The sequence below is a fragment of the Streptomyces sp. NPDC019396 genome (assembly GCF_040632375.1).
GTDB lineage: Bacteria > Actinomycetota > Actinomycetes > Streptomycetales > Streptomycetaceae > Streptomyces.
Map to the genome: position 1 here is coordinate 1 of NZ_JBEYBS010000017.1, position 115,343 is coordinate 115,343.

Annotated in this window: 76 protein-coding genes and 2 pseudogenes (1 of these 78 running past the window's edge); 41 read left to right on the forward strand and 37 right to left on the reverse strand. The window is 70.8% G+C overall.

The features are described 5' to 3' along the window. Positions 1-91: 91 nt before the first annotated feature. Positions 92-719: pseudogene (locus ABZ532_RS20225) on the forward strand (GyrI-like domain-containing protein); the annotation flags it as partial. 10 nt (positions 720-729) lie between these two features. Here the strand turns inward: ABZ532_RS20225 and ABZ532_RS20230 are convergent. The 4 genes from ABZ532_RS20230 to ABZ532_RS20245 form a co-directional block, all read right to left on the reverse strand. Further along, complete coding sequence (locus ABZ532_RS20230; protein ID WP_361285178.1) at positions 730-2,067, reverse strand: LCP family protein; 1,338 nt, start codon at positions 2,065-2,067, stop codon at positions 730-732. A 67-nt stretch (positions 2,068-2,134) separates the two neighbouring features. Then, positions 2,135-3,727 (reverse strand): N,N-dimethylformamidase beta subunit family domain-containing protein, encoded by a 1,593-nt coding sequence (locus ABZ532_RS20235; RefSeq protein WP_361285181.1) that lies wholly within the window; start codon positions 3,725-3,727, stop codon positions 2,135-2,137. 115 nt (positions 3,728-3,842) lie between these two features. Beyond that, positions 3,843-4,508: a TOPRIM nucleotidyl transferase/hydrolase domain-containing protein gene (locus tag ABZ532_RS20240; protein ID WP_361285184.1), complete on the reverse strand. Its 666-nt coding sequence runs from the start codon at positions 4,506-4,508 to the stop codon at positions 3,843-3,845. Positions 4,509-4,641: 133 nt separating this feature from the next. Beyond that, positions 4,642-5,100: a carboxymuconolactone decarboxylase family protein gene (locus tag ABZ532_RS20245; RefSeq protein WP_361285187.1), complete on the reverse strand. Its 459-nt coding sequence runs from the start codon at positions 5,098-5,100 to the stop codon at positions 4,642-4,644. 82 nt (positions 5,101-5,182) lie between these two features. Between ABZ532_RS20245 and sigJ the strand changes: the two genes are divergently transcribed. The 3 genes from sigJ to ABZ532_RS20260 all read left to right on the forward strand — a co-directional run bounded on the left by sigJ (position 5,183) and on the right by ABZ532_RS20260 (position 8,853). After that, on the forward strand, positions 5,183-6,067 hold the full coding sequence (sigJ, locus tag ABZ532_RS20250; protein WP_361285190.1) for an RNA polymerase sigma factor SigJ: 885 nt from the start codon (positions 5,183-5,185) through the stop codon (positions 6,065-6,067). Between the two features lie 283 nt (positions 6,068-6,350). Further along, positions 6,351-8,123: a protein kinase gene (locus ABZ532_RS20255; RefSeq protein ID WP_361285193.1), complete on the forward strand. Its 1,773-nt coding sequence runs from the start codon at positions 6,351-6,353 to the stop codon at positions 8,121-8,123. Between the two features lie 229 nt (positions 8,124-8,352). Further along, positions 8,353-8,853 carry a hypothetical protein gene (locus ABZ532_RS20260; RefSeq protein ID WP_361285196.1) on the forward strand — a complete coding sequence of 167 codons (501 nt, stop codon included), beginning with the start codon at positions 8,353-8,355 and terminating at the stop codon, positions 8,851-8,853. Between the two features lie 150 nt (positions 8,854-9,003). Here ABZ532_RS20260 and ABZ532_RS20265 read toward each other — a convergent pair whose 3' ends face one another. Further along, positions 9,004-9,732: a PepSY domain-containing protein gene (locus tag ABZ532_RS20265; protein ID WP_361285199.1), complete on the reverse strand. Its 729-nt coding sequence runs from the start codon at positions 9,730-9,732 to the stop codon at positions 9,004-9,006. Between the two features lie 283 nt (positions 9,733-10,015). Continuing rightward, the gene (locus ABZ532_RS20270) at positions 10,016-11,596 is read right to left on the reverse strand and encodes a hypothetical protein (protein ID WP_361285202.1); all 1,581 of its coding nucleotides are present in this window, start codon (positions 11,594-11,596) and stop codon (positions 10,016-10,018) included. A 340-nt stretch (positions 11,597-11,936) separates the two neighbouring features. Here ABZ532_RS20270 and ABZ532_RS20275 point away from each other — a divergent pair, with 340 nt between their 5' ends. The 3 genes from ABZ532_RS20275 to ABZ532_RS20285 all read left to right on the forward strand — a co-directional run bounded on the left by ABZ532_RS20275 (position 11,937) and on the right by ABZ532_RS20285 (position 14,615). Beyond that, the gene (locus tag ABZ532_RS20275) at positions 11,937-12,641 is read left to right on the forward strand and encodes a hypothetical protein (protein ID WP_361285205.1); all 705 of its coding nucleotides are present in this window, start codon (positions 11,937-11,939) and stop codon (positions 12,639-12,641) included. 160 nt (positions 12,642-12,801) lie between these two features. Further along, positions 12,802-13,335 (forward strand): toxin-antitoxin system, toxin component, encoded by a 534-nt coding sequence (locus tag ABZ532_RS20280; protein WP_361285208.1) that lies wholly within the window; start codon positions 12,802-12,804, stop codon positions 13,333-13,335. A gap of 2 nt (positions 13,336-13,337) precedes the next feature. Continuing rightward, the gene (locus ABZ532_RS20285; protein ID WP_361285211.1) at positions 13,338-14,615 is read left to right on the forward strand and encodes a hypothetical protein; all 1,278 of its coding nucleotides are present in this window, start codon (positions 13,338-13,340) and stop codon (positions 14,613-14,615) included. A gap of 123 nt (positions 14,616-14,738) precedes the next feature. Here ABZ532_RS20285 and ABZ532_RS20290 read toward each other — a convergent pair whose 3' ends face one another. After that, positions 14,739-16,823, reverse strand: a complete 2,085-nt coding sequence (locus ABZ532_RS20290) for a trypsin-like serine protease (RefSeq protein ID WP_361285213.1) — start codon at positions 16,821-16,823, stop codon at positions 14,739-14,741. Between the two features lie 591 nt (positions 16,824-17,414). On the opposite strand from ABZ532_RS20290, the gene ABZ532_RS20295 reads away from it, so the two are divergent. Both ABZ532_RS20295 and ABZ532_RS20300 read left to right on the forward strand, forming a co-directional pair. Further along, entirely contained in the window at positions 17,415-21,404 is a 3,990-nt protein-coding gene (locus tag ABZ532_RS20295) for a polymorphic toxin-type HINT domain-containing protein (RefSeq protein ID WP_361285216.1), read from the forward strand. Positions 21,405-21,425: 21 nt separating this feature from the next. Beyond that, positions 21,426-21,749 (forward strand): hypothetical protein, encoded by a 324-nt coding sequence (locus ABZ532_RS20300; protein WP_361285219.1) that lies wholly within the window; start codon positions 21,426-21,428, stop codon positions 21,747-21,749. 585 nt (positions 21,750-22,334) lie between these two features. On the opposite strand, the gene ABZ532_RS20305 is transcribed toward ABZ532_RS20300, so the two are convergent. Continuing rightward, positions 22,335-23,663, reverse strand: coding sequence for a lysine N(6)-hydroxylase/L-ornithine N(5)-oxygenase family protein (locus tag ABZ532_RS20305; protein WP_361285222.1), 1,329 nt, complete (start codon positions 23,661-23,663; stop codon positions 22,335-22,337). A 136-nt stretch (positions 23,664-23,799) separates the two neighbouring features. Here ABZ532_RS20305 and ABZ532_RS20310 point away from each other — a divergent pair, with 136 nt between their 5' ends. Then, on the forward strand, positions 23,800-24,747 hold the full coding sequence (locus ABZ532_RS20310; RefSeq protein ID WP_361285225.1) for a methionyl-tRNA formyltransferase: 948 nt from the start codon (positions 23,800-23,802) through the stop codon (positions 24,745-24,747). Here ABZ532_RS20310 and ABZ532_RS20315 read toward each other — a convergent pair. The 3 genes from ABZ532_RS20315 to ABZ532_RS20325 are packed head-to-tail and all read right to left on the reverse strand — an operon-like array spanning position 24,726 to position 27,759. Then, positions 24,726-25,625, reverse strand: a complete 900-nt coding sequence (locus ABZ532_RS20315) for an ABC transporter ATP-binding protein (RefSeq protein WP_361285505.1) — start codon at positions 25,623-25,625, stop codon at positions 24,726-24,728. The two genes, ABZ532_RS20310 and ABZ532_RS20315, sit on opposite strands and share 22 nt — an antisense overlap. A gap of 43 nt (positions 25,626-25,668) precedes the next feature. Continuing rightward, entirely contained in the window at positions 25,669-26,781 is a 1,113-nt protein-coding gene (locus ABZ532_RS20320) for an iron chelate uptake ABC transporter family permease subunit (RefSeq protein ID WP_361285228.1), read from the reverse strand. Positions 26,782-26,784: 3 nt separating this feature from the next. Continuing rightward, positions 26,785-27,759: an iron chelate uptake ABC transporter family permease subunit gene (locus tag ABZ532_RS20325; RefSeq protein ID WP_361285508.1), complete on the reverse strand. Its 975-nt coding sequence runs from the start codon at positions 27,757-27,759 to the stop codon at positions 26,785-26,787. A 399-nt stretch (positions 27,760-28,158) separates the two neighbouring features. On the opposite strand from ABZ532_RS20325, the gene ABZ532_RS20330 reads away from it, so the two are divergent. Both ABZ532_RS20330 and ABZ532_RS20335 read left to right on the forward strand, forming a co-directional pair. Beyond that, on the forward strand, positions 28,159-47,265 hold the full coding sequence (locus tag ABZ532_RS20330) for an amino acid adenylation domain-containing protein (RefSeq protein ID WP_361285231.1): 19,107 nt from the start codon (positions 28,159-28,161) through the stop codon (positions 47,263-47,265). After that, positions 47,262-47,471, forward strand: a complete 210-nt coding sequence (locus ABZ532_RS20335; RefSeq protein WP_361285234.1) for an MbtH family protein — start codon at positions 47,262-47,264, stop codon at positions 47,469-47,471. The genes ABZ532_RS20330 and ABZ532_RS20335 overlap by 4 nt, the downstream gene beginning before the upstream one ends. A gap of 105 nt (positions 47,472-47,576) precedes the next feature. On the opposite strand, the gene ABZ532_RS20340 is transcribed toward ABZ532_RS20335, so the two are convergent. The 4 genes from ABZ532_RS20340 to ABZ532_RS20355 all read right to left on the reverse strand — a co-directional run bounded on the left by ABZ532_RS20340 (position 47,577) and on the right by ABZ532_RS20355 (position 55,014). Further along, positions 47,577-48,644, reverse strand: coding sequence for an ABC transporter substrate-binding protein (locus ABZ532_RS20340; protein ID WP_361285237.1), 1,068 nt, complete (start codon positions 48,642-48,644; stop codon positions 47,577-47,579). Positions 48,645-48,702: 58 nt separating this feature from the next. Then, a complete protein-coding gene (locus ABZ532_RS20345; RefSeq protein ID WP_361285240.1) occupies positions 48,703-50,493 on the reverse strand; it encodes an ABC transporter ATP-binding protein in 1,791 nt (596 codons plus the stop codon). After that, entirely contained in the window at positions 50,490-52,223 is a 1,734-nt protein-coding gene (locus ABZ532_RS20350; protein WP_361285243.1) for an ABC transporter ATP-binding protein, read from the reverse strand. The genes ABZ532_RS20345 and ABZ532_RS20350 overlap by 4 nt, the downstream gene beginning before the upstream one ends. Positions 52,224-52,563: 340 nt before the next feature. Further along, positions 52,564-55,014, reverse strand: a complete 2,451-nt coding sequence (locus ABZ532_RS20355; protein ID WP_361285246.1) for a SpoIIE family protein phosphatase — start codon at positions 55,012-55,014, stop codon at positions 52,564-52,566. A gap of 187 nt (positions 55,015-55,201) precedes the next feature. On the opposite strand from ABZ532_RS20355, the gene ABZ532_RS20360 reads away from it, so the two are divergent. After that, positions 55,202-55,456 carry an EF-hand domain-containing protein gene (locus tag ABZ532_RS20360; RefSeq protein ID WP_361285511.1) on the forward strand — a complete coding sequence of 85 codons (255 nt, stop codon included), beginning with the start codon at positions 55,202-55,204 and terminating at the stop codon, positions 55,454-55,456. A 30-nt stretch (positions 55,457-55,486) separates the two neighbouring features. On the opposite strand, the gene ABZ532_RS20365 is transcribed toward ABZ532_RS20360, so the two are convergent. Beyond that, positions 55,487-56,626 carry a PP2C family protein-serine/threonine phosphatase gene (locus ABZ532_RS20365; RefSeq protein ID WP_361285249.1) on the reverse strand — a complete coding sequence of 380 codons (1,140 nt, stop codon included), beginning with the start codon at positions 56,624-56,626 and terminating at the stop codon, positions 55,487-55,489. A 189-nt stretch (positions 56,627-56,815) separates the two neighbouring features. Between ABZ532_RS20365 and ABZ532_RS20370 the strand changes: the two genes are divergently transcribed. After that, on the forward strand, positions 56,816-57,316 hold the full coding sequence (locus ABZ532_RS20370) for a hypothetical protein (protein ID WP_361285252.1): 501 nt from the start codon (positions 56,816-56,818) through the stop codon (positions 57,314-57,316). 80 nt (positions 57,317-57,396) lie between these two features. On the opposite strand, the gene ABZ532_RS20375 is transcribed toward ABZ532_RS20370, so the two are convergent. Next, positions 57,397-57,852: an Lrp/AsnC family transcriptional regulator gene (locus ABZ532_RS20375; RefSeq protein ID WP_361285255.1), complete on the reverse strand. Its 456-nt coding sequence runs from the start codon at positions 57,850-57,852 to the stop codon at positions 57,397-57,399. Positions 57,853-57,980: 128 nt separating this feature from the next. Here ABZ532_RS20375 and ABZ532_RS20380 point away from each other — a divergent pair, with 128 nt between their 5' ends. The 5 genes from ABZ532_RS20380 (at position 57,981) to ABZ532_RS20400 (ending at position 64,756) form a co-directional block, all read left to right on the forward strand. Next, complete coding sequence (locus ABZ532_RS20380) at positions 57,981-58,985, forward strand: asparaginase (RefSeq protein ID WP_361285258.1); 1,005 nt, start codon at positions 57,981-57,983, stop codon at positions 58,983-58,985. An 89-nt stretch (positions 58,986-59,074) separates the two neighbouring features. Beyond that, complete coding sequence (aspA, locus tag ABZ532_RS20385; RefSeq protein WP_361285261.1) at positions 59,075-60,511, forward strand: aspartate ammonia-lyase; 1,437 nt, start codon at positions 59,075-59,077, stop codon at positions 60,509-60,511. A 126-nt stretch (positions 60,512-60,637) separates the two neighbouring features. Further along, a complete protein-coding gene (locus tag ABZ532_RS20390) occupies positions 60,638-62,518 on the forward strand; it encodes a hypothetical protein (protein ID WP_361285264.1) in 1,881 nt (626 codons plus the stop codon). Positions 62,519-62,650: 132 nt separating this feature from the next. Then, on the forward strand, positions 62,651-63,637 hold the full coding sequence (locus tag ABZ532_RS20395) for an FUSC family protein (protein ID WP_361285267.1): 987 nt from the start codon (positions 62,651-62,653) through the stop codon (positions 63,635-63,637). 117 nt (positions 63,638-63,754) lie between these two features. Further along, entirely contained in the window at positions 63,755-64,756 is a 1,002-nt protein-coding gene (locus ABZ532_RS20400) for a glutathione S-transferase C-terminal domain-containing protein (protein WP_361285514.1), read from the forward strand. 39 nt (positions 64,757-64,795) lie between these two features. Here ABZ532_RS20400 and ABZ532_RS20405 read toward each other — a convergent pair whose 3' ends face one another. Beyond that, positions 64,796-65,380, reverse strand: a complete 585-nt coding sequence (locus tag ABZ532_RS20405) for a 3'-5' exonuclease (protein WP_361285270.1) — start codon at positions 65,378-65,380, stop codon at positions 64,796-64,798. A gap of 64 nt (positions 65,381-65,444) precedes the next feature. Here ABZ532_RS20405 and ABZ532_RS20410 point away from each other — a divergent pair. Beyond that, positions 65,445-66,700: pseudogene (locus ABZ532_RS20410) on the forward strand (SLC13 family permease). Between the two features lie 5 nt (positions 66,701-66,705). Continuing rightward, positions 66,706-67,206, forward strand: coding sequence for a universal stress protein (locus tag ABZ532_RS20415; protein ID WP_361285273.1), 501 nt, complete (start codon positions 66,706-66,708; stop codon positions 67,204-67,206). Positions 67,207-67,264: 58 nt separating this feature from the next. Here the strand turns inward: ABZ532_RS20415 and ABZ532_RS20420 are convergent, their stop codons facing one another. From ABZ532_RS20420 to ABZ532_RS20430, 3 genes are all read right to left on the reverse strand, one after another. Next, positions 67,265-67,810: a hypothetical protein gene (locus ABZ532_RS20420; protein WP_361285275.1), complete on the reverse strand. Its 546-nt coding sequence runs from the start codon at positions 67,808-67,810 to the stop codon at positions 67,265-67,267. Positions 67,811-67,938: 128 nt separating this feature from the next. Beyond that, positions 67,939-68,376, reverse strand: a complete 438-nt coding sequence (locus tag ABZ532_RS20425; RefSeq protein ID WP_361285278.1) for a hypothetical protein — start codon at positions 68,374-68,376, stop codon at positions 67,939-67,941. Between the two features lie 24 nt (positions 68,377-68,400). Next, positions 68,401-68,676: a hypothetical protein gene (locus tag ABZ532_RS20430; RefSeq protein ID WP_361285281.1), complete on the reverse strand. Its 276-nt coding sequence runs from the start codon at positions 68,674-68,676 to the stop codon at positions 68,401-68,403. A 184-nt stretch (positions 68,677-68,860) separates the two neighbouring features. Here ABZ532_RS20430 and ABZ532_RS20435 point away from each other — a divergent pair, with 184 nt between their 5' ends. Next, positions 68,861-70,240 (forward strand): MFS transporter, encoded by a 1,380-nt coding sequence (locus tag ABZ532_RS20435; protein WP_361285284.1) that lies wholly within the window; start codon positions 68,861-68,863, stop codon positions 70,238-70,240. 33 nt (positions 70,241-70,273) lie between these two features. On the opposite strand, the gene ABZ532_RS20440 is transcribed toward ABZ532_RS20435, so the two are convergent. Further along, complete coding sequence (locus ABZ532_RS20440; RefSeq protein ID WP_361285287.1) at positions 70,274-70,807, reverse strand: hypothetical protein; 534 nt, start codon at positions 70,805-70,807, stop codon at positions 70,274-70,276. Positions 70,808-71,190: 383 nt separating this feature from the next. Here ABZ532_RS20440 and ABZ532_RS20445 point away from each other — a divergent pair, with 383 nt between their 5' ends. From ABZ532_RS20445 to ABZ532_RS20455, 3 genes are all read left to right on the forward strand, one after another. After that, positions 71,191-71,976, forward strand: coding sequence for an SDR family oxidoreductase (locus ABZ532_RS20445; protein ID WP_361285290.1), 786 nt, complete (start codon positions 71,191-71,193; stop codon positions 71,974-71,976). A 256-nt stretch (positions 71,977-72,232) separates the two neighbouring features. After that, positions 72,233-72,907, forward strand: coding sequence for a hypothetical protein (locus ABZ532_RS20450; protein ID WP_361285293.1), 675 nt, complete (start codon positions 72,233-72,235; stop codon positions 72,905-72,907). Between the two features lie 297 nt (positions 72,908-73,204). Then, a complete protein-coding gene (locus tag ABZ532_RS20455; RefSeq protein ID WP_361285296.1) occupies positions 73,205-74,758 on the forward strand; it encodes a M4 family metallopeptidase in 1,554 nt (517 codons plus the stop codon). Positions 74,759-74,829: 71 nt separating this feature from the next. Here the strand turns inward: ABZ532_RS20455 and ABZ532_RS20460 are convergent, their stop codons facing one another. After that, the gene (locus ABZ532_RS20460) at positions 74,830-75,417 is read right to left on the reverse strand and encodes a flavodoxin family protein (RefSeq protein ID WP_361285299.1); all 588 of its coding nucleotides are present in this window, start codon (positions 75,415-75,417) and stop codon (positions 74,830-74,832) included. A gap of 259 nt (positions 75,418-75,676) precedes the next feature. Here ABZ532_RS20460 and sbnA point away from each other — a divergent pair, with 259 nt between their 5' ends. Both sbnA and ABZ532_RS20470 read left to right on the forward strand, forming a co-directional pair. Next, positions 75,677-76,663, forward strand: coding sequence for a 2,3-diaminopropionate biosynthesis protein SbnA (sbnA, locus tag ABZ532_RS20465; RefSeq protein ID WP_361285302.1), 987 nt, complete (start codon positions 75,677-75,679; stop codon positions 76,661-76,663). Between the two features lie 132 nt (positions 76,664-76,795). Further along, positions 76,796-78,946 carry a SpoIIE family protein phosphatase gene (locus ABZ532_RS20470; protein ID WP_361285305.1) on the forward strand — a complete coding sequence of 717 codons (2,151 nt, stop codon included), beginning with the start codon at positions 76,796-76,798 and terminating at the stop codon, positions 78,944-78,946. 7 nt (positions 78,947-78,953) lie between these two features. Here the strand turns inward: ABZ532_RS20470 and ABZ532_RS20475 are convergent, their stop codons facing one another. The 3 genes from ABZ532_RS20475 to ABZ532_RS20485 form a co-directional block, all read right to left on the reverse strand. Continuing rightward, positions 78,954-79,979 carry a serine/threonine-protein kinase gene (locus ABZ532_RS20475; protein ID WP_361285309.1) on the reverse strand — a complete coding sequence of 342 codons (1,026 nt, stop codon included), beginning with the start codon at positions 79,977-79,979 and terminating at the stop codon, positions 78,954-78,956. 234 nt (positions 79,980-80,213) lie between these two features. Beyond that, complete coding sequence (locus ABZ532_RS20480; RefSeq protein WP_361285312.1) at positions 80,214-81,836, reverse strand: glycerol-3-phosphate dehydrogenase/oxidase; 1,623 nt, start codon at positions 81,834-81,836, stop codon at positions 80,214-80,216. Beyond that, the gene (locus ABZ532_RS20485) at positions 81,833-82,432 is read right to left on the reverse strand and encodes a TetR/AcrR family transcriptional regulator (protein ID WP_361285315.1); all 600 of its coding nucleotides are present in this window, start codon (positions 82,430-82,432) and stop codon (positions 81,833-81,835) included. The genes ABZ532_RS20480 and ABZ532_RS20485 overlap by 4 nt, the downstream gene beginning before the upstream one ends. Before the next feature lie 159 nt (positions 82,433-82,591). Here ABZ532_RS20485 and ABZ532_RS20490 point away from each other — a divergent pair, with 159 nt between their 5' ends. The 10 genes from ABZ532_RS20490 (at position 82,592) to ABZ532_RS20535 (ending at position 93,659) form a co-directional block, all read left to right on the forward strand. Then, a complete protein-coding gene (locus ABZ532_RS20490; RefSeq protein ID WP_361285318.1) occupies positions 82,592-84,190 on the forward strand; it encodes an FAD-binding oxidoreductase in 1,599 nt (532 codons plus the stop codon). A gap of 88 nt (positions 84,191-84,278) precedes the next feature. Next, on the forward strand, positions 84,279-85,175 hold the full coding sequence (locus tag ABZ532_RS20495; protein WP_361285321.1) for a YegS/Rv2252/BmrU family lipid kinase: 897 nt from the start codon (positions 84,279-84,281) through the stop codon (positions 85,173-85,175). Between the two features lie 315 nt (positions 85,176-85,490). Next, entirely contained in the window at positions 85,491-85,949 is a 459-nt protein-coding gene (locus ABZ532_RS20500) for a transglycosylase SLT domain-containing protein (protein ID WP_361285324.1), read from the forward strand. 105 nt (positions 85,950-86,054) lie between these two features. Beyond that, entirely contained in the window at positions 86,055-87,563 is a 1,509-nt protein-coding gene (locus ABZ532_RS20505; protein ID WP_361285327.1) for a glutamate synthase subunit beta, read from the forward strand. A gap of 155 nt (positions 87,564-87,718) precedes the next feature. Next, the gene (locus ABZ532_RS20510) at positions 87,719-88,780 is read left to right on the forward strand and encodes a MoxR family ATPase (protein ID WP_361285330.1); all 1,062 of its coding nucleotides are present in this window, start codon (positions 87,719-87,721) and stop codon (positions 88,778-88,780) included. Further along, the gene (locus ABZ532_RS20515) at positions 88,777-90,579 is read left to right on the forward strand and encodes a VWA-like domain-containing protein (protein ID WP_361285333.1); all 1,803 of its coding nucleotides are present in this window, start codon (positions 88,777-88,779) and stop codon (positions 90,577-90,579) included. Before ABZ532_RS20510 ends, ABZ532_RS20515 begins: the two co-directional genes overlap by 4 nt. A gap of 128 nt (positions 90,580-90,707) precedes the next feature. After that, positions 90,708-91,418, forward strand: coding sequence for a response regulator transcription factor (locus tag ABZ532_RS20520; RefSeq protein ID WP_361285336.1), 711 nt, complete (start codon positions 90,708-90,710; stop codon positions 91,416-91,418). Between the two features lie 25 nt (positions 91,419-91,443). Next, positions 91,444-92,973: a HAMP domain-containing sensor histidine kinase gene (locus tag ABZ532_RS20525; RefSeq protein ID WP_361285339.1), complete on the forward strand. Its 1,530-nt coding sequence runs from the start codon at positions 91,444-91,446 to the stop codon at positions 92,971-92,973. Positions 92,974-93,027: 54 nt separating this feature from the next. Next, complete coding sequence (locus ABZ532_RS20530) at positions 93,028-93,444, forward strand: hypothetical protein (protein ID WP_361285342.1); 417 nt, start codon at positions 93,028-93,030, stop codon at positions 93,442-93,444. Next, a complete protein-coding gene (locus ABZ532_RS20535; RefSeq protein WP_361285345.1) occupies positions 93,441-93,659 on the forward strand; it encodes a hypothetical protein in 219 nt (72 codons plus the stop codon). The genes ABZ532_RS20530 and ABZ532_RS20535 overlap by 4 nt, the downstream gene beginning before the upstream one ends. Before the next feature lie 91 nt (positions 93,660-93,750). Here ABZ532_RS20535 and ABZ532_RS20540 read toward each other — a convergent pair whose 3' ends face one another. The 4 genes from ABZ532_RS20540 to ABZ532_RS20555 form a co-directional block, all read right to left on the reverse strand. After that, positions 93,751-95,484 (reverse strand): S8 family serine peptidase, encoded by a 1,734-nt coding sequence (locus tag ABZ532_RS20540; RefSeq protein ID WP_361285517.1) that lies wholly within the window; start codon positions 95,482-95,484, stop codon positions 93,751-93,753. A gap of 244 nt (positions 95,485-95,728) precedes the next feature. Beyond that, positions 95,729-97,387, reverse strand: coding sequence for an RICIN domain-containing protein (locus ABZ532_RS20545; RefSeq protein ID WP_361285348.1), 1,659 nt, complete (start codon positions 97,385-97,387; stop codon positions 95,729-95,731). Between the two features lie 219 nt (positions 97,388-97,606). Further along, a complete protein-coding gene (locus ABZ532_RS20550) occupies positions 97,607-100,069 on the reverse strand; it encodes a SpoIIE family protein phosphatase (RefSeq protein ID WP_361285351.1) in 2,463 nt (820 codons plus the stop codon). A 76-nt stretch (positions 100,070-100,145) separates the two neighbouring features. Further along, on the reverse strand, positions 100,146-101,369 hold the full coding sequence (locus ABZ532_RS20555) for a SpoIIE family protein phosphatase (protein ID WP_361285354.1): 1,224 nt from the start codon (positions 101,367-101,369) through the stop codon (positions 100,146-100,148). Between the two features lie 316 nt (positions 101,370-101,685). On the opposite strand from ABZ532_RS20555, the gene ABZ532_RS20560 reads away from it, so the two are divergent. Beyond that, positions 101,686-103,698, forward strand: a complete 2,013-nt coding sequence (locus tag ABZ532_RS20560) for a transglycosylase domain-containing protein (RefSeq protein WP_361285357.1) — start codon at positions 101,686-101,688, stop codon at positions 103,696-103,698. A 26-nt stretch (positions 103,699-103,724) separates the two neighbouring features. On the opposite strand, the gene ABZ532_RS20565 is transcribed toward ABZ532_RS20560, so the two are convergent. Both ABZ532_RS20565 and ABZ532_RS20570 read right to left on the reverse strand, forming a co-directional pair. Continuing rightward, positions 103,725-105,347 carry an FAD-binding oxidoreductase gene (locus ABZ532_RS20565; protein ID WP_361285360.1) on the reverse strand — a complete coding sequence of 541 codons (1,623 nt, stop codon included), beginning with the start codon at positions 105,345-105,347 and terminating at the stop codon, positions 103,725-103,727. A gap of 119 nt (positions 105,348-105,466) precedes the next feature. After that, positions 105,467-106,705 carry a saccharopine dehydrogenase C-terminal domain-containing protein gene (locus tag ABZ532_RS20570; protein WP_361285363.1) on the reverse strand — a complete coding sequence of 413 codons (1,239 nt, stop codon included), beginning with the start codon at positions 106,703-106,705 and terminating at the stop codon, positions 105,467-105,469. Positions 106,706-106,831: 126 nt separating this feature from the next. Between ABZ532_RS20570 and ABZ532_RS20575 the strand changes: the two genes are divergently transcribed. After that, positions 106,832-107,533, forward strand: coding sequence for a TetR/AcrR family transcriptional regulator (locus ABZ532_RS20575; protein ID WP_361285367.1), 702 nt, complete (start codon positions 106,832-106,834; stop codon positions 107,531-107,533). A gap of 34 nt (positions 107,534-107,567) precedes the next feature. Here the strand turns inward: ABZ532_RS20575 and ABZ532_RS20580 are convergent, their stop codons facing one another. Beyond that, complete coding sequence (locus tag ABZ532_RS20580) at positions 107,568-109,487, reverse strand: VanW family protein (protein WP_361285370.1); 1,920 nt, start codon at positions 109,485-109,487, stop codon at positions 107,568-107,570. Positions 109,488-109,776: 289 nt separating this feature from the next. Between ABZ532_RS20580 and ABZ532_RS20585 the strand changes: the two genes are divergently transcribed. Continuing rightward, positions 109,777-110,709 carry a lytic polysaccharide monooxygenase gene (locus ABZ532_RS20585; RefSeq protein WP_361285373.1) on the forward strand — a complete coding sequence of 311 codons (933 nt, stop codon included), beginning with the start codon at positions 109,777-109,779 and terminating at the stop codon, positions 110,707-110,709. A 2-nt stretch (positions 110,710-110,711) separates the two neighbouring features. On the opposite strand, the gene ABZ532_RS20590 is transcribed toward ABZ532_RS20585, so the two are convergent. After that, positions 110,712-112,277, reverse strand: coding sequence for an ATP-dependent DNA ligase (locus ABZ532_RS20590; RefSeq protein ID WP_361285520.1), 1,566 nt, complete (start codon positions 112,275-112,277; stop codon positions 110,712-110,714). Between the two features lie 259 nt (positions 112,278-112,536). On the opposite strand from ABZ532_RS20590, the gene ABZ532_RS20595 reads away from it, so the two are divergent. After that, on the forward strand, positions 112,537-113,616 hold the full coding sequence (locus ABZ532_RS20595) for a phosphatidylinositol-specific phospholipase C domain-containing protein (protein ID WP_361285376.1): 1,080 nt from the start codon (positions 112,537-112,539) through the stop codon (positions 113,614-113,616). A gap of 45 nt (positions 113,617-113,661) precedes the next feature. Here the strand turns inward: ABZ532_RS20595 and ABZ532_RS20600 are convergent, their stop codons facing one another. The 3 genes from ABZ532_RS20600 to ABZ532_RS20610 form a co-directional block, all read right to left on the reverse strand. Next, positions 113,662-114,630, reverse strand: coding sequence for a DUF6397 family protein (locus tag ABZ532_RS20600; RefSeq protein ID WP_361285379.1), 969 nt, complete (start codon positions 114,628-114,630; stop codon positions 113,662-113,664). A 106-nt stretch (positions 114,631-114,736) separates the two neighbouring features. Then, the gene (locus ABZ532_RS20605) at positions 114,737-115,150 is read right to left on the reverse strand and encodes a roadblock/LC7 domain-containing protein (RefSeq protein ID WP_361285382.1); all 414 of its coding nucleotides are present in this window, start codon (positions 115,148-115,150) and stop codon (positions 114,737-114,739) included. A gap of 180 nt (positions 115,151-115,330) precedes the next feature. Next, positions 115,331-115,343, reverse strand: partial view of an ATP/GTP-binding protein gene (locus ABZ532_RS20610; RefSeq protein ID WP_361285385.1) — the final stretch only. Its footprint extends 596 nt past the window's final position; 13 of the gene's 609 nt are visible here — the last part of the coding sequence; its start codon lies off the right edge, out of view — the gene reads right to left on this strand; the stop codon is at positions 115,331-115,333.

Genomic DNA, 115,343 nt, shown 5'->3' on the forward strand with positions numbered 1-115,343 from the left:
ATGGGAACGACGCGACGACATCCACGAAGCCTTCCTCGGACTCGCCACCTGCCTCATCACCCACCGACACGTCCAACGCCTTTGTTAGGAGTTCTAAGGGTACTGATCCGGCGAGGCGTTCGCCCGGGCGTTCCGTGCAGTACACGGCGTCGGGCCAGGCGAGGCCAGGCGCACGGGCACCGCGCAGGTGTCCCAGTCTTCCGTCTCACCGTCCAAGGGAGCAGCAGTATGCGTTACCTTGTTGTGGACCATGCGGCATTCACCGTCGTGGGGTTCAGGTCCCGGATGCCATTGATGTACGAGGGTCCGAACCCGGCGATGGTGCGGTTCATTCGCGGCATCGCTCCAGAGGCGCTGTCCCCGCTGTCGGACCAGGAGCCGCGCGGCGTCGTCTCGGTCTGTGACGACCTTGACCCGGGCCAACGCCGAGGGCAGCGAATTCGAACTACCACGGAGTGATCCCCGCCGGAGGGCACGACGGCTCTGGCCGTTCCAGCCGGCAGCTGGGCGGTGTTCACCACGTCCGGTCCGGCGCCGCAGGCCATTCAGCACCTGTGGCGCGACGTCGCGACGTGTTCACTCAGTGGTTCCCCGCCAATCCCCATCACACTCGCCCAGGTCCCGAGATCCTGCGCACCTGCCTGTCGCAGGGCGGAACGAAAGCGGAATCGGAGCTGTGGCTGCCGGTGGAACGAGGTTCCGCGCCCGTGCCCCGGTGACCGCCGAACGTCAGCGGTGCAGCGCGGGTGCCGTCGTCCAGTCGGCACAGCGCAGCTGACCGGCCGTGACGGGGGCGCCTTCTGCGACGTTGCGGTCGTAGGTGACCGTCCTGACCCCGACGGGATCGGAGCCGACGGCGATGTCGAAGACCGCGTCGGTCCGTGGGTCTGCCTGGAGGCGTGCCCCGGGGAGTGCTGCGGCGAGTGTGGCTGCGTCCGCTTCGTGTCCTGCGGGGTAGGTGATGACCGGGGGGCCCGCGGGCCGCACGGGCGGAGCCGACGCCGATGTGTCCGTGACGACGAACTTGTTGCGGCGAAGTGCCTCGGCCACGGTGGCGTCGTCGACGCGTACCCGGATTCCGGCGGGGTTGGTCTCGGCACGGGTCTCGGGTACGGGGAGGATACGCGTGTCGCCCATGAGGGGACGGTCGGCGCTCAGTGCGTCCCACAGGGCCCGGGAGCGGGCCTCGTGCCAGATGAGTGTGGAGCCGACACCGGGAACCCGGTGGTCGAAGTCGGAGATCGGCACGGTGGCGAACTCGGTCTGCTCGGGTGACAGCCGGCCCAGTGCCCAGCCGATGCGCACAAGGTCGCTCAGGCTCGTCCGTTCGTCCGTGCGGACGGACTCGAGCAGCGTCTGGGCGGTGAACGCGGCGCTCACGGGATCGGTCAGTGCTCCCCGCACGGTGAGGTCCTCCAGCATGTCGGCGAGCAGGCGCTGCTGGCGGCGGACCCGGCCGAGGTCTCCTGGGCGGTTGATGTGCCGGGCGCGGGCATAGCGCAGGGCGCCGTTGCCGTCGACGCGGTGGGTCCCCCCGGTGATGTCCAGGCCGGAGTTCTCGTCCTTGAGCGGCTTGTCGGTGCATACGGTCGCCCCGCCGAGGTTGTTGACCGTCTGTTCGAAGCCGGTGAAGCCGGTTTCGAGGTAGTGGTCGATACGCAACCCCGTGACCTTCTCCACGGTACGCACGGCGAGCGGTCCCCGGCCGAGCTTGAACGCGCCGTTGATCTTGGCTCGGGGGGCGGGGCCGGCGGATCCCGCCGGAGTGGCGTACTGGACGTAGCTGTCCCGGGGGATGGATACGACGCTGGCACGGTGTTCGTCCTCGGAGAGGTGGACGAGCATCATCACGTCGGTGCATTCGCATCCCTGTCCGCCGACATGCAGGCGTCGCTTCTCCGCGGAGGACAGTCCTGAGCGGCTGTCGATCCCCACGATCAGGATGTTCGTGCCGCGGCCGGCCGGCTGGGCCGACGGAGCGTTCGTGGCGGATTCGGCATGGCCTGTGAGCCAGGGCGCGGTGGCCAGGGAGGACAGCAGGGCCAGCCCGACGGTGAGTCGGCGCATCGCACACCCCCGGAAGAGAAGTAGGGGAACATGTGTGACCGTAGTGGGAACCGGAGCCGTGACCGCGTTACGGGGCGACCGGCGCGCCGTCCCGGCTGTAGTGGTCACCCACGTTGTCCAACGCGGGCCGGGTCAGGCCGGACGGGCCTTGTGCAAAAGCCTGGAGGACGTTTGCGGTCACGGTGCGGGTGAAGTCGCCGGCTCGCCCGTCCAGTCCGTGGTTCACCCCTGGGCGTGCCGGACCGGTCGCCTTCAGCGCCTCGACCCAGCGCATGGTGCCTGAGGCGAAGAGGCCCGCACCGCTGCTCAGCGAGCCGTAGGTCATGTCCGCGTGCGACGGCCGCCCTTTGCACACGACGGGCGAGTGCGCCAGGATCTCAAGCGGCCGGGGGGTCGGACGTGCCGGATCGACACGGTCGAACTCGACCCCGACCAGGTGCGGGAAGGTGTCGCCCGCGCGTGCGGCGGTGCCTTCGAGCAGCCAGTGGTCAGGGTGGGACACCACGAGCGGGGCGTCCACGGGGTAGCCGTCGTAGAGCACCCCGAGCAGGGCACTCTCAGGGTCGGGCGCTGGTTTGCGGCGGTAGTCGTTGGTGGGTGGCAACCCGTGCTGGAACCCGGGGTCCTTCGCGTAGTCGTCCTTGTAGCAGACTGCCAGCCGGTCGGGACCCGTACCGGTGGGCTCGAACCTCATGCGGCGGTAGCAGCAGTTGGCGCCGAGGACGGCCAGGTTCATCCCCTGGTCCCGCGCCGATGTCACGTGCTGCCGCTGCTCCGGGGACCAGTATTCGTCGTGTCCCAGGGAAAGCATGCCCATGGCGCCGTCGAGCAGCTGTGGCGCTCGGGCGATGTCCACCCCTGTGGCGTAGGCGAGCGGCAGGCCCAGACGCTCGGCCAGCGCGACGAGCGGCGCCTCGTAGACGAGATACTGGCCGGCGCCGTGCCCGTTGGCATAGGGGCGGTCGAAGGAGACCGCGAGCGAACGGGATCCCTTCTTGCCGTCGGGGCCTTTGTAGAGGTCGGAGCCGCCCCACTTGTTGTAGGCCTGCCAGGTGGCCACCGCATTGACCACCACCAGCCGGCCCACCACCGACGAGGACCGCACGGTCAGCGGCACATAGCGCTGCCCTGCTCCCGCCTCCGCGTCGAGCCGCAGCAGGTAGCAGCCTTCCGGCCAACCGGAGGTGTCCACCTCCACCGTGCGCTGCCAGTCGCAGGACACCGTCCTCGTCGTGTCATCGGTCAAGGGGGGAGACTGGGACGTACCCGGGAGCCTTCCCGAGCGCCAGACGAGACGGGCCAGTGCTCCGCCGTACCAGCCCATTCTGTAGGCCGAAACGGTGTACGAGGCGGCCGTGGTCGAGATCCTCAGCGCGACGGGCCGGCCCGCGCGCACGCTGGTGTGTTCGGCGAAACCCTCGATGGCCCGGGCCGGGCCCGCATGCCCGATGCGCCAGTCGGAAGCTCCCGGCCGGAGATTCTCCTCCCGGACGTCGGAGACGTGCCGCCCGTCCACGAGGGGCGCCGCAGCCGCGCTGTGCCCTGACCAATGGCTTGCCGAGGCAAGGGAGACGGCAGCAAGCCGCAGTACCTGTCTGCGATGCGGGGGCAGCGGGCCCGCATCGCCGGATGCCCCGGCCGCTCCGCCGTCGTGAGCCATCGCACTCCTCAGCCGCTCGGCCGTCCCCACTCCCCTCTTTCTAGTCCAGCGATATCCCGATGCCCGGTACGCCGACCACCTCGGCGCGCCACTGACCGCGCCGGACCGGAGCCGCTCAGCACGTGGCGAAGATGTGCTCGGTGAGACGCTCCAGCGGCCGGGGAACACATGCGAGGTCCAGGTGGGTGACCAGCGCCCGTGCGTAGAGTGCCTTGCGTCCGCTGTGCGTGCCCATGAAGCGCCGCAGTTGGTGTTCGACGGGACGTGACCGTTGTGCCGGCTGGCCCTGGAAGGTGTGGAAGGGGCGCGTCTCGCCCTGGGCTTCGATCACCTGCCGGACGCCGTCGGCTCCGAGTGCGCGGATCAGCTCGTCCTCGAGGTCGGCGACGCACACGTGGAACCCGAGTGACTCCAGTCCGGAGGGCGTGAGAGCGGTCCCGAGACCGACCCGCTCCAGATGACGCCGGAAGTGCCGCTCCTCACCCGTGTCGCAGAGTCCGGCAAGAGGGAGGCCGAGCCCCGAAGGGCCGCACACATCCAGGAAGCGCCCGATGTTCGTCGCACCGCCGAGCGGCACGACCGCGATGTCTTCCGCGGCGAGGTCGCGGCCGTGGCGGGTGGCCAGTGTTTCGAGTGCGACCTGATCGCTGTTTCCCTCGACGAGCACGGCCATGCGTACGTTGCCTGCCAGCTCGCGCGCCACCACGGCGGCTGCGCCCGCTCGTGCTCCGCCGGCCGCCCACGCGACCAGGGCATGGCAGAACCGCGTCGACTCGTCCACGAGACCTCGCTTCCCCGGCTTTCATGCTGACACGACCGGGATCCCTGTGCACTGGAGTTCCCGGCAGTGGCACGCTCCACTTCGCCGGTACGGGCCCGGCGCCGTGCGCCGGGCCCGTACCGCGGCGGACATGTCAGACCCCCATCGAACCCGCGACCTGACGGGTCGCCGCATTGAGCCGGTTCCAGACGTTGATCGCCGCGATAGCGAGCAGCAGGGCGCTGAGCTGTGCCTCGTCGTAGTGCTCGGCCACCTCGTTCCAGATCTCGTCCGGCACCGGGTCCGAGGAGTCGGCGATGCGGGTGACGGCCTCCGTGAGGGCCAGCGCGGCACGCTCGGCATCCGTGAAGAAGGGGGCGTCGCGCCAACCCGCCACGGTGTCGATGCGCTCGTCGCTCGTACCGGCCTTGCGCAGGTCACGGGCGTGCATGTGGACGCACACGCCGCAGCCGTTGATCTGGCTTGCCCGCAGGTTGACCAGCTCCAGGAGCTCGTCCGAAAGACCCGTCGACTTCGTGGACTTGCCCAGGGCCAGCAGCGCCTGCATGGCGGACGGGACGACGAAAGCGGGGTGCTTCATGCGTGCTTCCATGATTCTCTCCTCAAGATCGAGTCTCAGCGGCTCGGTTCGGATCGTCACTGCACTGACGGATCGCGACGGGAGAATGTGACCGGTGGACGACAAGAATCTTCTGGCGGAGCGCTTCGAGGCCGACCGGCCGCATCTGCGCTCCGTGGCGTACCGGATGCTCGGCTCGCTGGCCGAGGCCGATGACGCTGTTCAGGAGGCATGGCTGCGCCTCAGCCGCTCGGACACGAGCGAAGTGGCCAACCTTGGTGGCTGGCTGACGACGGTCGTGGGCCGGATCTGCCTCGACATGCTGCGGTCCCGGACATCACGGCGCGAGGACCCACTGGACGTGTACCTGCCGGATCCAATCGTCAGCAGCATCAGCGGCACCGATCCCGAGCAGGAGGCGATGATCACCGACTCGGTCGGGCTCGCGATGCTCGTGGTGCTGGACACGCTGCCGCCGGCCGAGCGGCTCGCCTTCGTGCTACACGACATGTTCGCGGTGCCGTTCGACGAAATCGCGGACATCGTCGGACGCAACGCGGCTGCCACACGGCAGCTCGCGAGCCGGGCGCGGCGGCGGGTGCAGGGCGCCGTGCCGGAACCGGAGACCGATCCCGCCCGGCAGCGGAAGGTCGTCGAGGCGTTCGTCGCGGCGTCGCGCGGGGGCGACTTCGAGGCGCTCGTCTCGCTCCTGGACCCGGATGTCGTGCTGCGGGTGGATGGCGGCGCGTTGGCTCCGGCGCTGTCGAAGCTGGTGCGCGGGGCTCAGCAGGTGGCGAGCCAGGCATGGATGTACCGGCGCTTCGCACCGCTGGCCCGGCTCGCGCTCGTCAACGGCGCGGTGGGCACGGTCACGGCCCCGGAGGGCGAGGCCATGTCGGTCATGGCCTTCACCGTCTCCCGCGGCAAGATCGTCCGGCTCGACATCCTCGCGGACCCGTCGCGGCTGGCCCGGATCGATCTGACCGTGCTGGACCCCTGAGTCGACGCGGCCGTGGAGGACGTCGTCACGCAGGGCCGGCTCGCCCACATGGAGTTGGCGCCGGGGTCTGCCGTGACGGCGGCCTACGAGACGACGGATTCGGTGCGGTCCGGCGAAGGAGCGCGCAGAGAGGCAGCGGCAGAGCGAAATGATCGAGCAGAATGCATCAGATCGGAAGATATTCCAGCATTGAACGCATAAGCCCCACGGCGCGTCGTCTCTCCGGCTAGCGTTCCCGGCGACCGGTCACCAGCCCAGCACGGCGGAGGACCGGGAGTGTCCGGTGGGATGTCGGGATGGGGGCGAACGGGTGCGGGTGCTCGCGCAGCGGTACGAGTTGGTGGAGGCCGTGGGGCGCGGTGGCATGGGAGAGGTGTGGAGCGCGACGGACCGTGAGCTCGCCCGTCGCGTCGCGGTGAAGGTGCTGCCGCCGGAACTCACCCGGTACGAGGAGTTCCGCAACCGCTTCCGCCGCGAGGCGCGGACGGTCGCGTCACTCAGCCACCGGGGTATCGCGGTGCTCCACGACGTGGGCGAGGACACCGAGGACGGCGCGTCCGGTGAGACCACTCCGTTTCTCGTCATGGAGTTCATCGAGGGCCGCACCCTGGCGCAGCTGCTCGCCGACGGCCCGTTCGCGGTCGAGCGGGCTCTCGCCGTCGCCCGGGACATCACCGACGCCCTCGCCCACAGCCATGGACGCGGTCTCGTGCACCGGGACATCAAGCCCTCCAATGTGATGCTCAGTTCCGACGGTGAGGTCAAGATCCTGGACTTCGGTATCGCCAAGGTCATCGCGGAGACCTCGACCCGCCTGACCGTGACGGGCATGGCTGTCGGTACTCCCGCGTATCTCTCACCGGAGCAGCTGGAGGGCCGCCTGGTGGACGGCCGTTCCGACGTGTATTCCACCGGGTGCCTGCTCTATGAACTGCTCACCGGGCGCCCGCCGTTCATCGGAGACTCGCCGTTCGCGGTGATGAACCAGCATCTGAGCAGGGAACCGCTGAGCCCCTCACTGCTGCGTCCGCAGATTCCCGCGGAAGTCGACGCCGTGGTCCTGCGGGCGCTGGCCAAGGGCTATGAGCAGCGGTACGCCGGTGCGGCGGAGATGCGCCTGGCGCTGACCGAAGCCCTGGAGCGCCGCCCGGTGGCGGCCGGCGCTCCGGCATCCGGGCCGAAGCAGACGGAGGTGGCGCAGGCACCCACGCGGACGGCGGTCCCGGTGGCCCGGGTGTCGCCGGAAGCCGTTGTCCCGGAGCCTCCGGCTCATGCGCCGGACACGGCCGGCACGGATGCCGGTGCGGGAACCACCGGTGCGACGCCGTCCGTGGCGGATGCGGGCACGGTCGCGCCAGGTGCCACGCCGAAGGCTGGCAAGCGCCGGTTGTCGGTCCCCTTCGACCGCGCGGCCGCGGCGCTCGGCATCGTGGCCTCCGGCCTCGCGGCTCTCGGCATCGAGGACAGTCCGTATGTGGTGGCGTGGGCGGCCGCCGCGGTGCTCGGGCTGGGCGTGTGCCGCTGGCTGCCCCTGACCTCCGCCCTGCTGTGGTGGGGTGCCGGAGCTCTCGTCTTCGCCGGGATCGAGTCCGGAGGCCGCGCAGACGGGTACGACTACACGTCCGTCTCGGAGTCGGACTTCGACAGCACACTCTATTCCTACAATCCGGATGACGGCTCGTACGCGGAACTTCCCAAGGACTCCTGGGGCTACAGCGTCTTCGAGAAGAACTACGACGACACCTACAGCGCCGCGTCGGGCGAATCGAGCCTTTCCTACGACGAGTACACAAGCCATGAGGCGCTGGGTATCCCGGCGCTCCTCCTGGCCGCACTCTGCTTGTCCAGGTCCTTGCATCCGCGCCGCCGGTCGGTGCTCGGGGCCGTCTGCGGGCTCATGCTGAGCGGGCTCGGAATCGGCTGGCTCGCCTTCGGTGCGGTTCCGCAGACCGGCGTGTACGCGGGGGTGTGGGGCCTGGTGACCGTGGCGTCCTCCGTCATCGAGGTGCGAAATCGGCGTTCTCTGCGGCAGCGGAGCAGCGGCGGCGCCTCCTGACAGCCCCGGCCGTCCCTTTCGTTCGAGGGCGACCCACCACCCCCGATAACCCGATAACCAGTACGTCGTATCAGCCCGACAATAGTCGACTCATTCCCCTACCGGAAAGAAAGCGGCTGGGCGGGTGAACCCATATATCGGTGCGCGCAGTCGAATTGACATGACATCACACGGAAGGGACGGTGTCGCCACGAACTCGATTCAGCCATCGACAACAGGTGAGGAAAACATGCTCTCCCATTCAAAGTGGTTCGCCGCGACAGCCACCGTACTCACACTCTCGTGCCTCACGGGTTCCGCATCCGCGGCCGGCAACCCCGTTCCTCCGGACTGGGGCACCGGCAAAGACCGTACGGTGGTGATCCACCTCGAGACAGCGGGCACCGGAAGTCCGACATTCCTCCCCAGCGCGGAGGAGTGGGCCACCACCGTAGGCGGCCAGATCTTCAGCACCGACGACCTCCTCCGCGACGGTGAGCCCTACGGTTCGGAGGTGACGACGTGCGTCACCGCGAGCGTGGCTCCGACGCACGCCACCCTCTGCCGGGGCAGTTTCCTTCTTCCCGGTGGCGAGATCACGTGGGAGCACGCGCAGCTCGACTCGGCCGCCACCCCGTACGACGTCGCCATCACGGGTGGCACCGGCGACTACAAGAAGGCTCGCGGTTACGCTCGTATCGAGCGCACCGAGGAGTTCGGCGGCGACTACTACCTGCACATCATTCTGTGACCGGCTGAGCCCGCGTTCCCTTTCGGGGAAAGGGGGCAGCTGGGTGGCGCAGAGAGCGAAGCTCCTGACACCGGGGTGGCAGATCAGGACCAGCCACCCGCTGTCAGGAGCTTCGCCGTTTCCGGTGATGCTGTCGCGAGGTCCGGCGACTCAGCCCTGGTCGTCCTGGTTGTCCTCGTTGTCCTTGTCGACCTGGTGGACCTGCGCACGCAGGACCTTGCCGTTGGTGGCGTCGACGACGACGTTCGCGACGGTCCAGTCGTTCTGGTCGACGATGTCGACCGACCACGCGGGGGTGTTGTCGTCGCTGTCCAGACGGACGTCGGTGACGGTGCCCTGCTGCTTCCCGGTCGCCGTCTTCACGGCCTGCTCCGCGGTCACCTCGGCCTTGCCCAGCATGTCGGCGACCGCGCTCTTGTCGTCGGCGTCCTGGTCGGTCTCCGGCTCGGACTGGAGCACCTTGCCCGACACCGCGTCGACCAGGACCCTGTGCACGGTGCCGTCCTTGGTGGCCACTTCAGCGGCCCACTCAGGACTGCCGGGGCTCGGTGCGGGACTGACGGTGCTGCCCCTCTGGAAGCGGGACAGGTCGATCTCGACCAGCTCGCTCCCGGAGACTTCTCCGACCGCGGTGGCGGCCGCCTTGTCCCACGTGATCTTGGCTGCGGGGATCAGGGCCTTGAGCTCCGCCAGGTCACCGGTGTCTTCGGTGTCGGCAGGACTCGGGGAGCTATTGCCGCTGGCTGTGGCGGTCGGCGCCGCTGCGGGGCCCTTGGTCCCCTCGTCGGCGCTGCATGCGGTGACGAGGAGGGCGGTGCAGGCGAGGAGGCAGGTGGGGAGCGCGACGCGCAGTCGGCGCGCGGATGGCGATACGTTCATACCGGCACGCGTAACCGCATGTTCCGCGCCACAGACAGACCGTCCCGAACTTCACCCGATCGTGCCACTACTCGGGTGATGTCCGGCCTCACTTGGCGGCGACGCGGCGCAGCCCGAAGCGGCGGCGGGCCCCGTGGCCACCCCGCGGGGCTGGGGGCTCATCGGATCCCTAGGGCGCAGGCTGTTGCTGACCGCGGGGCCGGCGGTGACGGCCGTGGCACCGGGCCCGCGTGCCGGGTGCACCTCGCCGGATGCCGGGGGCTCGTGCAGCATGTGTCTCCCTTCAGTTGCCGTCGTCCACGGAGGCCAGTCCGTTGAACACGCCGACGTAGGCCGTGCCGTCCGGGCCCAGGGTGATCGGCGCCCAGCTGTTGTCGTAGCCCGCTCCAGTGCCCACGAACTGCTTCCAGCGGGTCTGGCCCGTACGGAAGTCCAGGGCAGTCAGGTACCAGGCGTCGATACCGCGACGGTCGGGGTCCTTGGTGTACAGGTAGATCAGCCCGTTGCCGGTGGACAGCTTCGGGACGACGGACGGGGACCGCTCTCCGCTCTCCCACACGGTGTCGCATCCGCCGGCGTCCCGCCGCACGTCGATCCGGGTGACGCCGCCGGTGATACTCCGGCCGAAGGTGAGCGACGTGATGTTCTCGTAGCCGTAGTTGTTCTCGACTACGAGGCTGTTACCCCAGCTGATCAGTGAGTTGTCCGTCGTGGATGCGCCCGGGGCGAAGACGGGGATCTCGCACACCAGACGGCTGTCGGCTGGCACGTCCGCACCGCGCCGGTAAACGAGGACGTGCATGCGATCGTCGGCGTTGTCGGTGATCGCCACGTACCGGCCGCCGTCGCCGAGGATGTCCGGGGTGGTACCTGAACCCTGGTTGACGGAGCCCGGCTTGGTGCCGGTGCCCCGGTCGTAGGTCTGCCGCCACACCATGGCAGGGGTTCCGTCCGCCGCCGCGGTGAACTCGTAGAGCGCGTGGTCGGAGACGATCGACACACCGTCGGCAGCGACGGAGAAGGAGTTCTGGATCTCCTCGCCGCTCAGCCGGACGGAGCGGATGGCGCCCGTGGCGGTGTCGACGGTGCCGATCCGGCCCTGCCGGGTGACCCACCAGATCCGGCCCTGCCAGTCCGGCATGACGGAGGTGACCGGATCGCAGATACCGGACGGATGGAGGTTGGTCCAGGTCACGCAGTCGTGAGGGACGTGACCGGTCAGGTCCCAGTCGTCGGTGACGGTGAACGCCCAGCTGCCGTCGGGCTTCTGCCGGTGGGCGAGTCTGACGAGGTGTTGCCGGGAGTCCGCGAGCACCAGCCGGTCTTCGTTGTCGAGGTACGAGTAGGCGCCGCCCGAGGTGTCCTTGAAGATCCGCGAGAAGTCCAGCCGGGTGATCGCCTCCACCGTGGACGGGCGTTGCGGCAGCCTGTACTCGGCCAGCGTCGCCAGCGTGTGCGGGTCGAGCAGCTTGACCAGGAAGCCGGTGAAGGTCCCGCACACGGTGACGATCCGGCCCGCGCGGTCGAAGGTGACATTGGCGCATTCCCCGCCCAGCACCGCCATGCGTTCACTGCCGGACCGCGGGTGATCGCCGAGCGGGCCGGACCACGGGTAGGTCGCGCTGCCCCAGCCGTCGGCGTGCATCCCGGAGCGGCCGTTCGCCGCGAGGTAGGGGTGCTGCGGGGGTTGAGTGCCGGGGAGCGGCTGAGCGGTGGCGGGGGCGCCGACGTAGGGGTCGACCAGACGGTGGCCGGGCGCCTTGGGGATCGGGTCAGCCAGCGAGGGCGTGGGGAGGGCCAGCGCCGTACCCGTGACAAGCGACAGCGTGACGGCCAGGGCACGGCTGAGCGTCCTGCGGGACATACGACTCCTCGGGGCCGCGCGGTTGATGGTCGCACCGCGGCGACCATAGGAGCGCTCGCTCGAAGAGTCCACGGAATCAAGGGAGTTGTTCGTGATCCTGCAATGAGCCGGTGCCGTGGACCGGGGGACGTCCGGAGCGTGTGGCTCCCCGGGGTGCCGGCCGCCTCGACGGAGTGCGGCGAACACCCGGGGTTGTCCGCTGCCGCGTCCTGTTCCACCAGCAACAGCCGGGTCGCAACGATGGTTGACGGTGGCGAAGTCGTGGTTGCCGGGCCAGGGCCCTGGAACTACTGTCAAGCGCACAAGGAGTCCGTCCAACCAGAAACGATCAGGAGTCTGCGTGAGCGAGCGGCCCGTCCCGGATCCCGTCGAGACCGCGCGGCGTATCGCCTCGCTGGCGGAGCGGTCCGGGATCGAGCGTACGGACGTGCTGAGGGTCGAGGGAGAGGGCGGCCTGTCCTTCGCCTCGGGGTTGCCCGCTGAGGACGTCGAGGCCCTGCTGCGCGGTGAACAGGTCCCGGCACCCCAGCCCTCCCGCGGCGGAGTGGTGGACCTGGAGGACCGGCACCGTCAGGTGGTCGACCGGATCCTCTTCCTCCGCAAGACCCGACTCAAGGCGTTCCCGGACGGTACCCGACGGGTGTACTCGCTCGCGGAGATCGCGGCCGGGGCGGGGACGAGTGCCCAGTGGCTCGACAAGATGATCAAGGCGGGGAAGGCCCCGAACCTCGATCACGCCGCCGGCATCGCGGAGTTCTTCGGCGAGAAGATCGAGTTCCTGGTGGCTCCGCCGGCCGAGGCCCTGGACAGAGTTCTCCAGCAGATCCACAAAGACCTCCTGGAGCGCACCGTCGAGCGCCAGGACAAGGATCTCGCGCGTCTCAAGAGCGCCGGTCCCGCCGTCGGCCCGGACTCCGAGCTCGGAGTCGTCGGCTACGCCGCACGCGCCCTGGCCGATGTCCCCGACGACACGGCTCAGCCGCTCATCGCTCTGATCGAATCCGTCGCAAGGCGGGCACGCGAGGAACGCGCGCGGGGGAACTGAGCGGACGTACTCCCGTCGGCACTGGTGACGCCCCCTGAGGACGCCAGGTGCACTCGCCGATCGGCCACGGGGCCCGGAAAGGGTACGGTGCGCCTGGAACAGGTTCCACACAGGTTCCACACAGAGTCGGCACACCGGGGGGGTGGGGGTGGGATACGTGATGGGTATCTCGCGCGAGATGAAGCGCTACCGAGACGAACTGTTCGCGGGGGTGGGGGATCCGGTACCGCGCGACCCTCACGTGCTGCTCCAGGCGTTGTGCAGCCATCTGACGGCGTGCACGGGGCGCGAGGTACGGCTGATGTTCGAGTCGTTCCCGGCGGACACGGTCAGTGGACTCTGGATCGACCTGGGCGACTTCGACTTGATCGCGGTGGAGGCGAACACGGCGCCACTCCACCAGATCGTGATCGCGGGTCACGAGCTCTGGCACCACAAGGAGGGCCACTGCGGCCACGGCGGCAGCTCCATCGGGGCGACCGCGGCGGCACGCATGGTCGGGGACCGGTGGTCCGTCAGCGATGCGATCGCCCACGTGGCCGCGCGCGGAGACACCGAACTCGACGAGGAACGCCGTGCGGAGAGGTTCGGCCGCATGCTGGCTGCCAAGTTCCGTCCGTACATGGAGGGGCACCGCGGACGACCACCCGCGGACGGCGCTGTCGGCCGCATCCAGGCTTCGCTGAAAGGCTGAGCGTGGAAGACGGCGTCAATTACTACATATCCGTGGCCGTGCTGGCGATCGCCCTTCTGGTGAAGCTGCCCGCGCTGCTCAGGAGATGGCGCAGCCCGCTGGTCCGCGTGGTGAACGCCCTCCTCCTGATGCCCTGCGGAGCCTTACTGTTCTCGGCTCCGCCCACGATCACGTTCGTCAACCGGACCACCGGCATCAGCAACCTGTCAGCCGTACTGGTGCACTGCTTCCTGTGCGGCTTCTCCTGTGCCTGTCTGGTGCTGATGGAGTACTGGCGCGGAGACACCGACGTGCAGGCAGGTACCCGACGACGGGTCCGGGCCTGGCTCCTGGGATACGGCGTGTTGGTGGCCTGTATCGCCGGCCTCTTCGCCCTGGGGGCGACGCCGGTCGAGCGTCCGCGGGACTTCGACACGTACTACGCCAACACCCCCTTCATCCGCGAGATGCTCGTCCTCTACCTCCTCGCCCTGGTCGTGGCCGGCATCGTCACGATGAAGGCATGCTGGCGCTGGGCCGTCGAGATCAGCACTTCCGACGGGAACCCGGACGCTCCAGGAGGGAGCACCTCGTTGCGGGCGGGGCTGCTCGTCCTCGTCGTCGTCTCGCTGGCCGGCGTCGTCTTCGGCGTGTCCAAGCTCTTCGCGATCCTCGCTCGATGGACCGGAAACGACTGGGACCGGCTCAACGAAGGCGTGGCGCAGGTCGTCTCCCTGATCGGCGTGCTGATCGGCCTGGGTTTCCTGGTGCCGATGTTCGGTCCCCGGTTCGCCGCACGGATCTGGCGCCCGTCGCTGGCGCTCATCGCCTTACGTCCGCTGTGGCGCATCGCGTCCCAGCCGGCCACCGGTGCGGCCAACGCGTCGCTCCTGCACACACGGTGGTACGCGAGTCCCGAGCAGCGCTTGCTGTCACAGCTCACGAGCATTCACGACTGGATGCTGAGGTCGCGCGCCCACTACAGCGACGATCTGCGCGCTGCGGCTCACGCACGGGCCAAGGAGGACGGGGAGCCGGAGCGCGAGGCCGTCGCCATCGGTCTCGCCGTCATGCTCCGGACCGCGGCCGCCGACCGCCTGCGCAAGGCGCCCACCGATGACGGACAGAGCACCAGGGCTGCCCTGGCGCTGCGTTCGGCGGAGGCCGAGTATCCCGACCTGATCGTGCACATCTCCCGTGCGCTGCCCCGCGTGACCGATGCGCATGACATCGACGTCGACGCGGCGCCGGATACGTTCCGCTCCGGCGCCTCCTCGTCGCGCGAGGCCACCTCGGCGTAGGGGCGACAGGCCACCACCGACCGGCACGCCCCGGTAGACCCCCGTAGACCCCGACCGCGTCGGTCGGGGTCTACGGGAGCGTCTACACGTCCGGGTCCGGGTTACGGACGCCGGTGCTCAGGGTCAGCCGTTCCAGGTGCCGGTGAGGGCGAGGTGGCCGGGGGTGTTGGGCAGACCCTGGGTGGAGACGGTGGTGGTCGGGTCCCAGGTGCGGTCGGTGTGACGGGTGGTGTGGAGGAGCTTGCCGTCGGCGGTGGTTACGGCCACCTGGACCTCGCCGGCGACGTTGGCGGTGGCGACGGACTTGGCGTTGACGGTGCCGAGGATGTCCTTGAGCTCGGTCAGCGGCGTCCAGTTGCCGTTGAAGTTGCGGACGGCGTGGTACTGGCGGGTGCCGTTGTCGGTGGCGATGACGACGTGGGTCTCGTCCCCGGCGCCGACGGTGCTGATCGAGGTGATCGGGCCGGTGGAGCCGGCGGCTCCGGCGACGTCACCCCAGCCGAGCCAGTTCCCGTTGCTCTGGCGGATGGTGTGGTAGGCCTTGCCGCCGCTCACGGTGGTGACATGCAGCTCGCCGCGTACGACGGCGGTGGCGGCGGCGGTCACGTTGGCGACCTTGCCGGAGGTGATGTCGCGGAAGGGGGTCCACTGGCCGTCCTTGTCGCGGACGGTGTGGAGGGCCTTGCCATCGGCGACGGCGACGACGTGCAGGTCCCAGCCGATGTTCATCGCGGTGACGCCGGTGAGGTTGCCGAGGGTGCCGGCCACGCCGAAGACGTCACCGAACTTGGCCCAGGTGCCGTCCTCCTTGCGGATGGTGTGGAAGAGCCCGCCACTATTGCTGACCGCGAGGACGTGGGTGTCGCCGTTCATGCCCACGGCGGCGGAGTTGCGGATCCCGCCGATGCTGTCGGCGGCTGCCTTGGCCTGGACGTCGTTGAAACCGGTCCAGGAACCGTCGTTGACACGGACGCCCTGGTAGAGGCTGCTGCCTGACTGGATCAGTGCCTGGGTCTTCCACCCCGGGGAGAGGGCACGCACGCGCTGTACCCAGTCATGAACGTTGTCGACGCGGGTGCCGAAGGCACCGGTGCGGGTCTCGGTGGCCGGGGCGCCGAGGCAGTTGCCCTGGAAGGCGCGGCTGACCAGGCCCACCAGTTCCGTCTTGCCGTTCGCGGTGCGCAGTGCCGGGGCGCCGGCGTCGCCCTTGCAGACGGTGGCGTCGGCGGGCGTCTTGGCTGCGAGGTCGAAGCCGTCGGCGGTGGTGGTGCCCACGCTGTAGGTTGAGCTGTGGCGGCTGATGGAGCCCCAGCCGTCCACGGTGCGGCCGAAGCCGACGACGTCGAGTGCCTGACCGGCCGTCGGGGCGGTCGTGGCCAGGGCGACCGGGGTGAACGCGGTGGGGGCGGGCTTGTCGAGGCGCGCCATCACCAGATCACGGTCCGGGTGCGGGACGAGCTGGGTGATGTCGCTGGCGTGGCCACCGCTCGTGATCATGATGGACTTGCCGACGACGACGCGGGTCTTCTCCTTCGGCGGCCCGGCCGCGACGGCGTTGCTCTCGGCGGGCTTGTCGGCGAAGCAGCTCTTGGCCGACGCCACCCAGTACGGGTCGACGAGGACCGCGGAGCAGGAACGCGTGCCGCCGCCGATGTCCAGCTTCGCACCGAACAGCTGCTTGTCGAGGACGGGCTGGCCAGCGCCCAACGGACCGGAGGAACCGGTGACGCGCATCTCCAGGAGGACGGCCTGCTTGGGGTCGACGGGGTCTGCTTCGCCGAACCCCTTGGCCGTGTCCTCGGGGACGGCCAGCTCCTTGGTCGTGCCGGCGATGGAGACGCTGGCGTTGATGTCGCGGTCGACGGTCTCGATCCGGTAGGCCCGCGGGATGTTGACGGACAGGTAACCCGTGTTGCGGGCCTTGAAGCAGATCCTGGACTCGCTGGTCTTCAGGTTCCGCGCCCACACCATGATCTGGTACGGGCCGGAGCAGCTGGTGTACCAGATGTCTCCGTCACCGGCGATCAGGGTGGCACCGGTGGCTGCCTGGATCTCGTCGCTGTTCGGATAGGCCCCGTCCTCGACCACGAAGGGTGCGTCGGCGTTGGCCGCCGCCTCCTCGGCGGCCGAGGCCACGGGGGCCGCCGCTCCGAGAACGAGCGCCGTCGCGGTGGCGGCGGGCAGCCACCGGCGTATGAGCAATGCCATGGGATCACTTTCGTCGTCTCAACCCCGCCTGAGCGGAGGTGAATCAGAGGCTTTTCCGTGGACACGGACAGCGGGGTACAACAGGGAGAGCCGTGCCGACGCGACGGCGCCTGGCGATGGGTCGCTGGGTGAGCCTGCCTCATCGGTGGTTCCGCCATCAGCGATCGGTCGAACGAGACCGTAGCGCGCTGACAGCAAACTTATCAACCATCAGCGAGCTGCATACAACGCTAGTTGACGTCCTACAGGGTTCCCGCCTACGGTCCTGACAGCGGCGGCCTCACGTCTGAACGCACGACCAGGACCACAACTCTTCCCAGTACACCGGAACTTCGAGCCTGGCTGACGACAACCGTGCACCAATCGACGGTTGTCCACCTTGCCCTGCCCTGACGTCCCGCGCAGCGACAGTCCGTACGGCTGGCGATGCCGAGTCGCGCGATGCAGAAACCCACATCAAAGCCGCCTTGCGGTGCTTCGCCGCGCCGCTCGTACCGCAGAACGCTCATTGACCAGAGGGGAGCACGCTCAGTGCGCCAGAAACCAGCCCGAATAGCGAGAGGTTCGGGGAGGAGACGTGCTGGCGGCGGAATGGTCGCCGGCGCCGTACTGCCTCTGGCCCTGCTCGCGAGCCTGGTGTCCGCCGTGCCCGCCGCAGCGGCTGAGGATCCGGTCAAGCAACTGACCGACCGTCAGCAGATCATGCAGCTGTGGAAGAGCGGCGGCCCCGCCGTGAAGTCCGCCGCTGGAGCCGCACTTGTCGGCAACGACGAGCAGATCCGGAAGTACATCGCCGACGGCCAGAAGGTCGCCGAGCAGCTCGACCTGCGGGAAGCCGCCCTCAAGCTGGTCACCGAAGCGGGCCCCGGCGTCAGCGAGGCCGCGGCGAAGGCCCTGGACGGCACCCCGCAAGACCTCGCGGCGTTCATGAAGGACGGCTGGAAGCAGCCGCTCGCCGACGACCAGCGCGTCGAGGCAGCGCGCGCCATCGAAACCGGCGGAGCCGGTGTCCGCGAGGTCGGCAACGCGGCGATGCGGGGCTCGATCGACGACATCCGCGCCTTCCTGACCGAAGGCCAGTACAAGCAGCGTGACGACGACGCCCGCGTCCGCGTCACACAGATCGAGGCCACTGGCGGTCCCGCCACCAAGCGCGCGGCTGCCGAAGCCCTCCGGTCGGGCATCACGGAGGTCCGCGAGTTCCTCGTCTACGGGCAGCACATCACCGCCGCCCAGGACCGCGAACACGCCACCATCTCCGATCTGGCCGAGCAGACCAAGGACGCCGGCACAGCGGCGGAGAAGGCCAAGACCGTCGCGGAGGAACAGGCGGAGAAGGCCAGGACCAGCGCCCGGCTGGCCAAGGAGGAGACCGCCAAGGCAGCCGCCGAGAGCGCGGCGGCCAAGAAGGACGCGGTCCGGGCCAAGGACGCGGCACGCCGGGCTGCGGAGTCCAGCCGCCGGGCCGCTGCGGCCGCCCGCACCGCGATCTCGGCCGCCAAGGCAGCCAACGCCGCCGCGCAGGCCGGAGCGATCGCCGCCCGGAATGCCTCCGACGCCGCCCTCCAGGCCTCGAAGGCCACGAGCCGGGCATGGGACGCAGCAGGTTCGGGCAAGCACAACGCGCTGGTCGCGGCCGCGGCCGACGAGGCGGCCGCCGCCTCCTCCAGGATCGCCGACTCGGCCGAGGCCATGCAGAAGACCGCGGTCAACCTGCAGCGCACCATGCAGGCCACGCTCGACACGATCAGCGACATGTACGCCTCGGCGGACGCCGCCACGGAATCCGCGAACTGGGCCAAGGAATCAGGCGTGGAGTACGGCAACGCGTTGGCTGCTGCCGCCGCCACCCGCCGGCATGCCGCCGAGGCCAAGCGTGCCACCGGCATCGCCATGGCCAACGCTGCTGCCGCCGCCTCGTCTGCCGGAGAAGCCGCCGCGGCGGCACGCTCGGCCGCGGGCCATGCCCGCAAGGCCGCCGAAGCCGCCCGCAAGGCGGCCGAACACGCCGGTGACGCACAGGAGGCCGCGAACCGGGCGAAGGCCGCTGCCGACGAGGCGCTCAAGGCCGCTCAGGCCGCGGGCGAAGCCGTCAAGAAGGCGCAGGACATCCAGGCCACGACCCGTAAGACCGAGGCCGAGGAGATCGCCAGCCGCACCCACACGCTGGTCAACGAGGCCAAGGACGCCGCAGAGACCCACAACCTGGCCAAGGCCGAGGTTGCCCGCGTCTCGCAGGAGGCGATCAAGCTCGACGCCGACTTCATGCAGCTCGCCGACCAGGCCCGCCAGCCCGGTGCGGACCCGGCCCACATCGCCACGGCGGGCCGCAAGATGGCCCTGATCGCGATGCAGACCCGCGGCCCCTGGTCCCGCGCCGCAGCCGAGGCCGCCCTCGCCGGTGACGACGCCGCTGTCGTCGCCTACGCGAGCACGGACTGGAAGACGGCCGGCGGACAGGACGAACGCGACGAGGTCAACACCCTCGCCCAGACCGGCGTCTACGACGACCTGCGCACGGCCGCGACCGAGGCCCTCAAGGGCACACCCGCCCAGGTCCACGCCTTCCTGACCACCGGTCAGTACCAGGCGGCGGCGCCCGACCGCCGCATCGAGGTCGCCCGCATCGCGGAGGCCGGCGGCCCCGGCGTCAAGGAAGACGCCAAGAAGGCCCTCGACAGCTCAGACCCCAAGGCCCTCGACGCCTTCCTCACCGTCGGCCAGCACCAGGCCCGGCTTGAGGACGACCGCGTCGAGGCAGCACGCCTCGCGGAAGGCGGCACCCCCGAGCTCAAGGCGGCAGCGGAAACCGCACTCGCCAGCCCCGACACCAATCTGCGCACTTTCATCGAGTCCGGCCAGCACCGCGCGAAGCGCCGCGACCAGCTCAACGCCGCCCACATCGCGCAGGTCCAGGCCATCATCGCCTCCTCCAGCGAGATCGCCGCCCGCGCCTTCCAGGACGCCTACACGGCGGCCGAGAACGCGGCCAACGCCCAGGACGACGCCAACGCCGCCCGCAACCACGCGGTCACCGCACGCTCCTACGCCGACAAGGCCGGCGACTGGGCCAAGCAGGCCGCCGACTCCGCCCAGAGCGCCCGCAACTCGGCCAACGCCGCGGCCGCCTCAGCGGCCACCGCGCGCAATGCCGAGAGGCAGGCCGCTGACGCCGTCCGCCGCGCCGACAACTCGGCCGTACAGGCCGGCGCCAGCTTCCAGGCTGCCGTGGGCTACGCCCAGGACGCCATGAATGCCGCGGAAGAGGCGCGTGCCTCCGCCGTCGCCGCCGGCCAGAGCCGCGAGAGCGCTCGGAACACGTACACGAAGACCGTCGAGCGCTACATGACCGACCAGTACCAGAAGGCGGTACAGGAGCGCCTGCGCGCGGAGGCAGAGGCGAAGAAGAAGGCGATCGTCAAGGTCGCCTGGACCGGCTTCCACATCTACCGGTTCCTCACCACCAAGCAGCTCCCTCCGGGTACGCCCCCCGGCGTCTACCTGGACGTCATACATTTCGGCCTCGACATCCTCGGCACGATCCCGCTCTTCGGCGAGATCGCCGACGGCATCAACTGCGGGATCTACGCCATCGAAGGGACCGTCCAGTACTTCCACCCGATCGGTCGCGAAGGCGCCTGGGTCGACGCCGGCCTGGCCTGCGCCGCCATGATCCCCTTCGCCGGCTGGGCGAGCACAGCCGTCAAGCTCACCCGCTACGCGGAGAAATACGGCCCCGACGCCAAGAAGCTGTTCGACGACATAGTCACCGCCCTGAAGAAGGCGCCCAGCTGCCCGGGCAGGAACAGCTTCCCGGCTGGTACCCGGGTCCTCATGGGCGACCGGACCACGAAGCCCATCGAGCAGGTCCGCACGGGTGACATGGTCCAGGCCACGGACCCGATCACGGGAGCGTCGGGTCCCCGTGGGGTCGAAGCCACCATTTACACCCCGGACGACCGCGATTTCACCGACATCACCCTGAGCGCCACTCGTGGTGAAGGCATGGTCACGGCCACCGACCACCACCCCTTCTGGTCCGAGAAGACCAGGACGTGGACCGACGCAGCAGACCTGAACGCGGGTGACACGCTCCGCACGGAGGCCGGCGACGCCGTCGAGGTGGCCAAGGTTCGTCACTGGAAGACCCTGCAGCCTGCGTACAACCTGACCGTCAACGACCTCCACACCTACTACGTACTCGCCGGCGCCGTGCCGGTTCTGGTCCACAACACTGACGCAATACCGTGTCTGACGGTCCCCGTCGAAGATGTCAATGGGGCGTTCCACCGCGCCACCTTTGACACGCCTGGAGAGCAGTTCATGGATCATTACAATAGGCACGGTGCGCCGTATGGTTACACGCAACAGGAGTACCTCGACAATGCCGCGGCACTGGCCCGGCGTCTGTCGCAACCCGGCGGGGCAGTGGGCTGGAAGAAGAATCTAACACCCATCGGAGCCCATGAAGACAATCTGAAGGGATTCAAGTACGTCAATGAAGATACGGGCGAGCTCCTGATCACGTCGCTGGACGGCAAAGTCGTCACGCATCATCCGCTCCCCCGAAGGAATGGCTGAAGATTGCGAGGGGCTATGGAATTGAGCCTGATGGACGCCCATACCATCTGGCGTCGCCTGCCGTTTCCGCCATTTGGATCGACGCGGGAGTTGAAATTGCTTCGCGCCGATCTTGGCGAGGCCGATGAGCACGCCATGGTGATCGAGGCCTTCATGAGGACCGGTGTGTTCAGGCCATCGGGCGCGGATGTCATAGCGGAACTCGAAGATGTCATCGCTCGGGCCGACGCTCTGTGTGCGGAATATGCGGGAAGTGACCTGGTGGCTGCGCGAGAGGTTCATGCATACGCAACGCTGCTGGCGATCGCCTATCGGGGCTTCCTCAAAGCAGGTGAATCCAGCTAGGTGTTTCAGCTGGGTGCGCGTGAAGGCCAACGGACCGGTGAAAGAGGGCATCATCAGTAACTCAGGGATAATTTCACCGATTCGCCCCCACGTTAGCGGTCAGCTTCTCTCCGAGGGAGGCGAGCTGATGAGGCCGTGAGGGCACCCTTTCACGCGGCGGACTCCTCCTGCATCTCATTGAGACCGCACCTTACGCACATATATGGCAGTCGGAGAGGGAAAGCGCTGGCCCGAGGGTCTGGCAAACCCGTGGTTATGGCAGTCCGCTAGCCGGCGGCGTCGTCCTGAGAAGAGCCCCGCCGGATTCCGGCGGGGCTCCTTGGGGTGTCTGACGGAAGTAGTTGATGCTGAGGTTGAAAGGGTGGGGCGACAGCGGGCGTTGGCGGCACTACATCCTGGTCGTGAGGTACGCGGGTGGACCTCACTTCATCTCCTTGGTGAAATACTGGGCCCCGGCGAAAGATCCCCGTTCCAGCTGCCACCGGTTCCCGGACGACGAACTCCTGAGTGACTGACGCGGGTTTGGAACTGGCATCGGCGCCAGTGCGACCCCTGGCCACCAGTCGCACCGAAGACCGTTGCGCGCTACTCGGGTGTGGTCCGAGCGAGGAGGGACGAGCAGATCTCGCCGGCGCGTACCGCGGTGGTCGACAGCAGGGTCGACGTGAGGCCGTGCGTGTGTTCCGTACCGCCCTGGAGGTAGATCCCCGCGGTCACGTTCGATACGGTCACCACACGGTGGTCGCGGTCGACCTGGATGAGGTCCTCCTCGTCGCGCAGACAGAGCTTGGCGACCTCGCCCAGATCGTCGCCGAGCCCCCGCGGCTGGTAGCCGGTGGCGTGCACCAGTAGATCGGCGGCCAGCAGCTCGCGCTCCCCCGTCGGCAGGAACTCCACGGTCACCCGGACACCGGCAACGTGTGTGCCGACCTCCCGGATGCGGGAGACGTTCATCATGCGCAGACGCTCCCTGCCCCGGACCTTCTCCTGGTACATGGTCCGGGACAGGGACTGGATCAGGTCCATGTCCACCACGGAGTAGTTGGTGCCGCGGTGGTAGTCGAAGAGCGAGCGCTTCACGTCGCGCGGTGCCCCGAAGTAGACGTCGACGGCCTCGGGGTCGAAGATCTTGTTGGCGAACGGGCTGTCGTCGGCGGGTGTGTAGCCGTACTTGGCGAACACGGAGCAGATCTCGGCGTCCGGGAAGCTGCGGTGGAGGAAGTCGACCGCCTCGGCGGCGCTCTGTCCGGCGCCGAGTACGACGGCGCGGCGCACGGGTGTGCCGGTGCGGAGCAGTTCGCCGACGCGTGGCAGCAACTCGCTGTTGTGCCAGACGCGTTCGGACAGCACGGTGCCGGGGGGCAGATGCGGCTCAAGACCGGTCGCCACGACGATGGCGCGCGTGCGGCGGACGGTGCGGCGCCCGGGTGCGGCCGGGTCGCGGCTGATGACGTCGAACCAGCGGATCTCGCCGTCCTCCGTGACGGGCCGGACGGAGACGACGTCCGCGGAGTACTCGACGAGGTGCGCGAGGCGCTCGGCGGCCCATTCGAGGTAGTCGTGGAACTCGATGCGCAGGGGGTACAGGGTCTTCTGGTTGAGGAAGTCGACCAGCCTGCCCTGGTCCTGCAGGTAGGAGAGGAAGCTGAAGTCGCTGGTCGGGTCGCGCAGGGTCACCAGGTCCTTGAGGAACGACACCTGCATGGTGGCATCGTCGATGAGCATGCCCCGGTGCCAGCCGAAGTGCGGCTGGCGCTCCAGGAAGGCGGCGCGGAAGTCCTCCAGGCCAGGGGTGTTCGCGATGCGTTCCCGGATCGCGATGGCGAGTGCCAGATTCGACGGTCCGAAGCCGATGCCCACGACATCGTGGACGGGTTCCCGGTCGTGCTCCCGGTCGTTGTGCGGTGTCGTCATCGCGTCATCGCCTCCCCCAAGGGGGTCTCGGTCCCAAGAGGTTCTCGGTGTCCCCGGAGTGGAGACACGGGCTCCCCCGAGCAGACACATGTTAGATAAGGTAAGCCTTACCTTTCAATGGCTGAGGAGGGCTCATATGCGGGTCATCATGTTCGGCTATCAGACCTGGGGACACCGGACGCTTCAGGCGCTGCTGGATTCCGGTCACCAGGTCGTCCTGGTCGTCACCCACCCGAAGAGCGAGCACGCGTACGAGAGGATCTGGAGCGACTCCGTGGCCGACCTCGCCGAGAAGCAGGGTGTGCCCGTGCTGTTGCGCAACCGACCGGACGACGACGAGCTCCTCCGTAGCATCGAGCGCGCCGAGCCGGACCTCATCGTGGCCAACAACTGGCGCACCTGGCTGCCCCCCGAGATCTTCGACCTCCCCCCGCACGGCACCCTCAACATCCACGACTCGCTGCTGCCCGCGTACGCCGGCTTCTCCCCGCTCATCTGGGCCCTCATCAACGGCGAGCGGGAGGTCGGTGTCACCGCGCACCGGATGAACGCCGAGCTCGACATGGGAGACGTCGTGCTCCAGCGCTCGGTGCCGGTGGGGCCCACCGACACCGCCACGGACCTGTTCCACCGGACGGTGGACCTGATCGGCCCCATCGTCACCGAAGCGCTCGATCTGATCGCCTCCGGGCAGGCAGTGTGGACGCCTCAGGACACGTCACGGTCGAGCTTCTTCCACAAACGCTCGCTCGAGGACAGCCGGATCGACTGGAACTGGCCCGCCGACGCACTGGAACGCCTCGTCCGCGCCCAGTCCGACCCGTACCCGAACGCCTTCACCCACCATCGCGGCGAGCGCATCAGGATCGTCTCCGCCGCCGTCTCGGAGGGGCGTTACGGAGGCACCCCGGGGCGCGTCTTCATCCGCGAGGGCGACGGGATCGTCATCGTCGCCGGTGCCGAGGCCCGGTCGGGGCGCCTGCCGGGGCTGGCGATCAGGCGGGTGCGCACCGAGGACGGAACCGAGCTCGCCGCGACGGACTACTTCCGCACCATGGGGGGCTATCTCACTGCCCGGCCCTGAGTCCTGACCCCCGCCGGAGCGCTGTCAGCGGGCGGCGACGTGTGGTGGCGGCCGACCGGGACCACCATCGGCGCCCCGCTGACCGGATCCTCACCGACGACGCAGCGCAGTCCGAAGACCTCCTCCACCGTGGAGGCGGTGATCACCTCGGCGGGTGCGCCCTCACCGACGACACGACCGCCCTTCATGGCGATGATGTGGTCGGCGTAGCGGCAGGCGTGGTTGAGGTCGTGCAGCACCATCACGACCGTGCGGCCCTGGTGGCGGTTGAGATCGGTGACGAGGTCGAGGACGTCGATCTGGTGGGCGAGGTCGAGATACGTGGTGGGCTCGTCGAGCAGCATCACTGGGGTGCCCTGGGCGACCGCCAAGGCGATCCAGGCGCGCTGGCGCTGCCCACCGGAGAGTTCGTCCACGGCGCGGTGTGCGAGGCCCGTCATCGATGTGGCGCGCAGCGCTTCGTCCACGGCCCGCTCGTCGGCCTCGGACCACTGCCGCCACCAGGTCTGGTGGGGTGAACGGCCCCGCCCCACCAGGTCGATGACGGTCAGGCCCTCGGGGGCCACGGGCGTCTGGGGCAGGATGCCGAGCCGCTGGGCGAGCACGCGCGTCGGGATGGAGTGGACCGAGCGTCCGTCCAGGTGCACCGTTCCCGCCCGGGGCTTCAGCAGCCGGGCGAGGGCGCGCAGCAGCGTGGACTTCCCGCAGGCGTTGGCGCCGACGATCACGGTGACGCGTCCCGAGGGGATCGCCACGTCGAGGTCGTCCACCACGATCCGTTCGTCGTAGGCGAGGCGCAGTCCCGAGGCCCGCAGGTCCGGTCCCGCACCGGGCGGTGCGGCGTGCCCCTCCCCCGGATCCACGTCGGCCGGAGGCATTGCGCCGGCTTCGGTGTGCTTCTCGTACGTCGATGACACGTTGTCAGCCTCCTGAGCCGGCGCGGTTGGCGCGGATGAGCAGCCACAGCAGTACGGGTGCGCCGAGCACACCGGTGACGATGCCGACCGGGAGTTCCGTACCGGGAATCGCCTTCCGGGCGGCCAGGTCGGACAGCAGCACCACGAAGGCGCCCGTCAGCCCCGAGGCGAGGGGCGTCGGATGGGCCGTGCCCGCGAGGCGCTGGGCGATCTGCGGGGCGGCGAGCGCGACGAAGGCCACGGGGCCGGCGGTCGCCGTGCCGAAGGCGACCAGGCCGACGGAGCACAGCAGCGCGGCCACGCGGACGGACTGCACCCGTGTGCCGAGGCCACGGGCCATGTCGTCGCCGAGCTGGAGTGTGTCCATCAGCCGTCCGAGCAGTACCGCCGCGGGCAGCAGCACCGCCAGGGTGAGGGCGAGCGGGCCGATCTGCTGCCAGGTGCGGCCGTTGAGGTTGCCGACGAGCCAGCCGAGCGCGGCCTGGGCCTCGAACTGCCGGCCGCGCGCGAGGAGGTAGTCCGTGGCGCTGGTGCAGATCCAGGCCACGCCGACACCGACGAGGACGATCCGGTAGCCGGTGGTACCGCGCTTCCAGGCCAGCAGATACACCAGGAGCGCGGCGGTGAGCGCCCCGAGCAGCCCCAGGATCTGGGTCCCGGGACCGAGGTCCCAGCCGAGGACGATGCCGGCGACGACGGCGGTGCCGGCGCCCTGGGTGACACCCATCAGGTCGGGACTCGCCAGTGGGTTGAGGGTCAGGGTCTGGAGCAGTGCGCCCGAGACGCCGAACGCGATGCCGACGAGCACCCCGGCCAGCATACGGGGCAGGCGTAGTTCATGGACGATGAGCTCGGTGCCGGGGTCGCCGCTGCCCACCACGGCGCGGAGCACGTCGGCGAGCGGGAGGGGGATGTCCCCGATGGTGAGCCCCACCCAGAACAGCGCAGCGGTGGCGGCGCCGAGCACGGCACAGACGACGAGCAGCCTGGGTCGCAGCACGCCGGAGACGGGTGGGACGGGGAGCCGGTAGGCGAACCGGCCCGGGGCGCGCACGAGGTGCAGTCGAGGAGCCGCCGTGTGTTGACTGTCCGGGACCGGTGCGATGTCGGTGGTCATGGCTCACAGCTCCGCGAGTCGGCGGCGGCGTACCATCGCGATGAAGAACGGGCCCCCGATGAAGGCGACCAGGACACCGGCCTGGATCTCGACCGGGCGGGCGATGAGCCGTCCGGCGATGTCGGCGGCCAGCAGCAGGGACGGGGCGAGCAGCGCCGACAGGGGCAGCAGCCAGCGGTGGTCGGGGCCGACGCCCGCGTACTGCGCGAGGATGCGGGCGATATGCGGGACGACAAGGCCGACGAAGACCACCGGGCCGATGACGGCGACGGCTCCGCCGGTGAGCAGGGTGACGGCCACGACCCCCTGGAGGCGGACCAGTCCGACCCCGAGCCCCAGGGACTTCGCGATGTCCTCGCCGAGGGCGAGGCTGTTGAGGCCACGCGCGCAGGTGAGGGCGAGTATGCCGCCGGCCACCAGGAACGGCAGCACCCCCAGCAGCACCTGCTCGTTCTGATCGGCCAGTGAGCCCGCGGACCAGAAACGGTAGCGGTTGAGGGCGTCGGGGTCGGTGAGCGCGACGGCGCTGGTGAGGGAGAACAGCAGCGAGGTCACCGCGACCCCGGCGAGGGCGAGCTTGACCGGGGTCGAGCCCGACCGTCCCAGTCCGCCGAGCAGGTAGACCAGGACGCTCGCGGCCAGTGCTCCGCCGAACGCGAACCAGATGTATCCGTAGACCGAGCCGAGCCCCAGCACCCCGACGCAGAGCACCACGGCGAATGCGGCACCGGCGCTCACCCCGAGGATGCCGGGGTCCGCGAGCGGGTTGCGTGTCAGCGCCTGCATCAGCGCACCCGACAGACCGAGCGCGGCTCCCGTCGCGACGCCGAGGACGGTGCGCGGGAGGCGTACGGACCAGATCACGTCGGACACACGGGAGTCGGGCGGGTCGCCGAGGAGGGTGTCCCAGACCTGGTCGAGCGGGACGCTGAGGGCTCCGTACGCCATCGACAGGGCGCAGAGCACGAGCAGCAGCATGCCGGCGAGCAGGAGGAGCACGGCGGCGCGGGGGCCTTTTGCCGCCCGGACCGGGCCTGGGCCCTGTCCGGGCGACTTCCGAGGATCGGCCCGCGGCGCATGCGGTGCGTCGCAAGGCGGAGCATCGCCCTCGTACGGGGCGAGCCCGGGTGGTTCCGACAACGCCGCGAAGTGCCGTAGCCGTTGTCGCGGGCCCGAGAGAATCGCCCGGACAGGGCCTAGGGTCCCCACACCCACAACCTCCGCTCGTCCAGCGTCCGTTACAGGGCAAGTGTGGCCGGAACCCCCCTCTCCGGGGAAGCCGTAGGCACCCTGTGAATTAGGTAACCCTTACCTTAGTATGTCGCCGATCCCCCGGCCCAGCGCCGGGACTCGACCTGCTCGGGGAGGGACGGCTACGTGTGCGGTTCCGAGGAAGCACTGGCCTACTGGCGACGGATTCTGACACCACTTCCACAGGCGGTCGCTCTCCCCGCGGACCGGCCACCGGCCACGGACGACGACACGCGGGAACAGCGGACCAGCGTGCTGGACGGGCTGGCCGATGCTCCCGACTCCGTGCTGCTCGCGGTGTTCCTGACGCTGCTGCACCGCTACGGCGGTGCGACCGATCTGACCGTGCTGTACGACGGGATACCGCTGCGGGTGTCTCTCGAACACGCGCCCACTTTCGCGGAGTTCGAGCACCAGGTCGAGCTGGTGCGGCAGGACGCGGAGGCACACCGGGTGCCGCTGGGCGTCCTCGTCGAGGAGTCGCACGCGTGGACGGCCGGAGAAGGCCGACTGGTCATCCGCACCGCGTTCGGGACCGCCGAGCGCCCGGCCGGGGCGCTCCCGGAGCCCCTGGACCTGCTGCTCGAGGCACGGGAGGGGACGTTACGGGCGACGTGTACAACCGGCCTGCTCGACGTCCCCACGATGCAGCGCGTGCTGCGCCACTACCGGACCCTGCTGGCCGACGCGCTCGCCCGGCCCGGGGTGCCCGTCGGTGCGCTGGACCTGATGGACGCGGACGAGTACCGGCAGGTCGTGGTCGACCGGAACACGACCGGACACGCGGTCCCTCCGGCCACCTGGCCCGTCATGTTCGACGAGCAGGTGCGCCGCCGCCCCGGCGACGTCGCCCTGGTGCTGGAGTACGAGCAGCTGACCTATGCGGAACTGGACGAGCGGGCTTCCCGTCTCGCGCACGCCCTGGTGGCGCGGGGCGCGGGACCCGAGAGGATCGTCGCCCTCGCCCTGCCGCGTTCCGTGGACCTGTTCGTCGCCGAGATCGCCGTGCTGAAGTCCGGCGCCGCCTACCTCCCCATCGACCACGACTATCCGGCCGAGCGCATCGCGTACATGCTCGGGGACGCCGCGCCCGTCTGCACGGTGACCACCGAGGAGGCCGCCCGCGAGCTGCCCGGACGGGACGGCATGGCGCTGCTGGTGCTGGACGCGCCGGGCACGGCGGAGGAGCTGGCGGGGCGCCCCGCACACGGCCCCACGGACAAGGACGCTGGCGCTCCGCTGTCCGTGCTGAACGCTGCCTGCGTCATCTACACCTCGGGGTCCACCGGCCGCCCCAAGGGGGTGGTCCTCTCCCACGGCGGTGTGGCGAAGCTCGTCGCGACCCAGACCGAGCGGTTCGGCATCGGCCCGCACAGCCGGGTGCTGCAGTTCGCCTCGCCGAGTTTCGACGTCGCCTTCTGGGACCTGTGCCTCGGACTGCTCTCAGGTGGCCGGCTTGTCGTGGTCCCGGCGGAACGGCGGTTCCCCGGAGCTCCGTTGGCGGAATTCGCCCATGCGCATGGCATCACCTTCATGATCCTGCCGCCCGCCCTGCTCGCCGCGATGCCCGACGACGTGCGTCTGCCGGCGACCGCGACGCTGCTGGCGGGTACGGAGCGGGTGTCGCCCGAGCTCGTGGCCCGCTATGCCCGGGGCCGGATGATGTTCAACGCCTACGGTCCGACCGAGGCCACCACCAATTCCACGCTCGGGCTGTGCGATCCGGACGTCGCGACCGGCTCCCTCGTGCCGATCGGGGTCCCCGACCCCGGGACCCGGGCGTATGTGCTGGACGCCTTCCTCCGGCCGGTGCCCTCCGGTGTCACGGGTGAGCTGTACCTCGGAGGCGCGGGTCTTGCCCGCGGGTACCTCGGCCGGGCCGGGCTGACCGCCGAGCGGTTCGTCGCCGATCCTTTCGGAGAACCGGGCGAACGGCTCTATCGCACGGGCGATCTGGTGCGCTGGAGGTCCGACGGAAGGCTGGAGTTCCTCGGGCGCACGGACGCCCAGGTGAAGATCCGCGGCTTCCGCATCGAGCCTGGCGAGATCGAGTCCGTGCTGCGCCGTCATCCCGCCGTCGACCAGGTCACGGTGGTGGCCCGTGAGGACGGCCCCGGCGAGCGGCGTCTGGCCGCCTATGTCGTGCCGGCGCTCGACGGGCCCCGCGACGAGGACCGGGACGCCCTGGTCGAGGGGTGGAAGGAGCTGCACGAACTCTTCTACGGGGCTGCCGCCCCCGACGGAACGCGGGACGATTTCGCGGGCTGGAACAGCATGTACGACGGCCGGCCGATCCCCGCCGACGAGATGCGCGAGTGGCGCGCGGAGACCGTCCGGAGCATTCATGAACTGGGGCCGGTCCGACGTGTGCTGGAGATCGGTGCGGGCAGCGGGCTGATCCTGTCCCGGCTGGCTCCCGGCTGCGACAGCTACTGGGCGACCGACCTCTCGGACGCGGCGGTCGCGGCCCTGCGCGCGCGCGTGGACGCCGACCCCGCGCTCGCCGGAAGGGTCCAGTTGCTGACCCGGCCCGCGCATGACACGGAAGGGCTGCCCGCCGGACACTTCGACACGGTCGTCCTCAACTCGGTGGCGCAGTACTTCCCGAGTGCCGGGTACCTCGTCGACGTCCTGCGCGAAGTGGCTCCGCTGCTGGCTCCGGACGGCCGGATCTTCCTCGGCGACGTACGCAATCTGCGGCTGCTGCGCACACTGCGGGCGGCGGTGGAGACCCGGCGCGCCGGGCCGTACGGGGCCGGGGGCGACGACAGCGACAAGAGCGCGCTGCGCACCGCGGTCGAGCGGTCGGTGCGGTGGGAGGGTGAACTTCTCCTCGATCCCGACTTCTTCGCCACTCTCGACGGGTTCGGCGCCGAGATCCGGCTGAAGCGCGCCACACACCACAACGAGCTCAGCCGCTACCGGTACGACGTCGTCCTGCGCCCCGGAAGGCTGATCCGGTACACGCCCCCGGAGCGGGAAGTCAGCTGGGCGGAGGCGGGGGATCTCACGGGGCTGGGCCGGCTCCTCGGTGAGCGCCCACCGCGGCTGCGTGTCACCGGTGTGCCCAACGCACGTCTCACCGAAGACCTCGCTGATCTACGGGGGCTGGAGGGCAGCGCAGGCGCGGCCGCCCCCGGCGCGGACCCGGAGGACTTCCGCGTCCTGGCCGCGCACCACGGCTGCCGCACGGCCCTGACGTGGAACGGGAACGCCGACGACGGGGCGTTCGACGCGGTCTTCGTACGCGGAGGTCCGCCGGACAGCCCGATCGACGGGCTCTACCGCACCGCGGCAGCGTACCCGCGCGCCAACCGTCCGGCGCCGTTCCGTGACACGGGCGCCCTGATGCGGACGCTCCGCGCGCATGTCGCCGAGCGGCTGCCGGACTACATGGTGCCGTCCGCCTTCGTCCCCGTGCACGTCCTTCCGGTGACCCCCAGTGGCAAGATCGATGCCAGGGCGCTGCCGGTGCCGGACTACGCGGCCATGAGTACCGGCCGTCCGCCACGCACGGCTCGTGAGCGGCTGCTGGCCCGGCTGTACGCGGAGGTGCTCGGGCTGGGGTCCGTCACCGCGGAGGACGACTTCCTCGCTCTCGGCGGCGACAGCATCACCGCGATCCAGCTGCTGGTCAAGGCGAGGGAAGCCGGCGTACGGCTCACCCCGAGGGATGTGTTCCGGCACCGGACGGTCGAGGCACTCGCGACGGCGGCAGCGGACCGTGCCGGAGCGACGGCGGCCTCCGAGGCAGCGGCACTCGGGGAACCGGACGCGGCGGAGCTCGCCGACGTCCAGGGCGCGCACCCGCTCCCGGTCGAGGAGCTGCTCCCTCTCACCCCACTCCAGAAGGGGTTCTTCTTCCACGCGCTGAGCAGTGGACCGGATGGCGACCTGTACGTGGTCCAGCAGGTCCTCGAGATGGAGGGCCCGGTCCGCGGTGCGGAGCTGCGGAGGTCGGCACAGCTGCTGCTGGACCGCCATGCGCCGCTGCGGGCGGCATTCCGGCAGCGGTCGGACGGCTCACCCGTACAGCTCATCGCCCGGGATGTGGAGCTGCCGTGGCGAGAGGTCGATCTCTCCGCCGATGACGAGGAGGCCAGAGAGTCCCTGAGCCGGGCGGTGGCCGCCCAGGAGCGGGACGGCGGATTCGACCTGGCCGCGCCTCCGCTGCTGCGCTGCGCACTGATCCGTCTCGGTGCGAGCCGCATGCGACTCATCTTGACGTTCCATCACATCGTGGCTGATGGATGGTCATTGCCGGTACTGCATCGTGAACTGCTGGCGGGTTACGGCGTGTCGGCGCCTTCACTCGAACCCGCCACTCCGTACCGCGACTTCCTGCGGAGTCTCCGCGAGCGGGACGGGGATGCCGCGCGCGAGGCCTGGCGTGCCGCGCTCGCCGGGCTCGAGGGGCCGACCCGTCTGGTGGACGGCCCTTCCACAGGCGGCCCGGTACGCCCGGCTCAGGTCCGGATCGAGCTGCCCGAGCGGACCACCGCGCGTCTCGGTGAGCGGGCACGAGCTCGGGGGGTGACCCTCGGGACGGTCCTGCAGGCCGCATGGGGGCTGCTGCTCGGGCGGCTCACCGGGCGCGACGACGTGGTGTTCGGCACCACGGTCTCGGGCCGTGACGGCGATGTCGCCGGTATCGACAGGATGGTCGGCCTGTTCATCAACACCCTGCCGACACGACTGCGCTGGGCGCCGGGAGAGTCCCTCGGAAGCACCTTGGCCCGCCTCCAGGACGAGCAGGCACGGCTGCTCGACCACCAGCACCTGGGGCTGGCCGAGCTCCAGCGGCTCGCCGGGCACGCGGGCTCCGGTGAACTCTTCGACACCCTGCTGGTGGTGGAGAACTATCCCGCGGCGGCGGACCTGACCGACCCGTCGGGCAGCGTACGCATCACCGGTGACGAGTTCCACGACACCGTCCACTACCCGCTCGCCCTGGTGGCACGGCCGGGGAAGCGTCTGGATCTGCGGCTCAAGTACCACGGGAGCAGGATCGGTTCCGATACCGCATGTGGCATCGGCGACCGGCTGGTCCGTGTGCTGGAAGCCTTCGCCGACGATCCGGCACGGCCCGTCGGCACCGTCGAACTGCTCTCGCCGGACGAGACGTTGCGTGCCCACCAGGCCGGCGAGGAGCGTGCCGTCGCGTCCACCACGCTGGCAGCCGCGTTCGCGGCCCAGGCTGCGCGCAGTCCCGAAGCCCTGGCCGTGGTCTACGAGGAGCAGCACCTGACCTACGCCGAACTGGACGTACGGGCCGAGGCGTTGGCAGTCCGGCTGAGGGGGCTCGGCGCCGGCCCGGGTGCTTTCGTCGCGGTCGCGGTGCCCCGGTCGCCTGAGCTGATGGTGGCCCTCGTCGGCGTGCTGAAGTCGGGGGCCGCGTACCTCCCGATCGATCCGGACTACCCGGCCGACCGTGTGTCGCACATGCTCGCCGATTCCGGCGCCACGACCGTGCTGGCCCTGTCCGCGTCGGCGCACCGGCTGCCGGAGCGCACGGGCACGACGGTGCTGCTGCTCGATGCCGCAGGTGACGGGACGGTCGACGGGCCGGGGCCCCTCGCCGGAGCGGAGCCGGTCGCCGGGACCGCACACGAGAGAGCTGCGGCGGGACCCGACGACCCTGCCTATCTGATCTACACCTCCGGGTCGACGGCACGTCCCAAGGGTGTGGTCGTCACCCACCGGGCCGTACTCAACCGGCTCGCCTGGATGCAGGGCGCCTACGGGCTGCGCGCCGACGACCGGGTGCTCCAGAAGACGCCGTCCAGCTTCGACGTTTCGGTGTGGGAGTTCTTCTGGCCCGTCGTGGAGGGCGCCGCTGTCGTGCTCGCCCGGCCCGACGGACATCGCGACCCCGCGTACCTCGCCGGGCTCGTCCAGCGGCAGCACATCACCACCATGCATTTCGTGCCGTCGATGCTTGCGGCATTTCTGCGGTCGGACGAGGTCGCCGCCACCCCTTCCTGGTCCCGTTCGCTGCGCCGGGTGTTCAGTAGCGGTGAGGCGCTGCCGCGCGCCGCCGCGCACCGCTGGCACGCACGGACCGGAGTGCCGCTGCACAACCTCTACGGTCCCACCGAAGCAGCGGTCGATGTGACGTACCAGCCTTTCGATCCAGCGGAGGAGGGTGCGAGCGGCCCCAGTGTGCCCATCGGGCGGCCGGTGTGGAACACCGGTCTCCGGGTGCTCGACCTGTGCCTGCGGCCGGTGCCCGACGGGGTGCCGGGAGAGCTCTATCTGACCGGTGTCCAGCTGGCCCGCGGCTACCACGCCCGGCCCGCGCTGACCGCCGAGCGGTTCACGGCCGACCCCTTCGGGCCACCCGGCGGCCGGATGTACCGCACCGGCGATCTGGTGCGACGGCGCCCGGACGGGGCGGTCGAGTACCTCGGCCGCACCGACCGGCAGGTCAAGCTGCACGGCAACCGCATCGAGCCCGGCGAGATCGAGGCCGCGCTGGTACGCCTACCCGGCGTGGACCAGGCCGCGGTGACCGTGCGGGACGGGGTACTCGTCGCCTATGCGGTCCCGTCGTCCGCCGCACCGGCGGACGACGACGGCTCGTACGTGAGCGAGCTGCGGAACGCCCTGGCGGGTCTTCTTCCCACCGCCCTGGTGCCCGGCGCGTGGGTGGTGCTCGATGCCCTGCCGCTCACCCCCAGCGGCAAGCTGGACCGGGGCGCGCTGCCCGCGCCGAAGGCCCTGCGGGCGGCGCCACGTGCCCCTCGTGACGAGCGGGAGCGGGCGCTGACGGAGATCTTCGCCGGGGTGCTGGGGGAACCAGAGGTCGGTGCCGACGACGACTTCTTCCTGCTCGGCGGGGACAGCATCAGTTCCATCGCCGTGTGCAGCCGGGCCCGTCGCGCGGGTCTGGCGATCGGCCCGCGCGACGTGTTCGAGCACCGCACGCCCGCGGCGCTCGCGGCGGCGGCCGCGAGCGTGCCGTTGGCGGATGGGAACCACCACGTCCCGGCCTCCGCCGCGTTCAGCCTGACGGACGAGGAGCGGGAGCGCGTCGAACGGCTCGCCCCGGGGTGTGTCGAGGACGTGTGGCCACTCGCCCCGCTGCAGGAGGGCCTGTTCTTCCACTCGGCGTACGACGGTGTCCTGGACGTGTACACGGTCCATGAGTCCTTCGACTTCGCTGAGACGGTGGACGCCGAGCGGCTTCGTGTCGCCGCCCGGACCCTGCTCGCCCGCCACCGGAGTCTGCGTGCCGGGTTCACGACCGAGGGGCAGCGCAGACCGGTGCAGTTCCTCGTGCACGAGGTGGAGGTTCCTCTTTCCGAGGTGGACCTGACGGGTGTGCCGCTTCGTCAGCAAGAAGAGGAACTGCGGGAGTTGATGGACCGGGAGCGGTCCCGGCGCTTCGATCTGTCGCGTCCTCCGCTGCTGCGGATGCTTCTGATCCGGCGGGGCAAGGGGCTGAGCGACCGGCTGGTGATCGGGCGTCATCTGATCCTCTGGGACGGCTGGTCGGCCTGGCTGTTCCTCGACCAGTTGTTCGCGCTCTACGAGAACGGTGGCGACACCGCGGGCCTTGACCGCCCCGGATCGTACCGGGACTACCTGACCTGGCTGGAGGGCCAGGACGAGGCACGGGCGACCCGTGCCTGGCGCGCCGCCCTGGCCGGACTCGAGGAGCCCACGCTGCTGGTGCCCGCGGTGTCCGACCGCGGCCCCGACCCGGTGGTCCCAGAGCTCCTGGACGCCGTACTCGACGCGGACACGGCCGCGCGGCTGCGCACACTGGCACGTGGCCACGGGCTGACCCTCAACACCGTGCTCAACACCGCCTGGGGCCTGGTCCTGGCCAGCGCGACCGGCCGCAGCGATGTCGTCTTCGGCACCACGGTGGCCGGGCGGCCGAGCGAAGTGCCGGACGTGGAGCATGTCATCGGTCTCTTCCTCAACACCGTGCCCGCACGCCTGGTCTTCGATCCGCGCGAGCGGGTCCTGGATCTGCTGCGCCGTGTGCAGGCCGAGCGGATGGACGTCATGCCCTACGAGTACCTGGGGCTCGGTGTGCTCCAGGCCGAGACGGGTCACCGCCGGCTGTTCGACACACTGTTCGTGCTGCGCAACGCCGACACGGAGGAGCGGCTCGCCGCGCTTCGCGAGCGGTACGGCGCCACCGCCGTCGCCAACGTGGACGCCACCCATTACCCGGCCAACCTGATCGTCACGCCCGGTGAACAGGTCCTCGTCACCCTGGCCCACCGCCCCGACCTGCTGGACCGGGACCGCGCGCAAGGTCTGCTCGACCGGTTCGTGGTGCTCACCGGCAGGCTGGTCGCGGCACCCGGTGCGGCGGTTGGGTCGCTTGATCCACTGCTCGCCTCCGAGGCCGCCGCGCTGGCACGGGCGGAGCAGTCGAACCGGCAGCCGGTGCCGCGGCGGAGCGTCGCGGACATGCTGGCCGACCAGGCGGAGCGGACACCGGACGCGACGGCGCTGGTCTTCGGCGCCACGACGCTGACGTACGCCGAACTGGACGGGCGCTGCAACCGGTTGGCCCGGCTGCTCATCGCCCGCGGCGCCGGGCCCGAGAAGGTCGTCGCGCTCGGCCTGCCGCGCTCGACGGACATGGTCGTGGCGCTGTTCGCCGTGCTGCGCACCGGTGCCGCGTATCTGCCGCTCGAACTCGACCATCCTGCCGAGCGCTTGTCCCTGATGCTGGCCGACGCGCGTCCGCTGCTCCTGCTGTCGACGGCGGCGGTGTCGCGGAGCCTGGCGGACGGCACCCCGCGTGTGCTGCTCGACGATCCGGCGGTGGCCGCCGAACTGGCCCTGCTGCCGGACAGCGCCGTGCGGACGTCGTTCAGCCTGGACCACCCGGCGTACGTGATCTACACATCGGGCTCCACGGGCCGCCCCAAGGGTGTGGTCACCCCCTATGTGGGGCTGACGAACATGCAGCTCAACCACCAGAAGGAGATCTTCGCCCCGGCCGTCGCAGCTACCGGGGGCCGGCGGCTGCGCATCGCGCACACCGTGTCGTTCGCCTTCGACATGTCCTGGGAGGAGCTGCTGTGGCTCGTCGAAGGACACGAGGTGCACATCTGCGACGAGGAACTGCGCCGTGACGCCATCGCGCTCGTGGCGTACTGCGAGGAGCACCGTGTCGACGTCGTGAACGTGACGCCGACCTACGCCCATCTGCTGTTCGAGGAGGGGCTGCTCGACGGCCACCGCCCCCCTCTGGTGCTGCTCGGCGGGGAGGCGGTCACCGAAGCGGTGTGGAGCACACTGCGGGACACCGAGGGGACCTACGGCTACAACCTCTACGGGCCCACCGAATACACCATCAACGCCCTGGGCGGCGGCACCGGGGACAGCGAGAGCCCCACCGTGGGCCGCCCGATCCGCGCCACCCGTGCCCGGATCCTCGACACCTGGCTGCGGCCGGTGCCGGACGGGGTGGCCGGTGAGCTGTACATCGCGGGCACGGGGCTCGCCCGCGGCTATCTCGGACGGCCCGGACTGACCGCCGAGCGGTTCGTGGCGGACCCGTACGGCAGACCGGGGGAACGCCTTTACCGGACGGGTGACCTGGTGCGCAGGCGCGCGGACGGCAACATCGACTTCCTCGGGCGCACGGACGACCAGGTCAAGATCCGCGGCCACCGGGTGGAGCTGGGTGAGATCGAGACCGCTCTGGTGCGGCACCCCGGAGTGGCCCAGGCGGCCGTGGTCGCACGGGACGACGAGTCCGCGCCCGGCACACGGCGGCTGGTGGGCTATGTCGTCCCGGCCGAACCGGACGCCCGGGCGCGGGCGGCGGCGGAGCGCGAGCAGGTCGGCGAGTGGCGGGAGTTCTACGCGGCCGAGTACACCGAGATCGGGACGGCGCTGTTCGCCGAGGACTTCGCCGGCTGGGACAGCTCGTACGACGGCGCACCGATCCCGCTGGAGCACATGCGCGAGTGGCGGGAGGCGACGGTCCGGCGCATCCGCGGGTTGCGGCCGCGCCATGTCCTGGAGATCGGGGTCGGCTCAGGTCTGCTGCTGTCCCGGCTCGCCCCTGACGTGGAGTCGTACTGGGCGACGGACTTCGCGGCGCCCGTCATCCGCAAGCTGGGTGAGGACCTCGCGTCGGCTCCGGAGCTGGCGCGGAAGGTGGAACTGCGCTGCCAGGCGGCCGACGAGACGGCGGGGCTGCCGACGGGGTCCTTCGACACGATCGTGATCAACTCAGTGGTGCAGTACTTCCCGAGCCTGGAGTACCTGCGCGGGGTGATCCGCGGTGCGATGGGACTGCTGGCGCCGGGCGGCACGCTGTTCCTGGGGGACATCCGCGATCTGCGGCAGGCGCGGGTGTTCCAGGCCGGCGTCCAGGCCGCGCGGGCGTCCGATCACCCCGCACCCGCAGTGCTGCGGCGGGCCGTCGACCGGGGCATCGCCCTGGAGAAGGAGCTGCTCGTCGATCCGGACTGGTTCACCACCCTGGGCGCCGGTGTGGAGCTGCGGACCAAGGACGGCAGACACCACAACGAACTGACGCGGTACCGCTACGACGTGGTCCTGTACGAGCCGTGCGGCGACGCGGCGGATGTGCTGCGGCTCGACGACGCCCCGGTGCTGGACTGGACCGGACACGGCGACCTCGCCGGCCTCGCCGCCCGTCTCGACGGGTCCAGGGAGCGAGCGGACCGGCTGCGGGTGCACCGGGTGCCCGACCCCAGGACGGCGGGCGATCTCGCCATGCTGCGGGAGGCGGATGCGGGGCATCGGCCCCGCCGGGCCGTAGCGGCCGGTGTGGAGCCCGACGAGCTGCGCGCCCTGGGCGCGCGGTACGGCTACCGTGCGCTGACCACCTGGGCGGATGAACCAGGTTTCTACGACGCCGTGTTCGTCCGGGGTACGGACCACGGGCGCACGGCGGGGCTGTACCGCCCGCACGGGGACCGCGGTCCGGCGCCGTACGCCAACTCCCCTGCCGCGAACCGGGGCAATGGCGCACTCGCGCGCCGGCTGCGCGAGGACCTGGGCCGGCGGCTCCCGACCTACATGGTGCCGGCGGCCTTCGTGGTCCTGCCCGCGCTTCCGATGAACGACAACGGCAAGCTGGACGTCCCGGCGCTGCCCGACGCCGAACCCGCGGTGGCCCTGTCTGAGGGACGCGGTCCGCGCACTCCGGTCGAGGAGGCGCTGTGCCGCCTTTTCGCTGAGGTGCTGGGCCTCCCCCGCACCGGCGCGGAGGACGACTTCTTCGATCTGGGCGGCCATTCGCTGCTGGCGACCAGGCTGATCAGCCGGGCCCGCACGGAGCTGGGAGCCGAGCTGGCGATCCGCGATCTGTTCGAGGCGCCCACACCCGAGGCGCTGGCGCTGCGGGTGGAGCACGGTGCGGCGGCGCGGCCCGTCCGGCCCGTCCTGGAGCCCGCAGTGCGCCCCGAGCTGATTCCGCTGTCGGCGGCCCAGCGGCGGCTCTGGCTGGTGGAGCGGATCACCGGAGACGGGGTCGCGTACAACTTCCCGCTGGTGTTCAGGCTGAGAGGCGAGCTGGACCTGGACGCGCTGCGGGCCGCCGCCCGTGACGTGATGGACCGCCACGAGTCCTTGCGTACGCGTTTCGTGGCCGTGGACGGCGAACCGCACCAGTGGATCGTCCCGGCCGGCGAGGCCGAGCCGGAGTTCGGCGTGGCGGACTGCCCGGAGGCCGAACTGGCGGCACGGATCGCGGACGCGCAGCGCCGCCCCTTCGACCTGGGTGCGGATCTGCCCCTGCGGGTGGAGGTGCTGCGACTGGGTCCGGAGGACCGGGTGGTGGCGCTGGTGCTGCACCACATCACCACCGACGAATGGTCGGACCGGCCGTTCCTCACCGATCTGGACCACGCATACCGGGCCCGGGCCGCGGGTGAAGCACCCGGGTGGACGCCGCTGCCGGTGCAGTACGCCGACTACACACTGTGGCAGGAGCGGCTGCTAGCGGAGGTCGGGGAGCACCAGTCGGCCTTCTGGGCACGCACGCTCGACGGGCTGCCCGAAGAGATTCCCCTGCCGCTGGACAGGCCGGGTGCGGCGCGTGTGACGGGCCGGGGCGCCGTGGTGCGTACGACGCTGCCGGATGCTTCGGCGGCCGTCCTGAGGAAGCTGGCGGCCACGCATCAGATCAGTATGTTCATGCTGTTCCAGGCAGCCACGGCGGCCCTGCTGCACCGGCTCGGTGCGGGCGACGACATCCCGCTCGGCACACCGATCGCCGGACGCACCGACAGCGCGGTGGACGACCTCGTCGGGTTCTTCGTCAACACGCTCGTGCTGCGCACGGACGTCTCCGGTGACCCGGTCTTCGCGGAGCTGCTCGGCCGGGTCAGGGAGGCGGCCCTCGCCGCGTTCGAGCATCAGGACGTGCCGTTCGACCGGGTCGTGGAGACGGTGAACCCCGTCAGGGCCGCCGACCGCAATCCGCTGTTCCAGGTGATGCTCGGCTACCACCACCGGCCGGACGGGGACCCGGACCTGTTCGGGCTGCCCACCGAGTGGTGGGACATGGACACGGGCACGGCCAAGTTCGATCTGGACTTCACCGTGGTCGATCACGGTCCTGGCCGTGACATGGCCCTGCTGCTCGAGTACGCCACCGAGCTGACCGACGAGGAGACAGCGGCGGCTCTGCTCGTACGGCTGGTCGGCCTCCTGGAGCAGGTCGCCGCCGACCCCGCGCGGCCCGTCAGCGGACTGCGGGTGCTCACCGACGAAGAGGAGTCGGCACGGGCTACGACGTGGAACGCCACGGACCGGCCGGTGGAGACCCGTTCCGTACCGGAGATCCTGGACGACACGGTCCGTGCCATGCCGGACGCCCCAGCGCTGGTCGCGGGGGGCGAGCGTCTCACCTTCCGTGCGCTGGCGGCACGGGTCGACGCCGTGGCGCGGCTGGTACGGCGCCGGGGCGCGGGCCCCGAGGCGGTGGTGGGCCTCGCGCTGCCGAGGCACCTCATGGTGCCCGCGATCCTGGGAGTGCTCAGGGCGGGGGCCGCGTATCTTCCCCTCGATCCCGCGTACCCCAGCGAGCGGCTGGAGTTCATGCTGCGCGACACGGGCGCGCTGTTCGTGCTGACCACCGCGGCCCTTTCCGCGGAACTACCGGAGGGTTGCGTACGCGTCCTGCTCGACGAGCCCGGTCACCCGGCGGATGACGCCCCGTTCACAGCCCCCGCCCCGTCCAACGCGGCCTATGTGATCTCCACTTCGGGCTCAACGGGCACTCCCAAGGGTGTCGTGTGCACCCACCGCGGACTCAGCAACCTGTTCGCGGCGCACCGCGACGGTCTCATCGCATCCGCGGTACGGGCGGCAGGCCGTGATCGGCTGCGGGCCGTCCATACCGCGTCGTTCAGCTTCGACGCCTCCTGGGACCCGTTGCTGTGGCTGCTGGCCGGTCACGAACTGCACATCGCCGACGAGGCCTCGATATCGGATCCCGCCGCACTGCCGGTGCTGCTGGAACGCGAGCGGATCGACTTGCTGGACGTCACGCCGACCTATCTCCGCGAGCTCGTCCACCATGGTTTCCTCTCCGACGCGGGGCAGGTGCCCAGGGTGGTCGTCGTGGGCGGTGAGGCCGTCCCGGACGGGCTGTGGGAGCGGCTGTGCGCGCTGCCCGGCGTACAGGCGCACGATCTGTACGGGCCGACGGAGTGCACGGTGGACGCCTACGGGCGGCACGGCCGGGCTCCGGACGGCAGCGGCCCGTGGGCGGGGCCGCTCGGCAATGTGCGCGCCCACGTCCTGGACGGCCGGCTGCGGCCGGTGCCCGTCGGAGTGGTGGGCGAACTGTATCTGGCCGGGCATGGACTGGCCCGTGGCTATCTGAACCGGCGGGGGCCGACGGCCGAGCGCTTCACTGCGGACCCCTTCGGTGCACCGGGCAGCCGGATGTACCGCACCGGTGACCTCGCCAGGCGTCGCCGTGACGGTGCACTGGAGTTCCTGGGGCGCGCCGATGCGCAGGTGAAGCTGCACGGCTTCCGGATCGAGCCCGGTGAGGTCGAGGCGGTCATCGCCGGGTGCCCGGGGGTGTCGGTGGCCACGGTGGTCGTACGTGAGGACACCCCGGGCGTCCCGCGGCTGGTGGCGTATGTCGTGCCGGCCGGGGACCGTGCTCCGGATCCCGCGGGTGTGCGCGAGCGTGTGGCGGCGGCCGTGCCCCCGCACATGGTGCCCGCCGCCTTCGTCACGGTGCCGCTGCTGCCGCGCACGGTGAGCGGCAAGCTCGACGAGAGGGCGCTTCCCGCACCGGACTTCGCCGCGGCGGGTGCCGGCCGCGGGCCCCGTTCGCCACGCGAGGAGCTGTTGTGCGAGGCGTTCGCCGCCGTACTCGACGTACCGGTGGTGGGCATCGACGACGGCTTCTTCGCGCTGGGCGGGCACTCCCTGCTCGCCATGCGGCTGGTGTCCCGGATCCGTTCGGTGCTCGGTGCCGAGGTGTCCCTGCGTACCGTGTTCGACGCTCCGACGGTGGCGGGTCTCGCCGCACGGCTCGCCGGTCCGGCACCGGGCGACGCGTACGGCCCCGGGGGCCGGCCGGCGCCGACCGTACGGCCGCGCCCGGAGCGGCTGCCGCTCTCCTCCGCGCAGCAGCGGCTGTGGGTGCTCTACCGCGTGGAGGGGCCAAGCGCCACATACAACATCCCCACGGCGTGGCGGCTTTCGGGCGACCTGGATCCCGGTGCCCTGCGGGCCGCCGTGCACGACCTGGTGGAGCGGCACGAGACGCTGCGGACGGTGTTCCCCGACGAGGGCGGCCGTGTCTACCAGCGGATCCTGGACTCGGACGGGCCACGCGTCCCGTTCGCGGTGGAGGACGTCTCCCCGGAGCGGCTGGCCGGCCGGCTGGCCGAGGCGGGGGCCTACGGATTCGAGCTGGACCGTGAACCTCCCCTGCGCGTCCATCTGTTCCGTACGGCTGAGCGTGAGTGGACGCTGCTCCTGCTACTGCACCACATCGCGGGCGACGAGTGGTCGGAGCGTCCGCTGCACCGCGACCTGGCGCTCGCCTACGCCGCCCGGAAGGAGGGCCGTGCCCCGGGCTGGGCGCCGCTGCCCGTGCAGTACGCCGACTACACGCTCTGGCAACGGGACGTGCTCGGGGAAGAGCGGGATCCCCTGAGTCTCGCGGCACGTCAGATCGGCTACTGGCGAGCGGCGCTCGCCGGTCTGCCCGAGGAACTGCCACTGCCCACCGACCGGCCGCGTCCCCCCGAAGCGAGCCATCGCGGCGGCAGCGCGGACCTCTCGCTCGACGCCGGGCTGGCCGCGGATCTGCGGCGGCTGGCCCGCGAGAACGGTGTCAGTGTGTTCATGGTGATCCAGGCCGCGGTGGCGGCACTGCTCACCCGGCTGGGCGCGGGGCACGACATCCCCGTCGGCAGTCCCATCTCCGGCCGCACGGACGACGCGCTGGAGGATCTGGTCGGGTTCTTCCTGAACACCCTGGTGCTGCGCACCGACACGTCGGGCGACCCGTCCTTCCGCGAACTGCTGGCCCGGGTGCGGACAACCGACCTGGCGGCCTTCGACCACCAGGACGTGCCGTTCGAGCGGCTGGTGGAGGCGGTCAACCCGGCTCGGTCGCTCGCCCGCCATCCGCTGTTCCAGGTGATGGTGGTGTATCTCGCGGCGGGTGGGGACGACACCGTGGCGCCGGTTCTGCCGGGGCTGCTCACCCGGCAGGAGGACGTGGCGCAGGGCTCGGCCAAGTTCGACCTCTCCTTCGACTTCGTCGAACGCGCCGACGGCGCCGGGGTGGACGGCGTACTGGAGTACAGCACCGACCTGTTCGACCCCGCGACGGCGCGTTCCCTCGCGGACCGGCTGTCACGCTTCCTTCGGGCAGTCGCCGCCGATCCGGGTGCCCGCATCGGACACATCGAGATCCTGGGCACAGGCGAACGGCAGGCCCTGCACGGCGGCTGGCACAGCCGTACGCTCCCGGCCTCCCCCACCACCGTGCCCGCCCTGTTCGACGCCTGCGTACGAAGCTGGCCGGACGCACCCGCCGTGGCCTCCGACGGGATCGAGCTCAGCTACGCGGCGCTCGACGCCCGTGCCAACCGCCTGGCGCGCCTGCTGATGGGGCTGGGCGCGGGTCCCGAGCGAATCGTGGCCCTGGCCCTGCCGCGTACCGTGCTGTTCATGGAGGCGGTCCTCGCCGTCCACAAGGCCGGTGCCGCGTATCTGCCGCTCGACCCCGACGCACCGCTGGAGCGCACCGCGCAGGTGCTGGGTGACGCCGGGCCGCTGCTCAGCCTCACCACCGGCGCACTGGCCGGTGCGCTGCCCCCTGAGACGGCGGTGCTGGTGCTGGACGACCCTGCCACCGCCGAGCGGATCGCCGCGCAGGACGGTGCGGGGTTCGGCGACGCGGAGCGTACCGGTCCGTTGAGCCCGCACCACCCTGCGTATGTGATCTACACATCCGGCTCCACCGGCCGGCCCAAGGGTGTGGTGGTCACCCACGCCTCGCTGGGCCATCTCTTCCACAGCCATCGCGAGACGCTGTACGCGCCGGCCGTCGCGGCGACCGGCCGCAGGCATCTGCGGGCGGGACACGCCTGGTCGTTCTTCTTCGACGCCTCCTGGCAGCCGCAGTTGTGGCTTCTGGACGGGCACTGCGTCCACATCGTGTCCGACGAGGTGCGGCGGGATCCCGAACTGCTCACCGCCGCGGTCGTCCGGCACGGCTTCGACTTCCTGGAGGTGACCCCGTCGTTCTTCGCGCAGATGGCGGAGAGCGGGCTGCTGACGGGCGACGGTGACGCGTGCCCGCTCGCGGTCGTCGGCGTGGGCGGGGAAGCGGTGCCGCGCGCGTTGTGGCGGCGGCTCGCATCGTTGCGTGGCACCGAGGTGTTCAATCTGTACGGGCCGACCGAGTCGACCGTCGACGCGCTGGTGGCACGGGTGGGCGGCGGGGAACGCCCGCTCGTCGGGCGTCCGGTGGCGGGCACCCGGGCATATGTGCTCGACGGTCTGCTGCGGCCGGTGCCCCCCGGTGTGACCGGCGAGCTCTACCTGGCGGGCGGCGGCCTCGCCCGCGGCTACCTGGGCAGCCCCGGGCTGACGGCCGAACGCTTCGTGGCCGACCCGTTCGGCGCTCCGGGCTCGCGGTTGTACCGCACCGGTGATCTGGCCCGCTGGACCGCCGAGGGGCATGTCGACTTCCTCGGGCGCGCCGACGACCAGATCAAGATCCGCGGATTCCGTGTCGAACCAGCTGAGATCGAGTCGGCACTGAGCAGGCATCAAGCCGTTGGGCAGGCCCTGGTGACGCTCCAACGGGAAAACGGGCTAGGACGCCTCGTGGCCTATGTGGTGCCCCTGGCGGATGCCACCGTGGACGGCTCGGAACTGCGGGCCCATGTCGCCGCCCTGCTCCCGGACCACATGGTCCCGGCCGCCGTCGTGCCGCTCGACCGGTTCCCGGAGCTGGCGAACGGCAAGCTGGACCGGGGTGCGCTGCCGGCCCCCGACTTCTCGGCGCTGTCCTCGGGCCGCCCGCCACGCGACGCACGCGAGGAGGCGCTCTGCACGGTGTTCGCGGACCTGCTGGGTCTCGAACGCGTGAGCGTGGACGCCGACTTCTTCGCGCTCGGCGGCGACAGCATCGTGGCGATGCAACTCGTCAGCCGGGCCCGCGCCGCGGGCGTGCGGATCAGTCCGCGGCTGGTCTTCCGGCACCGCACCGTGGCGGCCCTGAGCGCCGTCGCCGAAGCGGTCGACGCCACCGCCGTCCGGTCCGCGGAGGACGGGACGGGCACCGTGCCGCTCACCCCGGTGATGCACTGGCTGCGCGAACTGGGCGGCCCGATCGCGACGTACCACCAGGCCGCGCTCGTACGCACTCCGGCCGCGCTCGACCTGCCGGGTCTGACCGCGGTGCTCCAGGCCCTCGCCGACCGGCACGACATGCTGCGGGCCACGCTGAGGCGGCCGGCGTACGAGAGCACCCGCGACTGGTCGATGCATGTCCCACCGCCCGGTGCCGTGGACGCCGGGGCGTGGATCGACCGGGTGGATGTGTCCGGACTCGACGCCGGGTCGCTGGGCCGCGTCGTCCGTGAGCACGCGCTGGCGGCGCGCTCGCTTCTGGACCCGGACGCGGGGGTGATGGTCAGGGCGGTGTGGTTCGACGGGGGCGGTGTGCCGGGACGGCTGCTGCTGATGGCCCACCACCTGGTGGTGGACGGGGTGTCCTGGCGGGTGCTGCTGCCCGACCTCGCGGCGGCCTGGCGGGATGTGTCCACGGGGCGGCCGGTGCGGCTCGACCCGGTGGAGACGTCGTTCGCACGGTGGGCCCGGCTACTGGCGGACCGGGCCCTGGCCCCGCGGTGCGAGGCCGAACTGGCTCTCTGGACGGAGGTACTGGACGGCGGTGGAGCGCAGCCGCTCCCGCTGCTGCGCGAAGCGGAACCGGACCGCGACACCAACGCGACCGTGCGGGAGTTTGCCCTGCGGCTTCCCGCCGAGCACACGGGACCGCTGCTGTCGACGGTGCCCGCCCGCTTCGGGGCGGGCGTCAACGACGTCCTGCTGGCGGGGCTCGCCCTGGCGTTCGCCGACCGGCGCGGGCCGGCCGGAGGGCCGGACACCTCCGTGCTGGTGGACCTCGAAGGGCACGGCCGCGAGGAGGAGCTGTCCGGGGACGGCGTCGACCTCTCCCGTACCGTGGGCTGGTTCACCAGTGTGTTCCCGGTGCGGCTCGACATCGGGGCGGCCGATCCCGCCGACGCGATGGCGGGCGGGCCGGCCGCCGAGGAGGCGGTGCGCCGGGTCCGCGAGCATCTGGCGTCGCTGCCCTCGGGCGGGAGGGGCTTCGGACTGCTGCGGCATCTGAACCCGAAGACCCGTGAGGTCCTGGCGGATCACCCCGCACCGCGTATCGAGTTCAACTACCTGGGCCGGTTCGGGGTCCCTGAGGAGAAGGACTGGTCGTACGCCCCCGAGGAGGACGACGCGGACATCGGCCCCGGGCCCGCGATGCGGCAGGACCACGCGCTGGAGATCAACGTGGTGACCGAGGACCGGCCGGAGGGACCGGTGCTCGCAGCCCACTGGGCCTACGCGGAGGGGCTGCTGGCGCGCGAGACGGTCGAGGAGCTTGCCGGGACCTGGTTCCGGGCGCTGCGAGGTCTGGTCAAATGGGCGCAGGCGACAACGGACACACCGGATACGAAGGCTGACACGCAGAGGAGGGGCAGCGCATGAGCAACCCGTTCGAAGATCCCGAAGGCACCTACCTGGTGCTCGTCAACGACGAGAACCAGCACAGCCTGTGGCCCGATTTCGTGGACGTACCGGCCGGCTGGCGGACCGTCCACGGCCCTGCCGCCCGGCAGGAGTGCCTGGACTACGTGGACACTCACTGGACCGACATGCGGCCGCGCAGCCTCGCTGAGGCGATGGACGGCTGACCTCAGGGTCGGCCGAGCTCCGGCAAATGGAAGCGGTGCCGGCCGCGGGCGCTCGCCCGCCCTGGCCGGCACCGTTCCGGCACCGTTCCGGTGTCGTTTCCGCCGTCAGGACGCGGGCTGCCCGACCTGCGTGCCCGGCTTCCCGTCGACGGCCGCCGAGAGCTGCGGTGACAGCCGCTCGATCACATACGGCAGGCTGAGCACCGAGACGAACGACGTGGCGTTGCCGTAGTCGCTCGACTCGTCCACGAAGACCTCACGGCCCTCCTTCACCACCTTCAGGTTCTTGTACGAAGCATCCGCGTGCAGCTTCGCGGTGTCCTCGGCCGGGTCGCCGACGATCCACACGATCGCGTCCTGGTCGAGCAGATCGGTGCGTTCCTTGCTGATGTTCGCACCGAACTGGTCGCCGATCGCCTTGTCGAGACCGCCTGGCAGGGTGAGTCCGAGACCGCTGAGGATGCGTGAACGCGGGTCCTGGCTGCCGAACACGAACATGCCCTCGTAGGGTGTCGCCATCACGGCGGAGGCGCCCTTGAACTCGGGGTGCTCCTCGGCCGCGGCGGCTATCGCGCCCTCGGTGGACTCGACGGCCTTCACGGCCTCCGCCGCCTTGCCGAGAGCGCGGCCGATGGTCTTCGTCTGTTCCTGCCAGGGAATCCCGTAGTCGTTGTACTCCTCGGGCTGGGCGACCACGGGGGCGAACGCGGACAGCGACCGGTACTGCTCCTTGGTCAGACCGCCGTACAGGGCGAGGATCAGGTCCGGCCTGAGCGCGGCGATCTTCTCCACCTGAGGTCCGGTGCCGGTGTCCTCGAGCACCGTCGGGGTCTGGCCACCGGACAGTTCGTCCCGTGCCCAGGGCCCGATGGCGCCCTCGTAGCCGCCGAGCCATTCGGTGGTGCCGACCGGCACCCTGCCCAGGGCGAGCACCGCGTCCTGGTCGGTGAGGCCCACGGTGACGATCCGCTTGGGCTCGGCCGTGATGGTGGTGCTGCCGTACTTGTGCGTGAGGGTGACCGGGAACGCGGATTTTCCGGAGGAGGCAGTCGCCCCGGATCCGGCACTGGTTGTACCAAGGTCGGAGCCGTCGCCGCACGCGGTGGCGGTGAGCAGCAGGAGGGCGGAGGTGATCACGGCGGCGAGCCGTGGAGCGCTGCGGATACGGGGCATGGGTGTCGGGTCCTCCGTGTCGGGCTCCGGTGGAGCGCGTGGTGCGGGGGGTGGCGGTCTAGGAGTCGAGCTCGCGGCTGTCCGACCAGGCCTTCCAGAGCGCCGCATAGGCACCGTGGGCGGCGCGGAGTGTGTCGTGGGTGCCGGTCTCGACGATGCGTCCGCAGTCCATGACGACGATGCGGTCGGCGGCCGCGGCCTGGCTGAGGCGGTGGGCGACGATCAGTGCCGTGCGGCCGTCCACGGCGCGGGCGACCGCCTTCTCCAGGGCGCGCGCTCCGGCGCTGCCCGCCTCGGCCGTGGCCTCGTCGAGGATCACCAGGAGCGGGTCGGCGAGGATGAGCCGGGCCAGGGAGAGTGCCTGTGTCTGGGCGCCGCTGAGCCGGTGTCCGGCGTCGCCGACCACGGTGGCGAGGCCGTCGGGCAGTGCTTCCGCCCAGTCGAGCGCGTCGACCCGGTCGAGCGCGGCGCGCAGTTCCTCATCGGTGGCGTCGGCTCTGCCCAGGCGCAGGTCATCGGCGAGCGGCCCGGCGAAGACGTGGGTCTCCTGGGTGATCAGGGCGATGCTCCGGCCCGCTGCCGCGGGGCCGAGCTCGGTCGGGGGGACTCCGCCCACCAGGACGGCTCCCGCCGTGGGTGGCTGGATCCCGGCGACCAGTCGGGCGAGGGTGGTCTTGCCCGCTCCGCTAGCACCGACGAGCGCGACCCGTTCGCCCCGACTGATCGTCAGTTCGATGTCATGGAGGACGGGATGGCCCGGGCGGTAGGCGTGGCTGAGACCGCGGACGGTGACGTCGGTTCCTGCGGCCGGCTCGGTGTACGGCGAGGTACGGGGTGGCGGCTGGTCGGTGACACCGACGAGACGTGCGAGGCTCGCGGTGGCCGACTGGGCGTCGTCGAGCAGGACGAGAGCCGAGTTCACCGGGGTGAAGAGGCTGTGGAAGTAGAGGGCGGCGGCCGTCGCCGTGCCCATGCTGGCCGCGCCCTGGCCGACCAGCCAGTAGCCGGTGACCAGCACGGCGGCCAGTCCCAGGTACTCGGCGATGTGCAGCCTGCTGTAGAAGCCCAGCACCAGCCGGACGCCTCGCATCGTCAACCGCAGCACGGACCGGGACCGTTCGGCGACGAGCCGGGTGTGCTCACGCTCCAGCCGGTACGCGCGCACGGTCGGGCTCGCGCCGACGGTGTCGAGCAGTTGCTGCTGCTGGGCGCTGGCCGCCACCCGCTGCTGGGCGTACAGGGGGACGGCGCGTCCCACGTACCAGCGTGCGGTGTGCGCCTGTACGGGGACGGCGATGAGGGCCGCGAGCAGGAACCGCCAGTCGAGCAGGGCCAGCGCCCCGAGGGTCAGCACGATGGCGAGGAGTGAACGGACCAGCTCGGGCAGGGCGTTGCGCACGGCTTCGGCGATCAGGGACACATCGGCGGTGACGCGGGCGGTCAGATCGCCTGCCCCGGCCTTCTCGACCCGGTCCAGCGGCAGCCCCAGCGCCCTTTCCACGAACTGCTCGCGCAGCCGGGCGAGGGTCGTCTCACCCAGCCGGGAGACCAGGGACAGGCCGAGGCCGGTGGTGACGCCCTGGACCACGGCGACGGCGACGAGCAGAGCGGCGGTCGTGGTGAGGGCGTGGGCGGATCCGTGGCCGACGGCCAGGTCGACGACCCTGCCGAGCAGCGGTTGGACGAGCAGTCCGACGGCCGTGGCCGCGACCATGACGGTGCCGGCGGCGAGGGCTAAGCGACGCTGCGGGCGCAGCAGTTGCGCCACGGCCGCTCGGGTCCGGGCGGGGCTCGCCACGGGCAGCAGGTCGTCGGCGGCGCCTCGGCGCCCGGCCGGAGGTACGGTCATGTGAGCACCGCCGTACGGTAGCCGGTGTGGTCGTGGAGCAACGCCCTGTGTTCGCCGCGGACATGGATGCTGCCCTCGTGGAGGAGCACGACCCGGTCGGTCACGGCGAGGAGTGCGGGGCTGCGGGTGACGAGCAGGGTGGTCCGGCCCCTGCGGATGTCCCTGATGCCCGCGGCGATCCGCACCTCGGTCACGGCGTCCACGGCGGTGGCAGGCTCGTGGAGCACGAGCACGGCCGGATCGGCGGCCAACGCCCTGGCCAGGGCGACCCTTTGGCGCTGGCCTCCGGAGAGGGAGCGTCCCCGCGCGCTGACCACGGTGCCGGCACCCTCGGGGAGGGCACGGACGACCTCGTCCGCGGCGGATGCGAGCAGCGCGGCCGCGATGTCCGGCCGGACGCGTCCGGCCGCGGAACGGGGGTCGGGGGCCGCGGCGGTGACGTTGTCGAGCAGGGTCCCCTCGAACAGGTCGGCATCGTGCTCGGCGACGAGGATCGCCCGGCGCACCTCGGCGAGGTCCAGGGTGGTCAGTGCCCGGCCGTCCAGTTCGACGGCGCCGCTGTCCGGGTCGGCTCTGCGGCTCAGGCAGTGCAGCAGCGCCGTCGCCTCGGCGGGATCCGTGACCACCACGCCCACGGTCTCGCCCGGCGCGATGTCGGCGTCCACGGACCGCAGCGGTCCGTACGCGAGGCGGCGCAGGCCCAGCCGGCCCTCGGCGTGCGGCGCGGCGGCGGCCTGCGGGGGGCGTGGGACCACCGGGAGTACGGCGTGGTCTGCCGCCAGGACCCCGGCGATACGGGCGGCCGACGCACGGCCCTGCGCCAGTTCGGCGTTGACCCAGGGGAATTCGGAGAGCGGACCGATGAGATACAGGGCGAGTGCGACGCATGAGACGAGCTCGCCAGGACCGATGTCACCCTGCATGGCGAGCCGCCCGCCGACGAGGGCCACCACGGCGATGAAGGCACCGGTCAGGCTGGTGACGACCCCGTGCTGCCAGGCCTCGGCCCGGGCCGCCCGCAGGGTGGCGGACAGGGAGTCCCGGCTGATGCGCCGGTAGCGAGCAACGGCGGCCGGCTCGGCCCCGATGCCCTTGAGCACACGGAGCCCGCTCACGAGGTCCGCCGCGACGCCCGCGGCGCGCGCGGCGCGTTCCTGCTCGGTCTCGCTGCGCCGCTCCAGGGGTTTGCTCAGCAGGTGCCCGGCCCACAGCAGCAGCGGGGCACCGAGCAGGACGAGCAGCCCGAGGGCGAGGGACGCCCGCAGCAGCGCCACGGCGCCGACCGCGAGGCCGACGAGGGCCCCGGTGCCGACGACGAGGGCCATGGTGACGGCGCCGACGCGCTCGGCGTCCTCCGTGGCGGTGTTCGCGAGCTCACCGGGCAACCGCCCGTCATCGGCCCCGCCTTCGGGGGCGAGGACCCGGCCGACCACCTCGGTCCTGAGCAGGTGCGCGGCGGTCACGGCCGCACGCTCTCCGGCTCGGGCGCCGTAGCGGAAGCTGAAGGACAGCCCGACGTAGACGGCGCCTAGTACGCCCAGCCAGAGCAGCATGCCCGTGGGGTCGCCTTCGACGACGCCCCGTTCGATGACCAGACCGATGAGGACGGGCACGAGCGCCTCGCCGCCCTGGTGGCAGGCACCGAGCAGCGCCCCGAGCGCGACATCACGACGCTGGCCGCCGACCGCTCGCCAGAGCACGCCGTGTGCAGAGAGATCCGCCTTCCCCACGCATCCCTCCGGGTCCGGTTTGCAGGGCGCAGGAGTTCATCAACTTAGGTTAGGCTAACCAGCTTTGCGCGTCGTGGCTACCCCCGGAAAGGGTCGTGGCTACCCCGGAAAGAGGGTGCGGATCGGATGAGGCGGTGGCCGAGTACGGCGACGGGACACGGCACCGAATACAGGGCGGCAGCACGGGGTGCGGCGCGGATGATCGCGGCGACCTGGTCGTACGGCACACCGGAACGCCTGTCACCCGCACGGGTCGGCCAGGCGCGACCTCGAGCCCGGCGGCCGACGTCGACGCTCCGTGCGGGACGGGTCGCGCTGCTCGGCAGGCGGCCGGCCGCGATCAGAACAGCGCGCCGGAGCCCGTCCGGGAGGGTAGCTCCTGCTCGGTCCACACCGTCTTCCCTTCCCGGGCGTGCCGGGTGCCCCAGCGTGCGGTGAGCTGGGCGATGAGCATCAGCCCACGGCCGCCTTCGTCGGTGCTGCGGGCGCGGCGCAGGTGCGGTGAGGTGCTACTGGGGTCCGAGACCTCGCAGATGAGCCGGTGGAGATGGATCAGCCGCAACGTCACGGGGTCGCCGGCGTACCGGTAGGCGTTGGTCACGAGCTCACTGACGATCAGCTCGGTCGTGAAGATCAGCTCGTCAAGACCCCACTCGACGAGCTGCCGCTCCGTCAGTCCACGGGCCCTGGCCGGTGCGGTGGGTTCCGCCGGCAGCACCCAGGTGGCGACCCGGGACGGGTCCAGTGTCCGGGTCCGTGCCAGGAGGAGGGCCACATCGTCGGCGGGCCGTACGGGCAGCAGCGAGTCGACGATCGTCTGGCAGGTCTCGTCCAGCGGCCCGGGCGGACCCGAGAGCGCCTCGCAGAGCCTCGTGAGCCCGTCGTCGACGTCATGCCGCGGGCCGTCGATCAGTCCGTTGGTGTACAGGGCCAGCGTGCTGTTCTCCGGCAGCTCCAGGTCCACGGACTCGAACGGCAGACCGCCGAGCCCCAGCGGCGGACCCGCCGGGAGTTCGGGCAGGCTGGCCTGTCCGTCCGGCGTGAGCACCACCGGGGGCGGGTGGCCCGCGCGGGCCAGTGTGCAGAGTTTCGAGACCGGGTTGTACACGGCGTAGAGACACGTGGCGCCGACCACCTGTTCGCTAGGGGTGCCCTGGTCCCAGGCTTCGTGTTCCACGGCGAGCCGGGTGACGAGGTCGTCCAGGTGGGAGAGGACCTCGTCGGGCTCGAGATCGAGATCGGCCAGGGTGTGGACGGCCGTGCGCAGGCGCCCCATCGTCGCTGCGGCGTTGATGCCGTGGCCGACCACGTCCCCGACTACCAGCGCCACCCGGGCGCCGGACAGGGGGATCACGTCGAACCAGTCCCCTCCCACCCCGGCCGCACCGCCGGCCGGGAGATACCGGTGCGCGACGGCGACCGCCGGGTGCAGCGGGAACTCTCCGGGCAGCAGACGGCGTTGCAGGGCGAGCGCCGTACGGTGCTGCTGCGTGTAGCGGCGGGCGTTGTCGATGGAGACTGCGGCGAGTGCGGCGAACTCACCGGCCAGCGTGAGGTCGTCCTCCTCGAAGGGCTCGGTCACCGCGTAGCGCCACAGGCACACCAGCCCGAGGACCAGACCGCGGGCGGTCAGCGGCACGACCATCAGGGAGTGGGCACCCAGCTTGCGGGCGTGGGCCGCCTGCTCCGGGTCGAGCCCGGACGCGGGCGCTCCGGGGTCGAACTCGGCGACCAGGACGGGGCGTCTGGTGAGCAGGGATTTCGTCTGGGGCGCGTCGGGCGGGAACGCCCTGAGCGTGCCCACCGGATACATCACCCGCTCCGGGTTCGGCGCGGTCGACTTCAGTGCCGACCTGACCAGCAGCCCCTCTCCCCCGGGCAGTGGTTCCTCGCCCAGGTCGACAGCCTGAAGCAGGTCGACGGTCACACAGTCGGCGAGCCCGGGCACGGCGGCGTCCACCAGTTCCTGCGCGGTGGTCTCCACATCGAGGGTGGTGCCGATCTTCTTGCTGGCCCGGTTGAGCATCGCCAGTCTGCGCCGCGCCCGGTGCCGGTCGGTGACGTCCTCGACGAGCAGTGCCACGCCCATCGTCCCGCCCGATGCGTCGTCCAGCCGGAACGCGGAGGCCGAGACGAACCGCTCCCCTGCCTCGCCCCGCAGCCGGCCGGGCTGCTCGGTGAAGATCATCGGGGCCCCGGTCTCCAGCACCTGCCGCAACCGCGCCTCGATCGTCTCCGCGTCCTCACGTACCAGGAAGTCACCGATGCGGTGGCCGCGTGCCTGATCGGGGGTGATCCCGCCGATACCGGCGATCGCGCGGTTGATCCTGAGGATGACCAGCGAGGGATCGTGGATGGTCAGACCGATCGGCGACTGCCGGAAGAGACCGTCCATCACCCTCCGGTCGAGCTCCCACTGTGCGACCTCCTGTGCGGGGGCACCGACCAGAAACCACTCGTCCGCACCGGCGCTCCGGGTCAGCCGCCTGACGCGCAGGCCGAAGTGCTGCCGCGCTCCCCGGCGGTCCCGCACCGGCAGGAACCCGAACCAGCCGTTGTCCCTTCGGCACAGCGCGGTGGCCTCCCTCACGAGGTCACGGTCCTGCGGGTCGATGAGCAGCTGCGCGGCGGACCGGCCGTAGACCTCGTCAGGGGTGTAGCCGAGCAGTGCGTGTGCCCGTTCGCTCCAGCCGGTCACCGATCCCTGTTCGTCCAGCACCACAGAGGCGGCGCGACCCATGGAGAAGGGGTCCTCCGGGCTCTCGCTGATCAGGGGCACGGATCCGGTCATCTCTCTCATGCTCCACCGGGTCCGTTGGATATGCATGCGGAAGGCGATCTTTACCTTGCGGCCGCGTTCCGGAGCGCCGGGCTGGGCGGGCCGAGCCCGATGGAACCCGGACCGCCTGGGAGGCGTCTGTCACCGTGACCGGGTGGGTCGGCCCGCCCTTCAGGTGAGAGGAACCGGGGACGACGTGGTGAGCGACAAGGCCCGAAAGCTGTTCGGGGCGCTGGATCTCGATGCGAACGGCACCCTGACCCGCGAAGAGGTGATCACCGCCCTGCGGACGAAGGGGCCTCAGCTCGCCGCGTCGGGTGATCTGCCCTTCTGGGGGCTGGGGGATCCCGACGCGTCATCGGCGCTGTTCGACGCCGCCGACCAGAACGGGGACGCGGTACTGACCCTGGAGGAGTTCGCGGCGGTGGTGGACCGCCGCTTCGGCTGGCGCTGACCGGCGCCTGACCCGAACCCGACGCATCAGTCACGGCCCAGGGTCGTGTGGCACCTGCTCCCCCACGGCCTCCGAGGATCGCAGCGCGAGGGCCGCGATGTCGTCGCCGAGCCGTCCTCCGCCGTACCGCAGCAGGTCGCGGTGCAGCTGGTCGAGCAGCTCACGGGGCCGCAACGGGCCCTGCTGACGCAGCCAGTCCGTCAGGGGGAAGAACTCGCCTGCCCGGTCGCGGGCCTCCGTCACCCCGTCGGTGTAGAGCAGCAGCTGGTCGCCCGGTGCGAAAGGCGCGGTGTCGACGACGTAGTGGTCGCCGATGAGCGCCGCGAGATTGAGCGGCGGCGAGGGGGTGGTGGGGTCCAGGACGCGTACCTCCCTGTTGTGGACCAGCAGTGGAGGTGGGTGTCCGCAGTTGAGCAGTCTCATCTGAGTACCGGTCGGCGGGATCTCGGCGATGATCGCGGTGGCGAAGCGCTCGGGAAGGTCCTGGCCGGGGAGCGCGGCGCTGTAGCGCATGATGCTGGTCTCCAGCCGGTGCACGATGCCCGTGATGTCGGGCTCGTCGTACGCGGCCTCCCTGAAGCAACTGATCACCGCCGAGGCCGCCCCCACCGCGGACAGACCTTTGCCCCGGACGTCGCCGATGAGCAGCCGGATGCCGTACCGCGTGTCGGCCGCCTCGTAGAAGTCACCGCCGATACGTGCCTGCTGCTGGGCCGCCAGGTACAGCGACTCGATCTCGACGCCCTCGATCCGGCGCGGCACGGGGCGCAGCAGCACCTTCTGGGCCGCATCGGCGACAAGCCGGATATGGAAGAGCACCTCCTCGCGCTGGAGCCGGACATGGCTCGCGTACGCGGCCGCGAGGGTGACCGCCACGATGGCGGCTGACGTGTACTGGGTGCCCAGGTCAGTGTAGAAGAAGCCGAGTGTGATCATGATGAGGAGGCAGCCCGCGCCCAGCAGAAGGGTGGGGATCACCGGCCACATCGCGGCGGCGAGTGCGGGTGCGGCGGGCAGCAGGCGGCTGAGGGCGATCTCCCTCGGCGTGGCGAACGCGAAGCCGGCGATGACGATGGTCAGAGCCAGCGGTGACAGCTGAGCGGCTTGCCAGCGGCCAGCGTAAGAAAGACGACGGCCTCGCAGCGGTCCGGGCGCTATCACATAAGGCATCATATCGCCGTAAAGCCGTACACAAGATCTCACGGGCGAGTGCCTGGCATCGGCGGCGCGGGCCGCTCCGCCTCCCCGGCGGTTCCCCGGCGTGTCCGCGGCCGCGCGTTCCCGTGGGGCGGTAGGGCTGGAGGGCGGGACTTACGGTCCGTTGCGGACAGTCGACAGCGGGAAGCGGGGAACGGTGCCATGGCGATGGTCGGGCTGTTCTGGATCACGCCGTACGGGTTGTACGTGGGCTCGCCGCCCGCAGCCGGCGGGGGCTGCGTCAGGCTGACCACCCAAGGGGTCGAGGCGGTGGAGCCCGGGCGTTCCCGGATGTGGGCGTGGGACGGACTGCGTTCCGCGGTCGTCGCCGACGTGCCCACGGGGGAGCCGTCGGGCCGGGCCGCGAAGCTCATCGGGTCGGTGGTCTCGGCCACCGCAGGCGCGTTTCTCGGCGGGGGCCCGCCCGCGATGACGCTGCGGCTGGAGACGGAGCACGGGCCGGAGGAGCTGAGCGTGCACTCGGCGGCCGCCGGAGGGTACGGCGTCGAAGAGGTGTCGCTCTCGCAGGACCTCCTCGCCTGCTTCGTGGCCGGTACCGCGGATCCTCGTGCGGCTGAGGCATGGGGTCGTGAGCACGGCCCGAAGGGCACGCCGAAGCCGTCCGAGCGTGCGGCGCTGCTGCGATCGTGGGCGCGTCCATGAGCCCGGGAGCACCCCCGCCGCGCCCAGGTGGCGGCGGGACGCTCAGGCAGGCCCTGTCCCCCGCGGGCCCGGTCCGGGGACTAACCGCTCACCGGCAGTCCGGCCGACTCCTTGATCCGCTTCATGATGATCTGCGAATTGACCTCGGTGACGCCTGACAGCGCGGTCAGCTTCTCGATCCACAGGCGCTCGTAGGCACGCAGGTCCGCCACGGCGATGCGCAGAAGACATCCGGGACTGCCGAACAGCCGGTAGGCCTCGATGACGTCGGGGATGTCGTCGAGCGCCGCCTCGAACGCCTCGACCGCCTCACGGTCGCGCTTCACCTCGATGGAGACGAGCACCTCGAAGCTCCGCCCCACCGCTTCGGGGTCGATGATCGCCCGATATCCCCGGATCACTCCGTCCTGTTCCAGCTGACGAACACGGCGCATGCAGGGGGAAGGGGTCAGGCCGACCCTCTGTGCCAGTTCCTGGTTGCTCAGCCGGCCGTCGCTCTGGAGCTCACGCAAGATTGCGCGGTCAATCTCATCCATGACGCAATTGTCCGCTAAAGATTCTCGACCGCCAGGCTGAAAGTGGCAATCGATTTGCGCGATATGCCTTCTATCATTGCGCTGTATCGGAAGGCGAACACGAATCGAACCGGAACGGGAGCCCACACGTGCGCAGGATCGTCGTCATCAGCACCGGAGGGACGATAGCCAGCCGGCGGCAGGGCCCTGGGTTCGTCGCGAACGCCCAGGGACACGAGGTCATGGCGACCGCCCCGGTGCCCGACGGTGTGTCCGTCGAAGTGGTCGACCTGTTCCGGGTCAACAGCCCGCGTCTCACCACCGCCCACCAGCTCACACTGCTGCACACCGTGCACGAGGTGCTCTGCGACCCCGGAGTGGACGGCATCGTCGTCACACACGGCACCGACACACTCGAGGAGTCGGCGTTCCTGGTCGACCTCCACCATGACGACCCCCGCCCGGTGGTCTTCACCGGTGCCCAGGTCCCCCTGGAGGCAGCGGACGGCGACGGCCCGGGGAACCTTCACGACGCCCTGCTGACCGCCGCGACAGTGCGCGGTCTCGGCGTGCTCGTCGTCTTCGCCGGCAAGGTCCACTCCGCCCGCGGCACGGTGAAGACGGAGACACTGGTGGCCGACGCCTTCGCCGACCCGTCCGGCGCGCCCCTGGGAGCCATGGGCTTCGGCCGGGTCGCCATCGAACGGCACCCCAAGCGGCCGACCCCGCTCGGTCTGCCGGCCATGCCCGGCATCCCGCCCCGCGTCGACATGGTGATGCACCACGCCGGCGCCGACGCCCTGCTGTTCGACGCGGCCCTGGACGCGGGGGCCCAGGGCATCGTCCTGGTCGCCACCGGCGCCGGCAACGCCACTCCCGAGTTCGTCGAAGCGGTCGCCTCCGCCGTCTCCCGGGGCGTGCTCGTCGCTCTGACCACGCGGGTGGCGTCCGGCCCTGTGACCGAGATCTACACCCAGGGAGGCGCGGTCGATCTCGTCGCCGCCGGGGCCGTACCGACCGGGACCCTGCGTGCAGGACAGGCCCGTATCGCCGTGCTCAGCGCCCTGCTCGCCGGCACGGACGGGACGGCACGCGACCAGGTGCTGCGGCATGCCCTCGCCGAGCCGCGTACCGGGGTGTTCGCCCCGGCCTAGGCGGGCCTCGAAGCCGTCCGGAGCGGAACCCGCAAGCCCGCGGTCCACTCCCGCCTCCACACCCGTCCTTCCTCTGGAGTCCTCATCCCATGGCCGCGCACACCAGCCCCCAGTTCCGCACCGAGCACGACCTGCTGGGCGACCGCGACATCCCCGCCGACGCCTACTACGGCATCCACACCCTCCGGGCGGTGGAGAACTTCCCCATCACGGGCACTCCGATCTCGCGCTATCCGGACCTCGTCACCGCGCTCGCCTGCGTCAAGCAGGCCGCGGCCCTGGCCAACCGTGATCTCGGACTGCTGACGGCCGACCGGGCGGATGCGATCACCACCGCCTGCGAGGAGGTCCGCTCCGGGAAGCTCCATGACCAGTTCGTGGTCGATGTGATCCAGGGCGGCGCGGGCACCTCGACCAACATGAACGCCAACGAGGTCATCGCCAACCGCGCGCTCGAACTCCTCGGGGAGCGGAAGGGGAACTACGCGGTCCTCCACCCGCTGGAGCACGTCAACGCGGGGCAGAGCACCAACGACGTGTATCCCACCGCAGTGAAGATCGCGCTCGACTTCGCCGCCCAGCGTCTGCTGGAAGCCATGGGGCAGCTTCGCACCGCGTTCGCCGCGAAGGCGGAGGAGTTCGCGGACGTACTCAAGATGGGCCGCACTCAGCTCCAGGACGCGGTTCCCATGACCCTGGGCCAGGAGTTCGCCGCCTACGCCGTCATGCTCGACGAGGACCGCCAGCGCCTCACCGAGGCACGGGCGCTGATCCATGAGATCAGCCTCGGCGGCACCGCCATCGGCACCGGACTCAACGCCCATCCCCGGTACGCGGAGCTGGCCTGCCGTCATGCCCAGGACCTCACCGGACTCCCGCTGACCGTCGCCGCCGACCTCGTCGAGGCGACCCAGGACGCCGGGGCGTTCGTCCAGCTGTCAGGTGTGCTGAAGCGGATCGCCGTCAAGCTGTCCAAGACCTGCAACGACCTCCGGCTCCTGTCGTCCGGGCCCCGTGCCGGATTCGCCGAGATCAACCTGCCGCCGGTGCAGGCGGGTTCCAGCATCATGCCGGGCAAGGTGAACCCCGTCGTTCCCGAAGTGGTCAACCAGATCGCCTTCGAGGTCATCGGCAACGACATGGCGGTGACCATGGCCGCCGAGGCCGGTCAGCTCCAGCTCAACGCCTTCGAGCCGCTGATCGCCCACAGCCTGCTGAAGAGCCTGACGCATCTGAGGGCGGGGTGTGTGTCGCTCGCCGAGCGTTGTGTCTCGGGCATCACCGCCAACCGCGAGCACCTCGCGCACCTCGTCGGCCGCTCCATCGGTCTTGCCACGGCGCTGAACCCGCACATCGGCTACGAGCAGGCCACCGCCGTCGCGCAGGAAGCCCTTGTCACGGGGGGGAGCGTCCAGGAGCTCGTGCTCGACAAGGGGCTGCTGACGAGGGAGGAGCTCCAGCGCATCCTGCGACCGGCCAACCTCGCCCGCCCGCACAGCAGCCCGGAGGCCGGTCGACTTCACTGACGTGATTGACTGTTGGGACGGCTCGCGGCTGCCGCACCGGACTGCGGCAGCCGCACACCGGCACCAGCACCAGCACCAGCACCAGCACCAGCACCAGCACCGCCGGACGGGAGAGGACCCACATCGGTGACGCCGTCCCTCAGCCCACCGGACCACTGGACAGCGGACGAGCAGCACATGTGGTGGCAGTACCGGCGCGGCGAGTGGTGCGACGCCACTGCGGTCGGGGCCGCGGCGTTACGTTCACTGCTGCTGACCGCCCCTGCGCCGGAGGCCGGTCAGACGGCGAGGCTTCATCTGCGGGGTGCCAGGATCACCGGCGAGCTCGATCTGGCCGATGTCGGCATCGGCGTGCCTGTCCGACTGCGTCAGTGCACCTTCGACAGCGTGCTCAACCTGCGCGGTGCGCGCTTGGACGCCCTCGAACTCGTCGGCTGCGACCTGCCCGGGCTGGCGGCCACCGGCGCGGCGACCGTTCGGGAGGCGAAGTTCGTCGACTGCCGGGTGACCGGCACACTCGATCTGCGCTCCTTGACCGTCGGCGCCTGGCTGAGCCTCGACGGGTGCCGGCTGGAGGCCCTGCCGGGACGCCCGGCGCTCGACGCCCAGTCGCTGAGTGTGGAGCAGGGGATGTCGGCCAGCGGGCTGCACTGCGGCGGCGCCGTGGACCTGGGCAGCGCGAACATCCAGGAGTACCTGGGCTTCCGCGCTGCGCGGCTGGTCGGCCCTGAGGCTCGCCTGCGCGCACCCGAACTCGTCGTCGGGGGCAGCCTCCACCTCGACCGGGGCTTCGTCAACGAAGGACCGATCAACCTCTACCGCGCGTCCATCGGCGGCTCGGTCCATATCGAGGAGGCGACCCTGACGGGCCGTGGCACCGGCCGCGGCCAGACCGCGTTGGGGCTGGTGTGCGCGACCGTGGACGGCAACCTCCAGGGCGGCGAAGGTGTCCGGGTGACCGGCTGCATGGACCTGCGCGACACTCAGATCCGGGGCACGGTCAACCTGGACGGCGCGCGGCTGACCCATCGCGACGGCCCGGCGATCAGGGCGTTCCGCATCCAGGTCGGTGGGGACCTCCACGCGCGCCGCGGTTTCGTCGCGGTGGGCGCACTGGAGTTCTCCGGGGCCAGGATCGGCGGTTCGCTGCTGCTGGAAGGCGCCGAGCTCACCGGACACGACGGCATAGCGCTCCGGGCACGCAACCTGGTGGTGGGGGCACGGATCGTGTGCCAGGACATCACCGCGCGCGGCACCGTCTGGCTCAGCAGCGCTGCCGTGGCGAGCCGGATCTCCTTCGCCGGGGCGGTGATCACCTCTCCCGGTGACGGCGACGCCCTGATACTGCGGCGAGTCACCGCCCCGGAACTGTCGCTGTTGCTGCGCGAGGCGCCGACCGGTTGCGTCGATCTGAGCTTCGCCACGTTCGGGGTCCTGCGCGACGACGGCTCCACCTGGCCCGGCACGATCGTGCTGGACGGCCTCCAGTACGACGCGCTGCCCGGCCGGGTCCCTTCCACCGATCGCCTTTCCTGGCTCACGAGGGACCCCGCCGGCTTCATACCCCAGCCGTACGAGCAGCTCGCCGCCCACTACCAGCGCATTGGTCGCGACGCCGACGCCCGGACCGTGCTGCTCGCCAAGCACCGGCGGCTGCGTGCCACCCTGCCCGCACCGCAGCGGCTCTGGGGACTGCTCCAGGACCTGGTGATCGGCTACGGGTATCTGCCCCGGCGCGCCCTGTGGCTGCTCCTTCTGCTGCTGGCCCTGGGGTCCGGTGTGTTCTCGGCACACCACCCGAAGCCGGTCGGCGACGGACCGTACCCCGCGTTCAACGCGCCGCTGTACACCCTCGACCTGCTCATTCCCCTCACCGACCTGGGACAGGACCGTTTCTACGCGGCGGACGGCCCGTACCAGTGGCTCGCGTTCCTCCTCATCTGCGCGGGCTGGCTCCTGGCCACCGTCGCCGCCACATCGGCCAACCGGGTGCTGCGCCGCAACTGAGCCGCGAGGCCGTGGCGACGGCGGCCCGGCAGATGACGGCGCGGTGCCCCCTGCCGCCGCGCGGCACCCGCGACCATGGACCCGTCCGGATCCACGGCGCAGACAGGCGCAGGCACCTGACAAGGAGTGGGCGTGCCGGTTTCGAGTACACGGCTGACGGCTCTCGCCCGTGCCGTCGCCGTCATGACCCCACTGGCCCTCGGTCTGGGTACCGGCCGGATGGCGTGGGGCGGTGCCTGCTCCTTCGGCGCCTATCTGCTTCTGGCGGCGTTCTGCGCGCTGCGCGAGCGCCCGCGCGGCCCGGTGATGCTCTGGGGTTGCGCGTATCTGAGCGTGGCGGCAGCCGCCGGAGCAGCCGCGGCCGACGAGCCGCTGGGGCTCGTCGCGGGTGCCACGTTGCTCGCGGGGCTCCAGGGGATGTTCGAGACGGCCGGCGGGCCCCTGCGGATGATCGCGGCCATGGCGGCCCTGTCCTTCCTCCTCGCCGGTGTGAATCTGGCGCACGGGGTGCCGTGGTGGGAGTACGCGGCGGCGTTCGCGATGGGCACGCTGTGGCAGGCCGCAGTCATCGCGGCGACCGGTACGCCCACCGGTCCGGCGCCCCGGCAGGCCGTACGACTGCGGCGCGAGGGTGTTCCGTACGCGGGGCTGCTGGCGGTCATCGGCGCGGTGGGCACGGCGACGGCGTGGTTCATCCCGTCGCCGCACTCGGTGTGGCTGACCACGTCCGCGCTGCGGGTGGCGAAGCCGGAGCCCTCGGTGTTCCACGCCCGTGTCCGTGCCCGCGTGCTGGGCACACTCGGCGGGGGCGTTCTTGCCGCGGTGCTGCTCACCCCCGCACTGCCGGACCTGCTGCTGGCGGCCAGCGCCGCTGTCGCCGTGTTCGCCATGCAGTTGGTGGGGCCCGCCCGCTACGGCTGGTGGACGCTGTGTCTCACCATGGTGGCCCTGTTCTTCGGTATGCAACACGGCACGGGAGACTGGGAACTCGCGGCCACGAGGATCGGGCTCACCCTCTGCGGGGCAGCCCTCGCGGTCCTCGCCTACGCCGTCTTCGAGTGGTGGTTGCGCGCCCGGGACGCCCGCACCCGCGCTCCGGGACGTGACCGGGCACGCTGAGCACCCGCGCAGGGGCGGTGGCGGGGCCTTCACCCCTCATGGGGTGGTCGAATCCTCTGGATCCTCACCGGCATTTTTGCCACGCCGCCCACGGGGTAGGGCTCATATGTGACCTATGTGAACCCCGGTGGATCGTACTCACGCGACAGCAGGTACATCACCACCCGGATCACCGCCGATGGACGTGACGGTTTCCCGGTGGAGCCGGGCCGGTACCGCCTGGTGGTCAGCCGTGCCTGTCCGTGGGCGAGTCGGGCGGTGATCGTGCGGCGGCTGCTCGGGCTCGAGCGGGCGCTGCCCATGGCCATCGCCGGCCCCACGCACGACGAGCGCAGCTGGACGTTCGACCTCGATCCGGGCGGACGTGACCCGGTGCTCGGTATCGAACGGCTCCAGGAGGCGTATTTCGCCCGCGATCCCGGGTACGAGCGGGGCATCACCGTGCCCGCGATCGTCGACGTCCCGACGGGCCGGGTGGTGACGAACGACTTTCCTCAGATCACGATCGACATGTCGGCGGAGTGGGAGCCCTACCACCGCGAGGGAGCGCCGGTGCTCTACCCGTCCGCGTCGCGTCCGGAGATCGACGCGGTGAACGAGGCGGTCTACAAGGACGTGAACAACGGCGTCTACCGGGCGGGCTTCGCCGGATCGCAGGAGTCGTACGCGGACGCCTACCGGCGGCTTTTCGACCGGCTCGACTGGCTGTCCCAGCGGCTCGAACGCTCCCGCTACCTCGTCGGGGACACGATCACCGAGGCGGATGTACGGCTGTTCACCACACTGGTGCGCTTCGATGCCGTCTACCACGGCCACTTCAAGTGCAACCGGCAGAAGCTGTCGGAGATGCCGGTGCTGTGGGCGTACGCGCGGGACCTGTTCCAGACTCCCGGTTTCGGCGACACGGTGGACTTCGACCACATCAAGCGGCACTACTACCTGGTGCACCGGGACATCAACCCGACGGGGATCGTGCCGGCGGGGCCCGACCTCGCCAACTGGCTCGGGTCGCACGACCGTGCGGCACTGGGTGGGCGCCCGTTCGGCACGGGCACACCGCCCGGGCCGACCGCGCCCGAAGAGACGGTACCGGCCGGTCACACGCCACTGACCGACTGAGCCTCTGGTCTCCGCGCCGCGGTGGGCACGTCCCGCTTCTCAGCAAGTGGCTTCGGGCCAGGCGTCCCGGGCGGCGAGGTCGAGGACAAGAGCAGCGATGTTCCAGGCGTCGTCCTCGCCACGGTGATGCCGCCCCTCCAGCTGCAGTCCGGCGATGCTGAGCGCCCGGGCCATTCCGGGCCGCTTGCGCAGCCCGTAGGCCTTGGTGAAGGTCGCCTTGGCGTTGGTGTGCTGACGGCCGAACGGATACCCGGCACCGGTGGCGCCGCACTGCCGGGTGAACTGGTGGCGGTCGTAGTCACCCCAACTGGCCCAGGGACGCATGCCCGCCTGGTGTTCCTTCGCGAGCAGCCGGCAGGCTTCGGCGAAGCCCACTCCGGTGTCCACCTCCTCCTGGGTGAGTCCGGTCAGCTCGGTGCAGAAGGCGCTGACGGCGGATCTGGAGGGCCGTACGAGGATGCGATGGCGCGCCACTCGCTCGCCCTTGGCGAGATCGACCACCGTCAGCCCGACCTCGATGATCTCACTGACCGCACCGGGTGGCGGATCGCCGTCCCAGCACGTTGCCTCGACATCCACCACGTTCAGCAGCCCTCCGGGCTGTTGTGCACTCCTGACATCCATACTGCTGACAGTAGGGAGACGGTCCCCCTCCCGTCACCGTGTTTTCCCCGGAAAGGCACCGACCCTGAGCGCCCCGTTTGCCGAAACCCTCTCCGCCGTACTGCTCGTGGCGGTTCTGGCCTGCGCCGTGATGCGCCCCTGGGGCTGGCCGGAAGCCGTCGTCGCGGTCCCCGCGGCGGGGCTTGTTGTCGCCACCGGGGCGATCTCCCTCGACCATGCGGCGGAGGAGACGGCACGGCTCGCACCGGTGATCGGCTTTCTCGCCGCCGTGCTGGTACTGGCTCAGTTGTGCGACGACGAGGGCCTGTTCCAGGCCTGCGGGGCCTGGATGGCCCGCACCGCGGCAGGTCGGCCGCGCCGGCTGCTGGTCCATGTGTTCATGGTGGCCTCGCTGATCACCGCGGTGCTCAGCCTGGACGCGACGGTGGTGCTGCTCACCCCCGTGGTGTTCGCCACCGCCGCCCGGCTCGGTGCCCGGCCCAGACCCCATGTCTACGCCTGCACCCATCTGTCCAACACCGCCTCGCTGCTCCTTCCGGTGTCGAACCTGACCAACCTGCTCGCGTTCGCCGCCAGCGGGCTGAGCTTCACCCGCTTCGCCGCGCTCATGGCCCTGCCGTGGCTCGTGGCCATCGGTGTGGAGTTCGTGGTCATCCGACGTTTCTTCGCCACCGACCTTGATGCCGGGGCCCAACTGCCGACGGCCCCTGCTTCCCGCGACGTGCCGGTGTTCGCTCTTGCCACGGTGACCTGCACACTGGCCGGTTTCGTGGTGACCTCCGCGCTGGGGATCAGCCCGGCGTGGGCGGCAGCTGCGGGGGCACGGTGCTCGCCTGCCGGGCCCTGGCCCGGCGCAGCACCACGCCCACCGCGATCGTGCGCGCGGCGGCGGTGCCGTTTCTCGCGTTCGTCCTGGCCCTGGGGATCGTGGTCCGGTCCGTCGTGGACAACGGCCTCGACGACGCGTTGGGGCATGTGGTGCCGGACGGCACAGGGCTGCCCGCGCTGCTGGCCATCGCTGCACTCGCCGCCGTGCTGGCCAACCTCATCAACAACCTGCCCGCGGTACTGGTGCTGCTACCGCTGACCGCACCCGCCGGCCCGGGCGCCGTACTGGCCGTGCTGCTGGGTGTGAACATCGGGCCCAACCTCACCTACGCGGGTTCCCTCGCCACCCTGCTGTGGCGACGTATCGTGCGCGAACACGACACCGAGGTGGACCTGGGCGAGTTCACCCGCCTCGGACTGCTCGCCGTGCCGGCCGCACTGCTGCTCTCGGTGCTGGCACTGTGGGCCTCGCTCCATGTGATCGGAGGCTGAACAACGTGACCATCATCGCCTGGATCGTCGAGGGCACCTGGCCCGCCTGTGTCGACGCGGTCCGTGCCCACGCACCCGAGAACGCCGATATCGCGCTGCTGCATGTGTCAGGCCCGGAGGTGCCCGGCGCCGCCCATGGCGCATACGCCGGGCTGCTCGGGCGTGCCCGTCCCGATCGCGACCCCGGCACGGCGATGGAACACCTCGCCGCCGCCTCCGCCGAACAGCTGCTCGCGGCCGCGGCCGAGCGGTTGGGGCTCCCCTGCACCCGCGAGGAACGCACGGGGCGCGCCGAGCAGGAAGTCGTCACCGCAGCCGAGGGTGCGGGACTTCTCGTCCTCGCCCGTGACGGCGACCGCTCACACCTCGGCCCTCGCAGCCTCGGCCCCGCCAGCCGCTTCATCGTCGACCACGCCCCGTGCCCGGTGCTGCTGGTCTGGCCCGAAGCCGCACCCGGCACGGCGACCCTGCCGCCACCGCCGCCCGGGCCGCACCACCACGAGTGACCTCCCGTGTCGGGGCCGACGAGGCGGCGAGGCGGCAGAAGGCCGACCGGTCTGCGCGTCATGAGGGGAAGGGCGGACCCACTCCGGTGAGGCTGAGCCAGTCACCGTCGAGGGCCTGCTGCTTCCAGGCGTCGACATCCTTTTCCGGGATCTTGTACTTACCCGCGACCTCGGCACTGGTGACGTCCCCGTAGAGCACGACCATCACGATCCGCACCTTGTCCGCGACCGTGAGTTTCTGCTTCGGCTTGTCCGGCAGGTCGCTCAGCCGGAGACAGCCGACTGCGTCGCCGCCCCGGCCTCCGTCTCCGCCCCAGCCACCGTCGCCGCCGTCACCACCCCGGCCACCCGTGCCGCCGAGGACGTCGCCACCGCGACCGCCATCACCGCCACGGCTTCCGAGGCCCGGCTTGCCGGGCTCACCCGGCTGGCCGAGCAGCCCTCCACGGCTGCCGTCGGAAGTCTGGGCCAGGCGGTCGCCACGACCGGCATGAGGTGCTGCGTGTGCGCTCTGCGACGGGGTCGCGGCGCAGGCAGTGCCGAGTGCGAGGGCCGCTGCGGTCGCCGCGAGGATGGCTGGACGCCGCCAAAGGCTTCTGGACATGGCGAACTCCGTTCCGTAACTGGGGGTTTGGTCTCACATGCTGTGTGCCGGGAGGCCCCGGGTCGCCGGGGCCTCCCGTGTGGGCCGGCACGGCCCGGACACGCACGGTCCGGGCCGTAGGGCAGTGGTCAGAAGATGCCGACGCCGCCCGGGCCACCGGTGCCGCCGAAGAGCCCGGTACCACCAGGACCGCCCGTGCCGCCGAAGACACCGGTACCACCGGGGCCGCCCTTGCCACCGAAGATGCCAGTACCGCCCGTGCCGCCGGTGCCACCGAAGATCCCGGTACCACCCGCACCGCCGGTGCCACCGAAGATCCCGGTACCACCCGCACCGCCGGTGCCACCGAAGATCCCGGTACCACCCGCACCGCCGGTGCCGGCCCTCACTTCGGGGTGGTGGTCGGCGAGGCTCACTACGGATGCGGCGGGCTTCGGGGCCGCCATCGCGCTGGCTGGAAAGATCACTCCGCCGCCGATCAGTGTGGCCGAGGCGAGCACGGCCACGAGCCGGAAGCGCGGACGCTTGGGACGGGAGATGTCGTGGGAGTGGACATTGCGAGACATGGGATTCTCCTTTGAAATTGCTACTCAGCGATTGTTGACGGTGCCGTTGTTGATGGGCACGGTATTTCCGTTGCCGAAAATGATGATGACGTTTCCCCGCCCGGTGCTCTGGCCACCGCCGCCGCCACCGCCACGGTTTCCGTGGCGCCAGTGGTCACCCTGGGGGGCTGACTTCGCGGTCACCGCGTGGTGCGAATCCGTGGCCGCGAAAGCACTCGTGGGCAGCAGCACACCTCCCGCGGCCAGAGCGGATGCGGCACTCAGCACGATGAGACGGCGGGTACGGGAAGTGCGAGCCATGACTTTTCTCCTTTATAAGAGAGAACATCCACGTGATTTACGTGAACCGTTGACTCAATTAACCCCTGGACCGGAATTCCCGTCACGCCGCTGAAACTCGGGGCTTGACAAATCGCCGACAGTCCGCTCCACGCCTATCGTGGAATTTCGGCAGTGATCTCCGTATGCGGAGGGAGCTGAGAACGTGCCGTCCGAGTCGGCCCTGGCGCCCGGGAAGCAGTCCTGGAGACCGCTGCTGGCCGTGTGCGCCGGGTACTTCATGGTGATCCTGGACGTGACGATCATCAATGTCGCCGTCCCGGTCATAGGCCGGGACCTGTCGGCCCCGCTCACCGCCCTCCAGTGGATCACCGACGGGTACACCCTGGTCTTCGCCGGCCTGCTGCTGACCGGTGGCGCACTGGGTGACCGGCTGGGAAACCGCCGGATCTTCTGTGCCGGCGTGGGCGTGTTCATCGCGTCATCGGCTGCGTGCGCACTCGCGCAGAACACCGTGAGCCTGGTTGCCGCCCGGCTGGTGGAGGGGCTCGGTGCGGCGCTGATCGTGCCCGGGTCGCTCGCGTTGCTTCAGCATGCCTACCCGGATGCCGCCACGCGCGCGCGTGCGTTCGGGCTCTGGGGATCGCTGGCGGGCATCGCCGCCTCGGCGGGGCCGCTGCTGGGCGGGGTGATCGTCTCCACAGTGGGCTGGCGCTGGGTCTTCTTCATCAACGTGCCCGTGGGATTCGCCTGCCTCGTGCTGACACTGCGCCATGTCGCACCCTCCCCCCGGGACCCCACCCGGGCCCTGGACTGGCCGGCGCAGTTGGCCGTCGTCACGGCGGTGGCGGCGCTGACCGCGGCTCTCAACGAGGCGGGACGGCGGGGCTGGACCGATCCGGCCGTCCTCGCCGGGGCGGGACTGGCCGTGCTGGCCGCCGTGGCGTTCGTGGTACGCGAATGGCTCGCCCGGTCCCCGGTGCTGCCGCTTGGCCTGATGCGCTCGCGCGCGACGAGCGGTGGGGCCGCCATCGGCCTGCTGTTCAACTTCGCCTTCTACGGCATGGTCTTCACCGCGAGCCTGGACTTCCAGCACCAACGCGGCTTCAGCGCACTCGGCGCGGGGGCGGCGCTGTTCCCGGCGGTGGCGATGACGATGTTCGCCTCCGTTCTGTCGGGGCGGCTGAGCCGTGTCACCGGCCACAGACCACTGGTGATCTCCGGCATGATCCTGGCCGCCCTGGGACTCGCGGGCTGGGTCGCCGCGGGAGACGACCCCGCCTACCCCCTGCTGGTGGCCCCGATGATGGCGGCGGGTTTCGGCACGTCCTTCGCCCTCACCGGCTCGACCGCCACCGTGATGGAGGCGGCCCCGACGGGGTACTCGGGGACCGCATCAGCTCTGTTCAACACCACGCGCCAGATCGGCAGCGCCACGGGCGTGGCGCTGGGCGGCACGCTGCTCGCCACCGCGCCGGACTACGGGGCGGGGCTGCGCACCAGCATGGCTGTCGGGGCGGTTGCCTATCTGACAGCCGCGGTGCTCGCGTGGCTGTGTGTGCCGCCCAAGCGGAAGGCGACGTGATCCGCCCGGCTCCTGCCCTGACGGCTGCGAGGATCACCAGCTGTGGGCCACGTCCACGATCAGCTTGTCGTGCGACTGCGTCACCCTGAAGGGGAGCCTGGCGCGGACGCCGAGTCCGACCTGGGTCTGCCCTTCGAAACTCGATCCGAACCTGGCATCCCTGAACGTCCGGTACCCGGTGACGTTCACGCCTGGCAGCGGCTTACCCGCCCGCCCCCGGTAGGTCTGCCTCAGGGTGTTCGGGTCACAGCTGGGCGCGGATACGAAGACCTGGAGGATGGCGCCCCCGGCCACTCGCATCGCGTCGCCGGAACCGTCCCGGCGGAAGGCATCCACATAGCCCACGCGATAGCCGAGCCGCTTTGTGGCTCCGCCGACCTCGAAGACCATGCGGTCGTAGCACCTGCCCTGACTGGTCGTGATGTTCTTCAGCGACTTCCCGTCCGCGTCCACGGCGGACTTGACGCGGCTCCCCCAGGCGGTCGCACACCCGGCGGCCGCAGCCGGTGCCTGGTGCGGCACGGAGCCGGCCGTCCCCGCGGCGCCCAACACTCCCGCAGCCGCCATGACAAGGCTCACGCCCGATGCCCACAACCTCCGCATGACCACTCCCGGCCTTGATACGTACAGGTACACGCAATGAGGCGGACAGGAAGCGCGAGAACCGCGAACCGCTCCGCACACGGAATTCGGCGACTCTCACCGCCGAAATCATCATGAAAGTACCAGTAACGACTCTTCTGTGACGTACGGCCAGGCCCTCGCACGTCCAGCGACACCCCCATCGCACCGCGATCGGGTGACTTTTCGTGGCGTCTCCGCGTCACCGTGTTTACGCGGCCGGTGGTGGCCGCGGGCGCGGGTAGCGTGACTCCGGCGCCACAGCTCATCGCTGAGCCCAGTCGGCCGATCACCCACCGTCTCCCCTCGCCGCCCTTCGAGGAACCCCGATGGACCTGCGTATCGAAGACCGCGTGTATCTCATCACCGGTGCCTCCTCGGGGATCGGCGCGGCCGTTGCCAGGCTGCTTGCCGCCGAGGGAGCCACGGTCGTCGGCGTCGCCCGCAAGCCGTGGACGATCGACGCACCCGGCGGGCGGGGAAGCACCGTCACTGCGGATCTGTCGGAACCGGCGGCCGCCGAGTACGTCGTCGCCCGTGTCGTCGAGCGTCACGGGCGGCTGGACGGCCTGGTCAACAATGTGGGAGCAGTGCGCTCCCACCAGGGCTTCCTCGACATCTCCGACGAGGAGTGGAAGGCGACGTTCGAGACCAACCTCCACTCGGCGGTGCGGATGACCCGTGCCGCACTGCCCGTACTCCTGCAGTCCGACGGCGCTGCCGTTGTGCATGTCGCGAGCGAGGCCGCCCGCCTCCCCGAGCCGGCCATCGCCGACTACGCGGCTGCGAAGACCGCGCTGCTCTCGGTGTCGAAGGCACTCGCCGGCGAGTTCGGGCCACAGGGCGTACGTTCGAACGTCGTGCTGCCCGGCCCTACGCGAACCGCACTGTTCGACGCACCGGGCGGATTCGCCGAGCAGCTCGGCGAGCGGTTCGGGCTGCCGGCGGATGAAGCGGTCGACCACTTCATCCGTGAGGTGCGCCGACTGCCGTCGGGGCGGATCGGGAGCCCGGACGATGTCGCTCCGGTCGTGGCCTATCTGCTCTCGCCGCTGGCCTGCCAAGTCACCGGTTCAGAGTGGGGAGTTGACGGCGGCGCACTGCGGCAGGTGTGACCGTCACCGGTGCCACGGGCCCACTCGCCCACGTGTCAGGCGGCGTTTGTGGTTCTCAGATCTCGCTCCGACCAGCTCATGTGCGGGGGTCTCGGTGGTACGGTGTCGCTCTCGTCCCACGGGATGATGGCAACACAACTGAGCGACAACTTGTGACAGTCACACGTGCACGTGCCACCGGTCAGGGCAACGGTCGCACCCCGAAATCACGCAGGCACGTCCCAAGCTGCACTCTTCACTTCTCTGGAGCGCACCAATGACAGCAGAAGTCAACGCAACGGGCAGCGTCGAAGCAACAACGACTCTGCTCCAAGCAGAGCTTCCTCAACTGGAGAAACAGCAGGCGGCGTTGCAGGCAGAGCTTGCAGTGGTCTCCGATCGGCTGGAATCAGTGCGCGGCGCACTGACAGCGCTGAGCGCCTTGTCGGCCACCACACTTCCTCGTCCCCGCACCGCGGAGAGCGAGCAGGTGGTCGTCGCGGCGGAGCAGGAGGCCACGGAAACGGCCCCCGCCCCTGCGGAGGAGGTCGCCGCTGCTACTGCTGCCGGGCCGAGTGAGGCCAAGCCGGCCCGCGGGTCGGCTGCGAGTGCGAGGAAGCGTGCCGCTTCCAAGACGGTCGGAAAGCAGGCGGACAAGCGCCGTACTGCGAAGAAGCCCGCAACCGCCAAGACGGCGAGGACGAAGCCCTCACCGGAGCCGGAGCCGGAGGAGCGCACGGCCGCGGACGGCACGGGCCTTACCGACCAGGTGCTCACCGTCCTCAACGGCCAGGCCGGTACCGCTCTGCGTGCCCGTGACGTGGCCCACGCGATCGGTCGTGACGGCAGCGCGGGCAACATCAACACCGTCCGCAGCACCTTGGACCGTCTCGTCGCGACCTCCCGTGTCCACCGGGCAGGCCGTGGGCTCTACGAGGCCGTAGGCGGCTGACACTGCCGGTTTTCGCACCGCGAGAGCCGACCCGCCACCGCTGTGAGTACACAGCGGTGGCGGGCTTTTTCGTACCCGCGTTGCGGGACGCGGAGAGCTGGGTTTCTCCAGAGGCCACCAGGGACCGGCAGATGACACGTCGTCAAAGCTAGTCGAATGCCGGACAGTTGTGTTCTCCAAACGAACAACAGATGGTCAAGAAGTTGTGAGGCAATTGTCGGCGTTCCGTCAATTGCGTTCGTTCGGTGGGAGGCTGGTCAGCGGTCAACCCCCCACAGGACAAGCGATGGAGATCGCATGACCCCCCACAAGAACACCCGGCGCGCCGCTGCCCTCGTGGCCGCGGCCGCCATGCTCATCGTCGGCACCGAAGCAGGTTCGGCGATCGCGGCACCCGACAACGGCCCCCGTCCCGTGCCCTCCCCCACGGCCCAGGGGCGCGCCGCCGCCATCAAGGCGGCGCAGGAGCAGTCCGCCGCGGCCGCCACCCAACTCGGTCTGGGCGCCCAGGAGAAGCTGCTCGTCCGCGACGTCATCAAGGACGCGGACGGCACCGTCCACACCCGCTACGAGCGCACCTACGCCGGGCTGCCGGTGCTGGGCGGCGACCTGGTCACCCACACCACGGGGAACGGCACCCTCAAGGGCGTGGACAAGGCCAACGACGACCGCATACAGGTGCCGACGACCGTTGCCGCGCGCAAAGCCGCGGCCGGCGCACGCAAGGTGATCTGGGCGGGCGAGGGCAAGCCGGTACTCGCGTTCGAGACCGTCAAGTCCGGGCTGCAGAAGGACGGCACGCCCAGCAGACTGCATGTCATCACCGACGCCGCCACCGGGAAGAAGCTCCACCAGTTCGAGGCCGTCGAGACGGGCAGCGGCACCAGCCAGTACAGCGGCGAGGTGACCGTCTCCACCACCAAGAACGGCGACACCTTCGAGCTCGCCGACGGCGAGCGCGGCGGCCACAAGACCTACGACCTGAAGCACGGCGAGAGCGGCACCGGCACTCTGCTGACCGACGAGGACGACAAGTGGGGTGACGGCACCGGGGCGAACGAGCAGACCGCGGCGGTCGATGCCCACTACGGCGCGGCGATGACCTGGGACTTCTACAAGACCGAGCTGGAGCGCAACGGCATAGCCGGCGACGGCAAGGCCGCCTACTCCCGGGTCCACTACGGCGACAGCTACGTCAACGCCTTCTGGGACGACAGCTGCTTCTGCATGACCTACGGCGACGGCGAGGGCAACAAGAAGGCCCTCACGGCGATCGACGTGGCGGGCCACGAGATGAGCCACGGTCTGACGTCGCACACCGCCAACCTCGAGTACAGCGGCGAGTCCGGCGGGCTCAACGAGGCGACCAGCGACATCTTCGGAACCTCCGTGGAGTTCTTCGCGAACAACAAGGAGGACGTGGGCGACTACCTCATCGGCGAGAAGGTCGACATCCGCGGCGACGGGACCCCGCTGCGCTACATGGACAAGCCCAGCAAGGACGGCAGCTCGCTGGACGCCTGGAAGGAAGGCGCCGGCGACACCGACGTCCACTACTCCTCCGGGATCGCCAACCACTTCTTCTTCCTGCTGGCCGAGGGCAGCGGCAAGAAGACGGTCAACGGCGTCGATTACGACTCTCCCACCTCCGACGGTTCGACCGTCACCGGCATCGGCCGCGAGAAGGCCTACAAGATCTGGTACAAGGCGCTCACCACGTACATGACCTCGACCACCGACTACAAGGCCGCCCGCGAGGCGACCGTGAAGGCGGCCGGCGACCTCTACGGCGCGGACGGGACGGAAGCGAAGACCGTCGCCGCCGCGTGGGGCGCGGTCAACGTCAAGTAGCACCTGCCCGACCGACGAGGTGCCCTGCACGAGCTGATGGCTCGTGCAGGGCACCTCGCCTCTCCGGGGTATCAGGCGACGGCGGCACGGCCCGCGACGAAGACCCTGGCCGTCTCGGCGACACGGTGGCCAAGGTGCTCGGCGGTGGCGATGTCGGCCTTGTGGACGGCCTCGGGGCCCTCGTCGGAGTTGGTCTGGGCGCCGGCGCCCAGGAAGATGCCGAGGCGGTTGACGTCGTGCTCGGAGCCGGTGCTGGAGTTCCAGCCGGGCTTGAGGCCGAGACCGACCCAGTGCATGCCGTGCTGGGCGGCGAGGATCTGGAAGAACTGCAGGGTGTGCAGCTTGTCGCCGCTCTTGGAGCCGGAGTTGGTGAACCCGGCCGCCAGCTTCCCCCGCCAGGCGTCGGAGAACCAGCGCTTCGACGTGGCCTCGGCGAAGACGTGGAAGGCGCCGGACGCCGTGCCCATGTAGGTGGGCGAGCCGAAGACGATCGCGTCGGAGCGGTCCAGCAGCTCCCATCCGGCTTCGGTGATCTCGTCAACCCTCACCAGGTGCACCTCGGCGCCGTCACGGGACGCACCCGCGGCCACGGCCTCGGCTATGACGGCGGTGTGGCCGTATCCGGAGTGGTAGGCGATCGAGACGACAGGGGTGGTCACGTGAGTGCTCCTCGTAACGAGTGGTGACATGCGGCTTCACACGGGCGCCCGGGCAGCGGCACCGAACGAAAGGAAAGCACTTACTTTTGGAAAGCGCAACCCAAGAGTGGGTGCTCGGCATGGCATGCGGGGTGGGATGCCGCCGGTGAGGGTGGCCACGCACAGCACATCGCCCGAGGTCAAGTCCCGAGTTTCTGTGGCATGACGAGCCTCCGGCCGAGAGGGCCTACTGGAGGGACCCGGTGAGGAGGAGTCGATCATGCCCGTCATATCCGTTCCGCAGGACTTCAACGAGGAAGAGCTCTACGTCGGCCTCGAAGGGATCTTCGGCCACCCGCTGTTCCTCAAGTGCGAGGGGTTCAACTTCGCCGGCTCGATCAAGCTCAAGGCCGCAACCGAGATGGTCGAGGCCGCGGAGCGCGACGGTCTGCTCACCGCGGACTCGGTCCTCGTCGAGTCCTCATCCGGAAATCTCGGTGTGGCACTGAGCATGCTCGCGGCCAGCAAGGGCTACCGGTTCGTGTGTGTGACCGACTCCCGCTGCAATCTGTCCACACGGCTCCTGATGGAGGCCCTCGGCAGCGAGGTCCACGTGATCTCGGAGCCCTCAGCCGTGGGCGGTCTCCTCGGCGCCCGTATCGACCATGTCCGCGCGCTGTGCGCCCGGGATGACCGCTACGTCTGGCTCAACCAGTACACCAACCCCCACAACGGGATGGCGCACTATCGCAGGACCGCTCCTGCCATCGCGCGGCAGTTCCCGGATCTGGATGTCCTGTTCGTCGGGGCAGGTACCACCGGAACCCTGATGGGCTGCGCACGCTACTTCCGCCGGTGGCACCGTCCGGTCCGGATCGTGGCAGTCGACACCGCCGGCTCGGTGACGTTCGGCGGCCACCCGGGCAGGCGGATGATCCCCGGCCTGGGCACCAGCGTGCGACCACCGCAACTGGACGAATCCCTGGTGGACGAGGTGGTGAGCGTCGAGGAGGCCGACACCATTCGCGCCTGTCACCGGTTGGCCCGCCGGGGCTTCCTGTTCGGGGGGTCGACCGGCACCGTGGTGAGCGGGGCCGTCAGCTGGCTCGAAGAGCACGGTCAGCAGGACCTGACGGCGGTGGCCATCGCCCCCGATCTCGGTGAGCGATACCTGGAGACGATCTACCAGACCAACTGGGTGCACGACCTCTACGGAGAGGGCGTCCTGGGCCCCGAGCCCCTGGTCGCCGCGCCCCGGGCGGCCTGATCACCGGCGACAAGGGTTCGCCGCGGGTCTCCGCGACACTCCCGCCGCTGGTGCTCCCCGTCCCGCGGGATCATGCTGGTCAGTAGTGCCCTGGCCTGCGCACACGAATGAGCGACGGCGAGATGACCCGCGATGGAGCACCCCCCCAGCCCTTCCCAGTCGGCGGAGCGACCGCGCACCCCGGACGCCCGCCTCGGCAGCGAACCACTGGATGAACGACTGCAGGAGTGGGCGTTCACCCAGCATCCCTGCGCCCTGGCCGTCTTCGACGCGGACCTGCGACTGGTCCGGGCCAACCCCGGGATGACGGAGGGACTCGGCCTCGCCGATACCCCGGCGCGGGGGCTGCGGCTGCCGGACATCGTCCCCGGCCCGACGGGAGACGCGGTCGAGGCCGCCCTGCGCCTGGCGCTCGGCACCGGTGAACGCCAGGACACCCAGCTCCCCGTCCCCCCGTCGGCCGGCACCCGCAGGCCGGCCGGACGGCCGGCGACAGCGACTCCGCTGCGCGACCCCGACGGGCAGGTCCGCGGCGTGTGCCTCGTCGCCCATCACACCGCGGAGCAGGCCCCCGCGACCCAGCGCAAGCTGCTGCTCGACGACGCGACGCGCATCGGTACCACCCTGAACATCAGCCACACCGCCCAGGAACTCGCCGAAGTCGCCGTCCCCCGCCTCGCCGACTACGCCGCCGTCGACCTCCTCGACCTGTCGCGGCACAGCGACACACAGCCCGGTATCCAGCCCGGCTCACCTCTCACCCTGAGTCGCGCCGCCGCCCGGTCCACCGGTGACAACGCACCGTACCCAGCGCCGTCCCCGGGAGAGAGCCTCACCTGTCCGCCTCACTCACCCGTCGCCGAGGCCCTCGCCCAGCGGCGCCCCGCCCTGTACGACACCAGCGACGACGCCATCACCCGCTGGATAGCGCGCGATCCCCAGGCGGCCTGGATCCACGCCGCCCAGGCCCACTCCCTCATGATCGTCCCCCTCCATGCCCGCGGCACCACCCTCGGCGTCGTCCTTTTCGCCCGCGGCACGCATCCGGGGCCCTTCACCCCCGACGATCTGAAGCTGGCCGAGCAACTCACCACCCACACGGCCATCAGCATCGCCAACGCCCGCCGCTACACCCGTGAACGCACCACGACGATGACGCTCCAGCGCAGCCTGCTCCCCCATACGCTCCCCCACCAGGCCGCGCTCGACATCGCCACCCGCTACCTCCCCGCCGGTGGCGACACGGGAGTGGGGGGCGACTGGTTCGACGTCATTCCCCTGTCCGGTGCCCGGGTCGCGCTCGTCGTCGGCGATGTCGCCGGGCACGGGATCCGGGCCTCCGCGACCATGGGCCGTCTGCGTACCGCCGTGCGCACCCTCGCCGATGTCGACCTGCCTCCCGACGAGCTGCTCACCCATCTCGACGACCTCGTCATCCATCTGTCCACGGACACCACACCGAGCGACGACACCCCGGAAACCGAATCCGGAGTCGGCACCACCTGCCTCTACGCCATCTACGACCCCACCAGCCGGCACTGCACCTTCGCCCGCGCGGGGCATCCCCCACCCGCCATCGTCAACCCGGACAGCACGGTGTACTTCCTGGACGTTCCAGCCGGACCGCCGCTGGGCCTCGGGGGCCTCCCCTTCGAGACCACCGACATCGAGCTCCCCGAAGGCACTCTCCTCACGCTCTACACCAACGGGCTGCTCCAGCCCCAGCACCAGGACATCGACGACACGCTCGACAAGATGTTCACCACCCTGGCCCGCCCCACCGCCGCTCTCGACACCCTCGCCGACCGGCTGCTCACCACCCTCCTCACCCGGCCGCCGAGCGACGACATCGCCCTCCTGCTGGCCCGCACCCGCGTCCTCGGCACCGAGCAGATCGCCACCTGGACACTCCCCGACGACCCCGCGATCGTCGCCGAGGCCCGCCACCACGCCACGGACCAGCTCAGCGCCTGGCAGCTCCCGGACGCCACGTACATCACCGAACTCATCGTCAGCGAACTCGTCACCAATGCCATCCGCTACGGCGCTCCGCCCATCCAGCTCCGCCTCATCCACCATGACAACACCCTGACCACAGAGGTCTCGGACACCAGCAGCACCACCCCGCATCTGCGCCGCGCCCGCACCTACGACGAAGGAGGCCGCGGGCTGCTTCTCATCGCCCAGCTCGCGCACCGCTGGGGTACCCGCCACGCCCCGGCCGGCAAGACCATCTGGACCGAGCAGACCCTCTCGACCAGCCCTGGAAGTCAGGGCCCGTGAGGTCTCGTCAGGGCGTCATGCCATCCGTAGCGCCCTGACGGAACACCGGCCTGGCCCAGTCGGGCGGTTCCGGGGGCGGCCCCGGGTACGACGGGGACGCGGCGACGAGGGTGTCGATCCGTGTCGGCTGACGAACGCCGCCGCTGCCGTCGCTCGTGGTGGCGGCGCGCATGGCCGCGACGAAGCCGAGGCAGGATTCATAACGGTCGTCGGGCACCTTCGCGAGCGCCTTGGCGAGCACCTCGTCGAGGGCGGGTTCGCTGCCGGGCCGCTTTTCGCTCAAGGGCGGTGGCTGATCGTACTGATGCGCCCACAGCAGCGCGATGTCCTCGTCGCGCTGGAAGGGGGGCTTGCCGGTCAGGGTCTCGTACACCACACAGGCAAGGCTGTACAGGTCGCATCGGGCGTCCACCGGTCGGCCGGAGATCTGTTCCGGTGCCACGTAGTCGAGGGTGCCGACGAACTCTCCGACGGTGGTGAAGCCGGTGAGTGAGAGCGACTTCTTCGTCAAGCCGAAGTCGGTGAGATAGACGTGCTCGGGATGGTCGCTGTCGGTGCCCTTGGCGACCAGGATGTTGCCGGGCTTGACGTCCCGGTGGACCAGATCGTGTTCGTGTGCCGCGTCGAGCGCCGACGCCACCTGCGCGGCGATACGGATGGCGGTGGTCGTGGACAGCGGGCCGTCGCGGTCGAGCAGGGCTCGCAGGTCGAGACCGGAGACATAGCGCATCGCGATGTAGAGGATCCCCTCCGTCTCTCCCGCCTCGAAGATCGGCACGATATGGGGATGGTCGATCGCCGCGGCCACGCGTGACTCGTGGGTGAAGCGCCGCCGGAAGGTGTCGTTGCGGGCGAGCTCAGGGGCGAGCAGCTTGAGCGCGACCGTGCGGTCAAGGCGCAGGTCCCGCGCGCTGTAGACGACGGCCATGCCGCCGCGTCCGATCTCCCGCTCCACGCGGTAGCCCGCGATCTGCTCGCCGATCAGGCCGGAGGGCCGCCCCGCGTACGGGTTCTCGCCCGACGCCCGTTCCATCAGGTGGTCCCAGGACGCTCGGGGTCCCGTACGTCCGGGGCCTCAGCCGGCGTGGCGGGCAGCTCAGCCATGGGGGGATTCTATCCAGCGGCCTCCCCCGGCGCCCGGCGTGATGCGGCGCCGCCCGCCGGGCCGTGTCCGGGGAATCCCGACGGCCCGCGGGACCGGCACCGCGCCTCGCGTGGTCGCGGCGGAGTGCCGGTCCTGGCTGGTACCGGCCGGGCGGACCCGGGCTCAGGCCGTGGCCGTGTCCGTGTTCAGGAGCGCGGTCCCCTCGGCGAGGGCCTCCCGTGCCGCGGCGAGCGCCTCTTCGCGGTCGTCGGGCACGAGGCCGATCCGGGTGCGGCGGTCCAGCAGGTCCGCCTCGTCGAGAGCGCCCTCGTGCCGTACCGCCCAGAGCAGTTCCGCCCGGGTGATGGGGTGGCCCGGGACGACGGGCTGGGCCAGGGCAGGGTCGGCGGCGGCCAGGGCGTGCACGTCCAGGGCCTCCGTACCGTAGCGGCGCACCAGGCGGCGGGGGGCGCTGAGGGTCGCCAGGGTGCTGGGACGGGCGGCGCCGACGAGAGGGGTGCCGGCGGTGCGGCACGGTCCGGCGGTCAGCCGCCGCGCGGCGACGGCGGCGTCCACGGCGTCCTGGGCCATGCGGCGGTACGTGGTGAGCTTGCCGCCGACGACGGTGACGACGCCGTCGGGCGAGGTGAGCACGGCGTGCTTGCGGGAGATGTCGGCGGTGCGGCCGGAGCCGTCCGCCCCCGAGGTGTCCAGGAGCGGCCGGAGCCCGGCGAAGGCCCCGACGACGTCGTCACGGCTGAGCGGGACGTCGAGCGCGGAGCCAAGGGTGTCGAGCAGGAAGCCGATGTCCGTCTCGGGCACCTCGGGCACGTCCGGGATGTCCCCGTCGACCGGTTCGTCGGTCAGGCCGACGTACACCCGGCCGTCGCCCTGCGGCAGGACCAGCACGAAGCGGTTGCTCTCCCCGGGGATGGGGATGTGCAGGCCGGCCGAGAGACCGCCGAGGCTCTCGGAGCGCAGCACGAGGTGGGTGCCCCGGGACGGCCGCAGCCGGATGTCGTCCACCAGGCCACCGGCCCAGACACCGGTCGCGTTGATGACCGCGCGGGCGCGGATCTCCAGGGTCTCGCCCGTGAGTTCGTCGCGGACCGTGGCACCGCTGCCGGTCACGCTGAGCGCCCGGGCGCGGGTGAGGATACGGGCACCGTGGGCGGCCGCGGTCCGGGCGATCGCGGTGACGAGGCGGGCGTCGTCGGCGAGCTGACCGTCCCAGGACAGCAGCCCGCCGCGCAGACCGGTGGGGCGCAGCGCGGGGGCCATGTGCCGGGTCTCGACCGCGGAGAGCGTGCGGGGAGCGGGCAGGGTGCGGCGCGAGGTGCGAGCGGCGAGCCGCAGCATGTCGCCCGCGAGGAAACCGGCCTGGGCGAGGGCCGCCTGTCCGCGGGAGACGAGCGGCGTGAGGGGCAGCACGAACGGCTGGGCGCGCACGAGGTGCGGAGCGGTGCGCTCCATCAGGATGCCCCGCTCGACGGCGCTCTCGTGGGCGACGTCGAGCTGGCCGGTGGCGAGGTAGCGCAGTCCGCCGTGGATCAGCTTGGAGCTCCACCGGGAGGTACCGAAGGCGAAGTCGTGGGCATCGACGGCGGCGACGCTCAGGCCACGGGTGGCGGCGTCGAGTGCGGCGCCGGCGCCGGTCGCGCCGAGTCCGACGACGAGAACGTCGACCTGGCCGGATTCGGCGCCCTCGGCCAGCTCGGCGAGTTCACGGGCGCGGCGGGCGGCGGTGAGTGACGAGGCGGGGGTGGCGTGTGTGGCGGCGGGCTGGGCTCCGGCAGGGCGGCTCATGGGGTGAGGATCCTCTCCAGAAGGGTCCGCAGCTCTTCGAGGAAGGCCGCGTCGGTGAGGCGGGGGTCGGCCTCGTCGGTCATCGTGCGCAGCGAGAGCGTGAAGGACTGGACGACGAGCAGCAGCGCACGGGCTTGCAGGTCGGTGTGTTCCCTGCGGACGGACCCGTCTGCGTGGCCTTCCGTCAGGGCGGCGGTGATGAGCCCGAGCAGGGCTTCCTGGCTGGCGCCACGGCGGTCGAGCACGTACGGCAGGAGCAGTTCGGGGTCGACGTCGATGATCTTGTGGAACAGCGGATGCGCCCGGAAGGCGCCCACTCCGGCCACCAGCCCGTCCACGAGCCGCGTCCGGGTGGGGGCGCCCTGCTCGACCGCGGGCATGGTGGTGACCGCGACGCTGATCCATTCCCGGGTCATCAGATCACCGACGAGCGTGCGCACGTCGGGCCAGCGACGGTAGAGCGTCATCCGGGAGACACCGGCGCGGCGGGCCACGTCGGTGAGCGTGGTGCGGCGCACGCCGACGGCCAGGACACAGTCGCGTGCCGCGTCGAGCACGGCATCTTGGTCCGCATGGTTGTGACGAATGGGCGTCATCTGTCACAGTGTAATGCAGTGCAGGGGCGAACGAGCCGGAGGGACGCACGCGGAAAGCGCCTCCCGAGCCCCGGGCCGAAGGCCGGGGGAAGCCCCGAGCCCCAAGACCCGCGCGGCACTGCGCCCCCGCGAAACCGACGGTGAGGAATGACTCGAGTGATGTCGACCGACATGTTGTGGAGCGGCTGGGGAGACCCGGCCAAGGCGGCCGCGCTGCCTGAATCGGTGACCGGCCTGCTGCGTGACCTGCTCGGAGTCGTGCCCCGTGAGAGCGGTCCCGCCGGGCTGGGCGACATCACGGTCGCCGGCACCCCGCTGGGCGACAAGGCGCTCCGGACGCTCGCCGAGCGTGTGGGCGGGCAGGAGCATGTGCGGACCGACGCGGAGAGCCGTATCCGGCACACCCGCGGCAAGTCGACTCCGGACCTGCTGCGCATCCGTGCCGGCGAGACCGACGACATCCCGGCCGCGGTCGTGCTTCCGGGCAGCCACGACGAGGTGCTCGCCGTGCTGCGCGCCTGCGCGGAGCTGGACCTGGCCGCCGTGCCGTTCGGCGGTGGCACCTCGGTCGTGGGCGGTCTGGCCCCGCAGGGCGGGCGCCTCTTCATCGCGCTGGACCTGCGCCGGCTCGACGCCCTCACCGCCCTGGACGAGGTATCGCGCACGGCCACTCTCCAGGCCGGTCTGCGTGCACCGCAGGCCGAGGCGCTGCTGAACGAGCAGGGCTTCACCCTGGGCCACTTCCCGCAGTCGTACGAGTGGGCCTCCATCGGCGGGTTCGCCGCGGCCCGCTCCAGCGGTCAGGCGTCCGCCGGCTACGGCCGCTTCGACGAGATGGTGCTGGGCCTGACCGTGGCCACCCCGGAGGGCACCCTGGACACCGGCCGGGCTCCCCGGTCGGCCGCGGGCCCCGATCTGCGTCAGCTGGTACTCGGCTCCGAGGGCGCACTGGGCGTCATCACCTCGGTGACCGTGAGGATCAGGCCGCTTCCGCAGGTCCGTGTGTACGAGGGCTGGCGCTTCCCCTCGTTCGAGGCCGGTGCGGCGGCGCTGCGCAAGCTCGCCCAGGACGGCCCGCGGCCGACCGTGCTGCGCCTGTCGGACGAGTCGGAGACCTTCATCGGCCTGGCACAGCCGGACAAGATCGGCAACGCGGAGCCGTCGGCCGCCGGATGCATGGCGATCGCGGGATACGAGGGCACCCCGGAGGACACCGCCGAGCGCCGTGAGCAGGCCCGGAAGGTGCTGCTGGCCTGCGGCGGCGAGTTCGCGGGCGAGGAGCCCGGCGAGCGCTGGGCCCACGGCCGCTACAACGCGCCCTACCTGCGCGACGCCCTGCTTGACGCAGGGGCGTTCGCGGAGACGCTGGAGACGGCCACGTACTGGTCGAATCTGCCGGTGCTCTACGACGCCGTGCGCCAGGCGCTGACGGCCGCGCTCACCGAGGCGGGCACTCCGCCGCTGGTCATGTGCCACATCTCGCATGTGTACGAGAACGGCGCGTCGCTGTACTTCACCGTGGTGTCGGCCCAGGGTGATGACCCCGTCGCACACTGGGCCCCCGTCAAGAAGGCCGCCAGCGACGCGATCATCGCGGCCGGTGGCACCATCAGCCACCACCACGGTGTGGGCACCGACCACCGCGACTGGTTCGCCCGTGAGATCGGTCCGGTCGGGGTACGGATCCTGCAAGCCGTCAAGGCCGAGCTCGACCCCGCGGGTTTGCTCAGCCCCGGCATCCTGATCCCGCCCCGCTGATCCGCCCGGTCCCGTCCGCGGGCACCCGCCACCCGTCACCATCAAGCCACCGACCCCTCACCCGGCCGGCCTTCCGAAAGGCGCACACATGCGACAGTTCACCGCCGTCGTCAACCCCACCGCTGGAGGCTCCAGCGGAGCGGCCGGGCTGCTGGTGGTGGCCCGGCTGCTGCGGGAGGCGGGTGCCGAGCTCGACACCCAGTACAGCCGGAGCCTGGAGCACGCGCAGGAGCTCGCACGCCAGGCCGGTGAGCAGGGGCGTGTGGTGCTCGCCGTGGGCGGTGACGGGATGGCCGGCTGCGTGGGCGGGGCGCTGAGCGGGACGGACGCGGTGCTCGGCCTCGTACCGGCGGGACGCGGCAACGACTTCGCCCGCGCGCTCGGGCTGCCCACCGACCCGGCCGAGCTGGCCGATGTGCTGCTGAACGGCTCGCCCCGGCCGGTCGACACCATCGAGGTCGAGTCGGCCGTCCATGCCAGGACGTCCGTGCTGGGCAGTGTGTACTCCGGTGTCGACGCGGTGGCCAATCTCCACGCCAATTCCGCGAAGCTGCTGCGCGGGTCCGCCTCCTACTACGCGGGCGGACTGCGGGCCATGGCGACCTGGCGGCCCGCCGCGTTCCGGGTGACCGTGGACGGGGTGGAGTACGAGCGCAGCGGCTACAGCGTGGTCGCGGCCAACTCGGGCTACTACGGCTCAGGGCGCAACATCGCGCCGGGCGCCCGGATCGACGACGGGCTCCTGGACGTCGTGATCATCCGGCATGCGCCCCGGCACCTGTTCTTCGCCATGATGAACGAGCTCAAGACGGGCGCCCATGTGGACCGCCCCGAGGTCGAGATCGTGCAAGGCAAGGAAGTGCGCATCGAGGCCGACCGCGCCGTCCCGTACGGAACGGACGGCGAGGTCAACGCCACACTCCCGGTGACGGCCCGCGTCCAGCCGGGTGCGCTCAAGGTGCTGCACCGAGGGGCACCGCACTGAACCTGCCGCACTGAACTCGGCCCATCGCACCGTCACTTGACCCAAGACCCCATGGCCCACGGGGCGACACCTCCAGGTGTCGCCCCGTGGGTTTTGTGCTGCGCACCCCCGAACCAAGAAGAGCCTTTTGTCCGAAATTGCCGTAGGGCGGTCCCGCTCAATTCAGACTCTTGTGGCGGCAATCACAGAAACCGACACTTGCCGTAGACCGTCCATATTCGGATCCTAGGAATTCCCTAGGCGGTTCCCACCCATTAGCTATGAACCGCATCACACGGGATCAGGTAAGACTAATCACGTGAAAGGCCCGGCAATATGCGGCTGTCCCCCCTCCCCAAGAAGGCCACATCCAGGGCCTTCCGCTACCTCGCAGGCAGCGCCGCCGGCGCGGCCGTTCTGCTCGGCGTCAGCACGGCCGCCTTCCCGGCATCGGCATCGGCAACTCCCGCCAGTCCCCAGCGCATTGACGTCTGGATCGACCACGCACTCCTGGTCATGCGAGCCGAGGGAATTCCCGGTAGCCACGAAGGAATCCGCCGCAATCTCATACGCGAGTCGGCCGGTGACCCTTTCGCCATCAACCTCTGGGACTCGAACGCCAGGGCGGGCATTCCCTCTAAAGGTCTCATGCAGGTAATTGACCCCACATTTCGGACATACCACGTTAATGGCACATCCTGGGACATCTACGACCCGATTGCCAACATCACCGCCGCATGCAATTACGCGGCCAAGCGCTACGGGTCCATCGACAACGTCAACGGCGCGTACTGAGACCCGACCCGCCTCTTCGGACACCGACCGGTGAAAGCGGTACAAACCAGGCGTACTCTGGTCACACCGCCGTAACGCACCGCGAGTGACTGATGGAGGCGGCGTATGACCGACCCCCACGGCTTCCTCAAGACCCCCCGCCGCCCCGTCCCGGCGCGGCGGGTCGAGGAACGGCTCGACGACTGGCGGGAGGTCTACGCGGGGCAGGCACTTCTCCCACTGGTGTCCGAGCAGGCGGGGCGCTGCATGGACTGCGGGATTCCGTTCTGCCACAGCGGCTGCCCACTCGGGAACCTCATCCCCGAGTGGAACGCCTACGCGACACGGGGCGACTGGCGCGCCGCCGCGGAGCGGCTGCACGCCACCAACAACTTCCCCGAGTTCACCGGGCGGCTCTGTCCGGCACCCTGCGAGGACGCCTGTGTGCTGGCCATCAACACCGACCCGGTGACCATCAAGAACGTCGAGCAGGCCATCGCCGACGAAGCCTGGGAGCGCGGCTACACACCACCGCGGCCTCCGGAGCGGCTCAGCGGGAAGTCCGTGGCCGTGATCGGCTCGGGACCGGCGGGTCTGGCCGCCGCGCAGCAGCTCACCCGCACCGGTCACACGGTCGCCGTGTACGAACGAGCCGACCGGATCGGCGGACTGCTGCGCTACGGCATCCCCGAGTTCAAGATGGAGAAGCAGTACCTGGACCGCCGTGTGGAGCAGATGCGGGCGGAGGGCACCAAGTTCCGCACCTGCATGGACGTCGGCGGTGATCTCGATGCCAGGGAGCTGCGGAGGCGCCATGACGCGGTGGTCGTCGCCGTGGGCGCGATGGAGCAGCGGGAGCTGCCCGTCCCCGGGCGCGAGCTCGGAGGTATCCACCAGGCCATGGAGTACCTGACGCTCGCCAACCGCGTCAGGGAAGGCGACTACGCCACCACCCCGCTCAGCGCCGAGGGGAAGCACGTGGTGATCATCGGCGGCGGCGACACCGCGTCGGACTGCCTGGGCACGGCCCTGCGCCAGGGCGCGGCCTCGGTGGTGCAACTCGACATCAACCCGGAGCCGGGCGACGCCCGCCCGGACACCCAGCCCTGGCCGGTCACCCATCCGAAGGTGTACCGGATCTCGCACGCCCACCAGGAGGCGCGGGGCCGCGAGGGCTCGGACCCCAGGCTGTTCGCCTCCGCCACGCTCCGCTTCGACGAAGGCCTCCCGGGGCATGTCCGGGCGCTGTGCCTGGCGGAGGTGGAGCCGGTGCGCCGAAGTCCGCTGCCCGGCACCCAACGCGCGGTCCCCGCGGAGCTGGTCCTCATCGCGCTCGGCTTCTCCGGCCCCGAGCGGCACAGCGGACTGCGGGAGCAGCTCGGGCTCGTCCTGGACGACCGGGGAAACTTCGCACGGGACGAGGCCTTCGCGGCGCTGGCGGGTGCGACCGGCGAGACAGGGGGCGGGGTGCTCGACGGGGTGTTCGTGGCCGGTGACGCCGGGCGCGGTCAGTCGCTCGTGGTGTGGGCCATCGCGGAAGGCCGGGCCGCGGCTGCCGCGACGGACCGCTATCTGACCGGGACCACCGTGCTTCCCGCACCGATCGGCCCCACCGACCGGCCGATGGTCGCCTGACCCCGCTGGCCGGCCAGGCCGCTGCTCCGAGGGGAAATTCGGCTGCGCCACGATGACCCGCCCGAGCACACTGTCCTGGCCTGCCCGTGATACGGGCAGGCGCTCCCCGCTTCCCGTATGCCCGGACAGGGCCCGGTTCTCCCAGGAGTTGTCTCTTGCAGTCGGCCGTCACCGTCACGCCCACCAGGCTCCCCGAGCTGCTGCTCGGTCTCGCGACGGTACGGCCCGTCTTCATCTGGGGCGCACCCGGTATCGGCAAGTCTTCCCTCGTAAGGGAGTTCGCGGCGTCGCTGGGTCTGGAGTGCGTGAGCCTGCTCGGTACGCAGCTCGCGCCCGAGGACCTCGTCGGAGTCCCCCAGATCCGGGACGGCCGGTCGGTGTTCTGCCCGCCCGAGACGATCGCCCGGGACACCCCGTACTGCCTGTTCCTCGACGAACTGAACGCGGCGACCTCGGACGTGCAGAAAGCCTTCTACTCGCTCATCCTCGACCGCCGCATCGGCAGCTACGAACTTCCCGCCGGATCGATCGTCATCGGCGCCGGAAACCGGGCCACCGACAACGCGCTCGCCCGCCCGATCGCCTCCGCCCTCGTCAACCGGCTGACCCACGTGCATCTGCGGGCCAGCGCGTCCGACTGGCTGGTCTGGGCCGCGGGACACGGCATTCACCCCTGGGCGCTGGACTATCTCACCGACCGGCCGGACCACCTCTGGTCGAAGCCGCCGAAGACCGAGGAGCCGTTCTCCACCCCGCGTTCCTGGCACATGCTGTCCGACGCCCTGCACTCCTTCGGCCCGGCCGTGGACGAGGACACCCTGAAAGTCATCGCGCACGGCACGCTCACGCCCGCGCACGCGGTCTCCTTCTGCGGCTACGCCAAGATCGTGCGCAACGCCTACGGCATCGAGGCGATCATCAAGGGCGACGCCTCCTGGCCCCGCCGCGTGGAGGACCGCGACCTGCTCTACTACCTCGCGGACGCCTTCCGCGGCCGGCTCACCAAGGAGCTCCCGGCCAGCAAGGAGCATGCCTCCAACGCCGTGCGCCAGACCGCTTACCGGGCGAAGTCCCTGTTGGTGCAGCTCGCCGAGATCTCGGTGGAGGTCGCACAGACGGTCATCGCCGACGACGAGGACGGGCAGCCGGTGCTTCCCGCCTGGTTCCTGGTCGAGGCGGCCCGTGACATGCCCCGGCTCGTGGAGGCACGCCGATGAGCCCCCGCCACAAGGGCCACGGCGGCGACGAACGTCCCGACCCGGCAACCGAGGCCTTCGCCGCCGGTGTGGCCCTGGTCCAGCGCAACCCGGCGCTCGCGGCGCTGCGCGCGGAGATCTGCCGTACCCCCACGTGCAAGCACGCGCCCGTGAACGGGCTGGCCCGGGTCAGCTCCAACGGAGTGATCCACGCCCATCCCACCCGCCGAGCCGAACCCCAGGACTGGGCGTGGGCACTGGCCCACTGCCTGATCCACCTCGGCTTCGGGCACGTGCCCGCCGCCAGGGGTCCCCGGGTCCAGCCCGACTGCCACGAGCGCGCGGCACGCTGCGCCGTCGTCAACCGGTTCCTGCTCACCTTTCCGGTGGGCCGCGCCCCCGGCCACCTTCCGGCGGCCTATCCGGGTGGTGACGAGGAGCAGCTCGCCACCCGCTGGCGCCGGGAGGGCATCCCACCGGACTACCAGTGCCTCGGAACGGCAGGCACCGGACCCGACCAGTTCCTCGTTCCCTGGAGCGTCTGGGGCGCTCCCGAGGACCACCAACTGGCCTTCGCCCGCGCCCTCACGGCGGCGATGTCGGCCGCCATGGACGTCGCTGGCGGGGAGCGCGACCCCGCCACCGGCGTCCGCGCCCGAAAGCAGCCCTGGGACAGGGCACTGAACTGGTTCATCTCCTCGTATCCGCTGCTCGGCGGCATCGCGGCCGGTCTGCGCCTCGTCGCGGACACCGGACTGGCCCGTGCCCATGGCATCGCCATCGCCGCCGTCGACGCCACCGCGGGTGAGATCTACATCAATCCGCTCAGGCACTTCACCGACCCGGAGTGGCGCTTCATCCTCGGCCACGAGATGCTCCACGCCGCACTGCGCCACGGCGACCGCCGCGGTGCACGCGACCCGCTGCTGTTCAACATCGCCGCCGACTACGTCGTGAACGGCTGGCTGCGGGAGATGGACGTGGGCGAGATGCCCGAAGGACTGCTCTACGACCCCACGCTGAAGGACCAGTCCGTGGAGGAGGTCTACGACCGCATCGCCACCGACCTGCGGCGGCAGCGGCGGCTGGCCACCCTCCGGGGAAAGGGCACCGGCGACATCCTCGGTGAGCCGCTGCGCCCGCCCGGCGCTCCCGTCGATCTGGACGAGTTCTACCGGCGGGCCCTGCTCAGCGGCCATCAGCTGCACACCGACCGCGACCGCGGACTGCTCCCGGCCGGCCTGGTCGAGGAGATCCGCGCCCTCGCCCACCCGCCCATGCCGTGGGACGCCCGGCTCGCCCGCTGGTTCGACGAGTTCGTACCTCGGCCGGAGCCGGTGCGCAGCTACGCCCGGCCGGGGCGGCGTCAGGCGTCCACCCCCGACATCCCTCGCGCCGGGCGGTACTTCCCTCCCGAGGAGATCGTCCGGTGCACCTTCGGGGTCGTCCTCGACACGTCGGGATCCATGGACCGCCGGCTCCTCGGCAAAGCGCTCGGCGCCATCGCCTCGTACGCGGCGGCGCGCGATGTGCCCGCCGCCCGGGTGGTGTTCTGTGATGCGCAGGCCCATGACGCGGGCTATGTGCAGCCGTCCGAGATCGCCGGGCGCGTGCGGGTGCGCGGCCGCGGCGGCACGGTACTCCAGCCGGGTGTCGATCTGCTCCAGCGTGCGGAGGACTTCCCGCCCACCGCTCCGGTGCTGGTGATCACCGACGGCGACTGCGACACACTGCGGGTCCGCCGGGATCACGCGTATCTGGTGCCGCAGGGTGCCTGCCTGCCGTTCACACCGCGCGGTCCGGTGTTCCGGATGCGCTGAGCTCCCGTGCTCGGGTCCTGTGCCGCCGACGCCTCTGCTGTGAAACTCCCCACCGGGCTGCCACAGCGGTCTGCACTACGGTGCTGGGGCCGGGGCGGGCCGGGTGGCGAGGACGGGAGAGCGGGCGGATGGACAGTGGTGCGGGCCGGGGCCGTGTCCTGGTGGTGGATGACGATCCGGCGATCCGCCGGTCTCTGGAGCGCGGACTGAGGCTGGCCGGGTTCTCCGTGGACCTGGCGGAGGGAGGGCGGTCCGCGCTCGGTCACGTCCACGGTGGGTGCGCCGATGTGGTGGTCCTGGACATCTCGCTCCCGGACATCAGCGGCATCCAGGTGTGCCGGGCACTACGCGACGGGGGGAACGACGTGCCCGTGCTGATGCTGTCCGCGCTGGACGAGACGGCGGACCGGATCGCGGGTCTCCAGGCAGGGGCCGACGACTACCTGGTCAAGCCGTTCGCCCTGCAGGAACTCGTCCTGCGGCTCGAGGCGCTGCTGCGGCGCCGTCCGCCCCAGGCCACGGACACCGTACGGGCGGGGCCGCTCACGCTGAACCCGCCGGCCAGGGAGGCGCAGGTGGACGGTGAGCCGCTGTCACTGACACGGCGTGAGTTCGAGCTGCTCGAGGTACTCGCACGCAACGAGGGAATCGTGCTGACCAGGGACCAGCTGCTCGACCGGGTCTGGGGCTACGACTTCGAGGTGCGCACGGACGCCGTCGACACCTTCGTCAGCTATCTGCGACGCAAGCTGGAAGCGGGTGGGCGGGCCCGGTGCATCCACACGGTGCGGGGCGTGGGCTTTGTGCTGCGCCATGACGGTCCGGCGCAGGACGGATGAAGGACGGGATGAGGGGAGGGGCAGCGTGCACGCCCGGTTGAAGGCCCGGATCCGGGCGGCAGCCCGGATGAAGCTGTCCACCCGGATCGCGCTGGCCGTGGCCGTCGCCGTGCCGGTTCTGGTGCTCGCGGCCGCATGGCTGCTGCTCCAGTTGGTGACACGCGACGCGCATGCCCAGCAGGACGCACTGCTCGCACAGCGCGCCGCGCAGGTCGCCGATGAGGCCCGGGGGTTGCTGCGGGCAGCGGCGAAGGACCGGTCGGCCGCGGTCGAACGGGCACGTGAACGCAGGTTGTACGCCTCCGCTCTGGATGTCGGCATCCGACTGAGCGGGCCCGACGGGACGGTCTCCGGGGGCCCGCAGCCGTCGGCCTCGGTGGCTCTTCCGGCGGTGGCGCCGGAGCCGGTGAGCGTGGCGGACGCCCATGGCAGTTGGCGGGTGCTCGCGGTCCCTGTGCGCGGTACGCGCGCGGGAGTCGAAGGAACGCTGTGGCTGTTCTCCCCGGACTCCACCGGTCAGCAGCAGGTGGCCCTCGTCCGCAGGCGTGTGGTGACCGTGGCTCTGCTGGCGGCTCCCGTTTCAGGGCTGCTGGGGCTGGCCATCGCCTCGGGCGCGAGCCGGCCGCTGCGCCGGTTGCAGCGCCGTACCAGCGGGCTCGATCCGGAAGCCGGCCCGGCACGGCTCGAGCACGCTCGGACCGGGGTCACGGAGGTGGACGACCTCGCGCGGACCGTGCAGACGGTGCTCGCCCGCTACGACGAGCAGGCCGCCCGTGCCTCGGACGCTCTGGCCACGGCACGGTCCTTCGCTGCCGCCGCCTCACATGAACTGCGCACACCGCTGATGAGCATGCAGACGAATCTGGAGGTACTGAGCGGTCACCCCGGCCTCGGTCCGGCCGAGCGCGCGGAAGTGCTGGACGATCTGCGTACGGAGCACACGCGGATGCTCGGCCTTCTGGTGATGCTGCGTGAGCTCGGCCGGGGCGATCTGGTGGAAGCGGACGCGTTCGGTGAGGTGGACCTGACGGAGGTGATCGACGCATCGGTTGCCGAGGCCGCGCGCAGGCATCCCACGGCGGAGATCGCGGTGCGGACCTCGTCCGGTCCCGGCGTGTACGGATGGGAGCCGGGGCTCCGTACCGTTGTCGACAACCTGCTGGCCAATGCCCTGGTTCACGGTCGCGGGGCCGATGGGCGGGCCAGCATCGAGGTGGGGCTGCGTGTGGAGAGCGGCGGAACCAACCCGGTGGCCGTCCTGACGGTGGACGACCGGGGCCCTGGCGTTCCACGGGCGCGGCGCGACGAGGTGTTCGAGCGGTTCAGGCGCGGGCCGGACAGCCCCGGTTCCGGACTCGGCCTCACGCTGGTGGCCCAGCAGGCCGCGCTCCACCACGGCCAGGCGAGGGTTCTGGACCCGCCGTCGGGCGCAGGGGCCCGTTTCGAGGTACGGCTCCCGCTGCACGGGGATGCCGGGTCCGCGTTGCCGGCCGAGCGCGACTGGCTGATCGGCACGGCACGGCCGCCACAAGGTTTCCACAAAGTCCGTTCCTAGCCTCCGTGCAGGCGCAGGCACCTGGGCCGCGCCACGCTCTGGGAGGTACACGTCATGAGGACCGCCAAGACCGCTGCCCTGGCTCTCACCACCGTCACGGCCCTGCTCGCCACCGCGGGCGCGGCCACGGCCGACGTGGGAAAACCCTCGTCCGGAAGTACGCCGAGCGGTGACGGCGCCAAGGCGCTGTGCAAGCGTGCGCCGAAGGTCGAGAAGCGGCTGGAGCGGGCCCTTGAGCGGCTGCGTGGGGACGCCGCGCAGCGCGGCTCCGTGAGCCGGCTCGAGAAGCGGGTGGAGAACGCCAGGAAGGCGGGGCACACCGAGGTCGAGAAGTACCTCAGCGGCAAGCTCACCTTCCGCCGCACCCTCGTGCCGGCGCTCGAGAAGCGCCAGAAGGACCTGGCCGCGGTGAGGACCTGGTGCAAGGCGAACAACGCCGACAATGGGGACAAGGGCGGGGCGGCGAAGTGAGGCGCGGCCTGTTCACCGTCGCGTTCGCCACGGGCTGCCTGGCGGCACTCCTCGGAGTCACGGGCTGTATGCCCGGCGAGGGTGGCGAGAGCGGTGCTCCGTCGACCGAGCGGACAACCGCCGATCCCTCGCAGGTGGCCGAGATGAACAAGCTGGTGGAGGGCGCGGAGTCGGCCGTCGCCGATGCGGAGTCCGCAGCGGCGGAGGACCGCTGAGCGCGGTCCGCCGGGGGTGCTGCTGCCGGGGTGCGGCGTTCGGCCGCACCCCGGCAGCGCTGACCCGGGGATGCCAGACGATCCCGGGTCCCTACAGGGTCAGGTTCCAGGCGTCGATCTTCCCGGTGTCCTGGGAGGCCACATCACGGACGCGCAGCTTCCAGGTGCCGGACGCGGTCTCCGACGACGCGTCGACCTCGTAGGTCTTGGCCACGTTGTCGGTGCCGTCGTTGTTGGCGAAGTCCTCGAGCGTGTAGACGGTGCCGTCGGGGGCCACGAGGGAGAGCACAAGGTCACCGCGGTAGGTGTGCTTGATGTCCACGCCCACCTTGAGGGTCGCCGGCGCGTTCCCGCTCACACCGCTGACGGTGATCGAGGACTCGACCGTGCTGTTGTCGGCGATCGCGACGTCCGTGGTGTTCTCGAAGTACTTGCCGGGCGGAGGGGTGGTGCCGACGGCCTTGAGCGCGTCGACCTGGCCCTCACCGAAGAAGCCGTTCCTGGTGGTCGTGCCGGTGCACCTGCTGTCGGACGGGCAGGCGGTGTCGGTGGCCTGGGAGGCCAGCTTGGTGCGCAGGTCGGCCGGGGTGGCGGTGGGGTTGGTGCTCGCGAGCAGCGCGGCGACACCGGCGACGTGCGGGGACGCCATCGAAGTGCCGCTGAGGTTGCCGTACTTGCCGCCCGGCAGCGTCGAGTAGACACCGGACGCACCGTCGCCGCCCGGGGCGGCGACATCGATGACGTCGCGGCCGAAGTTGGAGTACGAGGCCTTGACGTTGCCCTTGCCCATGGCCGAGACGGTCACCACACCCGGAAGCTCGGTGGGGATGTCGATGCAGGCGTTGGTGATCGTGCGGGTCACCGGGGTCGAGTCGTTGGGGCTCTCGGAGTCGGTGGTCTTGTTGGCGAGGTCGTAGTTGGAGTTGCCGGCCGCCGCGACCTGGAGGGAGCCCTTGCCCTCCGCGTACTCCTGGGCGCGCCTGACGCCCTCGATGATCGCCGCCTGGTCCACGTTGTCCGGGCAGTTGAACTGCCACGGGTCGGTGTAGTAGCTGTTGTTGGTGACCTTGAAGCCGTGGTCACCGGCCCACATGAAGCCGCAGACGGTGTTCTCGGCGAAGAACAGAGTGGAGCTGGGCTCGGCGATCCGGACGGATGAGATCTTCACGCCCGGGGCCACACCGATGACGCCCTTGCCGTTCTTGGCTGCCGCGATGGTGCCCGCCACATGTGTGCCGTGCTGGTCGACGTCGCGCCAGGCCCCGAACCGGGTGTCCGCCTTGCCGTAGGCGCAGGACACCGAGTCGGCCGCGTTGAAGTTGGGGGCGATGTCCTGGTGCAGGTCGTCGACACCGGTGTCGAGCACTCCGACCTTGACGGTGGCGGAGCCGGTGGTGACGGCCCAGGCCTTGTCCGCGTTGATCTGGGTCATGTCCCAGCGGTTGGACTCGGTCAGGGTCGTGGTGGCCTGCGTGGGCGCGGCGGGCAGCGCGGGGTTGTAGGCGTCGGCGGGGATGTCTGAGGTGCGGGTGGCACCGACCTTCTGGACGCCGCTGACGCCGCGCATGGTGGCGGCGAAGGAGGTGGAGGTGGAGTGCGCCACGATCACGCCGATGGCGTCGTAGTAGGCGAACACCGTGCCGCCGTTGCCGGTGACCGCGGTGCGCACGGCGGAGGTGTCACCGGGCGCGGTGATGACCAGGTAAGCCCTGGTGCCCGCGGCCCAGGCCGCGTTGGCTGTGGCAGGGGCGGCGCTGGGGGCCGCCTGGGCTGCCGCGGCGGGAGTCACGAACGCCGCTGCCGCCCCGAGCGCGGCGATGGCCACGACCGTGCGTCTGAGCTGGCGGGATATGGGGGTAGGCAAAGCATCCTCCGAAAGCCCGGTGGCGCTGTGACACCGCCGGGCCGTGATGTGGGAAGTGGTGGACGAAAGATGCCAGACCACAGCCCCATATGGGAAGAGTTTGATCACACAAGTCGCTTTCACCCAAGAGCGGTTGGCGACTTCCGAGCCACTCGCTGAGGGCGGCGCTCACCACTGATGTTTCGTCATGTCCCTTTGCTGCCGGTCAGGTTCGCCCACCGGTCCAGCGTTGGTCGCGGTCCGTGTCGTCGGTGGGGTTGGTTCGCTCGAAGCCCAGCTCGCTGCCCACTTCGTCGGACTCGGGTTCCAGTGCGAAGCCCGGGGCGATCCAGGGGTGCAGGATCCCCGCGGCATCGATGGTGAAGAGCAGATTCACCCCGCTCCCGCCACTGACCGACGCACACGTCCAGATGCCGGCCCCGCGGTCGGTGTCGCCGCGCGAGTCCAGGCAGAAGGCGGGATCCGCGGCGCTGCGCAGCAGTCCACTGGGCTCAAGGCTCCACTGCTGAGTGGCGGCTCCCGAGCAGGGGGCGGTGACCACGTCGGTGCGATTGACCATCACACCGTCCTCGATGTCCAGGCACAACCCCGTGGCGTCGTTGACCACTTGGGTGCGGCCACCGCCCGGGACGATGCGTGGAATGCGGGGAGCCACGGGGCTGGAGGGGGTGGTGGTGGGCGCCGGGGGCTTGGGCCGAGCGGCCGGTGCGGACCGGGTCGGCGGCTGGTGCGAGGGTCGCTTCGAGGGGGTTGTCGAGGGCGATGGGGTGGGCGGGAGGAGCGGTGCACTGGCGGTGGGTCCGGCCTGGCGGACGGGCGGTTCCACGGCGCCGGTCTGCACCGCCGCGGTGTCGTCGGATGCCGTCGCGAGGAGTGTGCCGACCGTGACGGCGCCGCCGGCGACCGCCGCCGCCACGGCGATGGCGACGGACCGGGACGGTATGCGCAGCGCGGCCCGGAACTGCTTCATACCGCCTTCGGGATTCGCGCCGGCGAACGGGGCGGCGCGCCCCGCCCCGTCTCCCCCACCGCGCCCCGCCACAACGGCGTCGAACAGTCCGGGCGCTGGTACGTGTGCGGTGTAGGAGGCCCCGCCCCACCCGACAAGGCCCTCGGCGCATACGATCCGGGGCGCGTCGGCCATCCTGGTCAGCGCGGCGACCAGCCCGGTGCAGCCGGGACACTGCTCCAGATGGAGCGTCAGATCCTGGCTGTAGCGGCGGTCCGCGGGGCCCGTGGCGGCATCGATGATACGGCGGTACCCCAGGCACCTCGGGTCGCCGCGCTCCAGCTCGGCCTGGATCCAGGCCCGGCGCAGGGCGTCCCGTGCCCTGGGCCGCAGTTCGCGGACCGTGTCCGCGGGGATGCCGAGGAAGCCCCCGACGGTGGCGTCGGCCTCGTCGTCCACGATCGCGTACCAGAGGACACCGCGCATGAGCTCCGGTAGCCGGTGGAAGCCCGCACACATGGCGGACGAGGCCTCGGTACCGGCCTCGTTCCAGGCGAGGAAATCGGGCTCGAGACGGTCACGGCGGCTTCCGGCTCCCCAGGAGCGGCCGGTTCGCTGCACCAGCATGAGCAGATGGTGGCGCCAGGTCCCGCTCGGCTCGATACCCCGGAGGGCTTCCTGGACGGCGACATCGAAGGCCCGCACAGCCAGTTGGTTTGCGGCGGTCTGGTTGCTTGTGCACAGGCGGGTGTAGGCGAGCACCGCGGGCAGATGCCGGCGCTTGAGCTCCAGGGCGGCCGGCTGCGCGGCCGGGGCACCGGCGCGGATCCGTTCGGTGAGCTCGGAGTCCATGAGACCGGTGTGCACCTGCTTCTCGTGCGCGGCATCCGGACCCGCGCGGTGGAGCTCTGACACCCTGTGACTCCTCATTCGCTACGCACGGCGGACGGCCCTCAGGCACCGGCCGGTCCGCCACCGGAGCGCCTCCGGTTTGTTACCTATGGGAACAAGTGCCCATGGTGAGGGCTGCGGTGTGCGCGTGGAAAGGTGTTTCCGAAGGTAAGTCGTGCCAAACATCAGCGGCCGGGCCGGATTTCGTCCTTCGCGCCGTCCGGATCGGGTGTCAACTGGGCGTCAGTCGGGCGTGATCAAGGTTCCGTCCGGTCGAGGAAGAGCCTGTTCCGTCCATATGGTCTTGCCGGACGGTCCGTAGCGGGTGCCCCAGCGCTGAACGAGTTGGGCGACGATGAACAGGCCGCGCCCACCCTCGTCGTCGGCCGCGCTGTGGCGCAGATGAGGGGAGGTGTGTGCGGCGTCGGCGACTTCGCACACCAGCGCGCGGTCGTGGATCAGTCGCAGGCGCAGCGGGCCCGCGGCGTGCCGGACGGCATTGGTGACCAGCTCGCTGACGATCAGCTCGGTGGGAAACACGAGCTCATCGAGCCCCCAGGTCCGCAGGCGCTCCGCGGCGGCTTCCCGGGCGCGGCCGACCGACACGGGCTCGGCCGGGAGATCCCAGGTGGCGATCCTGCCGCAGTCGAGCTCGCGGGTGCGCACCAGCAGCAGGGCAGAGTCGTCGCTGGTCGTGCCCTCCGGCAGCAGTGCCGTGACCACCCGGTCGCAGATGTCGTCCAGCGAACCGCTGCTGTCGGCGAGTGCGTTTCTCAGGGTGGCGAGTCCTTCGTCGACATCCCGGTCCCGCGACTCGACCAGGCCATCGGTGAAGAGCGCCAGCAGACTGCCCACGGGCAGGTCGATGTCGAAACAGTCAAACGGCAGTCCGCCCAGCCCCAGCGGCGGACCGACGGGCAGATCCAGGATGGCGACCTGCCCGTCGGGGCGCACGACGGCGGGCGGTGGATGGCCCGCGCGGGCCATGGTGCAGTGCCTGGACGCCGGGTCGTAGACCACGTACAGGCAGGTGGCACCGGTGGCCACGTCCTCGCTGTCGGTGAAGCCGACCGACGCGGTGGACGTGGCGGATTCGGTGACGGTGCCGGAGCGGTCCTCGGCAGCCTGGACCACCAGGTCGTCGAGCCGGGTGAGGAGCTCGTCGGGGGGCAGGTCGAGCGGCGCGAGCGCCCGGACCGTCGTGCGCAGCCTGCCCATGGTGGCCGCTGCATGGACCCCGTGGCCCACCACATCGCCGACGACCAGTCCGACACGGGTACCGGAGAGCGGGATGACATCGAACCAGTCGCCGCCCACACCGGTCACGTCGTCCGTCGGCAGATAGCGATAGGCCAGATCCACCGCCGAGTTCGACGGCAGATGGCGGGGCAGGAGCTGACGCTGAAGGACGAGCGCCGCCGTCCGTTCACGGGTGAAGCGGCGGGCGTTGTCGATGGACACCGCCGCCCTGGCGACCAGTTCGTCCGCCAGCGCCACCGCGCCGCCGTCGAAGACGCCCGCCCCGTCGCCGCGGACGAAGGAGACGAGGCCCAGCGGGTTGCCGCCGATCCGCAGCGGCACCACCAGGGTGTCCTCCTCGCGCACCAGCCCTCCGGACGCGAGGCTGCGCTGCTGCGGCGAGTCCGGGGCGTAGGTCACCGGTCGGCAGGGCCGGGAGTGCGGGACCACGGCGTCCGGGGTGTCGTCGGTGCCGGGCTCGACACGGCGGCCGGCGGTGCGGATCAGCACCGTGTCCGGACCGAGCGTCCCCGGTGCCTCGCCCTCCAGCACGGGGGCGGCTATGTCCACGTCGACGCGGTCGGCGAACTCCGGGACCGCCACCTCGGCAAGCTCCTCGGTCGTGGCGACGACATCGAGCGTCGTACCGACATGACGGCTCGCCTCCACGAGAAGATTCAACTGACGCTGGGCCTCGTAGCGTTCGGAGATGTCGAAGGCGTCCTCGCAGACCCCGAACACATGCCCTTCGGGGTCCTGCAGCCGGTAGTAGGAGCAGGACCAGAGGTGCTCGACGCCGGGGTCGCTGGGTTGTTCACCGCGGAAGTGCAGGTCGAGCAGCGCCTCACCGGTCTCGAGCACATGGCGCAGGACGTCGTCGAGCCGTTCCGGGTAGCCCGGTGAGATGAATCTGCCCTCGGGGTACAGATCGGATCCCCGCTTGCCGCGGAACGCGGCGAACGGCAGTCCGATCTCCTCCTCGTACGCGGCGTTGCACCAGGTCAGATGGAGGTCGGTGTCATGGATGGCGAGGCCGACGGGCGACTGCGTGGCCAGGCCGTGCAGCAGGGCGAAACGGGACTCCCAGTGCCGGAGTCCGCCGCGCTCCGCCGCCACCAGGACCTGCCCCTCCCCCGCCGTGCCGGTCAGCGGGGACACGACGGTGACGAGCTGGAGGCGGTGGCCGTCCCGGTGGACTGCCAGGCACACGTCCCCCTCGTCGGGCCATAGGCCGGCGGGTGCGGCGGAGCCGTGGTGGGGCGAGGTGGCGGGCTCCCGGGTGGGGGACGCCGCAACGGGGGTCAGGAACGCATCCAGGGAGCGGCCCACGACGTCCTCGGGACGGTAGCCGAGCAGGTTCTGCGCGGCGGGGCTCCAGCCGATGACGAGGCCCCGGCTGTCGAGCACCACCGTGGCGGCCCTGGTGACGTCCAGGGGGCCACGGAAATCGCCGTTCTCGGCTGCCATCCGTGCGCTCACGGCGCCCCACCGGCCTGGTTCATCATGTCCAGAATCCGCCCGCCGCCGGGTCCCCGCAACGCGTTCACAGCCGGACCACGACGAGCGCGATGTCGTCGCGGGCCCCGCCGCTGACCCCGAGGCGCGCCAGCACCGCGTCGGCGAGTCGCTCCGCGCCGAGCCGGTGATACCGGGCGAGCGCGTCGGTGAGCCTGGCGAGACCCGAGTCGATGTCCTCGCCGCGGCGTTCGATGAGTCCGTCGGTGTACAGGACCAGGGTGGCGTCGGGACCGTAGGAGCAGCTCGTCTGTGGCCGGGGTACATGTGCGGGACGGGCGCCCAGCGGCGGGCCGGTCGCCTGGTCCAGGAGCTGGTACTCGCCGCCGGGGTGCAGCAGCACGGGCGGCGGATGTCCGGCGCTGCTGTACGTGATCAGACGGCTACGGGTGTCGATGACCACCTGGGCCGCGGTGGCTGCCAGGGCGCCTTCCACGGAGCGGGCGTACAGCCCCAGTGCTTCCAGGGCCTGGGCGGGGCCCGCGACGGCCCGGGTAGCCGCGCTCAGGGCGCTGCGGAGCATGCCCATGATGGTTGCGGCTTCCAGACCGTGTCCCACGACGTCGCCGACCGCCACGGCGAACCGTTCCTCGGTGAGGTCGGCGACGTCGTACCAGTCGCCGCAGACGTTGAGGGAGCCGATGGCAGGCAGGTAGCGCACCGCGATGTCCTGGTGTTTGACCAGGTCGGGTGCGTGGAGCATGGCCTCTTGCAGGGTGAGCGCCACCTGGCGTTCGCGGGCATGGGCATCGCGGAGTTCCTCGTTGAGCCGCTGGAGCTCACGCGCCCGCGCGTAGAGATCGGCTTCCATCTCCTCTTCCCGCTCGCTCGGCTTGCCTCCCGAGTTGCGGGAGCGGATGAAAGCGGTGACGTCCTCGACCCTGTGGATGATCCAGACGGTGGCGCCGTGGGCGTCCAGGACCGGTGTGTTGATCGTGGACCACCACCGCTCCTCGAACCGGCCCGGCTCGTCCACGAGCGGGATGTCGTACCTCTGGAGGGCCATCGAGTCCGGCGCCCGGGTGTTCACGACGCGGTGCGGTGGTGCCTCCAGATTGGCCACCCCGTCGATGTCCGGGGCGGCGGGGTTGTCCGGGAAGGCGTCGAAGACGTACTGCCCGATCAGGTCCTCCCTCGTCCGGAAGGTGGCGAGCAGGTAGGCGCGATTGACGTCGACGATGACGAAGTCCGTGTCCAGCACCAGATACGGGCTCGGCGTGGCGGCGAACAGCGCTGAGTAGTCGATAGTCATGCCATCACGCGCCTGCCCTTCCGGACATACGGACCATGGCCCCGTGTCTCTGGCTCTCTGATCAATCTACGAGGCTTCCGGCCCTCGCGCGCGCAGCGGCTGCCCCGGAGGGACCGCTCCGTGCCGGACGCTGCGACCACGCACGGGTGTGAACTCCCTCACAGCGGAGAAGGGCAACGCGCCGCCCGTGATCTTCGTACTGCTCGGCAAGACCCGCGCAGTTCCTGCCGGATGCTCGCGGAGCCTGATCGGAGGAGCAGGGCCTTCCGGAGGCGCAAGGCTCCGGAAGGCGCAAGACCTGAGGAGCAGCCGCACCATGCGCGAAGTGATCACTGCGCCACGCTCACGCCGCAAGCAGGGCATCGGGCGCCCGCGTCGGATCGACTACCCCCGGTCCGGCAGAGGCGGTGTCCGCCGCTGGGTCCCGTCGTGGCGGCTGTCCCTCGGGGTGTTCCTGAGCCTCGTCGGGGGGCTTCTGGGTCTGTTCGCCGGTGTCTACGCGTATGTCGACGTACCGAGCGAGAACGCCGCCGCCAGCCAGCAGGCCAATGTCTACTACTGGGCCGACGGCAGCCCGATGGTGACCGTGGGCTCCGTCAACCGGCAGAACGTACCGCTGGCCACCGTCCCCGTGCCGGTCCGCAACGCCGCCATCGCCGCCGAGAACGCGGGCTTCTACACCGACTCCGGTGTCTCACTGACCGGGCTGGCCCGTGCGGCCGCCAACATGGCCCGGGGCCGGGAGACCCAGGGCGGGTCCACCATCACCCAGCAGTATGTGAAGAACACCTATCTGTCGCAGGAGCAGACGCTGTCCCGCAAGGCGCAGGAGTTCTGTATCGCGCTTAAGCTGGACAGCCGGAAGTCCAAGGACGAGATCCTCCAGGGCTATCTCAACACCAGTTGGTTCGGTCGCGGCGCGTACGGCATCCAGGCCGCCGCGAGGGCGTACTACGGGGTGGGGGTCGCTGAGGTGAATCCCAGTCAGGGTGCTTTCCTGGCTACGCTGCTGAAGGGCGGAAACGCCTACGATCCGGCGCTCGGTGAGAGCAACAGGCGTCGGGCGGTGGAGCGTTGGTCGTGGATCCTGGACCGTGAGGTCGAGCTGGGCATGCTGTCGCCGCAGGAGCGCGCCGGATACACGGCGTTCCCTGAACCGCGCGAGCAGTCCCTGGACAACAGCCTCAGCGGCCAGACCGGCTATCTCGTCGACCTCGCGAAGCGGTACGTCAAGAAGCAGACCGGGCTCACCGACGCCGACCTCGACCGTGGCGGCTACCGTGTTCACACCACGTTCGACAGGAACGCGGTGCGCGAGCTGGAGCGCTCCGTGGAAGGGATCCTCGCGAGCGGGCTGGATCCCGAGTCCCGTGCCGAGGACAGGTTCGTGGAGGTCGGCGCTGCGTCCGTAAGGCCCGGCGACGGGGCGATCGTCGCGGTCTACGGGGGCGAGGACGCGACCCGTCACTTCACCAACAACGCGGACACAGCGGGGGTTCCCGCGGGCTCGGTGTTCAAGCCGTTCGTCCTGGCGACCGCCTTGCAGCACGGTGTGCGGGGCGGTGACGGCGGCGTACGGTCCGTGTCCACCGAGAGTTTCTACGACGCGGCCGGACGGCTGTCATCGCGTCTGCTGCCGGTGGACGGCGGCCGGCAGACCTTGCCTGCTCCACTGGCCGCGGCCGAGCGGTTCCCGACGCTGCGGGAGGCCATGGCCTCGTCGGCCGACACGCCTTTCCGAAAGCTCGGATCGGACACGGGCCTGAAGCGGGTCGAGGACATGGCGGTGGGCGCGGGGATGCTCCGGAGCAGCATGGCGCCCCGCGACAGTGAGTTCGCGCTCGGCACTTCCTCACCGAGTGCGATCCGCGTCGCCAACTCGTATGCGACGTTCGCCGGTGGCGGTCTGAGGTACGAGCCGTACTCGGTGACCAGGGTGCTGCACGGTGGCGCACCGGTGGAGGGCTTGCAGCAGCCGCCTGCGCGGCGGGTGATGGACGCCGTGGTGGCGCTCGATGTCACCTCGGTGCTGCGCGACGCGGCACGTACGACCGTGGCGTCAACGGCGCAGAACGCGCTGGGCGGTTTCGCGGCGCTCTCCACCGGTGGCGAGGAGACGCAGCGGGCAGCCTGGTTCGCCGGGTACACCGACCGGCTGTCCACGGCGGTGACCATGTTCCGGTCACCGCCGGGCAAGCCGCTGCTGCCGCTGGAGGGTACGGGCGGGGAGGACTCGGAGCGCGGGTCCGTGTTCCCCGCCCGGATCTGGTCGGACTACTCGGCGAAGACCGAGGCGTCGTCATCCGTGCCGGCACCGCCGTCGGGCTGAGACGGGCACGCGGGCCGGGCGGCGGCTCAGAAGGACTGGGGATTCCGGAAGAGCCGCCCCGGGTCGTATGCCTTCTTCACTCGGGCCAGCCGGTCGGCGTTCGCCCCGAAGTAGGCCCGCCGCCAGTCCTTGAGCTTGGGGTCGGTGTAGTTCTGGTAGGCCTGTCCGCTCGCCCAGGGCCGCATCGCCGCGTGGGTGCCGTCGAGCCAGGCCTGATGACGGGCCACGGTGGTCGCGGAGGCCCGGTCGGGCCAGGAGACGATGTACTGGGCGAGGAACAGCGCGTTGCGGTGGACGAACGCCGTGTCCGTCGCCGGGACCCGCCCGACGGCGCCGCCCAGGGCGTCGAGCGCGATGCTTCCCGCGCCGCCACCGCTGAGGGCGGCAAGCCGTTCCACCCGGGTGATCAGCGCCTTGATGCCGTCGGCGGGAATGCTCCGGGTGTAGAAGTCCGAGCGGGCCGCGTACGACTCGCGCGCAACGCGACCCTGCGGGTTCCGGCCGGGCAGGGTGCCCTGCTGGTGGGACTGGGCGGTGGTCAGGCCGGAGACACCTCCCATGACCTTCATCGCGTCCATGAACGGGCGGGTGCGTACGGACACCGAGGACGCGGACGCGCCGATGGCGTCGGCAAGGCGGTCGATGCGGTTCTCCAGGTCGCCGCGGCTGCCGAGGCTCAGTCCGCCGACCCGGACCGAGCCCGGTCGTCCGCCGACGGGCGCGGACAGATGCAGGTTCGCCCAGATCTCGTCGGGCGCCGTGGGCGCCCAGCGCTGCCATGCGCGCACCACTGCCTCGGCACGCGCCCAGGGCCAGCTCAGGAAGAAGGTCGTGCAGGTGGGGGCCGCGTGAGTGCGCATCCTGAGTTCGGTGACGACGCCGAACTGGGCGTTGCCGCCACCGCGCAGGGCCCAGAACAGGTCGGGGTCACGGCGGGCGTCCACATCGCGGATCCTGCCGTCGGCGGTGACGATCCGGGCGCCGGTGATGCTGTCGCTCGTGAGACCGTAGGCGCGGCTGACCACGCCTATGCCACCGCCCAGCGCCAGCCCGGAGACACCCACGGTGGGGCAGGACCCTGCGGGTACGGTACGGCCGTGCCCGGTCAACCGGGCGTAGACGTCGATGAGTTTGGCGCCGGCGCCGACGGTCGCGGTACCGCCGGAGAGCCTGACGGATGCCAGCTTCTGCACGTCGACGATCAGACCCGGCCCGGACGACCAGCCCGCATACGAGTGGCCTCCGCTGCGCACCGCCACGGGCACCTCGTGTCGGCGGGCGAACTCGAGACAGCCGCGCACATCCTCCGGCCGTGCGCAGTAGGCGACTCCGGCCGGTCGGATCCCGTCGAAGCGCGGGTTGAACAGGGTGCGGGCGGTGTCGTAGTCACGGGCGCCGGGCCTGATGAGCGTGCCGTCGAGACCGCGGGCGAGTGCTGCCCAGTCTCCGGCACGCGGGGGCCGGGGTGCGCGGGCCGCCGTGGTGGTGGTCGTGCCGAGGGGGGACGCCCCCGCCGTCCACGTGCCGGCTGCCGCGCCCACCCCGGCGACGGCTCCCGCGCCGAGAAGCACCCGGCGCGTGAGCCGTTTGCCGTCCGCTCCCCGCTGTGCCGCTTCCGTCCCGGTTTCCCGCCCCGATGTCGTGCCCATCGCCCCGCCCCTCGTCCTCGGTTGGCATCCGGAGGGGAGGATGGCGGGAAGGTGCGGGTGGGTTCCCGTACGGCGGTACTTGTCTCGAAGCGGTGACCCAGCGGGGAGCTGCGGAGCCCTCAGTCTTCGCGCAGGCCCCAGGGAGAGCCGTAGGCGGTGAGCAGGTCGAGGAAGGGCTTGGGCGCGAAGGCCTCGGGACCGAGCACGCCCCTGCCCGTCCAGGCTCCCGTGGCGACGAGCTCCAGGGCGACCACCGGGTTGACGGCCGTCTGCCAGACCACGGCCTGGGAGCCGTACTCCTTCATGGACCACTCGTTGTCGACGACGTGGTAGAGGTAGACCTCGCGCGGCTTGCCGTCCTTGGTTCCCTTGGCCCACGTGCCCGCGCAGGTCTTCCCGCGCATCCTGTCCCCGAGCTTGGCCGGGTCGGGCAGTCCCGCCGCGACCACGTCACGGGGCGAGACCTGCACCGGTCCGTCGGACGACCGCACCGTCACGGGGTCCGTACGGTCGAGGCCGACCTGGTGCAGGACCTTCAGGGTGTTGATGAAGTCCTCGCCGAGTCCGTACTTGAAGGTGACGCGGTCCGCCTCCACCCAGCGGGGGATCAGCAGCACTTCCTCGTGCTCGACGTTGACGCACTCCACCGGGCCGATGCCCTCGGGGAACTCGAACACCTCCGGCTCGCTGAACGGCGGCGTGGTGAACCAGCCACGGCCCTTCTCGTAGATCACCGGAGGGTTGAGGCATTCCTCGATCGTGGTCCAGATACTGAACGAGGGGGCGAAGTCATAGCCCTCGACGGTGAGGTTGGCCCCGTCGCGCACGCCGACCTCCTCGAGAGTGTCGAAGAGCTCGTCGGCCGCGTAGCGGGCGAAGACATCGGAGAGGCCCGGCTCGACACCCATGCCGACGAGGGCAAGGCGCCCCGACTTCTCCCACTCGTCCGCCAGGGCGAACTGCTCGTCTCCGAGCTTGACCCCGCACTCCTCGTACGGGCGCTCCGGGTGGGGCCGGGACAGGGACATCGCCATGTCCAGGTAGTGGGCACCGGCGGCGAGCGCCGCCCGGTACAGCGGCATGACGAAGCGGGGGTCGGTGGCGTTGACCAGCACGTCACAGCGTTCGTGTTCAAGCAGTGCGGTGACGGCGGACTCGTCCGACGCGTCGACGCGTGCGGCGGCGAAGCGCTCGTCCACCCGGGCGCCCTCCCCCGACGTGGCGAGGGTTTCCACCGCTGCCGTCGCCCGTGACTCGTCGTAGTCGGCGACGACCATTCGCTCGAAGAACTCTCGACGGGCGGCGATCCGGGTGAAGGCCGTCCCCACCCCACCGGCACCGATCAGCAAAACGCGCATAGCCAGGTCCTTTCCCTCAGCCCGAAGTCTGCACGAGGCACTGCCCCGTACCTGGATGAAACGCAGGGGCCGTTGGTACGGTCAATGGCGTTGGCATAAGGATGACCGAGAGTAAGGGGCCGGACGATGCCGAAGAAGGTGGTGCCGGAGCACCTGCGCCGCCGCCGGCGCCCCACCAAGGGCGGCGTGGTGCTCACCGAGCAGTTGATCGTGGACACGGCGCTGCGGATGCTTCGTGAGCACGGCGGTGAGGGTCTCACCGCGCGGCGGCTGGGGGCGGCGCTGGGCGCGGATCCCAGCACCCTCTACCGGTACTTCCGCGGAATGGACGAACTGACCCTGGCGGTCGGTGACGCGCTCATCGGGCGGGCGCTGCGGGGGTGGTCACCGACGCAGGACTGGCAGGCGGATCTGCGGGCGCTCGGACTGCGGATCCACGCCGCGTATCTGGCGCACCCTCAGGCCGCGGTTCTGACGGCGAGCAGGGTCTCGGGCAGGGCGCACGAGATCGCCTCGGACGAGGTCATCCTGGGTGTGCTGCGCCGGGCGGGATTCCCCACGCCCGAAGCGGTGCGCGTCTACCACTGCTTCATCGACCAGACACTGGCCTTCGCCGCCCTGGACGCGGCCGCGCTCGCACTGCCCGAGGCAGCCCGGCGTGCGGACGAGGCCGTGTGGCGGGCGACCTACGCCCGGCTGCCCGCGAGCACGCATCCGCATATCGCGCCCGCGGCGCCCTACCTGGTCGCGGAGATGAACGTCAGCGCGTATCCCGCCGCTCTGGACATGCTGATCGAGAGCGCGGCCGCGCGGCTCGCCGCGCGCTGAGGTGTAGCGGCGCGTCGCGCACAGCGGGGCGGGCTCAGCCGGTGCCGGTGCTCGTGGCCGCGGCTTCCGTGTGCTGCGGGTCGGGCTGGTCCGGGGTCTGCACGTCGGGCTGGTCCGAGGTGGTCGTGGACGCCGCGTTCTTCGCGGAGGCCGGGGTCTTCGTAGCAGCCGGGCTTTGCGTCGCGGCCGGTGTCTGGGTGCCGGCCGGCTTCTCCGGGGTACAGCTGACCTTGTCACGGGGCGTGTAGTGGGTCTCGTAGTCCTCCCGCTTCACCTCACGGCCGTCCTGGACGAAGACACGTCCGACGGAGACGTCGAAGCCTTCGAGCGGGGTCTGGACCTCGCACGTGGGACCGCTGTCCTTGCGGATGGCCGGGGGCTTGATGTGGGTGCGCGGACCCTTGGTCGCGCGTATCTCGTCGTACTTCCTGGTACCGAGGAAGGTGATGGTGACCGAGGTGTCGGTGGACGTGGCCTGGATGTAGAGGGCGCGGCCCGAGTCGTTGCTCCAGCGCAGGTCGAGAGTGCCCCAGGCGACCGTGGCCTCGCGGCCCTCCGGATAGCGCTCGATGTAGAACGAGTGTGCGCCGTGTTCCAGTGGCTTGACGCCGGCGAAGAACATGGCGTTGTACATCGTGGTCGCGACGGCGGAGACACCGCCGCCCGGCGACTTCACGTACCGGCCGTCATTGATCATGATCCCGTCGACGAAGCCGTTCTCCTTGGTCCGCTCGCCCACGGTCCGGTTGAAGCTCCACTCCTTGCCGGGCAGGACGAGCGAGCCGTTGATGCGCTCCACGGCCCGGGCGATGTTGGTGATGCGGTACGGAGCCGCCGGGAAGCGCACGGTGAAGGAGGAGACCTTCTCCGTGATCCCGAGCTGGCGGGCCGATGCCGAGGTCAGCCGCGGCTGGATGGCGCGTGCCGCGATCTCTCCGGTGCGGGCCTTGCCGGAACGGGTGAGCAGGGGCAGAACGGCATCACCGAATGCCTTCTCGGTGACGGGCCGTCCTACCCGGGCCTCCTGAGCCACCACGACGCGGTCGTGGGCGTCCAGGCGGAACTGCGCGTCGCGTGGCCCCTGGGAGGCCTGGCGCAGCGGCTCGGAGACGGCAGGGTCGGTGATGAGGCCGTGCACGTCGAGGGACGGGGTGAGGCTGATGCCCTTGCCGGACCTGCCGGTCGTGCCGCTGCCGGCGGGCTTCATCACCAGGTGCCTGCCGAGCGTGGCGGGGGTGATGGTGATCCGCTGGTCGCCGAGCGTGAGCGTGAGGGGGGCGGACATCGCGGGGCGGGCGATCGCGCGCATCGCCCGCTCCGTCTCGTTCGCTCCGATCCTGGGCTGCGTCCGCTTGACCGGCAGGACGATCTTCTTGACGCCGGTCGCGGGGCGCAGGGAGGCCTCCCGGACGGCGGCGAGCGCCTGGGCCCGGTCCAGCGTGGCTCCGGTGACCGGTGCGGTGGCGCGCGCCGCGCCGTTCTCGAAGCTGATGGCTCCGTCGCGGGCCTGCCGCTCGGCGGTCCCGCCGATGCGGTCGATCGCGGCGCGGGCCTCCTTCTCGTCGATGCGGACGACCGGCTCGATGTCCCGCTCGGGGGATGCGACGAGCCTGCGGATCACGGTGACGGGGTCCGATGCCGGTTCGGCGGCGCGGTCGATGATCGCGGCCGTGTCCAGGGACATTCCGAGTGCGCCGGGGGCCGCCTGCTCCGTGCGGTCACCGATGGTCAGGGCGACGGGCTCGGCGAAGTCCGAGCCGAGTGTGCGGTCAAGGGTGCGCTGGGCGTCAGCTCGGCTCAAGCCCCCGATGTCGATGCCACGCACCCGGGTGCCGTCGGGTATGTCCGCGGCCGCGAGGCCGGCCGCGTAGAGGCCCAGCCCGGTCACGACAACTCCTCCTGCGAGGGGCAGAGCGATCCGCCGGATGCCCGCCTTGCGGAGTGCCTCTCCCATATCTCTCCCTGCGGCACCCGCCGACCGGAGGGGCCCTCTTGGGGCCACCTGAACGACCCAAACCACATGAAACCGAATCTCCATACTTCACCAAAACGGGCGAAACGGATTCCCCTTGTGACTGACGTCACGAGCGCGGTGAGCGATGTCACGAAGGGAGGCGAGGGTGGCTTGACCTGGCACTGGATTCCGCTGAACGCCGTTTGAACGCCGGGCGCCCCTCGAGCCGTATGGGAAGGCGTGGCAGTCTCCGCTGCCGCCGCCCCTGTCCCGGGAGGAATCTCCGAGCATGTTCGTTCGTCGCAGCGCCGTCGCACTGGCCGCGCTCATCGGTAGCGCTTCGACCGTTCTCGTCACCCTCTGCGCGGCACCGGCCGGGGCTCACGGTGCTCCGACGGATCCGGGCAGCCGGGCGGTCGCCTGCGGTCCCCGCGGAGGTCAGTCACAGTCCGCAGCCTGCACTGCGGCGGTCCGCGCGGGCGGGAGCACGGCCTTCGAGAAGTGGGACAACCTGCGTGTGGCCGGTGTCGCGGGCCGTGACCGCCAGATGATCCCCGACGGACAGCTCTGCAGTGCCGGCATCGCGCTGTACAAGGGCCTGGACCTCGCCCGAGGCGACTGGCCCGCCACCGCGCTGAAGGCGGGCGCGCGGTTCAGCCTCACCTATGCGTCGACGATTCCGCACCGTGGCACGTTCCGGGTGTATCTGACCAAGGATGGATACGACCCGGCCACCTCGCTGACCTGGGACGATCTCGACCCGGAGCCGGTCGCCTCGGTCACCGATCCCGAGCTCCGCGATGGCGCGTACCGCATTCGGGGAACGCTGCCGCGAGGACGGGAGGGGCGCCACTTGCTCTACACCGTCTGGCAGAACACCGACACACCCGACACGTACTACTCCTGCTCGGACATCGTTCTCTCCCCCGCCCGTCCGGCAGCCGCCGCGAGTGCGCCGATGTCGCCACCAGCGTCTCCACCCGCATCCCCACCGACTTCCCCGTCGGCATCCCCACCCGCGTCTCCACCCGCGTCTCCACCGGGGAACGTACTGGGGAACGCTCCGGTGGCCGGCCCTGCCCGGGCCGACGCCGCCAGCCCCACGGCCTCTGGCGCCGATGCCGACGGCCTTCCCGTCCCGGTGGTGGCGGGAGTCGCCGCTCTGGCCCTCGCCTCTGTCACGGGCGGCGCCTACGCGCTGCGCAGGCGGCGCTCGGGGTGACGTCAGGGCACCCCGCCCGCCGCAGAGGCAAGCACCCGCTCGATGGTGTCCGCGTCCGCGGCGCTCTTGTCCGGGCGGTGCCGGACCACGCGCGCGAACCGCAGAGCCACACCTGCGGGATAGCGGGTGGAGCGCTGGAGGCCGTCGTAGGCGATCTCGACGACGAGCCCGGGCCGGACGCGTACGGTGAAGCCGTCGTCGGAGACCGCGAGTCCACTCAGCCGGTCCGTCTGCCAGCGCAGCATCGCGTCCGTCAGCCCCTTGAAGGTCTTGCCGAGCATGACGAAGCTGCCATCGGCGGTGCGGGCGCCGAGGTGGAGGTTGGACAAGAGTCCGGTGCGACGGCCGTGCCCCCACTCGACGGCCAGGACGACGAGATCGAGGGTGTGCACGGGCTTCACCTTCAGCCATGAGCGGCCCCGGCGTCCTGCGACATAGGGGGCGTCCAGCGCCTTCACCATGACGCCCTCATGGCCCCGGTCCAGGGTCGCCGCGAGGAAGGCCTCGGCTGCCTGAAGTTGCACCTCCGAGCCAGGGTCCTCCACGACACAGCGACGCACCCGCATGGGCCCGGGCACCAGACGGGCGAGGGCCGCATGGCGCTCACGGCCGGACAGGCCTAGCAGATCTCCGGCGCCGTCCGCGCCACCGCCCTGGATGGCGAGGAGGTCGAAGAAGACGGGCGAGAGCGGCACGGCGGCGGTCGCGGCGGCCACGTCCGCGCGGGAGCCCACGCGCGAGGCGATGTCCTGGAACGGCAGCGGCCTGCCGTCGGGACCGAGGGCGATCACTTCGCCGTCCAGGATGAACCGGTCTCCCGGCAGTGCGGACACGGAGGCGACGACGTCGGGGAGACGTCCGGTGATGTCGTCGAGGGAGCGCGTGTAGACACGGATATCGCCACCGGAGCGGTGCACCTGGATGCGCACTCCGTCCAGCTTCTCCTCCACACCGCACGCCCCCACGGCACGGACCGCGTCGGCGACGGACGAGGCGGTGTGAGCGAGCATCGGCTGTACGGGGTTGCCCACACGCAGCCGGAAGGACGCAAGGACTTCAGGGCCTTCGGCGAGCAGCGCTCCCGCCACCCGGGCAAGCGAGCCCTCTAGCATGACCGCGCGCCGCACATCGGCCGCGGAGGCACCCGCGGCTTTGGCCACACCCTCCAGCGCGATCGCGTCCAGCGCACCTTGGCGTACCTCACCCGTCAGCAAACGGAGCAGAAACTCCTGTTCGGATGCGGTCGCCGCGCCCATCAGCTCCCGGACGAGGCGCTTGCGCTCCGTCTGGGCACCGGCCCCGGAGACCTCGGCGAGTGCGGTGAAGGCGGCGTCGGCCGCTTCGACGGTCAGGGCCGGTTGACCGGAGGGCGGCACCCGGTCCTTGAGCACACTCCAGCCCACGCCCAGCCGCCCTTGCGGCAGCCTGCCCGCGAGATAGGAGATCACCAGGGCCGCTTCCTCCGGCCGCGCGTCGGAGAACAGTGACGCGAGCGAGGCGATCTTGGCGGTGCGGGACGGCTCGGCGGCGATCTGCCGTGACGCCTCCGCGAGACGGGCCAGCAGCATGCCGCCATGGTGCCCGCTCATCCCGGGATCCGCACGCCGCATGGCCGCACATGTCACCCCTGCACGACAGGTTACTCACCGTGGCCATGTCCAGGGGATCCTCCGTCGGGAAACAGGGTCAGCCCCTTCGTTGGCGGCACCCCGGCCCTGGATCTCCGAGGAATTCCCACAGGACGTCTGAACACCTCCCATCCGTCACTCAACTCCCCTAATCTGCGGTCGATTTGCTCCACTCCCGACACACAGCAGGCAGGGGACCATGAGGAAGCTCTCGCGTACGGCTGTGCCCGCGATCGCCGCGGCGCTGACCGGGATCGTGCTCGCGCCGACGGCCCAGCCGGCCGCGGCGCAGAACGCCGCAGCCGGCCCGACGTACTCGTCCACGACCTCGGTCGGCGTCCACAACGCGTATGAGAAGGCGAAGTACCCGTACTTCGCAGACGCTCTCGACTCGGGTGCCGGAATGCTCGAACTGGACGTGTGGACCAATGTGTTCGGCAAGTCCTGGCGTGTCTCACACAGCAACCCCCTCGGAAACGACAACAACTGCGTGAACGCGGCGACCCCGTTCGAGCTGCGGACCAAGTCACGCAACCAGGATCTCGGCGGCTGCCTCTCCGACATCCGAGCCTGGCACAACGCCAACCCCGGCCACCGTCCGGTCGTGCTCAAGATGGAGCTGAAGGACGGTTTCCAGAACAAGTACGGCCGGGGGCCCGCGGCGCTGGACGCCCTGCTGGCGGCGCGGCTCGGAGACGCGCTGTTCCGGCCGGCCGATCTGACGGGCACGCACACCGATCTCGACACCGCCGTGCGCGCCCAGGGCTGGCCCGCCCGCTCGGACATGGCAGGGAAGTTCGTCGTCGAGCTGATCCCGGGAACGGTGGAGCAGGACAACCCCTTCGACACCCTGTGGACCGATCGTGAATATGCCGAGTACCTGCGTGGACTGGCCGCCGCGGGGCGCCTGAGAGAGGCAGCCGCCTTCCCCGCCGTGCTCGGCGCCCAGGCAGGCGACCCACGCAGCCGCTACTCGGACACCTCCATCCGCCCCTGGTTCGTCGTGTTCGACGGCGACGCCTCCACCTTCGCCACCGGGTCGATCGACACCGCCTGGTACGACCGGAACCACTATCTGGTCATCATGACCGGCGCGGCCGGCGTGGCTCCCGCCATCGACGGTACCAACCCCACCGAGGCACAGGCCCGCGACCGGGTGATCCTGCTGGCCGGAAAGCACGCCAGCGTGGTCTCCGCGGACTGGTATCCGCTCCCCTCAGTGCTCAGCACCGTCGTGCCCCGCGGGACAGCGGACACCACCGTCTCCCAGGGGCGCTGAGGCCGTCCCGAAGCTCTCGTGCCGCGACCGGACAGGGCCTGGTCGTCACTCCGCGCCAGTCGGTGACTTCTGGCGCGGCCTCAGCCGCGCGAGGAGTCGCCGGGCCGCCTGCCGCGGCCTGCGTCCACCGTCACCCCGAGACCGTCGCGCGCGGGGATTCGGGTGGCCGCCGATCAGGGGTGTCGCTCCGGGGACCGCGGCCGGCGCATCGTCGGACGGCTCAGGACCCCGCACTCGCTCACCGCCCGGACGAGGAGCCGGACGCCATGCCCGCGCCTCGTCCAACGAGAGGGCCAGGCTCATCCGGTGCCACACGATCTCGTCCGGGTCGTCCGCCAGCACCAGCCCGCTTCTGATGGCGCGGGCGGCGAGCACGTCCGGAGGCCCGTCCGGTGGATCGGGACGAAGCCGCTCCACGTGCGCTCGCTCGTACGGGTCGTCCACCACCTCGGCGACCACGGCCGGGTCGAGCACGGACGCGATCGCCGCCGTACGCGCCCAGGCGTCCGGGGCCTGGCGCAGCAGCATCCCGACGTGCCGTCCCCGCCAGTTGCGGGCGCGCGAGTCCTCCCCGTCGTCGAGACGGGCCCGCAGCGCTGCCGGCAGACGTCCCCTGAGCAGATCCGGGTTGCCCTCCGCGAACTCCCTGACTTCCGTGGCGAGGTAGAGCCAGACCACGGTGTGGTAGCGGTTGAGATAGAACCCGACGGGTGTGAAGTGGCCGGTGCGAGCCAGCTTGGTGAAACGGTCCCGGGTGGTGGAGACAAGCCGACATGCCTCGGCTGCGGCGACTGTGCGGACGCGCTCGCGCAGCGCCCCGGGAAATCCCTCCAGTGCCCGCAGCCGATCGACCTCGTCCAGCGGCACCCGGCCGCTTCCCGAGTCCCTCCCCGGTGTGCAGCGGATGTACCCGAGCCGCACGCCGAGGGCGAGCTCGCGGTGCTTGAGCTTCAGCGCGACGGCCGCCTGCCCGAACGCGAGGGATGTGGTCGTGCCGGTGCCGGTCTCGAACATTTCGAACTCCCCATACTCCCCGTACGTGACGAACACTCACAGTCACGACGGTAGCCCGGAGAGCGCCTTCTCGCTGAGCCTGTGGATAACTCCCGGATGCCAGCGTTCAGAACTCGGAAAGAGTCATCCGGCCGGGCTGGCGTGCGGACACCGCGAGGTGCTCCCCCACCCGGCTCACCATCAGGGTCATCTCATAGGCGACCTGGCCGACGTCGGCCTCGGCCTCACTCAGCACGCACAGGCAACTGCCCTCGCCCGCGGCGGTGACGAAGAGCATCGCGTCATCGAACTCGACCATGGTCTGCCGGGCGTTGCCCGCGCGGAAGTGCCTGCCCGAACCCCGTGCCAGGCTGTGCAGCCCCGACGAGACGGCGGCGAGATGCTCCGCGTCCTCCCGCAGGAGACCGGTGCTCGCCCCCGTGACCAGGCCGTCGCTGGAGAGCACCAGCGCGTGCCGTATGTGGTCGACGCGCTTGGTCAGGTCGTCCAGCAGCCAGTCGAGCCCCTTGTCCAGCGCCATGTCCGGTCCTCCCCGTCCAGGTAACCCCGTGTCCCCGTGCTTCGCGTAAGCCTTACGCACCGTCCCCGTAAGGGCAAGGACTCATCCGGGGCGAAAGGTTCATCCGGGGCGCCACGGACGCCGGGCTGCGACGGCGCACCGGTTGCCGGGGGATTCCCGGTGCCCTCCAGTGGCTCGTCCTCACGAACTCACG

Bases quoted from the DNA above. Each gene is read 5' to 3' on its own strand.
- ABZ532_RS20420 (WP_361285275.1), bottom strand. From the start codon at position 67,810: ATGTCCAGAAGCCTTTGGCGGCGTCCAGCCATCCTCGCGGCGACCGCA.
- ABZ532_RS20235 (WP_361285181.1), bottom strand. From the start codon at position 3,727: ATGGCTCACGACGGCGGAGCGGCCGGGGCATCCGGCGATGCGGGCCCG.
- sbnA (WP_361285302.1), top strand. From the start codon at position 75,677: ATGCCCGTCATATCCGTTCCGCAGGACTTCAACGAGGAAGAGCTCTAC.
- ABZ532_RS20455 (WP_361285296.1), top strand. From the start codon at position 73,205: ATGACCCCCCACAAGAACACCCGGCGCGCCGCTGCCCTCGTGGCCGCG.
- ABZ532_RS20550 (WP_361285351.1), bottom strand. From the start codon at position 100,069: ATGGCAGCCGAGAACGGCGATTTCCGTGGCCCCCTGGACGTCACCAGG.
- ABZ532_RS20375 (WP_361285255.1), bottom strand. From the start codon at position 57,852: ATGGATGAGATTGACCGCGCAATCTTGCGTGAGCTCCAGAGCGACGGC.
- ABZ532_RS20265 (WP_361285199.1), bottom strand. From the start codon at position 9,732: ATGAACGTATCGCCATCCGCGCGCCGACTGCGCGTCGCGCTCCCCACC.
- ABZ532_RS20595 (WP_361285376.1), top strand. From the start codon at position 112,537: ATGAGGAAGCTCTCGCGTACGGCTGTGCCCGCGATCGCCGCGGCGCTG.
- ABZ532_RS20270 (WP_361285202.1), bottom strand. From the start codon at position 11,596: ATGTCCCGCAGGACGCTCAGCCGTGCCCTGGCCGTCACGCTGTCGCTT.
- ABZ532_RS20320 (WP_361285228.1), bottom strand. From the start codon at position 26,781: ATGACCACCGACATCGCACCGGTCCCGGACAGTCAACACACGGCGGCT.
- aspA (WP_361285261.1), top strand. From the start codon at position 59,075: ATGGCCGCGCACACCAGCCCCCAGTTCCGCACCGAGCACGACCTGCTG.
- ABZ532_RS20305 (WP_361285222.1), bottom strand. From the start codon at position 23,663: ATGACGACACCGCACAACGACCGGGAGCACGACCGGGAACCCGTCCAC.
- ABZ532_RS20530 (WP_361285342.1), top strand. From the start codon at position 93,028: ATGAGGACCGCCAAGACCGCTGCCCTGGCTCTCACCACCGTCACGGCC.
- ABZ532_RS20500 (WP_361285324.1), top strand. From the start codon at position 85,491: ATGCGGCTGTCCCCCCTCCCCAAGAAGGCCACATCCAGGGCCTTCCGC.
- ABZ532_RS20430 (WP_361285281.1), bottom strand. From the start codon at position 68,676: ATGGCTCGCACTTCCCGTACCCGCCGTCTCATCGTGCTGAGTGCCGCA.
- ABZ532_RS20515 (WP_361285333.1), top strand. From the start codon at position 88,777: ATGAGCCCCCGCCACAAGGGCCACGGCGGCGACGAACGTCCCGACCCG.
- ABZ532_RS20315 (WP_361285505.1), bottom strand. From the start codon at position 25,625: ATGCCTCCGGCCGACGTGGATCCGGGGGAGGGGCACGCCGCACCGCCC.
- ABZ532_RS20480 (WP_361285312.1), bottom strand. From the start codon at position 81,836: ATGAGCCGCCCTGCCGGAGCCCAGCCCGCCGCCACACACGCCACCCCC.
- ABZ532_RS20575 (WP_361285367.1), top strand. From the start codon at position 106,832: ATGCCGAAGAAGGTGGTGCCGGAGCACCTGCGCCGCCGCCGGCGCCCC.
- ABZ532_RS20230 (WP_361285178.1), bottom strand. From the start codon at position 2,067: ATGCGCCGACTCACCGTCGGGCTGGCCCTGCTGTCCTCCCTGGCCACC.
- ABZ532_RS20245 (WP_361285187.1), bottom strand. From the start codon at position 5,100: ATGGAAGCACGCATGAAGCACCCCGCTTTCGTCGTCCCGTCCGCCATG.
- ABZ532_RS20560 (WP_361285357.1), top strand. From the start codon at position 101,686: ATGCGCGAAGTGATCACTGCGCCACGCTCACGCCGCAAGCAGGGCATC.
- ABZ532_RS20280 (WP_361285208.1), top strand. From the start codon at position 12,802: ATGGGTATCTCGCGCGAGATGAAGCGCTACCGAGACGAACTGTTCGCG.
- ABZ532_RS20340 (WP_361285237.1), bottom strand. From the start codon at position 48,644: ATGCCCCGTATCCGCAGCGCTCCACGGCTCGCCGCCGTGATCACCTCC.
- ABZ532_RS20570 (WP_361285363.1), bottom strand. From the start codon at position 106,705: ATGCGCGTTTTGCTGATCGGTGCCGGTGGGGTGGGGACGGCCTTCACC.
- ABZ532_RS20475 (WP_361285309.1), bottom strand. From the start codon at position 79,979: ATGGAACGGGCGTCGGGCGAGAACCCGTACGCGGGGCGGCCCTCCGGC.
- ABZ532_RS20405 (WP_361285270.1), bottom strand. From the start codon at position 65,380: ATGGATGTCAGGAGTGCACAACAGCCCGGAGGGCTGCTGAACGTGGTG.
- ABZ532_RS20605 (WP_361285382.1), bottom strand. From the start codon at position 115,150: ATGGCGCTGGACAAGGGGCTCGACTGGCTGCTGGACGACCTGACCAAG.
- ABZ532_RS20365 (WP_361285249.1), bottom strand. From the start codon at position 56,626: ATGCCTTATGTGATAGCGCCCGGACCGCTGCGAGGCCGTCGTCTTTCT.
- ABZ532_RS20440 (WP_361285287.1), bottom strand. From the start codon at position 70,807: ATGGCGGCTGCGGGAGTGTTGGGCGCCGCGGGGACGGCCGGCTCCGTG.
- ABZ532_RS20445 (WP_361285290.1), top strand. From the start codon at position 71,191: ATGGACCTGCGTATCGAAGACCGCGTGTATCTCATCACCGGTGCCTCC.
- ABZ532_RS20555 (WP_361285354.1), bottom strand. From the start codon at position 101,369: ATGACTATCGACTACTCAGCGCTGTTCGCCGCCACGCCGAGCCCGTAT.
- ABZ532_RS20490 (WP_361285318.1), top strand. From the start codon at position 82,592: ATGTCGACCGACATGTTGTGGAGCGGCTGGGGAGACCCGGCCAAGGCG.
- ABZ532_RS20295 (WP_361285216.1), top strand. From the start codon at position 17,415: ATGGTCGCCGGCGCCGTACTGCCTCTGGCCCTGCTCGCGAGCCTGGTG.
- ABZ532_RS20600 (WP_361285379.1), bottom strand. From the start codon at position 114,630: ATGTTCGAGACCGGCACCGGCACGACCACATCCCTCGCGTTCGGGCAG.
- ABZ532_RS20290 (WP_361285213.1), bottom strand. From the start codon at position 16,823: ATGGCATTGCTCATACGCCGGTGGCTGCCCGCCGCCACCGCGACGGCG.
- ABZ532_RS20470 (WP_361285305.1), top strand. From the start codon at position 76,796: ATGGAGCACCCCCCCAGCCCTTCCCAGTCGGCGGAGCGACCGCGCACC.
- ABZ532_RS20260 (WP_361285196.1), top strand. From the start codon at position 8,353: ATGCTCTCCCATTCAAAGTGGTTCGCCGCGACAGCCACCGTACTCACA.
- ABZ532_RS20345 (WP_361285240.1), bottom strand. From the start codon at position 50,493: ATGACCGTACCTCCGGCCGGGCGCCGAGGCGCCGCCGACGACCTGCTG.
- ABZ532_RS20520 (WP_361285336.1), top strand. From the start codon at position 90,708: ATGGACAGTGGTGCGGGCCGGGGCCGTGTCCTGGTGGTGGATGACGAT.
- ABZ532_RS20590 (WP_361285520.1), bottom strand. From the start codon at position 112,277: ATGCTGCTGGCCCGTCTCGCGGAGGCGTCACGGCAGATCGCCGCCGAG.
- ABZ532_RS20450 (WP_361285293.1), top strand. From the start codon at position 72,233: ATGACAGCAGAAGTCAACGCAACGGGCAGCGTCGAAGCAACAACGACT.
- ABZ532_RS20310 (WP_361285225.1), top strand. From the start codon at position 23,800: ATGCGGGTCATCATGTTCGGCTATCAGACCTGGGGACACCGGACGCTT.
- ABZ532_RS20585 (WP_361285373.1), top strand. From the start codon at position 109,777: ATGTTCGTTCGTCGCAGCGCCGTCGCACTGGCCGCGCTCATCGGTAGC.
- ABZ532_RS20325 (WP_361285508.1), bottom strand. From the start codon at position 27,759: ATGCTGCTGCTCGTGCTCTGCGCCCTGTCGATGGCGTACGGAGCCCTC.
- ABZ532_RS20370 (WP_361285252.1), top strand. From the start codon at position 56,816: ATGGCGATGGTCGGGCTGTTCTGGATCACGCCGTACGGGTTGTACGTG.
- ABZ532_RS20565 (WP_361285360.1), bottom strand. From the start codon at position 105,347: ATGGGCACGACATCGGGGCGGGAAACCGGGACGGAAGCGGCACAGCGG.
- ABZ532_RS20495 (WP_361285321.1), top strand. From the start codon at position 84,279: ATGCGACAGTTCACCGCCGTCGTCAACCCCACCGCTGGAGGCTCCAGC.
- ABZ532_RS20425 (WP_361285278.1), bottom strand. From the start codon at position 68,376: ATGTCTCGCAATGTCCACTCCCACGACATCTCCCGTCCCAAGCGTCCG.
- ABZ532_RS20335 (WP_361285234.1), top strand. From the start codon at position 47,262: ATGAGCAACCCGTTCGAAGATCCCGAAGGCACCTACCTGGTGCTCGTC.
- ABZ532_RS20355 (WP_361285246.1), bottom strand. From the start codon at position 55,014: ATGACCGGATCCGTGCCCCTGATCAGCGAGAGCCCGGAGGACCCCTTC.
- ABZ532_RS20505 (WP_361285327.1), top strand. From the start codon at position 86,055: ATGACCGACCCCCACGGCTTCCTCAAGACCCCCCGCCGCCCCGTCCCG.
- ABZ532_RS20485 (WP_361285315.1), bottom strand. From the start codon at position 82,432: ATGACGCCCATTCGTCACAACCATGCGGACCAAGATGCCGTGCTCGAC.
- ABZ532_RS20580 (WP_361285370.1), bottom strand. From the start codon at position 109,487: ATGGGAGAGGCACTCCGCAAGGCGGGCATCCGGCGGATCGCTCTGCCC.